Raw genomic sequence first — 111873 nt, 5'->3', positions numbered from 1 at the left:
GGTCGATGCGCTTGCGCGCCTTGAAGCCGAACAGCGGGTGCTGCTTGTCGGTGTCGGCGTAGAGCGTCACCTGCTCCTTGAACGCCATCCGCTTCTGCTGGGCGAACGCCACGAGCGGCCCCTCGGAGCCGTCGGGGTTCTCGCTGTGGACCTCGTACTGGTTGACCATCAGCCGGAGGCGCTGGCGCATGAGGAAGCGCGTCTGCTGCTGGACGCTGTCGATCGACACCGGATTCACCCGATTCTGTTGCATGGGGGGATTTGTGCATCCGGAGTCTGCCAGCAGCGGCGGGGGCCTGGCCACTCGTCCGGGCAGGTCAGTCCCCGCTGATGTGCGCGGCCAGGTAGCCGTGGATGAGCCGCTCGGCCTCGGCGATGATCGCCGGGTCGCCGGCGGGGTCGCTGCGGAACGCCATCTTCAGCACCGCGTCGCCCGCCTCGACGGCGACGGCGAGGGCCCGCTCCAGGCCGGTGCCGTCGGCGGCGCCGAACACCTCGACGATGAGCTCGCGGAGCCGGTCCGCCACGACCGCGTTGTTGGACGCGCCCGCGTCGAGCAGGTTGATGTCGGCGACGTCGCCGAAGCGCAGCACCCGGAAGCCGGGGACCGAGCGGTGCATCTCCACGAAGATGTCGATGATCGCGCCGACGGTGTCGGACCAGTCGGCGAAGTCCTCGGCGGCGATCCGCGCCGACACCCGCTCGCCGAACGACTCCAGGTTGCGCAGCGCGAGCGCCTGCGCGACGGCGCGCTTGTCGGGGAAGAACTGGTAGACCGAGCCGATCGCGACCTCGGCGCGCTGGGCGATGCGGGTCGTGGTGAGCCCGTCGTAGCCGTCCTCGTCGAGGATCTCCGCGCAGGCGTCGAGCATCCGCTGGACGCGTTCGGCGCTGCGGCGCTGGGCGGGGCGGCGGCGGAGGGGGGTCCTGATCTCGGTCACGCCTCCCATTGTCGCCCCTGCCGGACACCGTGCGGCGATACCGAACGTGACGATCCTGTACGGGCCCGCGGACCCCTTCCGGCGGCACCCCGCCCGGCCCTAATGTCGAGGAAAGTTCACGTTCTCGGGGAGGACCGCCATGGCACTGCCGCCCGGCTTCCGGTGGGGCGTCGCCACCGCCGCCTACCAGATCGAGGGCGCCGCCGCCGAGGACGGCCGCGGCCCCTCCACCTGGGACACCTTCGCGCACACGCCCGGCCGCACCGCGGACGGCGCGACCGGCGACGTCGCCTGCGACCACTACCACCGCTGGCCCGAGGACGTCGCGCTCATGGGCGACCTCGGCGTGGACGCCTACCGGTTCTCGATCGCCTGGCCGCGCGTGCAGCCCACCGGGTCGGGCCCCGCCAACGCCCGGGGCCTGGACTTCTACGAGCGGCTCGTGGACGGCCTGCTGGAGCGCGGGATCGCGCCCGCCGCGACCCTCTACCACTGGGACCTGCCGCAGCCGCTGGAGGACGCGGGCGGCTGGCTGGCCCGCGACACCGCCTACCGGTTCGCCGAGTTCGCCTACCTCGCCGCCGAGCGGCTCGGCGACCGGATCGACACGTGGATCACGCTGAACGAGCCGGTCGTGGTGATGGCCTACGGCTACGCGTTCGGGATCTACGCGCCGGGCGAGGAGCTGCTGCTGGGCGCCCTCCCGACCGCGCACCACCAGCTCCTCGCGCACGGCCTCGGGACGAGCGCGCTGCGGGCGCGCGGCGCCGGGCGGGTCGGCATCGCCAACCACTACTCGCCCGCGCGGCCGCGCGACGCCGCGTCCGAGGCCGACACCGCCGCCGCCGGCGCCTTCGACCTGCTGATGAACCGGCTGTTCACCGAGCCGCTGCTGCTCGGCCGCTACCCCGACCTCGCGCCGCTCGGCGGCCCCGACCCGGCGTCCTACATCCGCGACGAGGACCTTCCGGTGATCGCCCAGCCGATCGACCTCCTCGGCGTGAACTACTACCAGCCGACCGGGATCGCCGCCCCCGCCGACCTGTCGTCGCCGCTGCCGTTCGAGCTGGTGGACCTGCCCGGCCACCCGGTGACCGGCCTCGGCTGGCCGATCGTCCCGGACGGCCTGCACGGCCTGCTGACCGGCCTGCGCGACACGTACGGGCCGCTGCTGCCGCCGGTCCACATCACCGAGAACGGCTGCTCGTTCCCCGACGAGCCGGGCCCGGGCGGCGCCGTCGACGACGCCGCCCGCATCGCCTTCCTGGACGCCCACATCGGCGCCGTCCGCGCGGCCGTCGACGAGGGCGTGGACGTGCGCGCCTACTACGTGTGGTCGCTGCTGGACAACTTCGAGTGGGCGTCGGGCTACGGGCCGCGGTTCGGGCTCGTCCACGTCGACTACGCCACGCAGAAGCGCACCCCGAAGGCGTCGTTCGCCTGGTACCGCGACCTCATCGCCGCGTCCCGCGAGCCCCTCGCCGGCGGTTAGGGGGAGCCGTCGCGGAGGCGCTCGCCCATGCGGTGGGCGAGGCGGCCGAGGCCGCGGGTCGCGGCGGGCGACACGCGGGCGAGGGCGCGGCCCGCGCGGGCCTCGGGCGCGACCGGGACGACGGCGCGGTCGCGGCGGACGGCCCGCACGATCGCGAGCGCGACCCGCTCCGGCGGGTAGCCGCGCCGCTCGAAGGCGCGCGCCGCGGCCTCGCGGAGCCGCCCCTCGACCGGCGCGGGCACGCCGACGTACCGGGCGTTGCGGGTGATCGGGGTGGCGATCACGCCGGGGCAGACCGCGGTGACGGCGACGCCGAACGGGGCGAGGTCGAGCCGCAGGCACTCGCTGAGCTGGAGCACCGCGGCCTTGGTCGCCGAGTAGGCGGGCAGCTCGGCGGACGGCGTGTAGGCGGCCATCGAGGCGACGTTGACCAGGTGGCCGCCCTCGCCGCGCCGCACCATCTGCTGCCCGAACAGCCGGCAGCCCCGGTAGACGCCGTCCAGGTTGACCGCGCGGACGCGCTCCCAGTCGGCCTCGGCGGTGTCGAGCAGCGAGCCCGCGAGGCCGATCCCGGCGTTGTTGACGACGACGTCCGGCACGCCGAACACCTCGGCGACGTAGTCGGCGAACCGCTCCATCGCGGCGGCGTCGGCGACGTCCACACCGTAGAAGTGCCCGCCGATATCGGCGGCGGTGCGCTCCGCGGCGGCCTCGTCGATGTCGGCCGCCACGACCCGCGCCCCGAGAGCGGCGAAGGCGCGCGCCGTGGCGCGGCCGATGCCGCTGCCCGCGCCGGTGACGACGACGAGCCGCCCGTGGAACTCGCGGCCCGGCTCGCCCGCCGTACGGGCGCGGGCCAGGTCGGCGGTCTCCGCGCCGCCCTCGGCGTGCGCCACGAACTCGCCGATCCAGGCCGCGATCTCGTCGGGGCGGCTGCGGAACGACCAGTGCCCGGCGGGGACGCGCCGCACGTGCAGCCGGGACGCGCGGCCGCGCGCCGACAGCAGCATCGCCTCCGTCCCGTACGGGTCGCGGGTCGGCACGATGATCTGGACGGGGACGTCGGTCTCGCCGTCACCGCCGTCCTTGAGAGCGCGGCCGAGGTTGGCCCGGTACAGGCCGAGGCCGTTGCGGGCGTCGGACGCGAGCGTCTCCGCCGGGTGCCCGGGGCGCGGCCGGACGCCCTCGACGCGCCGCAGCGTCCGCGCGTACGTCGCCGTCAGCAGCCGCGCGAACGCCTCGCCCGCGCCGGGAGTCATGAGCACTGGCATGTAGGCGCTGCGGACGGCCTGCGCGGCGAGCGCGCGGCGGTCGCGCGGGCCGCCGCGCAGCGCCTCGCGCGCCCAGGCGGCGAGGTGGCGGCGGTCCGGGCCCGACAGGGACGTGAACGACGCTATACGGCCGCGCAGGCGGTCGCCGGTGACGGCCTCCCAGCCCTGCACCGACCCCCAGTCGTGGCCGACGAGGTGCACGGGCCCGCCGCCGACGGCGTCCAGGACGGCGGCGAGGTCGCCCATCAGGGCGTCCAGGCCGTAGTCGGCGGGGTCGTCCGGCGCCGTGGACGCGCCCGCGCCGCGCACGTCGTAGGTGACGACGCGGTACAGCGGGGCGAGGCGCTCGGCGATCTCGTCCCAGACCGCGCCGGTGTCGGGGTAGCCGTGCAGCAGCACGAGCGTGGGCCGCTCCGGCGCCCCGTCGCCGCCCCGCACCCGGACCGCCAGCTCGACGCCGCCCGACCTCACCCGCATCCGCGCCCACCACCCGTCGCAGTACCCCTACCTGCGACGCTACGCCTCTAGGCGGCGCTGTCCACCTCTATTCGGGGCGCGCCGCCAGGCCGGTGCAGGAGCGCAGGCCGTTCCAGCGCTTCAGCTCGGCCGAGGCGGCCGCGCCCGTCATGAGCCGCGGCAGGCCGCCGCTGATGCGGGCGGGCTTCCACTTGCCGGCGGTGACCTTGCCGTCCTGGACGCGCAGCAGCAGCACGCCGGAGTTGGCGGTCTGCCCCGACGCCGAGGAGAACACGAAGTTGCCCATGCCGTAGTCGACGTAGGCGCCGTCCAGGTAGCCGCCGCCGAGCGGGATGTGGGCGTGCCCGCCGATCACGGCGTCGGCGCCGGCCTCGATCAGCTTCCTGGCGAGGGCCTGCTGGCGGGGCAGCGGGCAGCTCTTCAGCTCCTGCCCCCAGTGCAGGTGGACGATCACGACGTCGGAGCCCTCGCCGGCGTCCTTGACGGCCCGCACCATGCGCGCCTCGTCCTTGGCCGAAGCGAGGCCGCCCTTGCTGTCGGTCGCCGTCCACGCCTCGATGAGGTGGTCGTCGAGGACCTGCGTCGCCCCGACGATCGCGATCCTGTTGCCCTTCACGGTGAAGCGCCGCGCCTTGTACGCCTCGTCGGCGTTCGCGCCGATGCCGACGACGGGGAACCCCGACTTCTCGATCGCCTTCAGCGAGTCGCGGAGGCCGCCCTCCATGTAGTCCATGCCGTGGTTGTTGGCCATCGACACGACGTCGACGCCGGCGGCCTTCAGCGCGGTGAACGCCGAGGGCGGGGCGCGGAAGGTGAACTGCTTGGCGGGCGCCGGGGTGCCGCCGGTCGTGATCGCCGTCTCCAGGTTGAGCATGGTGAGGTCGGCCGACCGGAGCGTGCCCGCGATCGGCCCGAGCGCCGTCTTCGGGGACGCGAGGCGGGCGCGGAGCGGGCCCTCGAAGTGCGTGTCGCCCGCGAACGCGATGAGCGCCGGCCGCTTGTCGGCGGCCGGCGGCGCCTCCTGCCGGGCCGTGCTCGCCGTCGCGTCCGGGGACGCCTGCCCCTTGGCCTCGGAGTCGCCTCCACCGCCGCCGCCGCAGGCCGCCGTGACGGCCAGCAGGCCGCTCACCGCGACCACCGCCGCCGCCTTGCCGCGCAGCGCCATGGGGGACCTCCTCGCTCGGCCGTGATCGGCTCGCGCACAGCATGGCACGGCCGCGGGGATGCCACCGCCGCCGCGCCTCCGCCGCACCCCCGGCGGAGCCTTTCTTGACCCCCGCCGGAGAAGTTCCACGTGAAACATCTACGCAGGTGGGGCGGCCTTGACGTCGGCGCAGCCGCGCAGGCCCTCCCATTGCGCGGTCGCCTCCCGCGCCGCCGCGCCCGCGAGCGGCCGCGGCACCCCGTCCTCGATGAGCGCCGGGTCCCAGGCGGCCTTGGTCACCGGCCGCCCCGGCTTGCCGTCGACCTCGTCGAAGGTGAGGGTGAGGACGCCGGACCGCGCGGTCCGCCCGGCGGTGTTGTAGAACGCGAAGTTGCCGAGGCCGTAGTGGACGTAGGCGTCCTTGAGGTAGCCGCCGGCGAGCAGGACGTGCGCGTGGCCGCCGACGATCGCGTCGGCGCCAGCGGCGGCGAGCCGCGCGGCGAGGTCGCGCTGCACGGGGAGCGGGCAGCCGTTCAGCTCCTGCCCCCAGTGCAGGTCGACCACGACGACGTCGGCGCTCTTGCGGGCCTCCCCGACGGCGGCGACGAGCCGCGCGGGGTCCTTGGCGGAGGCGAGGCCGGGCTTGCCGTCCCCGGCCGTCCACGCCGCGGCCAGCTCGTCGTCGAGGACCTGGGTGGCGCCGAGGAACGCGATCTTGACGCCGCGGACGGTGAACACGCGCGGCCGGAACGCCGCGGCGGCGTCCGCGCCGATCCCGACGACGGGGAACCCGGCGGCGCGGGCGGCGGCCAGGCTGTCGCGGAGGCCGTCCGGGCCGTAGTCCATGCCGTGGTTGTTGGCCATCGTGGCGACGTCCACGCCCGCGCCGCGCAGCGCGGTGAACGCGGTCGCGGGGGCGCGGAACGCGAACTGCTTGGGCGCCCGCGTCCCGCCGCCGGTGACGGCCGTCTCCAGGTTCACCATCGCGAGGTCGGCGCGCGACAGCAGCGCCGAGACCGGGCCGAGCGCGGTGCCGGGGGAGGCGTCCAGGCGGGCGCGCAGCGCGCCCTCGAAGTGGACGTCGCCGCCGAACGCGACGGTGACCGGCCCGCGCGGCGCGGGCGGCTTCTCGAACAGCGCCGCGCAGCCCGTCCCGGCGAGCGCGGTGGCGGCCGCCGCGAGCGCGGCGACCGCCGATCGTCGTCCGATTCCCACCGTGCCTCCCGGTATGCGAAGTCCGTTGCCCGGCTTTGACGCCGTTCCGGGCGGCGGAGTTCGCCGGGGTTCGCGGAGGCCGGCGGTCAGGCGGCGCGGGTGGCGCCGATCGACTTCATGATGAGCGGCCAGGCGGTATGCATCTCGATCTGCCAGTAGGCCCACTGGTGCCAGCCGTCCTGATAGAAGTGCGTGGTCGCCGGGATGCCGAGCTGCTTCAGCCGGGCGGCCATCGACTGGCTCGCCGAGCCCGCGACCTGCTCGCTGACCCCGCCGAGGACGCGCGCCTTCAGGAAGTCGTAGCCGGTGACCTTCGGGTCGAGCGCACCGGGGTTCCCGGTCAGGCCGGAGGAGATGTAGAGGCCGGTGCCGCGCAGGTTGTTCGCCAGCAGGTAGGGGTCGTGGGCCTTCCAGTTGGCCATGTCGCCGGTGATCGGGCCCCAGATGCGGAACGGGTCGTTGCCGCCGTCGCCCATCCCGTAGACGCCCTCGGCCATGAGGATCGCCGGGATGCCCGGCTTGGTGAGGTGCAGGATGCCGCTGAACGACGCCGCGTACCTGAACATGCCCTTATGCCGGGCGGCGTAGGTGAAGGCACCCTCACCGCCGGAGGAGATGCCCATCGCGGCGCGGACGGTGCTCGCCCGGAAGTTGCGCTCCATGAGCTGGACGACGTCGGTGGTGTGGAAGGTCTCCCACTTGGGCGTCCCGCCCTTGCCGTAGTTGTACCAGTCGGTGTACGACCCGTCGACGTCCGCCTCGGGCATCACCACGAGGACGTTCCACTTGGCGGCGAGCTGCTCGATGTCGGTGCTGCGCGTCCACGACTCGTAGTGGTCCACGCCGCCGTGGAAGGTGTAGAGCACCGGCCAGCGGCGCGCCGAGGTCGCCGACCAGCCCTTGGGGGTGATGACGCGGACCGGGGCGGTCTTGGCGAGCGACGGCGTCTTCACGGTGATGTCGAAGGTGTGCGCGTCGAGCTGCTTCCTGGCGACGATCCGCGCGCCGGTGTCGGCCTTTACGGTGCCGGCGGCGTCCGCCGGCGCGGCGGGGGCCGCGAGGGCGACGGCGGCGGCCGCGGTGGTGAGGGCGGCGAGGGCCGCGCGCAGGCCGCGGCGTCCTCGGGGGGTACCCGACATGGTCACACTCCGGTCCTCGGCCGCGCGGTCCCGGATCGGCGGACGGGTGGGGGCGGGCGGGGGCCCGGGGTGATGCCGATCACCGCGCGCGGCTTCCGGCACGGTAGCGGAGCGAAGAGACCCGAAATACTCTCACTTCTGATAGGAAGCGGGCCGCCGATTGTGCCGCCCCGACAAAAGTGATCATGCAGGAACGCCAGGTCACCGGGGTTCCGGCGGCTCCTCACGGCGGGTGCGCGGGCGGCCACCCGGACGGCCCTTTATTAACCGATACTCCAATAATGGCGTTCGTCCCGGCTTGCCCTAGGCTGCCGCCGTGCCGCACGTCCGCGTCCTCGGGTCGGTCGGCGCCGACCTGCACGGCCGCCCCGTCCCGCTCGGCGCCGCCCGGCAGCGCGCCCTGCTCGCCCGGCTCGCCGCCGCCGGCGGCCGGGTGGTCTCCACCGACCGGCTGATCGAGGACCTGTGGGACGGCGCCCCGCCGCCGAAGGCCCTCGCCGCCCTCCAGGTCCACGTGTCGAACCTGCGGCGCGCCCTGGAGCCCGGCCGGGCCCCGCGCACGCCCGCCGCCGTCGTCGTCACCGCCCCGCCCGGCTACCGGCTCGCGCTGCCCGCCGACCGCGTCGACGCCTGGCGGCTCCGCGCCCTCGCCGCCGCGGCCGTCGAGGCGCTCGGCGCCGAGCGGCACGGCGCCGCCCTCGCCCTCCTCGACGAGGCCGCCGCCCTCTGGACCGGCGACCCCTACGGCGAGTTCGCCGGGCAGGCGTGGGCCGCCGCCGACGCCGCCGAGCTCGCCGAGCTGCGGCTGCGGATCGTCGAGCACCGGGCCCGCGCGCTGCTCGGCGCCGGCCGCGCCGCCGACGCCGTCCCCGGCCTGGAGCGCCTCACCCGCGAGCACCCGCTGCGCGAGGACCCCGCCGGGCTGCTCGCCCTCGCCTACTACCGGACGGGCCGCCAGGGCGACGCGCTCGCCGCGCTGCGCGGCACTCGCCGCGCCCTCGCCGACGAGCTCGGCGTCGACCCCGGCCCGCGGCTCCGCGAGCTGGAGACCGCGATCCTGCGGCAGGAGCCGCCCGTCCCCGCCGTCCCCGGCCCCGAACCGCGGCGCGGCCCCGTCGGCCGGGACGCCGAGCTCGCCCGGCTCGCCGCCGCCGCGCGGGAGGCCCGCGCCGGCGCGCTGCGCGTGGTGTGGCTCGGCGGCGAGGCCGGATCGGGCAAGTCCGCGCTCGCCGAGGAGATCGCCGTCCGGCTCGCCGGGGACGGCTGGCGCGTCGCGGTCGGCCGCTGCCCCGAGACCGACGACGGCGCCCCGCCCGCCTGGGCGTGGAGCGAGATCCTGCGGGCCCTCGACCCGGACGCCGCGCTGCGCGCCCGCCTCGCGCCGCTGCTGGACGGCGGCGCCGCCCCCGGCGGCCAGTTCGAGCTCGGCCGCGCCGTCGCCGCCGCCCTCGCCGCCGCCGCGCCGCTCCTCGTCGTCCTGGAGGACGTGCACCGCGCCGACCAGGAGACCCTGCACCTGCTGCGGCAGGCCGCCGGGCAGGTCGCCGCGTCGGCGGTGCTGCTCGTCGTCACGCACCGCCCCGATCCGTCCGGGGAACTCGGCGCGACCCTCGCCGCGCTCGCCGGGCGCGGCGCCGTCCACCTGCCGCTGCCACCGCTGGACCGGGCGGCCGTCGGCGCCCTGCTCGCCGCCGCGTCCGGCGCGGAACCGGACGCCGCGACCGTCGCGCTCGTCGCCGACCGCACCGGCGGCAACCCGCTGTTCGTCGTGGAGACCGCGCGGCTCCTCGCCGCCGCCGGACCGGAGGCGGCGGGCGGGCTGCCGCCCGGCGTCCGCGACCTCATCCGCGCCCGCCTGGGCCGGCTCCCCGCGCCCGCCCGCACGGTCCTGCGCGACGCCGCCGTCATCGGCCGCGACGTCGACGTCGACCTGCTCGTCGCGCTGCACGGCGCCGAGGACGAGGTCCTCGACGGGCTGGAGGCGGGCGTCCTCACCGGCCTGCTCACCGAGCCCGCGCCCGGCCGCGTCCGGTTCGCGCACGTCCTCGTCCGCGACGCCCTGTACGAGGACATCCCGCGGCTCCGCCGGGGCCGCCTGCACGGCCGCGTCCTCGCCGCCCTGGAGCGGCTGCGGCCCGGCGACGCCACCGCCCTCGGCCACCACGCGCTCGCGTCGGCGTCCACCGCCACCGCCCGCCGCGCCGCCGAGTACGCGGCGGGCGCCGCCGCCCGCGCCGCCGCCCTCTACGCCCACCGCGAGGCGGCCGCGCTGCTGGAGGGCGCGCTCGGCGCCCTCGACCTCGCCGCCGACGGCGACGGCGCGCTCCGGCTCCGGCTCCTCTGCGGCCTGGTGTCCGCGCGGGCCCACGCCGGCGACGTCGTCGGCGCGCTGCGCAGCCGCGCCACCGCGCTGGAGACCGCCCGCCGCGCCGGCGGCGCGGACGCCGTCACCGCCGCGCTCACCGCGTTCGACGCGCCCGTCACCTGGACCATCCAGCCCGACCGGCGGCAGGACCGCGTCATCGTCGCCGCCCTGGAGGACGCGCTCGCGTCCGCGTCCGGCGCCGACCGCTGCCGCCTGCTCGCCGCCCTCACCTTCGAGATCGAGGGCCACGACGACGCGCGCGCGGCCGATGCCGCCGCCGAGGCCGTCGCCATCGCACGCGGCCTCGGTGACTCCCGGCTGCCCTGAACGCCCGCTACTTCCTCTGCCTGGCCCCCGACGGCCGCGCCGAGCTGACCGCGATCGGCGAGGAGCTGCTCCGCACCGGCGCCGCCACCGGCATGCTCGGCTACCAGATGCTCGGCCACCACGCCCTGTTCATGGCGTCGCTCGGCCGCACCGACCTGCCCGCCGCCCGCCATCACGCCGCCGCCGCGATCGAGACGTCCACCAGCGGGCAGCTCGGCCTGTCCCTCGTCGCCGTCACCCTGTTCGACGCGCTGACCCTGCTGATCCGCGGCGACTTCGACGCCGCCGCCCGCCGCTACGACGAGGTCACCGCGCTGATGACGGCGGGCGGCGTCCCGAACGCGGCGGCCATGGCCGTCCTCTGCCGGTTCGTCGTCGCCGAGGCCCGCGGCCGGCTCCCCGAGACCGTCCCCGAGCTGGAGGCGCTCGTCGCGTTCGCCCCCGAGGACGTCGCCGACCTCCTCGTCCACGCCTACCTCGCGGCCGGGCGGACGGCCGCCGCCCGCGCCGCCTGGCGCCCCGGCCTGCACCTGCGGCACGACTACTTCTGGCAGCTCCGGCTCGTCCTGCACGGCACGAACGCGCGGGCCCTCGGCGACCGCGACACCGCCGCCCGCATGTACGGGCTGCTGCTGCCCTGGGCCGACGAGCCCGCCGGCATGCACTGCGGGTCGATCGCCCTCGCCCCCTGCGCCCTCTACCTCGCCGAGCTCGCCGAGTGGCTCGGCGACCCGGACGCCGCGCGCGGCCACCGCGCCGCCGCGCTCCGCGCCGCCGAACGCCTCGGGTCGCCGCACTGGGCCCGGCGCGCCGCTCAGCGGACCCCGCGCCCCTGACCGAACGCCCGCAGCTCGCGCCGCCGGTAGCCGCGGCGCACCACCGCCAAGATCACCCGCAGCGGCAGCCCGCCCTTCGCGCGGAACTCCGCCAGCTCGGCGGCCGGCGCGAACCGCTCCATGCGCGGCAGGTCGTTCCGGTTGTCGGCGCCCTCCAGCGCCTGCTTCTCCACCGCCAGCCAGTCGGCGACCGGCACGTACCGCTCGATCAGCGGGAAGATCAGCTTCTCCTCCTCGGCGATGTGCTCGTCCAGGCTGCCCGCGAGCGCCGCCAGCTCGGCGGCGAGCGGCCGCGCCCGCTCCACCGTCCCGTCGAACGCCCCGGCCGCCGCGCGGATCCGGTCGATCAGCCGGTCCAGCTCGGCGTGGTCGTCGATCAGGTCGGAGAAGTCGGCCGCCGACCCCGCCGAGCGCAGGATGACCGGCCAGAGCGCGTGGTCCTCGACGGAGTGGTGGTGGTGCACGGTCGTGCAGAGCGGCAGGACGAAACCGGTGATCGCCTCCGCGCGGGCCCGGTCGCAGGGCTCGCCCTGCGCGACGCGCGCCACCGCGCCGGCGAGCCGGCGCGCCTCGCCGCGCATGGCGCGGTGCGCGAGCCGGAACCCCAGCGTGTCGGGCGTGGCTGTGGTGGTGCTCATGGCGGTGCTCCCCGTGGGTCGTGTCTCGACACGACCGATCATGCGAGGAGCCGCTTAACGCTCACTTGCGGCGCCGCTTGCGCCGCCCGCGGTCGCCGCCCGCCGGCTCACAGGTCGGGCAGGCCGAGGTCGAGGTTCGGGGCGTCGATGCCGCCGTCCACCCGCAGCACGCTGCCCGTCACGTACGCCGACGCGGGCGACGCCAGGTACACGACGGCCGCCGCCACGTCCTCGGGGTCGCCGATCCGGCCGAGCGGGGTGCCCGCCTCCATCTGGCCGCGCAGCTCGTCGCTGGACATGACGATGTCGAGCGCCGACGTCGCCACCGACCCGACCGCGATCGCGTTGATCCGGATGCGCGGCGCCAGGTCGAAGCCCGCCAGCCGGGTGTAGTGCGCCAGCGCCGCCTTCGCGCTGCCGTAGGCGAGGTAGCCGCGCCCCCCGACCCGGCCCATGACCGACGAGATGTTCACGACCGCGCCGCCGCCCGCCTCCAGCAGGAACGGGACCGCCGCCCGCGTCAGCGCGTGCGCGTTCGCCACGTTGAACTGGAACGCGTTCTCGAGATGCTCGGGCTCGGTGTCCAGGAACGGGCGCGGCAGCGCGCCGCCCACGTTGTTGACCACGATGTCCAGGCGCCCGAGCTCCCCGGCGGCCCGCCCGGCGAGCTCCGCCGCGGCCGCCGGATCCGACAGGTCGGCGGGCAGCACCGCGGCCCGCCGCCCTACCTTGCGGATCCGCTCCGCCACCTCGCCGAGCTGGTCCTCGCTGCGGGCGCTGAGCGCCACGTCCGCGCCCGCCTCGGCGAGCGCCACCGCCGCCGCGGCGCCGATCCCGCGCCCCGCCCCGGTGACCACCGCGACCCTGCCGTCCACCCGGAACCGATCCACGATCATGCCCGCTCCCTCCGCCGGACCCTCAGGCTAGCCAGAGGTAGAACACGTTTCAATCCGCTGCGGCGGCGATGTCCCGGCCGAACGTCAGGGCGGCCCGCAGCGACGGCTCGACGCTGGCCCGGAACCGCGCGTCCGGCTCGGCGCCGACCGCGTCCAGGACCGTGCTGAAGAAGCAGCGCGCCGCGGCCGCGAGGACCACCTGGAAGACCTCCTCGTCCGCCAGGCCGTGCCGCCGCAGCTCGGCGACGTCCTCCTCGGTGATCGACGGCGCGTCCCCCGCCACCTTCCCGGCGAAGTCCATGACCGCGACGTCGGCGGGGTCGAGGCCGGCCTCGCGGTGGTCGGTGGCGAGCCGCTCGACGGTGCCGGCGTCGTAGAACCGGTCCCGCAGGACGCCGCCGTGCGCGAGCCCGCAGTAGCTCGACCGCAGCCGCCGGGCGGCGGCGAGGGTGGCCAGCTCGTAGCGGCGCAGGTCCATGCCCTCCTTGACGGACGCGCTGAGCCGCTGCCACGCCGCGTACACGTCGGGCCGCAACGCGAACACCCGCGTGTAGTTGGCGACGTCCCCGAGCGTCTCGCGATCGGCCGCGTACAAGCGGTCGATCTCCTCGTCCACCCCTTCGAGCGGCGTCCGCAGGTAACTCATGATCTGCCCTCTCCCTCGCGCGGCCGGTGCCTTCCCCTACCGAAGACGCCCTTCCCGCCCGACATGTTCGGGAAGGGGGCGGGCGCCTTCCAGGGTCCCGCCGAAGGCCTCGGCCACGGCCTGGAGGGCCGTCGTCACCTCGCTCGGGATGACGAAGAACGTGCTGCCCTCCCCCTGCGCGAGCTTCGGCAGCGTCTGCAGGTACTGGTAGGCGAGCAGCTTCGGGTCGGCGTCGCCCTCGTGCACGGCCGCGAACACGTTGCGGATCGCCGTCGCCTGCCCCTCGGCCTCCAGGACGGCGGCGCGCTGCGCGCCCTCGGCGCGCAGGATCGCCGCCTGCTTCTCGCCCTCCGCGGTGAGGATCTTCGCCTGGCGGCCGCCCTCGGCGGTGAGGATCGCGGCGCGCTTCTCGCGCTCGGCGCGCATCTGCTTCTCCATCGCGTCCTTGATGGACGGCGGCGGCTCGATCGCCTTGATCTCCACCCGCGTCACCCGGATGCCCCACTTGCCGGACGCGTCGTCCAGCACGCCGCGCAGCGCGGTGTTGATGCGGTCCCGGGAGGTGAGGGTGGCCTCCAGGTCGAGGGTGCCGATGACGTTGCGCAGCGTCGTCGCGGTGAGCTGCTCGATCGCCTCGATATAGTCGACGATCTCGTAGTCGGCCGCGCGCGGATCGGTGACCTGGAAGAACAGCACGGTGTCGATGTGCACCACCACGTTGTCCTCGGTGATCACCGACTGCTTGGCGAACGAGACGACCTGCTCGCGCAGGTCGATGGGGCTCTTCACCCGGTCCACGAACGGCACGACGAAGCTGATGCCCGGCTCCAGCGTGCGGCTGTAGCGGCCGAACCGCTCGACGTTGCGGGCGCGGGCCTGCGGGACGATCCACACCGCCCGCAGCACGACGGCGGCGAGGACGGCGACGCCGAGGACGAGGACGGCGAGCAGGGCGATGGCGAGGTCGGTCACGGCGGGCCTCCGGGCGGCGCGGCGCCTTCGGGGACGGTGTAGAGCAGGGCGGTGGCGCCCTCGATGGCGAGGACGTCGGTGACGGTGCCCGCCGGGATGACCGCGGCCGGGTCGTAGGGCCGCGCCGACCACTCCTCGCCGCCGATGCGGGCGCGGCCGCCCGCCCGGCTGACGTCGGTGAGGGCGACCGCCTCGCGGCCGACGACGGCGGCGGCGCCCGAGCGGAGCGGCGGCGGCTGCCGCAGGTGGCGGCGCGCGACGGGGCGGACGAGGGCGAGCCCGGCGGCGGCGCCGGCGGCGAACACCGCGGCCTGCGCGGCGGCGGGCAGCCCGGCGGCGCCCGCGAGGCCGGCGGCGAGCGCCGCCGCCGCGAGCAGCCCGAGCGCGAACGTCAGGGTGAACAGCTCGGCGAGGCCGAGCACGGCGGCGAGGAGCAGCCAGGCGATCCAGCCCATCGCGCCTCCCTGAGGCGTCCTTTCCCTCACGGTAACCCCGCGCCCGGCGGGGGGCCAGAGCCCCGGCCCGCCGGTCCGCGTGCCGCCGGGCCGCTCCGGGGAGGGGGGCGTGGCGGCCCGATCGCGCGCGGGACATGATGGGGCCCGGCCCACCCCCCAAGGAGCGCCCATGAGCCGGACGGCCCACCGCACCTGCCCCCTCTGCGAAGCCCTCTGCGGGCTGGAGCTGACCCTCGACGACGCCGGGACGATCACCGCCGTGCGCGGCGACCGGCACGACCCGTTCAGCAAGGGCTTCATCTGCCCGAAGGGCGCCACCCTCGGCAGCCTCGACGGCGACCCCGACCGCCTCCCCGGCCCGCTCCGCCGCACCCGCGGCGACGGCGCTGCCGACGGCGACGACGCTGCGCACGTCCCCGTCACGTGGGAGGAGGCGTTCGCGACCGTCCGCGCCGAGATCGGCCGGGTCGTCGAGCGGTACGGCAAGGACGCCGTCGCGGTCTACCTCGGCAACCCGAGCGCGCACACCGTCGCGGGCCCGCTCTACGGCGGCGCGGTGATCAAAGCGCTGGGCACCCGCAACGCCTACAGCGCGAGCACCGCCGACCAGATGCCGAAGCACGTGAGCTGCGGCCACATGTTCGGCGACCCGCTGGCGATCCCGGTGCCCGACCTCGACCGCACCGACCACCTGCTGATGCTCGGCGCGAACCCGCTGGAGTCCAACGGCAGCCTCTGCTCGGCGCCCGACTTCCCCGGCCGGCTGAAGGCGATCCGGGCGCGCGGCGGCAAGGTCGTCGTCGTCGACCCGCGCCGCACCCGCACCGCCGAGCTCGCCGACGAGCACCTGTTCCTGCGGCCCGGCACCGACGCCTACCTGCTCGCCGCGCTCGTGCACACGCTGTTCGCCGAGGACCTCGCGACGCCGCCCGCGGACGTCGCCGGCCTGGACGACCTGCGCGCCGTCGTCCGCGACTTCGCGCCCGAGCGGGTCGCCGCGGTCACCGGCGTCCCGGCGCCGGTGATCCGCCGCACCGCCCGCGAGCTCGCGGCGGCGCCGGCGGCCGCCGTCTACGGCCGCATCGGCACCTGCACGCAGGCGTTCGGGACGCTGAACAGCTGGCTCGTGGACGTCCTCAACGTCCTCACCGGCAACCTCGACCGGCCCGGCGGCGCCATGTTCGCGCGCCCCGCCCACCAGCCGGCCTACCGCCGCCGCCGGACGCCCTACCGGACGGGCCGCTGGTACAGCCGGGTGCGGGGCCTGCCCGAGGCGAACGGCGAGCTGCCCGTCGCCACCCTCGCCGACGAGATCGAGACGCCCGGCGAGGGGCAGATCAGGGCGCTCATCACGATCGGCGGCAACCCCGTCCTGTCGGCGCCGAACGGGGCCCGCCTGGACGCCGCGCTCGCCGGCCTGGAGTTCATGGTGAGCGTCGACCCCTACCTGAACGAGACGACCCGGCACGCCGACGTCGTGCTGCCGCCGCCCCCGCCGTCCCAGGCCCCGCACTACGACCTGGCCCTGCTCGGCTTCACCGTCCGCGACTACGTCCGCTACTCGCCGCCGGTGGCGCCGCGCCCGGCGGACCGGCCGAGCGAGGCCGAGATCCTCGGCCGGCTCGCGGTGATCGCGTCCGGGCTGGACGCCGGACCCGCCGCCCTCGACGAGATGATCATCGGGGACACGCTGGCGAAGGCCGCCGCCGCGGCCGGGTCGCCGGTGGAGGGGCGCGACCCCGCCGAGCTGCGGGAGGCGCTCGCCGCGGCCGGGTCGGCCGACCTCACCGAGCAGCGCCTCGACATGATGCTGCGGCTCGGCCCCTACGGCGACGGGTTCGGCGCCGACCCCGCCGGCCTCACCCTCGCCCGGCTCCGCGACGAGCACCCGCACGGCCTGGACCTCGGCCCGCTGCGGCCGCGCCTCGCCGAGGTGCTCTGCACCGCCTCGGGCCGCGTCGAGCTCTGCCCGCCGCCGTTCGCCGCCGACGCCGGCCGGCTGCGCGCCGGCCTCGCCGCGCCCGTCCCGGACGGCCTGGTGCTGATCGGCCGCCGCCAGCTGCGCTCCAACAACTCCTGGCTGCACAACGTGCCCGAGCTCGTGCGCGGCTCCAACCGCTGCACCCTGCAGCTGCACCCCGCCGACGCGGACCGGCTCGGCGTCGCGGCGGGCGACCGCGTCCGGCTGAGCTCGCGGACCGGCAGCGTCGAGGCGGTCGCCGAACCCACCGACACCGTCATGCCGGGCGTGGTGAGCCTGCCGCACGGCTGGGGCCACGACCGGCCCGGCACCCGCACCCGGGTCGCCGCCGCGGCCGCCGGGGTCAGCGCCAACGCGGTGACCGACGAGCAGGAGGTCGACCCGCTGTCGGGCAACGCGGTGTTCAACGGCGTGCCCGTGACCGTCGAACCGCTCGGCGCCGCCGCACCCGCGCCCGTCCGGGCCGCCGCGGAGTCCACCGGGTGAACCCTTCCCCACTTCAGCCGTCACGCACAGTGAACGGCAGCTGACCGCGGCGCCAGGAGGCCCTGCCCTCCGGCGGCGGGTTTAGTCCCTCCTGCGTGCAGGTACGTATGCACCACCGCGGGCGTGACGCAAGGGCGCGCCCCGCAACGGACATCCGCGGCAGGACGTTCCCGGCGCCCGCAAAGCCCTCCCCCAGGGTGGCCAGCCGGTGATCGCGCCGACTAGGGTCACAAAAAGGGGGAACCCGGACGTCCCGTCCGAGACGGGACCGAAGGGACCGCCGCCGGCCCGACCGGACGCACGCACCCGAGGAGGGACATGAACCGACGGGCGAGCAAGATCTTCCGACGCGCCCCCGCGGCGCCGGGGACGACGGCCCCGGTCGCCGTGGTCGAGGGCATCGAGCGCAGGGACGGGCTGGACCGCGCCATCGGCGCCGTGCAGGGCGCGGTCCGCCGCGGCCTGCCGAAGGGCCCCGCCAAGGACGCCCTGCACGGCGTCCCGGCGGGCCACCCGGTGCACCCGCCCCTCACCGACCTGCCGATCGGCGCCTGGTCGTCGGCGGCGATCCTCGACCTGCTGCCGGGCACCCGCCGGGCGTCGCAGGTCCTCGTCGCGGCCGGCCTCGCGGGCGCCGTCCCGACGGCGCTCACCGGCCTCGCCGACTGGTCCGAGCTGCACCGCGAGCAGCAGCGCGTCGGCCTCGTGCACGCGCTCAGCACCGGCACGGCGAGCCTGCTGTACACGGTGTCGCTGGTGGCGCGGGTGCGGGGCCGCGAGGGCGCCGGGCGCGCCCTCGGCTTCGCCGGGCTGACCGCCCTCATGGCGGGCGGCTACCTCGGCGGGCACCTGGCGTTCCGGCAGGCCGCCGGCGCCAACCACGCCGACCTCACCTCGCACCTCGTGCCGCTCGGCTGGCACGACCTCTGCGCCGCCGCCGAGCTGCCCGACGGCTGGCCGGTGCAGCGCCGCCTCGGCTACCTCGACCTGTTCGTGCTGCGCCGCGGCGACGACGTGCACGTCCTCGCCGACCGGTGCAGCCACCTCGCCGGGCCGCTGCACCAGGGCCGCATCGTCACCGACGACGCGGGCGACGCCTGCGTCGTCTGCCCCTGGCACGGCAGCACCTTCCGGGTGGACGACGGGTCGGTCGTGCACGGCCCCGCGACCGCCCGCCAGCCCGCCTTCGAGAGCCGCGTGCTGGACTCGGGCACGGTGCAGGTCCGCCCGCTCACCTGACCGGCCCGCTCACCCGGCCGCTCCGGCCCGCCGCGCGGCGGGCCGGAGCGGCGGCCGGGCGCTAGTCGATCTCGTCCTCGCGGGCCTCGTCGGCGATCGGGTACTCGACCAGCGCGAGGACCCGGCTCGCCATGAACCGCGCCGTGCGCACGGCGGTGCCCGTGCGGGTCACCTCGCTGACCTCCACCACCCCGCGCCGCGTCTCGACCTCCACCCGGCGCCCCGCGCGGGTGGCCGTCACCTCGTAGGTGCGGGTGCCCTCGCCCCCCGCGTCGATCATGATCTCGACCCTGTCGCCCTTCATGCGGTGTCACCTCTCCTGCGGCGGAGCCCTCCATCCGGCCCCTCGGCACCACCGGCCGGCCCGACCCGCGGCTGTCGAACGTATATTCGACTTATACCCGCCGGAGGGCTTCGCGAACCCTGCCCGGGGCCGCCCGGCCGCTGGTCAGGACAGGAATTTCCACAGCGCGACCAGTCCCACTACCACGATCACCCCGCGCAGCACCGGCGCCGGGACGCGCCGCCCCACCTTCGCGCCGAGCACCCCGCCGAGGGTCGATCCGACGGCGATGAGCAGCACCGCCGTCCAGACCACCTGCACCGCCCCGAGCGCCCACGCGACGACGAACACCACCGCGGCCGTCCCGTTGACGATCGCCGACAGGACGTTCTTCGCCGCGTTCACCCGCTGCAGGTCGTCGTCCAGCGCGATGCCGAGCAGCCCGATCAGCACGATGCCCTGGGCGGCGCCGAAGTAGCCGCCGTAGACGCCGGCGAGCAGCACCCCGATCCAGAGCCACGGCCCGCCGTGCGGGACGCTCCTCTCCCGCCGCGCCAGCACCCAGCGCTGCAGCCGCGGCTGCGCGACGACGAGCGCCAGCGCGATGACGATCAGCACCGGGACGATGAAGTCGAACGCCTTGCCGGGCAGCGCGAACAGCAGCACCGCGCCGATCAGCGCGCCGGCGAGGGAGGCGCTGCTCAGCCGGAGCAGCCGCCCGCGCTGGCCGCGCAGCTCGGCCCGGTAGCCGTAGGCCCCGGTCGCCGAGCCCGAGACGAGGCCGATGTTGTTGGACACGTTCGCGGCCACCGAGGGGAAGCCGAGCGCCACCATGGTGGGAAAGGTGATCAGCGAGCCGGAGCCCACCAGGGTGTTGATGCCGCCCGCGGCGACGCCCGCCGCGAGGACCGCGGCGGCCTCCAGGGTGTCCACGTCCGCTCCGTCCCAGGTCGAGGGGAAAATGACCGATGCCCGATGGTAGGGAGGAGCGGATCCGGACGGTCCGGCGGGGTGTCCGGGCGGCGTCCGGAACAGGCCGGAGCAGGCCGCGCGGGACGGGTCAGCGGCCGTTCCGGGGGGCGGCGCGCGCGTACCAGCGGCCGTCCTGGCGGGCGATCTGCAGGGGCAGCCCGAAGCAGGCCGACAGCGCCTCCTCGGCGAACACCTCGTCGATCTTGCCTTGCGCGACGACGCCGCCCTTGCGGAGCAGCAGCGCGTGCGTGACGCCCGGCGGGACCTCCTCGACGTGGTGGGTGACCATCACCATCGTCGGGGCGAGCGGGTCGTCGGCGAGGGCGGCGATCCGGTTCACCAGGTCCTCGCGGCCGCCGAGGTCGAGGCCCGCGGCGGGCTCGTCCAGCAGCAGCAGCTCGGGGTCGGGCATGAGGGCGCGGGCGATCTGCACGCGCTTGCGCTCGCCCTCCGACAGCGTGTCGAAGCGGCGGCGGATCAGGTCGCCGGCGCCGAGCGCCTCCAGCAGCGCGGCGGCGCGGCCGAGGTCGGTCGAGTCGTACTCCTCGTGCCAGCGGCCGAGGATCGCGTAGGAGGCGGTGAGCACGAGGTCGAGGACGGTCTCGCCGGCCGGGACCCGCTCGGCGACCGCGGCGCTCGCGATGCCGATGCGCGGGCGCAGCTCGAACACGTCGGTGCGGCCGAGCTCCTCGCCGAGGACGCGGACCGAGCCGGACGACGGGTGCAGCAGGGCCGCCGCGACCTGGAGCAGCGTCGTCTTGCCCGCGCCGTTCGGGCCGGCGATGACCCACCGCTCGCCCTCGCCGACCTCCCAGCTGACCCCGGACAGCAGCTCCGCGCCGCCCCGCTTGACCCCGACTCCGCGGAGCTTCAGTACCTCGCCGGCCATCGTGCGCCTTCGCCTCGATCCCGCATGTCCAGTGATCAGGAATTCCAGGGAGAAACCTATGCGATCCCCGCGGCGACCAGGCCACGGGCCCGGTCCGTACCACGCTATCGACTGGCGCCGCCGCACTGAGCGCTTATGGTGGTTCGCATGTCCATTGGGAGTCGGTTGGGGACGGGATGAGCAACGAAGCGGCGATCGCTCTGGTCGCCTGGGGCAACGCCTGGCTGACCGGGCACGTCGGGCTGGACGAGGCGGTGGACGCCGTCGAGCGCGCCCGCGGCCCGCAGATCCTCGGCTCCGCCCCCGCCGAGGTGCCGCTCCGCCGCGGTCTCGGCGACCTGCGGGTCGCCGGGCTGCGCGCGTTCCGGCTGGCGCTGCCCGCGCCCGGCGACCCGCTCGGGCTGAGCGGCCCGCCCGACTTCAACCTGGCCGCGATCGACGCGGGCGCCGCCGTCGTCGCGCGCCTGCACGACCGCGCGTTCGGGCTCGTCCCGCACGAGGACCGGCGCGGGTCGTCCTACGTCGGCGTCCGCTGGGAGACCCGCGACGCCGCCCTCGCCGACCCGGACGTGCCGCCGCTCGCCGAAGCCGACCGCTCGCTCGCCCTGGCGATGCGCGACGCGACCGAGGTGCTCGTCACGGTGGTGGACGTCGCGGGCGTCCCGCCCGAGGTCGCCGACGCGCTCGCCGACCTGCGCGACCCCGGCCGCGACGACCACCCGCTCGCGCCCGGCTACCCGCAGCGCGCGCACCGCGTCGCCGCGCAGGCCCGGCGGCTGTCGCTCGTCGTCGACCTGGCCCGCCGGCTGGACGCCGTCGGCCTCACCGCCGACCAGATGCACCGGCGCGACGAGGCGCTCCGCCTGCTGGACCGCGCCGTCCGCCGCGCCCTCACCGCCGCCTGCAACAGCGCGTTCGACCACGTCCCCTAGGAAGACCGCCTCCCCCGGAACGGGCAGGCGGGGCGCCCCCCGAGGGAGCGCCCCGCCTGGATGCCGTGCGCCGCGCCCTAGGCGCGGACGACGAGGGTGTTGCAGACCTTGTCGGCGAACGTCTGCTTGCGCTCGTCCCACAGCGGCCAGAGGAAGCCGACGTAGCAGAGCGCGCCGTCCAGCGCGTGCGCGAGCTTGCGGACGAACGCCATGCCGAACCCGATCGGCTGGCCGGTCTGCGCCGACACGAGCTTGATGCCGAGCTGGCGCTTGCCGATCGTCTGGCCGGTGGTGCCCTCCTGGTAGCAGAGCCACAGCGAGCCGGCGAGGCCCGCCGCCCAGCCGACCAGGAGCAGCAGCGCGCCGAGGGCGCCCGCGCCGCCGCCCTGCGAGCCCAGCACCAGGCCGAGCAGGTAGAACACGAAGAGCGGGCCCGCGAAGATCAGCGCGTCGATGAGGTAGCCGCCGGCGCGCGAGCCCCACTCGGCGAGCTGGCCGCCGGGCGCGCCGTAGTGGTGGTGGTGCACCTCCTGGCCGTAGCCCTGCGGCTGGCCGTAGCCCTGCGGCTGCCCGTAGCCCTGCTGGGCCGGCTGCCCGTAGCCCTGCGGCTGGTTGTAGCCCTGCTGGCCGGGCTGCTGCCCGTACGCCGGCTGGGCGGGCTGCTGCCCGTAGGACGGCTGCTGCCCGTAGCCCTGCTGGCCGGGCTGCTGGCCGGGCTGCTGGCCGGGCTGCTGGCCGTAGCCCGGCTGGCCCTGCTGCCCGTAGCCCTGCTGGCCCGGCTGCTGCCCGTAGCCGGGCTGCTGCTGGCCATAGCCGGGCTGCTGCTGCCCGTAACCGGGCTGCTGCTGCTGCCCGTACGGGTCGTAGGGGTTACCCACACTTGCTCCTTATAGATGTGACCCTGTGTTGGAGTGACGCCCACCGGACCTGACGGGATCCGCGAGCCGGGACCGAGACGAGCCGCTCTTCGCCGCGCCGTCTCAGACCCGCAGGAGCCCGAGCCTGGCGAGCTGCCACAGCTCCGACCCGACGAGAGCGGTGCCGAGGAGCCACGCCCGGGTCCTCGGCGCGAGCGCCCACCACCGGCCGCCTCCGCCGAGCGGCGCGAGGACGAGGCCGAGCGCGCCGGCCAGCACCGCCGGGCTGGCGAGCGCGGCCTGGACCGGGCGGCCCGAGCCGAGCTCGACGAACACGGTGGTGCCGCCGCAGAGCGGGCACGGGAGGCCGGTGACCGTCCGCAGCGGGCAGAGCACGCCGGGGTCGTGGGCGCGGTGGACCACCGCCGCGCCGACCGCGGCCGCGGTCAGCGCCGCGAGCCGCAGGAGGACGCCGCGCGGTCCGCGCCGCGCCGCGGTGAGGGTCCGGCGGGCCAGCGCGCCCGGTACGCCGCGCGGCGTACCGGCGGCCGATGCCCCGGGCGTTCCCCCCACCTCGTCCTCCGACTCGATGCCTGCTGTCCGAATGACCCGTATACCGGGTGTGGTCCGAGGCGGGTCAAGCCCCGCAGGACATCCGGAATGCGACCGTTATATGGGCACAGGTCACCGAATGAGCGATGTAAACCGCCTCAGGGGCAACAGTAGGACAAAAGCCGGACTCAGGGAGGTGAGTCCGGCATGACGATACGGCGGCGGCGCGCTGAACGGCGCGGGGCGTACCGCCCGGAGCGGCCCGGGCGCGCTGCGTCACCGCGCGCGGGCGTGGCCACCGCGCGCGGGCGCGTTCACGGCCGCCCCGGCGGGACGGCGGGTCGCCGGGCCGCCCCGTGCGGGCGGCCCGGCGGCGGGCGGGACGGGCTACGGCTGCGCCTGGGCGGCGGCGCCGACGGTGACGGGCCGGTCCTGCTCGGTGATGTGGTCGGCCTCGACGACGTCGGCGACGACGCCGGTGATGTTGTCCGGGCCGCCGTTGTCGCGGGCGATCTGGATCAGCCGGGCGACCGCGCGGCGCGGGTCGGCCTCGGCCGCCAGCACCTCGTAGATCGTCTGGGCGTCCACCGGCCCGCTCAGCCCGTCGGAGCAGAGCAGGTAGCGGTCGCCGAGCCGGGCCTCGCGCAGCCGCAGGTCCGGCTCGCGGTCGTCGCGGCCGTCCAGCACCCGGTAGAGGACGTGCGACAGCCGCGAGGTCTCGGCCGGGTCGGCCTTGCCCCCGGCCTGCTCGGCCTCGGCCTTGAGCAGCTCGTCCATCGTGTGGTCCTGGGTGATCTGGTAGAGCTCGCCATCGCGCAGCAGGTAGCCGCGCGAGTCGCCGATGTGCGCGAGGGCCACCGAGGTGCCCGACCAGAGCATCGCGGTGAGGGTGGTGCCCATCCGGCTGAGGTCGGGGCGCTCGTCCCGGACGATGCGGAGCTTCTCGTTGGCGCCGGCGACCGCGCGCCGGAGGCCGTCGACGAGATCGTCACCGGCGGCGTCGGTGTCCAGCGAGCGCAGCGCGCCGATCACGGTGGAGCTCGCCACCTCGCCGCCCGCGTACCCGCCCATGCCGTCGGCGACCGCGATCAACCGCGCACCGGCATAGCCGGAGTCCTCGTTGTTCTCCCGGCTGCATCCGATGTCACTGCCTGCTGCGAACCTGATTGCTACGTTCATAACCGATTTCGATGACGATCCTGTCAGAGGAGTGGGAGCGGGCTCAGGCACCGGACAGCCCGTGGCGGACGGCGTAGAGGGCGGCCTGGGTCCGATCCTGCACTCCCAGTTTCATGAGCAGATTACTGACGTGGGTCTTGACCGTCTTCTCCGAGACCGTGAGCGCGCGAGCGATCTCCCGGTTGGACCTGCCCCGTGCGATCTGCACGAGCACCTCCCGTTCCCGTTCGGTCAGCGCGGCGGCGCCGCGGTCGTCGTCCGCCACCGGCGCGGGCGCGAGCATGGCCTCGGCCGCGTCGGGGGCGAACAGCACATGCCCATCGTGGACCGATCTGATCGCCCGCACGAGTGCTTTGGGGTCCACGTCCTTGTAGAGGTACCCCGCCGCGCCCGCCTGTACAGCCGGCAGCACGTGCCCTCGCCCGGTCACGCTGGTGAGCACCAGCACCCGGGCCGGGACCCCGCGTGCCCGCAGTTCCGCGAGCGCGTCCAGCCCGCCCGCCCCCGGCATGTTGAGGTCCAGCAGCACGATATCGGGCTCCAGCGTTTCGGCCAGCGTCACCGCCGACGCGCCGTCGGCGGCCTCCCCGACGACCTCGACGCCGGGCTGCACGCCGAGGAAGGTGCGCAGCCCCTGCCGGACGATCGGGTGGTCGTCGGCGATCAGCACCCGGATGGGGGCGCCCTCGCCGGGCGTGCCGCTCGGCCCGTCGCTCACCGCGGCACCTCCACTCTCACGGTCGTCCCCTCGCCGGGTGCGGCGCCCAGGGACAGTGTGCCCCCGATCGACCGCGCGCGCTCGCGCATCGAGGCGAGCCCGAGCCCGCCGTCGCCGTTCGCGGCGCCGCCGGCCTCGAAGCCGGCGCCGTCGTCGGTGACTTCGAGCACGACGCACCGTCCGGTCGCGCCCAGCCGGACGTCGATGCGCTTCGCGGACGCGTGCCGCAGCGCGTTGTGCAGCGCCTCCTGGGCGATGCGGAACAGCGCGGCCTCCTGCCCGCCGGGGAGCGGGGCGGCGAGGTCGCAGGTGAAGCCGACGTCCGCGGGGTAGGCGCGGTCCAGGACCTCGACGTGCTTGCGCAGCGAGGCGGCGAGGCCGTCGGCGAGGTCGGCGGGGCGCAGCTCGAAGATGACGGCGCGCAGCTCGGCGAGCGCCTCGGCGGCGAGCCGCTCGACGTGCTCCAGCTCGGCGACGGTGCGGACCGGGTCGCGGGCGGCGAGGGTGGCGGCGGCCTGCGCGGTGAGCCGCAGCGAGAACAGCTTCTGCGCGACGGCGTCGTGGAGCTCGCGGGCGAGCCGGTTGCGTTCGGCGACGACGGTGAGCTCGCGGTTGTGCTCGTACAGGCGCGCGTTCGTCATGGCGATCGCGGCGTGCGCGGCGAACAGCGCGAGGAGCTCCTCGTCGTCCGCGGTGAAGCCGCCGGGGACGCGCTTGTTGGCGAGGAAGACGATGCCGAGCGTCGTCTCGCCGTCGAGGATGGGCGCGCCGAGGAAGTCCTTCAGCACGGGGTGCGCGGACGGCCAGCCCTCGAAGGCGGGCTCGCGGCGGATGTCGGCGAGCCGCATCGGTTCGCGCGACCGCAGCATCGCGGCGAGCATGCCGTGCTGGCGCGGCATGGGCCCGATGGCCTCCCACTCCTCGTCGCTGACGCCCTCGACGACGAACTCGGCGAACGAGCCCTCGTCGTCGGGGACGCCGAGGGCGGCGTAGCGGGCGTCCAGGAGCTGCCCGGCGGCGCGCACGATGACCTGGAGGACCTCGTGCACCGACAGGTGGCTGGTGACGGCGAGCACGGCGGAGCTGACGGCGCGCAGGGTCGCCCCTGGATCGCTGTGGTCCGCGCGCCGTGCGCCCATGCCGTCCGGTCCTCCGCCGCTGTCGCCGAGCGGCCGCGTCGCTCGCGTGTCGCTCTCTGTGAAGACCGTACTCGCTGGGCGGCCCGTCCAGTATCAGCCTGCGGGACGGGGTTCGGGGCGCCGCACCGCTCCTGGAGAGGTATGTCCCCCCTTTTCCGGTTCGCCCGGCCGGTCCGGTGGTCCTAGGACCTAATGCGGACGGCCCCGGCCCCCGGCGGCCGATGCCCGGTCCCGCGCGGCCGTCCTACCGTGCGGGCATGACGACGAAGACGGCACTCATCACCGGCGCCTCCCGGGGGCTCGGCCGGGCCCTCGCCGGCGCCCTCGCCCGGGACGGCTGGTCGCTGGTCGTCGACGCGCGGGACGGCGCGGCGCTCGCCGCCGCGGCGCCGCCCGGCGCGACCGCGATCGCCGGCGACGTCGCCGACCCCGCGCACCGCGCCGCCCTCGCGGGCGCGGTCGCCGCGGCGGGCGGCCTGGACCTGCTCGTCAACAACGCCGGGACGCTCGGGACGGTGCCGCTGCCGCGCCTCGCCGACCAGCCCCTGGACGACCTGGCCGCCGCGTTCGCCACCAACGCGATCGCGCCGCTCGCGCTCGTCCAGGCGGTGCTGCCCGCCCTCCGCGAGCGCGGCGGCGCGGTCCTGAACATCACCTCCGACGCCGCCGTGGAGGGCTACCCGGGCTGGGGCGGCTACGGCGCCGCCAAGGCCGCCCTGGAGCAGCTCTCCCGCGTGCTGGCCGCCGAGGAGCCCGGCCTCGCGGTCTGGTGGGCCGACCCCGGCGAGATGAACACCGCGATGCTGCGGGACGCCGGCGAGGACGCGGCCGCCGCGCCCGATCCGGCCGAGGCCGCCGCGGCGCTCCTCCGCCTCGTCGCCGAGCGCCGCCCGAGCGGCCGCTACCGGGCGGGGGACCTGCGATGACCGCCGCCCTCGCCCCGGAGCCGACGGCGCCCGCCGCGTCCGTGCTGGACGCCCGCCACCGCACCGCGACCACCGGGATCGTCCTGGTCGTCACGCTGCTCGCCTTCGAGGCGATGTCGGTCGGCACCGTCATGCCCGTCCTCGCCCGCGACCTGGACGGCCTGCCGCTGTACGCGTGGGGCTTCAGCGCCACGCTGATCTCCGGGCTGCTGACGACGGTGCTCGGCGGCGGCTGGGTGGACCGGTCGGGGCCGGGCCGCCCGCTGCTCGCCGGGCTCGCGGTGTTCGTCGCGGGCCTCGCCGTCGCGGGCGCCGCGCCGGCCATGGCGGTGTTCATCGGCGGCCGCGTCCTGCAGGGGCTCGGCACCGGCGTCGCGATGGTCGCGGTCTACGTGCTGATCGCCCGCGCCTACCCCGAGGAGCTGCGGCCCCGGGTGTTCGCCGCGCTCGCCGCCGCGTGGGTGCTGCCGTCGCTGGTCGGCCCGGCCGTCGGCGGCTTCGTCGCCGAGCACGCCGGGTGGCGCTGGGTGTTCCTCGGGCTGATCCCGCTGGTCGTGCCCGCCGCCGCGATGCTCCTGCCGGCGCTGCGCGACCTGCGTCCCGCCGACGGTCCCCCCGCGCCGGTGTCGCGGTCGCGCTACCTCGCGGCCGTCGCCGCCGCCGCGGGCGCGGGCGCGTTCCTGTACGGCATCGACGACGTGACGGTGCCGCACCTGCTGCTCGCCACCGCCGGGATCGCCGGGATCGCCGCCGGCCTCCCCCGGCTGCTGCCCGCGGGGGCACTGCGGATGCGGCGCGGCCTGCCGAGCGTCGTCCTCGTGCGCGGCCTGCTCGCCGGGGCGTTCTTCGGCATGGACGCCTTCATCCCGCTCGCCCTCACCGGCCTGCACGGCTTCGGCGCCGCGCAGGCGGGCGTCGCGCTCACCGTCGGCGCGCTCGGCTGGTCGGGCGCCTCGCAGATCCAGGGCCGGTCCGCGCGGCCCCGCGCGTTCTTCGTGCGGCTCGGCGCCGCGCTGGTGACGCTCGGCATCGCCGGCGTCGTCGTCGCGCTGGAGTTCTCCGGCTGGGCGACCGTGCCCGCCTGGACGGTCGGCGGCGCCGGCATGGGCTTCGCCATCAGCAGCCTGTCGGTGCTGACCCTGGACGCCTCGCCCGAGGGCGAGCAGGGCGCCAACTCCGCCGCCCTGCAGATCGCCGACCAGCTCGGCTCGTCCCTGATCGTCGGCGCCGCGGGCGCCGTCGTCGCGGCCCTCGGCGCGGCCCGGCTCGGCGCCGGCGTCGCCGTCAGCGGGGCCGCCTTCGCCGCCGTCGCCGCCGTGGCGCTGGCGGCCTCGTTCCGGCTGGAGGCTCGCCCGTGACCGCCCTGCTCGACTTCGACCTGCCCGCCGACCTGGAGGCGCACGAGCCGCCCGAGGCGCGCGGCCGCGGCCGCGACGGCGTCCGCCTGCTCACCGGGCACCGCGCGACCGGCCGGGTCGGCCACCACGCGTTCCGGGACCTGCCGGCGCTGCTCCGCCCCGGCGACCTGCTGGTCGTCAACACCTCCGCGACGCTGCCCGCCGCCGTCCCCCTCGACCGCACGACCGTGCATTTCTCCACGCCGCTCCCCGGCGGCGACGAGCGGACCTGGCTGGTGGAACTGCGGCGCCGCGCCGGCAAACGCACCCTGCCGTATACGGGCGGCCGCGCGGGCGAGTGGATCCCGCTGCCCGGGGGCGCCACGCTCACCCTGCTCGCGCGCCGCACCGGCCGTCTGTGGGAGGCGCGGCTGAGCACCGACGTCGTCCCCTACCTGCGGCGCCACGGCGTCCCCATCCGCTACGGCTACGTCCCGGGCGAATGGCCCACCGCCGCCTACCAGACGGTGTTCGCCCACGACCGCGCGGACGGCGGCGCCGAGATGCCGAGCGCCGCCCGTCCTTTCACCCACGAGCTGGTGACGCGCCTCGTCTCTGCGGGCGTCCTGATGGCGCCGCTGTCCCTGCACACCGGCGTCGCGTCCCCCGAGGCGCACGAGCCGCCCTACGCCGAGCGCTACAGGGTGCCCGAGGCGACGGCGGCGCTCGTCGAGCACGTCCGCACCCGGGGCGGGCGCGTCATCGCGGTCGGCACGACCGTCGTGCGCGCCCTGGAGACAGCCGCCGCCTCCGACGGCCACGTCCGCGCCGCCGAGGGCTGGACCGAGCACATCGTGACTCCCGAGAAGGGCGTGCGCGTCGTGGACGGCCTGCTGACGGGCCTGCACGAGCCGAAGTCGTCGCACCTGATGATGCTCACCGCCATCGCCGGCCCCGGCCTCCTCGCCGCCACCTACGAGGCGGCCCTGGAGCACCGCTACCTCTGGCACGAGTTCGGCGACCTGAACCTGCTGCTCCCCTGAGCCGCGCCCGGTGAACAGTGCGTGAACGGGGCGGACGAACCGGTGCCGAACGGGCGACGAGGTCCCGCATGCTGGACGGAGGGAGCGGTCCGCGCAAAACGGCCGGTACCGTGGAGGGCAGCTATGGACGGCTCCCCGCAGCGCACGCTGCTCATCACGCTCACCGGCCGCGACCGCCCGGGGGTGACCTCGCGCCTCTTCGCGACCCTCGCCGCCTTCCCGGTCACCGTCGTCGACGTCGAGCAGGTCGTCATCCGGGGCCGGCTGGTCCTCGGCGCCCTGATCGCCTATACCGACAGCTCCGACGTCGGCCGCGTCTGGACGGCGGCCGAGGCCGTCGCCGCCGACCTCGACATGGAGATCGAGCTGTCCACCGGCCGCGACAAGACGCTGCCGCGCCGCCGCGGGCGGCTGCACGTCACCGTCCTCGGCGCGCCGCTCCGCCCCGCCGCGATGGCCGGCATCGCCGGGCGCATCGCCGCCGCCGGCGCCAACATCGACCGCATCGAGCGGCTCGCCCACTACCCCGTCACCTGCATCGAGCTGGACGTGTCCGGCGCCGACCCCGAGACGCTCCGCGCCGCCCTCGCCCAGGAGGCCAAGGAGCAGCGCGTCGACGTCGCCGTCCAGCGCGGCGGCCTCGCCCGCCGCGCCAAGCGCCTCATCGTCATGGACGTCGACTCCACCCTCATCCAGGGCGAGGTCATCGAGCTGCTCGCCGAGGAGGCCGGCTGCCTGGAGGAGGTCGCCAAGGTCACCGAGGCGGCGATGCGCGGCGAGCTGGACTTCGAGGGGTCGCTCCGCGAGCGCGTCGCGCTCCTCGCCGGCCTGGACGCGGGCGCCCTCGCCACCGTCGCCGGCCGCGTCGAGCTCGCCTCCGGCGCCCGCACCCTGGTGCGCACGCTGAAGCGCCTGGACTACAAGTTCGCCATCGTGAGCGGCGGCTTCACCCAGATCACCGACGGGCTCGCCGCCGACCTCGGCATCGACTACGCCGCCGCCAACACCCTGGAGATCGAGAACGGGCGGCTGACCGGCCGCGTCACCGGCCCCGTCATCGACCGGGCCGGCAAGGCCGAGGCGCTCGCCCGGTTCGCCCGCCAGGCCGGCGTCCCGATCAGCCAGACCGTCGCGATCGGCGACGGCGCCAACGACCTGGACATGCTGCAGGCCGCCGGGCTCGGCATCGCCTACAACGCCAAGCCGGTCGTCCGCGAGGCCGCCGACACCGCCGTGAACGTCCCCTACCTCGACACCATCCTGTTCCTGCTCGGCATCTCCCGCGAGGACGTCGAGGCGGCCGACGCCGCCGACCCGGCCGCGCTCCCCTGACCCCAGTGATCATCGCCCCGGTTTCGGGGTAGGTCCCCCTCGCGGGCGCGGAACGCGGGGGAGGGCGAGTTGCTGCAGCGTGCGCGGGAGGCGTACGCCCAGATCGAGGGGCAGGCGACCCCCGTCTACGGGACGGTCGCCGCGTTCGCGGTGGCCGCGCCCCTCGTCGTCGGCACCCTCACCGGGCATCCGGCGGCGGGCTCGGCGATCGCGCTCGGCGCCTACCTCGTCGCGCTGCGTGCCCCGGAAGGGCCCTACGGCGCGCGCGCCCGCAACCTCGCCGGAACCGTCCTCATCGTGACTCTGGGCGCCACCATCGGCGGCTACCTCGCCGGGCACACCGTCGTCGCCGTGCTGGTGGTGCCGCCCATCGTCGCGCTCGGCACCTCGGTCCCCTGGATCGGGCCGACGGCCGCGCTGGCGGTGCTGATGACGGCCGTCCGGCCCGTCAGCGGGCACGTCGTGCACAACGGCTTACTGGAGTTCGCCGGCGCGCTCTGGGTGAGCGCGCTCATCCTCGCGCCCTGGCCCGCGCGGCGCCTCCGGCCGCTCCGCGCCGCGCTCGGCGAGGCCGCCGAGGAGATCGCCGGGGCGCTCGACGCCGTCGCGCAGGGCATCGGCCACCCCGACACCAGCGCCCTGGACGCGGTGGAGGTCGCCGATCCCGCGCTCGCCGAGGTCGCGCACGTCCCGGACTGGGCCGAGCGGCGCCGGGCCGCGTCCCGGGCGCTCGGGGCCGCCCGCGCCACCGCCGGGCAGTTCCGCGCCGGGCGCGGCGACGAGCAGTCCCGCCCCGACCGGCTGATCAAGCACCTGAGCCGGATCCTGCACGAGACGGTCGCGCTGAAGTCGCTGCTCGACGCCGCCGAGCGGCGCCCGTCCGACCGCGAGTGGGAGCTGGAGGCGCGCGTCGCGGTCTCCGCGCTGGCGGCCCGGGTCCGGCTCCTCGCCGGCGCCGTCGCGCTGCCCGGCGAGCTGCCGCTCGGCGACCAGGAGTCGGCGGCGGTGCGGCGCCTCGTCCGGCAGACCGAGAAGGTGCGGCGGGCCGGGCTCGCCGGCGACGAGGACCTCGTCGCGGTCGCGCTCGTCGGCCAGGTCCGCCGCTCCATCGAGCGCATCACCGGCAGCACCGACGCCGCCCGCCGCGTCGTGGCGGGCGGCGTCCGCGTCGGCCTCGGCCCGCCGCGGCCCTTCACCCCGCACCCGATGGCGGCCTGGAGCCGGCTGGAGCGGGCCGTCCGCACCCGCTCCCCGGGCCTGCGGCACAGCGCCCGGGTCGGCCTGTCGGTCGCGGTCGCGATGGCGCTGACGGCCGTCCTGAAGCTCAAGCACGGCCACTGGATGACGATCACCGTCATGCAGGCCCAGCGCGGCACCTACGGCGAGACGGTCACCCACCTGGTGCAGCGCGCCGGCGGCACCGTCCTCGGCTCGGCGATCGCCGGGGCGCTGCTCGCGCTCGCGCCGGACCGCCTCGCCGCCGCCCTCATCCTGTTCGTCTTCGCGCTGCTGGCGTTCGCGCTCCGCGGCGTCAACTTCACCTACTGGGCGCTGTTCGGCACGCCCCTCGCGATGATGCTGCTGGACTTCTCCGCCCCCTCGACGTGGCTGACGGCGGCCGAGCGCGTCCTTTTGACCCTCGCCGGCTGCGCCATCGTGTTCCTCGCCCTGCGGCTCCTCTGGCCGCACGGGTACGCCGAGCGGCTCCCCGTCCAGCTGGAGCGGCTGCTCACCGAGCACGGCGCGCTCGCCCGCGCGGCCGCCGCCGTCGTCGAGGGCGACAGCGAGCGGCTGCCGCAGGACCGCGTCGCCGCCGCCGAGCAGGCCGCCGAGACGATCAACGACACCCGGACCCGGCTCGGCGAGGAGCGCGTCCCGGCGGCCGCGCGGATCGCCGAGCTGCGCCGCGCCGTGCGCGCCGCGCACCGCATCCGCGACCACCTCATCGCGATCGGCCGGATGGCCCGCGAGGAGTCGGTGGACGCCGGCCCCATCCCCGAGATCCTCGACCGCGTCGCCGACCGCCTGGACGACGCCGCCGCCGAACTCGACGACCCGCCCGGCCCGGACGGCGCCGCGACCGCGTTCGCCGCCCGCCTGGACGAGGAGTTCGCGCGCCTCGACGACCACCTGTCGCGGATCGCCCGGCGGCGCCGCGCCGAGGTCGAGGGCGGCGTCGGCGCCGACGAGTTCACGCCGCTGCGGCACTCCCTGCTCCAGGTGTCGGGCACCCGCTACGCGGTGCGGGCGCTCCGCCGCGACGCCGACGAGATGATCGCGGCGGCGGTCGCGGCCCGGCACAGCGCGGAGACCCCGTGATGTCACTAAAGGTAGCCGTCCGGACACGCTGCGGCTAACGTGGCGCCCGGACCCGCGAGCGCGGGCCGCGCCGACCGACCGACCGACGAGGGAGACACCCATGTCCAGCGTCCTGGACACCAAGCTGTTCCGCCTGTTCGACATCCTGGACGCCGACGGCGACGGGCGCATCGTCCCCGTCGACCTGAGCGGCGTCGCCGCCCGGCTCGCCCGCGTCTACGGCGACTTCGCCGGCGCCCCCAAGGTCGACGAGCTGGAGCGCGTCCTGCTCGGCCTCTGGGACACCGACCTCGCCCGCATGGACGCCGACGGCGACGGCCGCATCGACCGCGACGAGTTCGTCGCCGGCGTCCGCGAGGCCGCCGCCGCCGACCCGGCGGGGTTCGCCGACCGGTTCACCGCCCTCGTCGACGCCTGGATGGACGTCTGCGACACCAACGGCGACGGCGTCATCGAGAAGGACGAGTACGTCCGCATGTACCACGCCACCTACGGCATCGGCGAGGCCGAGCTGGCCGAGGCGTTCGACCGGCTGGACCGCCACGGGCGGGGCGCCCTCACCGTCGACGACGTCCGCCGCGCCACCCTGGAGTACTACACCTCGAACGACCCCGACGCCCCCGGCAACGCCCTGTTCGGCCCGTTCTAGCCCTTGGGGGTCCAGGTCGCGGCGAGGGTGCCGGTGCGCGGGGCGAGGGCCGCCCAGGGGTCCTCGAAGGCGAGGACGGCCGTCGCCGAGGTCGGGTAGGCGTCCGGGGCGCCGGACGCGGCGAGGTCGTGGACGAGCTGATGCACCGACGGGTTGTGCCCGACGAGCAGCAGGACCTCCGCCGCGTCGTCGGTGAGGCGGACCAGGTCGAGCAGGACGTCGGGGTCGTTGTCGTAGACGCGGCGCTCGAAGTCGACCGGGACGCCGCCGAGGTCGAGCCGCTCCAGCGTCTCGCGGGTGCGGGCGGCGCTGGAGCACAGCACCGCCGACGGGACGAGGCCGCGCTCGCGCAGCCAGCCGCCCGCGGCGGCCGCGTCGGCGCGCCCGCGGTCGGTGAGGGGGCGGTCGAAGTCGGCCGTGCCGAGCCCGGCGGCGGCCTTGGCGTGGCGGAGCACGATCAGCGTCGGCATGCCGCCACTCTAGAGGCCCCGGGTCAGGGCGCGACGAGGTAGGCGAGGAGCCACAGCACCAGCATGACCGCGAGCATCCCGCCGAGGACGATCGCGATGCCCTTCGCCCCCGAGATCGGCTGCTTGCCGCTCGCGCCCTGCTCGGTCACGTCGTCTCCCCCTGTCGCCGTTGCGCCCCCAGCCTACGGCCGGCCCGCCGTGCCCCCGCACCGGGTCCGGCACCGGGGCGCGGCGCCCCGGTGCCGGACCGCGGCGTCACGCCTTGTTGCCGGCGGTGCTGCCCTCCCCCGCGACCGTGCCGCTGCCGTTCTCGGCGGGCGGCGGGACGGCGGCGGGCGCCGGCGTCTTCACCTCGCCGGACGCGCCGCCGCCGTCCGACGCCGCGCCGATCGGGTCGGCGCGCCGCTTGGACACCACGATCGCGGCGACCACGATCGCGAGCGCGGCGACGGTGACGCCGACGCGCAGCCACACGTTGCCCGCGTAGGTCACGACGGCGTCCGCGATCAGCAGCGCGACCAGGTTCATCACCTTGATCAGCGGGTTGATGGCGGGGCCGGCGGTGTCCTTGAACGGGTCGCCGACGGTGTCCCCGATGATCGTCGCCTCGTGCGCCGGGCCGCCCTTGCCGCCGAGGTGCCCCTCCTCGACGAGCTTCTTGGCGTTGTCCCAGGCGCCGCCGGAGTTGGCGAGGAACACCGCCATGAGCACGCCCGCCGCGATGGCGCCGCCGAGGAACGCGCCGAGCGGCGCGTACCCGAGGCCGAAGCCGATCGCGATGGGGGTGAGGATGGCGAGCAGGCCGGGCGTGGCGAGCTCGCGCTGCGCGTCGCGGGTGCAGATGTCGACGACGCGGTCGTAGTCGGGCTTCTCCGAGAAGTCCATGATCCCGGGCTTGGTGCGGAACTGCTCGCGGACCTCCACGACGACGCGGCCGGCCGCCCGCCCCACCGCCATGATCGCCAGGCCGGAGAACATGAAGACCACCGCGGCGCCCGCGATGAGCCCGATCAGCACGTTGGGGTTGTCGATGGACAGGCTGAACGTCGCGAACGGCCCGAGCGCGTCCCGGGCGTCGTCCGACGCGCCCGCGAGCGCGTCCAGCACCGTCGTGCGGAACGACCCGAACAGCGCCGTCGCGGCGAGGACGGCGGTGGCGATCGCGATGCCCTTGGTGATCGCCTTGGTGGTGTTGCCGACCGCGTCCAAGCGCTCCAGGACGGCGGCGGCCTCGCCCTCGACGTCCCCGGACATCTCGGCGATGCCCTGGGCGTTGTCGGAGACCGGCCCGAAGGTGTCCATGGACACGATCACGCCGACCGTGGTGAGCAGCCCGGTGCCCGCCATCGCGACCGCGAACAGCGCGACGGTGGTGTTGCCGAAGCCGAGCAGGAACGCCCCGTAGACGGCGGCGCCGATCACCACGGCGGTGTAGACGGCCGACTCCAGGCCGAGCGAGATGCCCGACAGGATCACCGTCGCGGGCCCGGTGCGGGCGCTGCCGGTGACCTCCTGCACCGGCTTGCGGGTCGTCTCGGTGAAGTAGCCGGTGAGGAGCTGGATCGCGCTCGCCAGCGCGATGCCGATGAGGACCGCGCCGAGCGCCACCCAGCGCGGGTCGGCGTCCAGCCCGGCGATCTTGGCGTCGGTGACGCCGTCCAGGCCCGCGAACGAGGACGGCAGGTAGGCGAACGCGGCGACCGCGACGAGCACGGCGGAGATGAGCGCGGAGATGAAGAAGCCGCGGTTGATCGCCGACATGCCCGAGCGGTCCCGGGCGCGCGGCGCCACCGCGAAGATCCCGATCACCGCGGTGATCACGCCGATCATCGGGACGATCAGCGGGAAGACCAGGCCCTCGGTGCCGAACGCGGCGCTGCCGAGGATCAGCGCGGCGACCAGCATCACCGCGTAGGACTCGAACAGGTCGGCGGCCATGCCGGCGCAGTCGCCGACGTTGTCGCCCACGTTGTCGGCGATGGTGGCGGCGTTGCGCGGGTCGTCCTCGGGGATGCCCTGCTCGACCTTGCCGACGAGGTCGGCGCCGACGTCGGCGGCCTTGGTGAAGATGCCGCCGCCGACCCGCATGAACATCGCCAGCAGCGCGGCGCCGAACCCGAAGCCCTCCAGCACCTTCGGGGCGTGGCCCTTGAACGCCAGCACCACGACGGCCGCGCCGAACAGGCCGAGGCCGACGGTGAACATGCCGGCGACGCCGCCGGTGCGGAACGCGATCCGCATCGCCTTGCGCTCGCCGCCCTCCTCGCGGGCCGCCGCGGCGACCCGGACGTTGCCGCGCACCGCGAGCCACATGCCGGTGAACCCGGTGACCGCGGAGAACAGCGCGCCGATGACGAAGAAGACCGACCGGCCGATCCGCTCGCCGGCGGTGTCGGCGGGCAGGAGCAGCAGCACCAGCGGGATCAGCACGACGAACACCGCCACCGTGCGGAACTGGCGTTTCAGATAGGCGAGGGCGCCCTCCTGGACGGCCCTCGCGATGTCCTGCATCTTCTCGGTGCCCTGGCCGGCGGCCAGCACCTCGCGTACCAGTCCGGCGGCGACGGCCAGCGCGAGCAGCGCGACCACCGCGACGACGACCACCAGGGTGAGGTCGCCGCCGCCGAGATCCACATCTGCGCCGGCCGGGCTCGACAGGGGAAGCCCAGACATCCGTCCTCCTCGACAGGGGCGTGGCGTACCGACCGTCCTCCCGGGACCGCCCCAGGAAAACGATCTTTACCGGCCACCCCGCGAGTGATGATTCGGCACACCTCGCACGGCGACCGCGGGTGCCGGGAGTCTATGCAGGCCACGCGCCATTGAGAAGAGCGCCAGCGAATTAACGAAGTCGGTACGGAACAGCAATCCCGGGGGCCTTGAATTCCCCCGGAACCCCTGGTCGACCTCGACGTATGCCCTGATCAGGGGACATGGCACGAGAAGGACCGGAAAGGGCTCCCAGCCATCGGCGGGCGCTTTATCGGCCTGCCTCTATATCAGATGATAACCCGTCCGGAAAAAGGTTTCCAGGGGTGCCTGGACGACAATCTCACGCCACGGATTCATCCCTCGCACCGGGGGTCCCACAAGTGGCGCGGCCGGGGCGGGGCGCACGCGCGAAGGCGCCCCGGCCGGTGTGCGGCCGGGGCGCCCCTCCCCGCTCGGCAGCCGCGCTCGGGGCACGGCGGCGCGGCGCGGCTCACCGGCGGCGCTCCTTGGCCGCGCGGCGGAGGGACCGGCGGAGGCCGATGCCCCGGGCGCGCATCTCGCGGACGCGCTCGTCGATGATGGCCTGGGCGAACTCCGGGCGAACGATCATGGTTTCCGACTCCTCGGTGGCCCCGGTCCGGCCTCTCCGGACCCGGCACTCACGAGGTTCGCCCTAAGACCCGCCCGCCCGCATCGGGACGATGCCCTATCCCGGCCCGCCCGGCCGCCTAGGCCGGGGCCGCGGCGTCCTAGGCGTCGCGGACGAAGCGGACGAGCAGGTCGGTGAGGGTGCGCCGCTCCTCGGGCGAGAACCCGGCGAGGAGCTCGGCGGCGACGGCGGCCGCGATCGCGTCGGCCTTCCGGTAGAGGTCGCGGCCCTCGCCCGTCAGCTCGACCGCGTAGGCGCGGCGGTCGCCGGCGGCGGGGCGGCGGAGCACCAGGCCGCGCCGCTCCAGATCGTCCACGATGCGCACCATCGTCGACTTGTCGCCGCTCACCGCGTCGGCGATCTGGCGCTGGCTGGACGGGCCGCGCGTCGCGAGGACGCGCAGCACGCCGTACTGGTGGCTGAGCAGGCCGAGCGGCTCCAGCGCGGCGGTGAAGGCCGAGCGGGCGCGCACATGGGCGAGGCGGAGCAGCAGGCCGACGGGCGGCCCGGCGGGCGGTTCGGTCATCGATGGACAGGATAGCGCCACTGAGATAGTTTCACGTGAGACTGATTTTCCTGAGACATTCTCATCCTTCATTGTCAGGAGGTGGGCGCCATGGCCGGACCGCGTCCTTGGACGCTCTGGCTCTTCCGCATCGCGGTGACGGTGCAGGCGCTGCTCGTCTTCGCCCAGGCGGTGACGGCGGGCCGGTTCCTGTCGGGCTCCTACGGCGCGCTCGGCGCGCACGGCAACGGCGCCGTCGCGGCGACGGTCGCGGCCCTCGCGGTGACGGCGGCGGCCGTCCTGATGTGGCGGCCGGGCGGCGGCCCCGCCCGGTTCATCGCGCCCGGCGCGCTGCTGGCCGTCCTCAGCGCCGCGGAGATGGCCCTCGGCTTCGGCCGGGTGCTCACGGTGCACGTGCCGCTCGGCGTCCTGCTGACCGTGGGCTCGGCGGGGCTGCTCGTCCAGGCGTGGCGGCTCGGCCGCGTCCCCGCGCCGGCGGGCGCCGCCGGGGAGGCGCTGTGAAGGCCCCCCTGTCGCGGCGCGGTTTCCTCGGTGCCGGCGCGGGCGCGGTCGGCGCCGGGGCCCTCGCGCTCGGCGGCGGGCGGCTGCTCGGCCCCGCCGGACCCGGCCGGCCGCTCGCCAGCGAGCACCCGCTCCCGCGCCCCTTCCAGCGCCCCCTCACCGTCCCGCCGGTGCTGGCGCCGGTCCGCACGGACGCGACCACCGACCACTACGAGATCACCCAGCGGACCGCGGACCTGCACATCCTCGACGACGCCGCCACCCCCGCCTGGACCTACGGCGGGACCTTCCCCGGCCCGACGCTCGTCTCGCGCTCGGGACGCCGCACCGTCGTCGTCCACCGCAACCGGCTGCCCCGCCCCGTCGCCGTCCACCTGCACGGCGGGCACACCCCGCACGACAGCGACGGCCACCCCGGCGACGCGATCCTGCCGCCCGGCGGCGACCCCATGGACGCGATGCCGGGCATGGCGGGCGGCACGGCGACGCCGGGCCGCCCCGTCACCGGCGAGCGCGCCTACGCCTACCCGCTCGACCAGCGGGCCGCGACGCTCTGGTACCACGACCACCGCATGGGCTTCACCGGCGCGAGCGTCTGGCTCGGCCTCGCCGGCTTCCACCTCGTGCACGACGACGAGGAGGACGCGCTGCCGCTGCCGAAGGGCGACCGCGACCTCCCCCTCATGATCGCCGACCGGTCGTTCGCCGCCGACGGCGCCTTCCGCTACCCCGCCCTCGACCGCACCCTGCGCCGCGTCCCCGGCGTCACCGCCCGGTACACGGACGGCGTCCGCGGCGACGTGATCCTCGTCAACGGCACGCCCTGGCCCGTCCACCCCGTCCCGCGGCTCCGGCACCGGCTGCGGCTCCTCAACGCCTCCAACGCCCGCGCCTACCGCCTCGCCCTCGACCCGCCGCCCCCGGGCGGCGGCGGCCTCGTCCAGATCGGCGGCGACGGCGGCCTCCTCGCCGCGCCCGCCGCGCACGACGCCATCGACGTCGCGCCCGCCGAACGGTTCGACGTCGTCGTGGACTTCGCCCGCTACCGGCCCGGCACCCGCGTGCGGCTCGTCAACCGGCTCGCCACCGGGCCCGCCGGGCAGGTGATGGCCTTCGACGTGGCGGGCACGGCCGCGCGGCCCGCCGAGGACGCCACCGTCCCCGCGCGCCTGTCGGACGTCCCCCGCCACGACCCGGCGCGCGCCGCCGTCACCCGCTCGTTCCTGTTCCAGAACACCCCGGACGGCTGGCACATCAACGGCCGCGGCTACGACCCGGCGCGGCCCCTCGCCCGGCCCCGCCTCGGCGACCTGGAGGTGTGGCGGCTCGTCAGCGACGCCCACCACCCCGTCCACCTGCACCTCGACCACTTCCAGGTGGTCTCCCGCAACGGCCGCGCCCCCGGCCCCTACGACGGCGGCTGGAAGGACACCGTGGACGTGCGGCCCGCCGAGGCCGTGGAGATCGCGGTGCGGTTCACCCGGTACGCCGGCCGGTTCGTGTTCCACTGCCACAACCTGGAGCACGAGGACATGGCGATGATGGCCGACTTCATCACCTCCTGACCGCCCCCGGGCACGCGAGAAGGCCCCGCCGCCGGCGGGGCCTTCGCTGCGTCTGGGTACGGCGGCTAGCGGGCCGCCGGGGCGGGCCAGCTCATCCTGATCTGCACGCCCTTCGGGGTGGCGGAGATGTCCACGTCGTCGGCCAGCCCGGAGATCACGGCGAGGCCGAGATCGACGGAGCCGTCCGACAGCGCGAAGTCCAGGTCCTCCGGAGACCCGGCCGCGGCCACCTCCTGGGCCGCGGCGGCCGAGCGACCGGCCCGGCCGGCGACGTCGTCGCCGGGCACCGCGTCGCTCACCGTCACCTCGAAACGGCCGCCGGAGCCCTCGAGCTCCAGCCGGACCGGCTCGTCCGGGCACTGCCGGCGATGCGCCTCCACCGCGCGGGAGCAGGCCTCACCGACCGCCAGCCGCACCTCGTCGAGCAGGGCCTCGTCGACACCGCTGCGGCGGGCCACCGCGGTGACGATCAGACGGGCCGTGCGGACGTGCACGGGCAGGGCGCTGAAAGAGAGTTCAACGATCGCCATGTGAGCGGACGCCGCCTACTTGGCGCCCTTGCGCTTCTCCTCGGCATCGGCGATCGAGTCGTGGATGCCGAAGACCTTGGTCAGCCCGGTGATCCGGAAGATCTTGAGGATGCGCTCCTGGGTGCAGACCAGCTCCAGCGAGCCGTCGTGCGCGCGGACCCGCTTCAGGCCGCCGACCAGCACGCCGAGACCGGTCGAGTCCAGGAACTCCACCTTCTCCATGTCCACCAGCAGGTGGAACTTGCCCTTGTTGACCAGGTCGATGAGCTTCTCGCGAAGCTTCGGCGCCGTGTAGACGTCGATCTCGCCCTCCACCGTGATGACGGTCAGCCCGTCGTCGGTGGTGTAGTCGTTCACCTTCAGGTCCACAGATCCTCCAGCGCGGTACAGCACAGTCGATTCCATCCGCCCTGACCTCCGGAGGCGGTGCGGGCGACGGAACTCCGTCGGAATTCAACCACGCTCCGGCGTCATGAGGGCACGTTATCGCCCACACGGGGGAAAGTTCGCGCCATCCCGGCTGACCTGGTGATCTGCCGGTCATGGCAGGGGGGACCGGGCCACCGTCGCCGGGGCGTTCCCCTGGTTTTGCCCAGGCTGGCACACTGAAAACCTGATGGGTGCCCAAAGATCTTCCCCTGCGCTGGACCGGCTGCTCGCGGGTCCGTCCCGCCGCGACCGCATCACCCACCTCGAGCATGTTCCCGCACGTCAGGGCCGTCGCGCGAGCTGGCCGGAGTGGGTGCCGGAGCTGCTCGTGCGGCGGCTGGCGGCCGCCGGCGTCGAGGCCCCGTGGGAGCACCAGGCCGCGGCCGCCGAGCACGCCCGTGCGGGCCGCTCGGTGATCCTCGCGACCGGCACCGCGTCCGGCAAGTCCCTCGGCTACCTCATGCCCGCCGTCGCCGCCGTCCACGACGAGTCGGTCCGCGACGGCGGGACCGTGCTGTATCTCTCACCCACCAAGGCCCTCGCCGCAGACCAGCTCCGCACCCTGCGCGCCCTGAAGCTCACCCGGCTGCGCGCCGCGACCTACGACGGCGACACCCGGCACGAGGACCGCCAGTGGGTGCGGCAGCACGCCAACTACGTGCTGACCAACCCCGACATGCTGCACCGCTCGATCCTCCCCTCGCACGCCCGCTGGAGCTCGTTCCTGCGCCGCCTGCGCTACGTCGTCGTCGACGAGGCGCACGGCTACCGGGGCGTGTTCGGGTCGCACGTCGCGCAGATCCTGCGCCGGCTGCGGCGGATCTGCGCCCGCTACCACGCCTCGCCGGTGTTCGTCCTCGCCTCGGCGACGGTGTCGGCCCCGGCCGTCGCCGCCGAGCGGCTCACCGGCCTGCCCGCCGTCGCCGTCGACACCGACGCCTCGCCGCGCGGCCCCGCCACGTTCGCGCTGTGGGAGCCGCCGCTCACCGACCTGCGCGGCGAGCGCGGCGCGCCGGTCCGCCGCACCGCCACCGCCGAGGCCGCCGACCTGCTCGCCGACCTGGTCGCCGAGGGCGTCCAGACGCTCGCCTTCGTCCGGTCCCGGCGCGGCGCCGAATCGGTCGCGCTCGGCGCCAAGCGCGCCCTGGAGGAGGCCGCGCCGGCCCTCGCCGCGCAGGTGGCGGCCTACCGGGCCGGGTTCCTGCCCGAGGAGCGGCGCGCCCTGGAGGCGTCCCTGCGGAACGGCACGATCACCGGCCTCGCCAGCACCAACGCGCTGGAGCTCGGCGTCGACGTGTCCGGCCTCGACGCCGTCCTCGTCTGCGGCTGGCCCGGCACCCGCGCGTCCCTCTGGCAGCAGGCGGGCCGCGCCGGCCGGACGGGCCGGGCCGCGCTCGCCGTCCTCATCGCCCGCGACGACCCCCTCGACACCTACCTCGTGCACCACCCCGAGGCGATCTTCGGGCGGCCGGTCGAGGCGACCGTCCTGGACCCCGACAACCCCTACGTCCTCGAACCGCACCTCTGCGCCGCGGCGTCCGAGCTGCCCCTCACCGACGCCGACGCCGAGCTGTTCGGGCCGTCCACCGCCGCCCTGCTGCCCGATCTCGTCCGCCGCGGCCTGCTGCGGCGCCGCCCGAACGGCTGGTTCTGGACGCGCCGCGACCGCGCCTGCGACCTCGCCGACATCCGCGGCTCGGGCGGCCCGCCCGTCCAGGTCGTGGAGACCGCCACGGGCCGCCTCCTCGGCACCGTCGACGAGGCGTCCGCCCACACCACCGTCCACGAGGGCGCCGTCTACCTGCACCAGGGCGAGTCGTTCCTCGTGCACGCCCTCGACCTGGACGACTCCGCCGCCCTCGTCGAGGCCGCCGACCCCGACTACTCCACCACCGCCCGCGACGTCACCGACATCACCGTCGTCGAGCGCCTCCGCGGCACCCCGTGGGGCGAGGCCACCCTCAACTACGGCACCGTCGAGGTGACCCGCCAGGTCGTCGCCTACCAGATGCGGCGGCTGCAGACCGGCGAGATGCTCGGCGAGAAGCCCCTGGACCTGCCGCCCCGCACGCTGCGCACCCGCGCCGTCTGGTGGACGCTGTCGCCCGACCAGCTGGAGGACCTCGGCGACATGGACCTCGGCGGCGCCGCGCACGCCGCCGAGCACGCCTCCATCGGCCTGCTGCCGCTGTTCGCGACCTGCGACCGCTGGGACATCGGCGGCGTCTCCACCGCCCTGCACCCCGACACCGGCCTGCTCACCGTCTTCGTCTACGACGGCCACGAGGGCGGCGCCGGCTTCGCCGAACGCGGCTACGCCGACGCCCGCGCCTGGCTGACGGCGACGCGCGAGGCCATCGCGTCCTGCGAGTGCGAGGCGGGTTGCCCGTCCTGCATCCAGTCTCCGAAGTGCGGCAACGGCAACGACCCTCTCGACAAGCGGGGCGCCCTGCTCATGCTCGCCGAACTCCTCCGCAACGCCCCCGCCTAGGCGTTGCGGCGCAGGCGGGCCAGCTCGGCCTGGAGCCGGTGGTTCTCGGCCTCCAGGAGGTCCTGCTCGTCCCGCAGGTCCCGCAGCTCGCGGCGCACGTCGACGGACCGCCGCCAGCCGAGGCCCGCGAGCGCGACACCGGTGGTGAAGGCCATCACCAGCAGGGCGCCGGCCAGGAAGACCTGCCACTGCTGCTCCACGCCGGGGACCGCGTCGCCGAAGACGGTGAGCCCGGCCGTCCCCGAGTTGTCGAGGACCACGGCGCCGCCGACGACGAGCGCCGCGACCGCGACGACCAGCCCCACCACGATCATGCCCGGCGCCCTTCCCGATCCGCGAGGTCCCAGGCAACACCGCCGCACCCGCTCACCGCAAGACTTCCCTCGCCCCGGCGCCTCTCCCCGGCGTCCTCGACGCGCCTCCCGCTCAGCCGAGGCCGAGCGGGAGGCGCGCGGCGAAATCGCCCAGCTCGGCGGCCTCGGCGGGCGTCGGCGCGCGGCGGCCGGTGCCGATCAGCAGCGCGTCCGCGTCGGCGATCGCGGCGGGGAAGGGCGACCCGGCGACCTCCTCCAGCAACGCGCGCGCCGCCACGAGGCCCTCCGCGGGCGGCCCGGCGACCCCCGGCAGGCCCGCGACCAGGTCGAGGTGGTGGACCGTCCATTCGAGCACGTAGGCCGACAGGTAGTCGCCGACGGTCAGCACCTCGTCCTGGGTGGCGACCCGCGCGGCGGGGTCGGCGAGCTCGGCGGCGCGGCCCGCGGCGGAGCCGACGTCGTCGAAGTGGTGCCGCAGCCAGCGCGGCTCGCCGTAGGCGGCCGCCAGCCGCGGGATGAGCGCGGCGAGGGGGTCCTCACCGGCCGAGGGTTCGACCGGCTTCCAGTAGGTGGCCGCGTCGACGGTCGGTTCGGCGTCCGCGGGGGTCACCAGGGTGATCAGCACGTCCTGCGCGCCGATGACCAGGTGGCACACCAGGTCCCGCACCAGCCAGCCGGCGCAACCGGAGGGCCGGTCGAAGTCCTCGTCGGGAGTCTCGGCGACCGCGGCGCGCAACGCCGACCAAGAACGCGCGAAGGGTTCCATCAAGGCAACGTAACCCCCTCCGCCAAAGCCGACCGGGCGCTACCCCCAAACCGCCCCCATCAGCCGCACCCGCACACCACAACTCCCGCGCGGCCGCGCCCCTCTTCCCTCCATGGCAACGCATCCATGAAGGGACGGCCTGGGCGGGGGCGTGCCCCTCACCGCCCCTGCCCTCTACGGCAAGGCGTCCACGAGGGGTCGGTCCCGGCGAGGACCCGCTCCCACTCACTACGGCGACGCGTCCACGAGAGGTCAGCCCCGGTGAGGCATACCCCTGACGGACCCTGCCTGCTGTGGCACCGCATCCGCAAAGGGACAGCCCCGGTCAGGAGGGCTTCTCGCCGCCTCCACCCACTAGGCAAGGCGTCCGCGAGAAACCGGCACCGTGAGGCCGTGCCCTCACCGCGCTCCTACTTGCTGCGGCGGCCCTTATGACGGCCCTTGGTGTCGGGGTTCTCGGTGTTGCGCACCTTCTCCACGTCCTCCGACCCGGCGGAAGCCTGAGCCAGAGCGGAAGCGGAGTCGGCGTCCAGGCTCCTGGCGGCCGGCTTCTTCCTGGCGTCGGACTTGCCGAGGCGCGCCGGGCGGCGCTTGGGCGCCTGCTTACCGGCGGCGGGCGACAGCACCCCCGTCGTGTCTTCGGACGGTGCGGGGACCTCCGGCGCGTCGAGCCCCTCGGGGGCCTTAGGAGCCTTCGCCACGTTCACCGGCTCCACCCGCTCGAACGCGGCCGTCCGCCCGTCCTTGCCGCCCTTACCGGCCTTGCTCTTCCCGCCCTCGGCGCTCTTTGCCTTGTCCTTGTCCTTGTCCTTGGCCGTTCCGGCCGCCGCGGCGATCGGGGCGGTCCTCGCCACGGCCTCGGCTTTCGCGATGTTCTTGCGGGCGTTGCTGACGCGCTTCCGCCCGCTGCCGTTGCTGGCCATGCGGGCCGCCATGCCCTTGCGGCTCACGCCGGCCTGCTGGACGCGCAGGCGGCGCGTCCAGGTGCCGAGGTGGCCGGCGACGACGAGCAGGACGAGGGCGATGCCGACGCTCTTGCTCCACTGCAGGCTGTCGGTGGCCGCGACGTTGTCCGCCTTCGGCGCGCTGTCGGCCACCTGCGGGGTCGGGTAGGTGAACCCGGCGACCGCTCCCGAGGGCTGCACCGACGGCAGGGTGACCGGCGAGTCGTTGTTGAAGGGCGTCAGCGGCGTGGTGGTGCCGCCACCGCTGATCGAGGGCGGCAGCGTGACGTTCCCGCCGCCGCCGGACGGACCGCCGGAGCCGTTGCCGCCGCTCCCGCCGCCCGCGACCGTTGTGGAGACGACGCCCGAGGAGACGGTGCCGCCGGTGCCGGTCGGCCGCTTGGCGCGGAGGCTGACCTTCACGCTGCTCGACGACGTCGACAGGGTGGCCGAGCAGGAGGTCCCGGAGCAGAAGGAGCCGACCGAGCCGCTCTTGGACCCGGCGCCCGAGGCCCCGACGACGTAGCCGCTGAGGTCGTCCTCCAGGCCGAGGTTCCACGACACCTTCACCTTGCCGCCCGACACGGTGGCGGACAGGCCCGACGGCGCGGCCGGCGGGATCCGCACGGTGAAGGTGTTGGAGTCGTAGGTGTGGTTGGTGATCGTGCCCTTGAGGTAGACCGTGTACCGGCCGTTGCGGTTCAGCGAGATGGGACCGGAGAGATCGCCGCCGAACAGGCTCGTGCTCTGCGCCAGGAAGTCGTCCCCGCCCGGCCCCTTGACGCGCAGCTGCATCTGGATGGTGGCGTCGTAGTGGGCCTTCGCGGTCACCTGCGAGCCCCTGGTGACGACGGCACCGTTCGCCGGCGCGAGCACGCTGTTGGAGGCGGCCAGCGCGGGAGTCGCGCTGAAAACCGGGAAACCCATCGCAAGGGGTGCAGCGAGAGCGATCGCACCGATCCTGCGAATCCTGGTCACGGCCTCATTCCCTTCATCGAACGACCTGCCGGCGTCCCTCCGCACGTCGGGCCGCGTCACGGAGGCGGTGCCTGGAGGGGTGAGTGGTCGCTGTGTCCACCGCGTGCGGTGATAACTAGGGGCTTACAGCAGCGTAACGTACCAAGCGGTAATCAACGTCACGGAAACATGACGAACGGGAATCGTCCGCCCGGACGCTCCGGCACCTCTATTGACAATGTGTGCAACGCGCTGCGGAGGGGTCAGCCTACGCCCTCCGGCACGACGGGACCAGCCCTGGACCGCGCGACCACCCGCAGCCCGCCCGCCACGACGGGAACCCGCACCACCGCCACGACCGAGACCTCGACGATCCTGCCATGCACGGCGCACCGCGACAGGCGCCCCCGCGATTCCGCCACGATCTCCCCCGCCTTCCGGCAGGCCGCCCCCGCCCCCTCGGCCACGTGCCGCGCGCCGGCGAGAGCCCCGAGATCGGCCGCGATATCCGCCTGCTGCCGCGCCGCCCGCACCCCGCCCACCATCACCACCGCCATCCCGGCCGACCAGACGACCCCCATGAACGCCACCGCAAGAACCGTCCCCACCCCCCGATCCCCACCCCACCCGACCACCCGCCTCCCCCGCACTCCCCCCACCACCCGCACCACCAGCGCCGTCCGCACTGCCCACGCCCTCACCTTCACCGCACCATTCGCGCCGTCCGCGCCGTCCGCGCCGTCCGCGCCGTCCGCGCCGTCCGCGCCGTCCGCGCCGTCCGCGCCGTCCGCGCTCCTTTCGCTTTCTGTGCTTCTTGCACCGCCTGTGCTACCGAGGTCGTCCAGACTCCCTGCACTGCCCGCGCTTCCCACATCCCCTTCACCGCCTGCGCCTCCGTGTCCTCCGTGGGTCTCGTGCCGCCGTGCTCCTGCCTCCCTGCACTCCCCGTGCTGCTCACCTCCCCTTGCCTTGTCCACGCTGCTTGCACAGCCCGGCCTACCTGCGCTGCTGATATCGCTCGTGCCTTTTGCGTGAGCCACGCTGCTTGCATCGTTCGTTTGTCCGCGCTGCTGACACCGTCCGTGTTTCCTGCGCTGTCCGTGTTGCTCACACCGCTCGGACGCGTTGGTCCTCGCCTCGCCGGCTCGCCTCTTCCGTCGCGCTTGTCCTTCCGCGTCTCCCGCCCTTCGGGTGCTCTTGCGTTTCTGGGTGGTTCTGTGCGCTCCGCCTCGCTCGTTCGGCGGGTTTGGGTGGCTGTCGTGGGTCGTCGGGGTCTTCGTGTTGAGCGGGCTTCGGTGGCGGGTGGGGGTGGGTGGGTGCGGTCGGCTCGTGGGTTGTGCTCGTGGGTTGTGCTCGTGTGGTGTGTTGGTGAGGGGTGGCTCGGGGGCTTGCGATGAGGGGCGAGGGCTCGGACGGCCCGTCGGCGGGGTGCCGGTGGGGGCCGTCCGAGCGGGGCGGCCACGGGTCGGCTTCTGGGTTACGGGGGCGGCTCGGGCAAGGGGGTTTCATGGGCCGCATCCGCGCCTGGTTCCGTGGCCGCCGTTACTCGCGTGTGGACGCGGATCGGCGGGAGGGCCGCCGCGCCCGGTGCGTGCACCGTGACGGTGATCTCGATGCGCACGAGCTCGCCGTCACGGTGCACGCCGATCACGGCTCCGGCGGGGAGCGCGCGGGCGGCCTGGGTGCGGACGGCGGGCAGCGGCTCGCCCCTGGCCGCGGCGCGGGCACCGATGCGCGCCACGTCGGCGCAGGTGAGCCGGGTCGAGGCGCACGCGATGCCCCACAGGGCGGCCGCGGTGACGAAGACCAGGACCGGTAGCGCGAGCGCGACCTCCGCGGTGACCATGCCGTGGTCATCTCTCACCCCGCCTGGAGCGCCCTGTGGACGATCTGCGTGAGCATCCCTCTGACCTGCGGACTCGTGACGATCTTGAAGAGCAGTCCGGCGAACGCGACGGCGGTGAGCACTCCGACCGCGTACTCGGCGGTCGACATGCCCAGGTCTCCGGTGCGGCAGCGCCAGCGGTGCGTCCATGCGGTCCTCATCGGTCCCTCCCTTCGGGCGCCGGGGTGGCGCCTGGTTCCAGGATCGGCGGGGCGGGAGGGCCGCAACAGGTGAATGCGGTTCTGTGGATAACCCCGTCACCAGGAGAAGTCCAGGGTGGCGGCGATCCCGACGACGGCCGGGACGATGCCGAGGAACACGAAGGCGGGCAGGAAGCAGAGGCCCAGGGGCAGGAGTGCCAGGATGCCCGCGGAGCGGGCCCGTGCGGCGGCCGCGGCGCCGGCGGTGCGGCGCTGGTCGCGGGCGAGGCGGGCGAGCGTCGGGGCCATGGCCGCCCCGCTGCGGGCGGTGCGGACCGCCGTACGGGCGAGCGGCGCCAGCGTCGGGTCGGCGGCGAGCGCCGCCCAGGCGTCGGCGGGGTCGGCGCCGAGCCGGATGCGGGTGCCGACGCCCCGCAGCTCGTCCTCCAGCGGGCCGCCGACGGCTCCGGCGACCGCGTCCAGCGCCTCGTTCCAGGGGGTGCCGCCGCGCAGGCAGGCGCCGAGCAGGTCCACGGCGATCGGCAGGTCGGCGATCAGGCGGGCGCGCCTGTCACGCGCGTCCGAGCCTTCCAGGTGACGGAACGAACGGTCGACGGCCACCGCGGCGATCGCACCGGTCACGAGCCCCGTCGGGCCGCCGAGGACGATGACGGCCAAGGCGGCGGTCATACCGGTGGCGCCGTGCCGCAGCAGTCGGTCCTTTGCGCGGGAGTGATGGTGAGCGTCCCGGTGGTCGGCCTCTTCCCCGGTGCTGAGGGGTGAGGGGTCTTCGGGACGTGCTGTGGAGTGGGACCGGAGGGTGTCGGGGCGTGGGCGGCGGGCCGGTGGAGGTTCGGGCGGCTTGAGGATCAGGCAAGCGGTGAGGGCCGCGCAGGCGGCGGCCAAGAGCAGCGAGGTCATGGTGTCTCCGGGGTCAGCCGCGGAGCGTCTCGGCGTTCCGGGCGAGGCGCCGGGTCCAGAGGAGTCCGGCGAGGTCCAGGGCCGTTCCGGCCACGAGGCAGCCCCAGCCGGGCGGCGTGCCGAGAAGGAAGGCCAAGGGGTGCGCGCCCAGGGCCGCGCCGAGCCCGAGACCCATCAGGGGAAGGAGCGCGACCATGCGGGCGGTGGCGCGCGGGCCCGCCAGTTGCGTGGCGACCTCCTGGCGCTGGGCCTCCTCGGCGCGCAGTGCCGTGGCCAGTCCTTCCAGGACGGTCGCCAGCGCGCCGCCTCGCTCCGCGCACACCTGCCAGCACGCCGCCAGGAGGCGCAGGCCCTCCGCTCCTGGTTCATCGGCGAGGCGGAGCAGGTGCCCGATGGTCGGTTCTTCTTGCGAGAAGGCTTTGGCGGCGGGCTCGGGGAAGGCTGTGGGCGGGTAGTGCTCGATACCGGTGGAAACGGGTTGGCCGGCGCGAGGTTCGGAGGCATCGATACTGGCCGCTTTTGCCGGGCGGGATCCGGGATCGCTGTGGGCCGGCCATGGGATGGCGGCATTCGCCGTCAAGGCCGACCAGACATGCCCTCCCGCATTGCCCCCGTACGTGTCTTTCTGGCCGGATTTTCGGGGCGGTGAACCCGAGAGGAAATCACTCGATTCAGGGAGCGGGCTCGCGGAGGACGAGGACCCCGTGAAAGCGGAAACGGCGGGGTGCAGTGTGCTTTCTTCAGTGCGACTGGAACCTGTGGGGCGTGGCCCGGCGCTATTGCCTTCCGCAGGAAGGCTCGTGCTGCCGAGTTCTGTGGTGTTCGGCGGGCTTCGGTCCTGCTCGAGGAAAGCAGAGGATTTCCCGTTGCGCGGTGAGGGCGTGGTGGGACCGCGCTGGGCGGCGGACGGCCCGGCCGGTGGAAGTGGCGGGCCGAGCAGGGCGGCGGCCATGGAAGGGTGAAGGACCTCGGCGCCGGCGGCGAACGCCTCGTCGGGGGTGCGCCCGGCGGTGAGCTCGGCGGCCATGGCGTCGCACAGTTCGATGACGGCGGCCCGCCGGAGGTCCGGGCGGCGCCGGTGCTCGCGGAGCGCTCGCGCCCGCACGAGGACCGGAGTGACGAGATCGCCCGGACCCAGGGGCGGCGTCCCCAGGAGGCGATCGAGGCGCTGGACGGCCGGGGGCGGTGTGAAGGCCAGCCAGGCGGCCACGGCCGCGCAGGCGGCGGCCAGCTCGGCGACCGGTCCGGAGAGCGGCCCGGCGGTCATGGGGTGCCGCCGAGCCGGTGGGCGAGAACGGCCGCGCCCGGACCCGGGAGCAGGTCGCCTTCGGGAGTGAGGGTGAGCGCGGGGACCACCTCGACCAGGCCGTCCGCTGCGCGGCGGAACACGCCGAGTTCGGCGATGCGGCGGCCCGCCGACGGTTCCCGGGTCAGATGGACGACGACGTGCAGGGCGGCCGCGAGCTGGCTGTGGACGGCCTCGCGGGTGAGGCCCGCCGCGCACGCGAGCGCTTCGAGGCGGGCCGGGACGTCGACCGCGCGGTTGGCGTGCAAGGTGCCGCAACCGCCCTCGTGACCCGTGTTCAGCGCGGCCAGGAGATCGACGACTTCGGAGCCGCGGACCTCGCCGACGACGAGCCGGTCGGGACGCATGCGGAGGGCCTGGCGGACGAGGTCGTGCATCGTCACGCCGCCCGCGCCCTCGACGTTGGGCGGGCGCGTCTCCAGCCGGACCACGTGCGGATGGGACGGTTGCAGCTCGGCCGAGTCCTCGACGAGGACCAGCCGCTCGCTCGGGCCCGCGCGGCCGAGCAGGGACGCGAGGAGCGTCGTCTTGCCGGTGCCCGTGCCGCCCGTGACGAGGAAGGCCAGGCGGCGCTCGACCAGCGCGCAGAGGAGCGGGACGGCGGCGGGCGGCGCCAGCTCGTCGAGGGTGAAGGCCGTCCGCCGGGGCAGCCGCAGCGACAGGCAGGTGCCGTTGGGCGAGACCGGCGGCAGGACGGCGTGCAGGCGGATGCCGCCGGGCAGCCGGGCGTCGGCGCAGGGAGAGGCGTCGTCCAGGCGGCGCCCCGCGGCGGCGGTGAGCCGTTGCGCCAGGCGGCGCAGGGACGCCTCGTCGGGGAAGCGGACGGACGTGCGGATCAGCCCGTCGCCCGCGTCGATCCAGACCTCGTCCGGCCCGTTGACCAGGACGTCGGTCAGATGAGGGACGGCGAGGAGCGGTTCCAGCGGGCCGGTGCCGACGAACTCGGCGCGCATCTCCGCGGCCAGGCTGAGGATCTCGCTGTCGCCGAGCAGCCCCTGTTCGGCGCGCAGGGCCGCCGCCACCCGGCCCGCCGTCGCCTCGGCTCCGCCGCCGGCGACCAGCCGACCGCGCACCGCCTCGGACAGATCCGTCATGCCGCACCTCCACGTCATGTCACGCCGCCGGAACGCGGCCTTTCGCCTGGGCCGGCTGCTCACCAGCCGGCCGGGGCGTCCGCTCGGTCTTGTCGGTTTCGGGTCAGGCGGCCTGGCGGTGGTCGGAAGCGGCCGGCAGGGAGGAGAGGAGGTGCTCGCACAGGGTGGTCAGGGGGCCGCGGCGCAGCGCCCGGGGGAACTCCCCGGCGTCCACGGCGGCCGCCAGGCGGCGGTCGCGTTCGTAGACGGCGGTGAGCGGGAGGGCGAGGGCGCGGGCGATGTTCTCCGGGGCGAGGGCGCCCGGCAGCACCACGATGAGGCGGTCGGTGCCGCCCATCAGTCCGGCCGCGAGGACGGCGCGGATCTCGGCGGGGACGAGCAGGTAGCCGGTGTCGGCGCGGCGCAGGCAGGTCAGGCCGAGGTCGGTGGGATGGCGCGGCAGGTCGGCGATGGTGAGGTCGTAGCCGCGGACCGCCGCGTCCAGGACCGCCGTGGCGGCCTCGGGGGCGACCGGTACGGGCGTGGCGGCCCGCCACGACAGCACCGACAGGTCGCCCAGGGCGGGCAGCGCCTCGCGGAGGGTGGAGGCGGGGAGCCGGCCGCGCCTGGCGGCGAGGTCGGGCCAGCGGACGCCCGGCCGGTCCTCCAGGGTGAGGACGGAGTCCAGGCCGCCGCCGTGGGCGTCGCCGTCGACGAGCAGGGTGCGCAGGCCCGCGCGGGCGGCGACGAGGCCCAGTGCGGTGGCGAGGACGCTCGCGCCCGCACCGCCCCGGGCGCCGCGCACGCAGACGAGCGGCCCTCGCGCGGCGGGCGGTTCCGCGGCCGCGGCGAGGCGTTCGACGAGCCAGTCCTCATGGCCTGGCAGGACCGCGAGGTCCTGGGCGCCGGCGCGGGCGGCGCGGGCGTGGTCGTCCGGATCGCGCGAGACGAGGACCACCCCCGGGCGGGGCGGCAGTACGGCCGCGGACGACGCGGCGTCCGCGCCGACCAGGACCAGGGGCGGGCCGGGCCAGCGGGCCCGTGCCTCGGGTGCGCCGCCCGCCAGCTCGACGGGGGTGCTCGCCGCGGCGGCGAGGCGGAGGAGGTCGTCGGCCAAACCGGCGTCGGACGTCATGATGAGGGCCGCGATGGTCATCCCGAACATTCCCTTCTTCACCTGGGTCTTTTCTCAGGATGCGCGGCGGCCGGGGCCGTCGGGAAGGGGAAGGGCGACCTGTGGATAACCCGGCGGGCGGCGGCCGGTGCGGCCGCCTCCCGCCTCCGGGCATAGGGCGACCCCCGCCGGGGGGGATAGCGGGGGTCGCCTAACGGTCCGGCTCCGGGGGGGTAGAGCCGGCCCGTTTATCCAAGAAAGCTTCAGTCGAGCATCCGTGCGGGCGGTCCAGTCCGATCTATAGGGACCGCAAAGGCACTGCCATCAGTCTAGGGCGACACAAGGTCCGTTGAGAGTTGCATCGTTCGGCTCGGTCGGCCCGGGACGTACGTTTTTTTCATCTGGTGGCGATGATGGCACTCCTCGCTCCCTCGCGCGAGAGAAAACCGGCGACCGGAACGGCGGCCGCGACGGAGAAGTGAAGATCGAGGGCCGGCGCGCGGGAAAAGAAGCGATCACAGGGAGTGAGCTGCGGCGGGGCGCGGTAAAGGGCGCGCCACGGCGTCAAGGGCACCGCAAGGTTCGCTTCGCGCATCGGTCACGGATGGCCCCGGGGTAACCGTTCCCTGCCGATCGCAGGGCTTGCCATCTGCGATGACGAGGCGTAGACAGGTGCTACGGACCCAGTGTCCGCGCACGGCACCCGGGCACCCACGCGCGACCAGCCGCGGGAGGCGCGTCGAGACGGGCTTGACCCGGTCCGACGGATCATAGGTGCACGCTTGGTAACCCGGTGTGACGTGACAGGCGGCGTCCCTGGCGGGGCGCCGCCGCTATGTGTCCGAGCACACCTTCCGCGTGTCCGAGCGCATCTTTCGCGGCGCCGCCGCCTCCTGAAGGGTCAGTCGCGGACGTCCAGGCCCAGGGCGGTGGCCAGCACGATGGACTGGAGCGGGTCGATCACGGCTCCGCGCAGCTCCATGGTGCGCGGGTCGAAGGCGGTGAGGTCGCTGCCGCGCAGGTCGGTGCCGGCGAAGCGGGCGCCGTGCAGCAGCGCGCCGGACAGGTCGACGCGGGCGAAGCGGGCGCCGCCGCAGTCGGCGCCGGTGAGGTCGGCCTCGCGCATCCGGACGTTCTCGAACGCGGCCCGGCGCAGGTCGGCGCCGCGCAGGTCGGCGAAGGACCAGTCGCCGCCGGAGACCTTCAGCAGGTCGTGGGCGCAGGCGTCGAACGTGGCGCCGACGACCTTGCAGCCGGTGAAGGTCGCGTCGAAGAAGTTGCAGCGCACGAACGTGCAGTTCACGAACGCCGCGTCGATGTGGACGGAGGCGTTGAAGCGCACGCCGCGGAAGGCGCAGCCGGTGAAGGCCGCGCCCGTCCCGGTCGCCTCGGTCATGTCGACGTCCACGAACTCCACGGCCTCGTGGACCTCGCCCGACAGGTCGCGCGAGTCCCAGTCGGCGGCGCGGATCGTCGTCTCGATCGGGGTGCTCATGGGGCCGACGCTACGGCAGGGGTCCGACGGGCGGGGCGGTCAGCCGCGCATCAGGGCTTCGCAGATCGCCTGCGAGTCGCGGGCCGCGGCGGCGGTGGCGGCGGCGCAGTGCCGCACCCAGGCCGCGACGCCCTCGGGAGTGCCGGCGGCGTAGCCGCGGATCGCCTCGGCGTACTGCTCCGACAGTTCCAGGTGTCCGGTCTCGGGCGCGGTCAGCGACTTCGGGTCGAGGCCGCGCGCGATGAGGGTGAGGCGCTGCGCGGCGCGGGCGACGATGCCGTCGCCCCAGCCGAAGGGGCGCAGCGTCAGCAGCTCGCCGTGGACGACGGCGGCGGTGACGATCGCGGGCGCCTTCGTCGGCGCGACGAGCAGCTCCGACAGCATGTCCAGGCGTCCGGCGACCTCTTCGGGGGACGGCGGCGCCGGCAGTCCGAGGACGTCCTCGACGCCGGTGCCCGCTTCGCGCGGGCGGCCGAGCGGCCCGGCGTCCACCGCGTCGGCGGCGGCGAGGACGTGCAGGCGGGCCAGCACCTGCCGGGGGGCCTGCCGCCAGGTTTCGCTGAGGGAGCCGAGCTCGGCCGACACCCGCAGCGCGCCCTGCACGGCCGGGTCGGTGGGGTGCTCGGTGGTGCGCAGCTCGTCCAGGGTGACCGAGGCGCCTTCCAGGACGGCCGACGCGCGTGCGCCGCGCAGCGCCGACTCGGTGGAGACGTCGGCGCTGCGGCGGCGCAGGATGCGGTGGCCGAGCAGGCGGTCCACCGCCTTGCGCGCGTCGGCGACGGCGTCGGCCACTCCGGGCAGGTCCGCTACAGAAGCAAGGGCATCGGTCACGGCCGAACTTTATGCGGTCGCTTCTACCGCTCGCGTCCCGGGGCGACAACCCCCGAAACGGAGATGGCCCCGTAACCCGGGCGGGGCGGATTCCGCGGGGTCCGACCTGGGAAGGCCCGCTGTGTCGGGCATCACATAGCATCCGTTCGGAAGTGTGGAGCGCCCGGCATCCCCCGCCCGGCCGCGCGAGGGCCCGCTTGTCCGCGGGCGGATCCCTTGGTGGAGTGGGCTCCGGGCTTCATGTTGTGTTGAGCGAGGAGTACGCATGAGCGAGAAGAGCCAAGAGACACTGTCGAACCTCCTCAAGGAGGCGCGGCGTTTCCCCCCGCCGGCCGAACTCGCAGAGTCCGCGAACGTCACCGCGGCGGCGTACGAGCAGGCGTCCGCGGACCGGCTGGGCTTCTGGGCGGAGCAGGCGGAGCGGCTGGAGTGGTCCAAGCCCTGGGACGAGGTGCTGGACTGGAGCGACCCGCCGTTCGCGAAGTGGTTCGTGGGCGGCGAGCTGAACGTGGCCTACAACTGCGTGGACCGGCACGTCGAGGCGGGCCTCGGCGCGCGCGTGGCCTACCACTGGGAGGGCGAGCCGGGCGACACCCGCACCATCACCTACGCCGAGCTGCAGCGCGAGGTGGCCAAGGCCGCGAACGCGCTGGTGGAGCTGGGTGTGGAGAAGGGCGACCGGGTCGCCATCTACCTGCCGATGATCCCCGAGCTGCCGATCTCGATGCTGGCGTGCGCGCGGATCGGCGCGACCCACTCGGTGGTGTTCGGCGGGTTCTCCGCGGAGGCGCTGCGCACCCGCATCGACGACGCGCAGGCCAAGCTCGTCATCACCGCCGACGGCGGCTACCGGCGCGGCAAGCCGTCCGCGCTGAAGCCGACGGTGGACGCCGCCGTCGAGCGGACGCCGAGCGTCGAGCACGTCCTGGTGGTGCGGCGGACCGGCGAGGACGTCGCCCGGCACGACCGCGACGTGTGGTGGGAGGACGTCGTCGAGCGGCAGAGCGAGGAGCACGCCGCGCAGCCGCACGACGCCGAGCACCCCCTCTACATCCTGTACACGTCGGGGACGACGGGGAAGCCGAAGGGCATCCTGCACACCACCGGCGGCTACCTGACGCAGACCGCCTACACCCACCACGCGGTGTTCGACCTGAAGCCCGAGACCGACGTGTACTGGTGCTCGGCCGATATCGGCTGGGTGACCGGGCACTCCTACATCGTGTACGGGCCGCTCGCCAACGGCGCGACCAGCGTCCTGTACGAGGGCACCCCCGACACCCCGCACCAGGGCCGCTGGTGGGAGATCATCGAGCGGTACGGGGTGACGCTCTTCTACACCGCGCCGACCGCGATCCGCACGTTCATGAAGTGGGGCGACGACATCCCGGCGCGCAGCGACCTGTCGTCGCTGCGGCTGCTCGGCAGCGTCGGCGAGCCGATCAACCCCGAGGCCTACGTCTGGTACCGCGAGCACATCGGCGCGGGCCGCACCCCCGTCGTGGACACCTGGTGGCAGACCGAGACCGGCGCCATCATGATCAGCCCGCTGCCGGGCGTCACCGCCGGCAAGCCGGGCGCGGCCATGAAGCCGCTGCCGGGCATCGTCGCCGACGTCGTCGACGACCAGGGCGCGCCCGTGCCGAACGGCGGCGGCGGCTTCCTGGTGCTGAAGGAGCCGTGGCCGTCGATGCTGCGCACCGTATGGGGCGACGACGAGCGGTTCGTGAAGACGTACTGGTCGCGCTTCCCCGGCGTGTACTTCGCGGGCGACGGCGCGAAGAGGGACGAGGACGGCGACATCTGGCTGCTCGGCCGCGTCGACGACGTGATGCTGGTGTCGGGCCACAACATCTCCACCACCGAGGTCGAGTCGGCGCTCGTGTCGCACCCCAAGGTCGCCGAGTCGGCCGTCGTCGGCGCCACCGACCCGGTGACGGGGCAGGCGATCGTGGCGTTCGTCATCCCGCGCGGCAGCGCCGGCGAGGAGGTCGAGGGCGACGACTTCGCGGCGGAGCTGCGGAACCACGTCGCGCACTCGCTCGGGCCGATCGCCAAGCCCCGCCAGATCATGATCGTGCCGGAGCTGCCGAAGACCCGCTCCGGCAAGATCATGCGGCGGCTGCTGCGGGACGTCGCCGAGAACCGCGGCATCGGCGACGTCACCACGCTCGCCGACAGCACCGTCATGGACCTGATCTCGCAGAAGCAGGCGAGCGCCAAGCCCGAGGACTGATCCGCACGCACCGCCCGCGCGGGGGTCCGGCCGCCCGGCCGGACCCCCGCGCGCGTCCGCCGGCACCCTCGTAAGGGATCATCGGAGCGGCGGCCGATAGGTTCGGCGGGCGCCGCCGTAGGCGGCAGATCGACCGTTTCACTGCTGATCGGCGGTTTGGCCTATACCGACCCCGAACAATTCGAGAGAGTGACCGCAGCGGTCATGGGGGCCGGGCGCACGGAAGGAGAGGGTGAGATGTCGGAGGCACTGCCGGACGACCCCGCCGGGGAGAAGTCGCTCGGCGAGCTGGTGGCGCTGGCGTCCAGCAGCGTGTCCAGCCTGGTCAGGGCGGAGATCGACCTGGCGAAGCTGGAGCTGAAGGACGACGCCAAGAAGGCCGCGCTCGGCGGCGTGATGTTCGCGGTGGCCGGGCTGATCGGCGGCCTGATCGTCATCCTGCTGTCCATCGCGTTCGCCTACGGGCTGACCGCGCTCGGGATCTGGAACTGGGCGGCGTTCCTCATCGTCGCGGCCGTCTACGCGCTGCTCGCCGCCGCGCTGATCGCGATCGGCTACTGGCGGATCCGCAAGATCGAGGGCGCCAAGCGCACCCGCCGGACGCTCAAGGACGACTTCGCCGCGCTGCGGCCCCGCCGCGACCAGGACGACACCCCCGTCCTCACGGAGTGACGGGATGGCCGGGTACGACGCGGCCGCCGTCGAGATCGGCGGCCCGTGGAAGCACCGCACGGTCAGCGCCGGCGGCACCCGGTTCCATATAGCCGAGGCCGGGGACGGGCCGCTCGTGCTGCTGCTGCACGGCTTCCCGCAGTTCTGGTGGTCCTGGCACCACCAGCTCGTCTCGCTGGCCGAGGCGGGGTTCCGCGCGGCGGCGGTCGACCTGCGCGGTTTCGGCGGCAGCGACAAACCGCAGCGCGGCTACGACCTGGTGACGGGCGCCTCGGACGCGGCGGGCCTCGTGCGCGCGCTCGGGGAGGCCAACGCCGTCGTCGTCGGTCATGACTGGGGCGGCCTCGTCGCCTGGACGATGGCCGTGTACCACCCGAAGGTCGTCCAGCGGATCGGCGTCGTGTCGGCGCCGCACCCGCTGCGGCTGCGGCAGGCCGTCCGCGCCTCCCCGTTCCGGCAGGGCTGGGCGTCCCGGCACACCGCCGGGTTCCAGGTGCCGATGTGGCCCGAGCGGCGGTTCGTCCGCGACGACGCCGCGTTCGTCGGGCGGCTGCTGCACGAGTGGGGCGCGCCCGGATGGCCGGACGGCGAGACCGAGCGGACGGTCCGCCGGGCCGCGCGGCTGCCCGGCGTCGCGCACTCGGCGATGGAGTACCACCGCTGGCTGGTCCGGTCCGGGCCGCGCCCCGACGGCATCCGCTACGCGCACCGGATGCGCGAGCCGATCCAGGTCCCGACGCTCCAGCTGCACGGCGCGCTGGACCCCTGCACGCTGCCCGCCAGCGCCCAGGGGTCGGGCCGGTACGTGGCCGCGCCCTACCGCTGGAAGCTGATCGAGGGCGCCGGGCACTTCCCGCACCAGGAGCAGCCGAAGGACTTCGACGAGCGGCTCCTCGGCTGGCTGGCCGACCCCGAGCCCGAGCTCTGACGTGCCCGGCGACGGCGGCGGACGCGATCGGGACGCGGCGGGGCGCGCGCGCAACGCCCGTCCCCGCGACGCCTACGGACGCCCGCTGCCGCACGGCGCCGAGGGCGTCCCGACGATGCCCGACGACCTCGACCTGACTCCCGAGCAGGGCTTGGCGGAGGCGCAGCGGCTGCTGGACGAGGACCGTCCCTTCCACGCCCACGAGGTGCTGGAGGCCGTGTGGAAGGCCGCTCCCGACTCGGAGCGGGAGCTGTGGCGGTCCCTGGCGCAGGTCGCCGTGGGCCTCACCCATCTGCGGCGCGGCAACGAGCGGGGCGCACGCGCGCTGCTGGACCGCGCCGCCGGCAACCTCGCCGCATACGAGGCCGACCCGCCTTACGGCATCGACGTGGTGGGCGTGGTGCGGGCTGCGCGCGCGCTGCGCGACCGTCCGGACGCGTCCGGAACGATCCGCCTCGTATAGGGCCGCGGGCTAGTCGGAGCAGGCGCCCGTGTCGACGGGGGCGGTGGAGTCCGCGCCCGCGCGCGCGTCGGACGCCACCTCGCCGGCGGTCAGCGCGTAACCGGTGGAGTCGGCGTCCAGCGCGGCGGCGAAGATGACGCCGTACACGCTGCCCTCGGTGGACAGCAGCGGGCCGCCGGAGTTGCCGGGCTCGACCTTGCCGCGCAGGGCGTAGATCTCGCGGTTGACCTCGCCGCTGTGGTAGATGTCCTGGCCGCGCGCCGTCTGCATCGCGCGGATGCGGGCGGCGAGCGCGGTGAACGGCTTGTCCTTCGGGAACCCGGCGATGATGGCGTCGTCGCGGACCCGCGCCGTCCCGGCGAACTTCAGCGGCGCGGCCTTCAGGCTCGGCACGTACAGCACCGCGACGTCCCGCTTCGGGTCGTACAGGACGACATGCCCCTTGATCTTGCTGCCGTTCATCAGCTGGACGCTGGAGGCGTCGTCGGCGCCCGCCACGACGTGCGCGTTCGTCATGACGTGCTGGGGCGCGAAGACGAACCCGGTGCCCTCGATGCGGCGCTCGCACCCGGACGCCACGCTGGTGATCTTGACGATGCTCTTCTCCGCGGCGCGCAGCCGGGGCGTCTTCAGGATGGCGTCGTCGGGCGGCGGCACCTCGGTGAACGACTCGCCGCCGAGGCCGTTGAACACCTGCGGGAACTCGCTGTTGCGGACGAACACCCGGAACGAGGAGAACCAGCCCTGCGCCTCCGACGGCATCACGTCGTTGATGCCCTTGATGATCGACGAGGACCGCACCTGGGTGTGCACCACCCGGATGTCGGAGTCGGCGACCAGCGACCCGAAGAACCAGGCGACCGTCAGCAGCGACACCGAGCTCACCACGGCGCCGCCCGCCGCGTCCACCGACCGCGCGTTCAGGCCGGTCACCCGGTTGCGCAGCACCGCGCCGACCGAGGAGGCGATGAGCTGGCCGAGCGTCGCCGCCAGAAACGCGATCACGATGGCGAGCAGCGCCTGCTGGGCGGTGCCGCTCACCGTCGCCTCGGCGATCGGCGGGGCGATGAGGACGCCGATGACGCCGCCGCCGACGAAGCCCGCGAAGCTCAGCAGGCTGACGATGAAGCCCTGCCGGTAGCCCGACACCGCGAACAGCACGACGAGAACGAGCAGGATGAGGTCGAGAAGGTGGTCGCCCAGCACCGCTTCACCGTATAGGGCGCGACGCCCGGTTCACGTCCCCTCGCTGTACCGGATTGGGCCGATCCGGGTAGCCGCGGAGGACTACCCGCGGGACGGCGCGGGGCCTTGCGGGGCCGGGCGCGGCCGGTCAGCCGCGGGCCGCGAGGTCCAGGACGTCGGGCGGCAGGTCCTCGATCCGCTCGGTGTCCCAGGGCCGCGACCAGCCGCCGAGGTCGAGGACCTCGGTGAGCAGCATCGCGGTGAAGCCCCACACCAGCATCCCGCCGGCGCGGAACGCCGGGCCGAGCCTCAGCCCGGACGGGTGCCGCACGACGAGCCGGTGGGCGGGATCGGCCAGCTCGGCGATCGGCACCCGGGCGACGGTGGCGACCTCGCCGGGATGGCCGGGCGCGATCTCCGACGGCTCGCGCCACCAGGCGGCGACGGGGGTCACCCGGTGCTCGCTGCGGCTCAGGTACAGCTCGGGCAGCTCGCAGAGGACCTGCACGCCGTCCGCGAGGACGCCGGTCTCCTCCCACGCCTCGCGCAGCGCCGCGCCGACCGGGCCGTCGTCGCCGGGGTCGATGCGGCCGCCGGGGAAGGCGGGCTGGCCGGCGTGCTTGGTCAGCGTCGCGGCCCGCTCGGTGAGCAGGACGTCGGGGCCGCCGGGGCCCTCGCCGAACAGGATCAGCACGGCGGCGGGACGGCCCGCGCCGGCCGGCGGCGCGAGGAGCGGGGGCGCCTCCAGGCGGGGCGCCTCGGCGCGGAACCGGTCGAGCCACGCGGGCGGCGCGCTGGGGGTCGGAGTCACGTCTCTGCCAACTCCCCCGGCGTCCCGTTCCTTCCCGCCACCGCCTTTCCCGCCGCGGCCCCTCATGCGAACGAGCGGTCCCGGACCAGCTTCGCCGCCGCCTTCGCCTCGATCGGGCCGGTGCCGTAGGACGGGCAGAGGTCGGCGACCGGGCAGGCGCCGCAGGCGGGCCGCTGCGCGTGGCAGATGCGGCGCCCGTGCCAGATCAGGCGGTGCGACAGCATCGTCCAGTCGCGCGGCGGGAACATCGCGGCGACGACCTGCTCGACCTTCACCGGGTCGGTCTCCTCGGTCCACCCGAAGCGGCGGGCGAGCCGCCCGAAGTGGGTGTCGACGGTGATGCCCGGCACGCCGAAGGCGTTGCCGAGGACGACGTTGGCGGTCTTGCGGCCGACGCCGGGCAGCGTCACCAGGTCCTCCAGCCGGCCGGGGACCTCGCCGCCGAAGCGGTCGCGGAGCGCCGCCGACAGGCCCATCACCGATTTCGTCTTGGCGCGGAAGAACCCGACGGGCCGCAGGATCGCCTCGACGTCCTCGGGATCGGCGGCGGCGAGGTCGTCGGGCGTCGGGTACTCGGCGAACAGCTCGGGGGTCGTCTGGTTGACGCGCTTGTCGGTGGTCTGCGCGGACAGCACGGTCGCGACGAGGAGCTGGAAGGGGCCGTCGAAGTTCAGCTCGGCGTGCGCGTCCGGATAGGTCCCGGCCAGGATCCGATCGATCTTGCGGGCCCTGCGGACCCGCCCGAGCGGTGTCTCGTTCCTGAACTTGCGCGCCCGCGCCGCCGCACTCGGTTCCCTCGCCATGTCGCCAGGTTAGAGCCGAACGGGTGCCGCCGTCCGCGCGGACGGCGGCACCCGTCGTCTCAGACCGGTTCGGGAGCCGGGTCGGGCTCGGACGGCGGGACGGGGCCGGGCGGATCGGGGCGCGGCGTCGTCGGGCCGGGTATCGGGTCGAGCGGCGGCCCCGGCTGCGGCGCCCCGGGCTGCGGCGGCGCGGGAACCGTGGCGGTGGCGCTCCTGGTCTCGTGCGTCATCTTCTCGTTCTCCCCTCGACGAATGATCGTTCCGGGCGAGTGAGCAGCGTGCCCTCTGGGACGGACGGTAAACGGCCCCGGCAGGATCGCCCACCGGCGCGACCGCCCGGTCATCACTCGTCGACTTGCGGCGTGTTGGGCTATGGGAGCGCTCCCATAGCCCAACACGCCGCAAGTCGACGTGGGGCGACCAGGTGGTCATCGGCTGGGGGCGGGCGGGCGGAGGGGCCGGGGGACGTTTTGTGGGGTTTCTTCAGGGCTGGACCATGCGGCGGGCGATGTCGCGGACGGTGTCCGGTGCGATCCGCGCCACCGACGGCAGGCAGGTGGTGAACGGCGCTTCGGCCAGGGCCTGCACGAGGAGGCGGCGCGCCTCGTCCGGCTCGGACGCGTCCGCGAGCAGCGCGAGGGCGCGGGCGTGGAGTTCGGGGTCGGTGATCCGTGCGGCGGTGGACGCGGCGGCCTCGGGTCCGTCGACCAGGGTCCGGACGTGGACGGCGCGGATGAGGAATTCGGCGCGTTCCTCATGGGAGAGCATCGCTTCGATGGCTTCCTCTGCGCGGGCGAGCGCACGGCGGGCCGCCTCACGGTCGTGAGCGCGCATGTAGTGCAGGGCCAGGGCCAGTTCAGCGAGAGCCTTCGTCGGGACGGGGATGGGGAGTGACGAGGCGACCTCCTCCGCTTCGGCCATGGATCCTGCGGCGGCGAGCGCACCCACCAACGTGCCGGCCGTTCTCTCCAGGACGCGAGGCGACAGCCGTCGCCGGGCGCCGGCGAAGTCGAGGAAGGACGCCGCGAGTGCGACGTCGCCCATGCCGGCGGCCGTCCGGGCGAAGGATGCGAGGAGCCGGGTCGCCTGGACGGCGTCGTCCACTTCCCTTACCGCGACCTCGGCCCGGAAGGCGTAGTGACGGGCGTCCTCCGACATGCCGGTGCCGGCGGCCGCCTCCATGAACGCCGCAGCGCGGCATGAAGGATCCGGTATCCGCTCGGCCGCCTTCCTCGCCGACCCGTGCTCGCCGACGGTCGCAAGGGCGCGCACCACACCGGCCATCGCCCTCTCGTACCGGTGGGGGAAGCCGAGCGCCGACAGCATCGATTGCGCCTCGCCGAAGCGCCCGGCATCGGCCACGAGACCCGGAAGAACCGTGATCGCATCGTCCTGGGAAGTCCCGTCGTCGGCCGATGCCATCGAGATCCCGGCCGCCCGATCGAACTCCGCCAGCTCGGCCAGCAGCGAGGCGCGCTCGTTCCGCACGGACTCCGCCAGCTGGAACGGCGCCGAGGCGCGGTCGCCCGATGACGGCAGCGGTTCACGCCCGTCCGTCTCCGGCTCGGAGGGAAGGCCCGTCTCGCCGGTCGCAGCACCTTTCGGGCAGAAGGTGATCGCCGCGTCGGCGAGGGCTCCCGTGAACGCGGTGTCCCCGGTGGCGGCGACGGCTCCCGCCAGCCGGGCCAGGAGCCGCGCCTTCCACCTCGGATCGACGCTCGACCGCGCGTGCTTCTCGATGAGCGACGCGAGCCGGGCGCCCATATCCGGGTGACCGCCGCGCGCCATGTCCCGAGCGGCTCTGACGAGGTTGACGGGAGCGCGCGAAGAGACGAGCAGCGCGAGCGCTTCGTCCTGCCCGCCCCGTGCCGCCGCCGCCTTCGCCAAACCGACGTACGCGAAGTGGCGCGGCTCGGAATAGACCAGGGCGGCAGCGCGGTCCGCCGCTTCCGGCGGGTCGTTTCCGGCGCCCGCCACGATCAGCGCGGCGAGCGCCCGCTCCAGCGGCTCCGGCTCGACGATCTCTTCCGCCAGCCACTCGGCCGCCGTGAGATCGCCGCGCTCGGCCAGCATCTGCACGAGGAGGGAGAACGCCTCGTCGCGGATCGGCGGATCGTCCAGGTTCCGTGCCAGCGCTTCGGCCGTTCCCGGTTCGCCGCGGAGCATCGCGATCCTGGTTCGCCAGAGCGCGCCGGTGAGGGGAGTCGGCCGCAGGAAGGCCGCCGCCTCGGCATGGTCCTGGAACACGAGCGGATGCCGGGCCGCGCTCAGCAACGCTTGGCCGATCTCTTTCCGGACCTCCGCGCCGCCTTCGGAGAAACCCTCGAGAAGTCTTGCGGCTTCGTCCGTCCCGGCGAGATCACCCGACGATGCGGCGTCCCTCAGCAGGGCGATGGCGATCCGATGGTGCTCGCGGGCCAGCGCCGCGAGCCCGTCCCGGTCCACCCGCGCCCTGGCGGCGACGAGGGCGTCCCATGCCGCTTGCGCGACCGGTCGCGTCGAGGCGACGGCCGCCGAGAGCGCCCGCTCGATGCGGTCCTGATCACCCGTCGCGGCGATCGCACGCGCCGCCGAGGACCAGGACGGGCCGTCCGTGTTCCCCTCGGCGAGTTCCCGCTCGACCTCATCCGCGAGACGCCGTGCGAGCGGGCGATCGCCTGCCGCGGCCGCTATCTCGGCGAGGTCGGCCAGCACTATCGACGATGCGTAGGGAGACGCCCTGACAGTCGAGGCGGCGCGTCCGACGAGGCGGCGGGCCACGGCCGCATCCTTGCGCGCCGTGATCCGCGCGATCTCCAGGAGGGCGTACAGCCTGCGGAACGGATGGGACAGGGCCGAGGCCATCGCCCAGGCGCGCTCCGCCTCGCCGATCTCGGCCCAGACGAGCGGCAGCCCCGCCGGGATGCCCCGGTTGCGGGCGATCAGCTCGTCGCGGACGACCGCGATGCGGAGCATCAGGTCCACGTCCGGTTCCGGTAGCGCGAGGACGGCCTCCTGGCAGGCGGCCAGCTCCGCCAGGGCGGCCGCGTCCCCGCCGCTCGCCTCCAGCATGCGGGCGGTGCGGGCCGGGTCGGTCGCGAAGGCGACCATGCGGGGCAGGTCGCCGAGCTGGCGCAGCAGGCGGAAGTAGCCGCGCAGCAGGTACTCCGACGTCTCCGGCGGCCAGCCCGCGTCCCGCACGCGGTCGGCCCAGGCGTGGACGCGGGCGCGGAAGGCGTCCTGCTCGGCGGTGCTCAGCTCGTCCAGGGCGGCGGCCTGCAGTTCCTCGTGGCCGAGCAGGTAGAAGCGGTCGGCGCGGATCCAGCGGCCGGGGCTGAGGGTGAACGTGCGCCCCGAGGCCGCCGACAGGTGCCGCTCGACGCGCCGCGCCGACGCGCCCGTCAGGTCGGCGAGGTCGGCGGCGCGCAGGCCGCCGCCGGAGGTGGCGACGAGGCCGAGCAGGTCGCGGTCGGTGTCGGGGCCGAACAGCAGGTGCTCCAGCTCGCGTTCGGCGTTGCCGCGGATGGCCCGCGCCTCCGGCGAGGGCGCCAGGCGGCGGACGACGGCCGGGTCGCGGAGCGGGTGCCGGTCCGGCACGTCCGTGGGGACCGGCGGGGACGGGCGCCCGGCGACGACGATCCGCACGTTCGGGGGCGGGACGGCGGGGAGCAGCGCGGCGATGCTGTGCGCGGACGGTCCGACGGTGACGCCGCGGTCCTCGTCCAGGCCGTCCACGACGAGGACGAGGGGCTCGGGGGACGCGGCGGCGGCGTCCTTCAGCAGCCGTCCGAACCACGCCTGGCGGCGCGCCTCGTCCGGTGCGGCCGGTACCGGCTGCCCGGCGGCCTCGGCGAGCTGCTCCAGGACGACGTCGAGGAAGGCGTTGCGGTCGCTCTGCCCGGCGTAGCGGGCGGTGATGAAGAACGACACGACCCGCACCCCGGGAGGCGGGTGCAGGACGAGCGTCGCCATCAGCGCCGTCTTGCCCGCCCACGCCGGCCCCTGCCACCAGGCGTAGGCGGGGCCGCCCGCGGCGCGGCAGAAGGCGGCCAGTTCGGCGAGCTCGTCCGCGCGGCCGACCAGCTCCCAGGGGAAGATCAGCTCGACCTGCTCGCGGTAGACCGAGCGGGCGGGCCCCGGGACGGCGGCGCCGACGTACAGGTCGCGGCCCGCCGCGTAGGCGTCGCGGCCGGCCTCGGCGCGCTGCTCGAAGGCCGCCATCCCCGCCCCCTCCCGTCGTCCCGTCGAAGAACAGCATGGCCCGGCGGTGACCCGAATGGGGCGGAAAGGCCACCCCGGCGGCCGGACGGATGCCGCCGCTTGGAGCAGGGGCGACGTAGCAGCACATACCCGCCAGTCCGTAGACTGGCCAGGCAGGATCGTGGTGACCGGCGACTCTCGAAGGGCTCTGCGAACCGCGTCGCCCGGCCCGGGGGCGGAGGGGGGACCCTCGGTCTCCGATTCCGGCGCGCCGTGCCCCCGCCTCCCCATGCGCGGTGGGACGTACGTCACACTATGTATGAAGGTGTTGGAGGAGGAAGCGTGACCGACCGCGACGTGGACGTTCTGAGCAGGGCTCCGCTGTTCGAGGCCCTGGACGAGCAGGGGGCCAAGGCGCTGCGCGCCAACGTGACCGAGGTGCGCCTCGCCCGCGGCCAGACCCTCTTCAACGAGGGCGAGACGGGCGACCGCCTGTACGTCGTCCTCGAAGGCAAGATCAAGCTGACCCGCACCGCCCCGGACGGCCGGGAGAACCTGCTGAGCGTGCTCGGTCCGAGCGAGATGTTCGGCGAGCTGTCGCTGTTCGACCCGCGGCCGCGCACCGCGAGCGCGATCGCGGTGACCGAGTGCCGCCTCGCCGGCCTCGGCCACGACGACCTGCGCCCCTGGCTGACCGGGCACCCCGAGGTCGCCGTGCAGCTGCTGCGCGCGCTCGCCCAGCGGCTCCGCAAGACCAACGACGTGATGGCCGACCTGGTGTTCACCGACGTGCCGGGCCGCGTCGCCAAGGCGCTGCTGGACCTCGCCGAGCGCTTCGGCCAGCCGGGCGAGGCCGGGCTGCACGTGCACCACGACCTCACCCAGGAGGAGCTGGCGCAGCTCGTCGGCGCGTCCCGGGAGACCGTCAACAAGGCCCTCGCCGACTTCGCGCAGCGCAACTGGCTGCGGATCGAGGCGCGCGCCGTCGTCATCCTCGACATCGACCGGCTCCGCAAGCGCTCCAAGTAGCGGCGCCGGGCCGGGGCGGCGGTCAGCCGCGCTCGGCCAGGTAGTCGAGCTGCGCCTGCACCGACCATTCGGCGGCGGGCCACAGCTTGCGGTCGACGTCGGCGTACACGGTCTCGACGACCTCGCGCGCCGTCCGGGCCCCGTTCCGGACGGCCTCCTCCACCTGCGCGAGGCGCTCGCGGCGATGCGCGATGTAGGTGTCGAGGACGCCCGCCGGGTCGTCGATCTTCGGTCCGTGGCCGGGCAGCAGCGTCGCCACGTCCTCCTCACCGGCGAGTGCGCGAAGCCTGTCCAGGGTGGTGAGGTAGTCGCCCAGCCTGCCGTCCAGGACGGTCGTGCCGTAGCCGAGGACGGTGTCGCCGGTGAACACGGCGCGGTCGGCGGGCAGCCAGAACGCGACCGAGTCGTCGGTGTGGCCGGGGATCTCCAGGACGCGCAGCTCCAGGCCGCCGGTGGTGACGACGTCGCCCTCGGCGAGGCCCTCGTCGCCGAGCCGGTGCGCCGGGTCCAGGGCCCGCACCTTGACGTGGTCGCCGGCCATGCGGGCGAACTTGGCGGCGCCCTCGGAGTGGTCGGGGTGGCGGTGGGTGAGCAGGACGACGCCGACGCGCCGGTCGCCGACCCGGGCAAGGATCCGCTCCAGGTGGCGGGGGTCCTTCGGGCCGGGGTCGACGACGGCGACCTCGCCGGCGCCGGGCTCGCCGATGACCCAGGTGTTGGTGCCGTCGAGGGTCATCATGGAGGGGTTGGGCGCCAGCACGCAGGTCGCCCGTTCGGTGCCCATCCCGTCGATCTCGCTCATGCCGCCCATCCTGCCCGAGCCGTGGTCGGGGTGGCGGAGCGGGTTCCAGCCGACGCGCTCCAGGTGCCGGAGCGCGGACGAGCCCGCGACGCGCCGCAGCAGCGCGTACTTCAGGTGGTCCCGGCGCACGGCGTCACCCCTGCGGGTAGTGGTGCGCGGCGTCCTCGGGCAGCACCAGGTACGCCTCCCCATCGATGATCGCGCCGGTCGGCTCGTGCACGACGATCTCGCGGGGGGCGGCGAGGACGTCCGCCACCGTCGCGTATCCGGCGAGCTCGGCGAGCGTCGCGATGGTCGGCGGCAGCAGGAACCACTCGCCCGCCTTCGCCTTGGCGACGGCGTCGGCCGGGTCCACCCAGGCGGCGTGGTCGGATTCGGTGCTGACGTCGCGCGCGCGCTGCCCGGCCGGCATGGCGGCGACGAAGAACCGGGTGTCGTAGCGCTTGGGCTCGATCGCCGGGGTGATCCAGTGCGCCCACGGCCGCAGCAGGTCCGAGCGGAGCACCAGGCCGCGGCGGGCGAGGAACCCGCCGAAGGAGCTGGACCGGTCGAGCAGCGCCCGCCGGTCGGCCTCCCAGTCGTCGCCGCGGGTGTCGTCCACGACGGTCCCGCCGGTCGGCCCGGCGAGCAGGACGGCGGTCTCCTCGAACGTCTCGCGGACCGCCGCGCACACCAGCTCGCGGGCGAGCGTCGGGGACGCGGCGAACGCCTCGCCCCACGCCTCCGGCGCGGGCCCCGACCAGCCGAGCTCGCCCTCGCCGTCGCGCGGGTCGACCGAGCCGCCGGGGAAGACGTAGGCGCCGGGCGCGAACGCCATCGACGACACGCGGCGCAGCATGAACGCCTGCACGCCGCCGCCGGGGCGGTCGCGCAGCACCACGACGGTCGCGGCGTGCCGGGCGGCGGCGGGCGTGAACGTGCCGTCGCGCAGTCCCTCGATCTTCGCGCGGAACTCGTCCGGCAGCTTCAGCCCGTTCACCATCGCCCCGCCCCTGACCGTGGATCCGAATGACGGCCAATTCGGACATACCGAATGGTGTTCCGTCAAGGCCCGCCACCGCCGGCGGCGGGCCGCCCGGTCAGCCGACCTCGGCGATCAGCTCGACCTCGACGGGCGCGTTGCGCGGCAGCACCGCGACGCCGACGGCGCTGCGGGCGTGCCGGCCGGCGTCGCCGAACACCTCGCCGAGCAGGTCGCTCGCACCGTTGACGACCTCGGGCTGGTCGTAGAACCCCGGGGCGCTGGCGACGAACCCGACGACCTTGACGATCCGCACGTTGGCCAGCGAGCCCGTCTCGGCGCGCACCGCCGCGAGCGCGTTCAGCGCGCAGACGCGGGCGAGGGCCGCGGCCTCCTCGGTGCTCACCGCGTCGCCGACGAGGCCGGTCGCCTGGAGCGCGCCGCCGACGAGCGGCAGCTGCCCGGCGGTGTAGATCAGCGAGCCGGTGACGGCGGCCGGGACGTAGGAGGCGAGCGGCTTGGCGACCTCGGGCAGTTCCAGGCCGAGCTCGGCGAGCCGCTGCTCGGGCGTGCTCACTGCTCCAGCTCGCGCTTGAAGTAGGCCACCAGGTTCTCCGGGTTCGGGCCGGGCAGCACCGTGACGAGCTCCCACCCGTCCTGGCCCCAGTTGTCGAGGATCTGCTTCGTCGCGTGGACGAGCAGGGGAACGGTCGCGTACTCCCACTTCTTCATGGGCGCCAGCTTAGGGCGTGGCACGCCCTAGCCGGCGCCGGACCCGTGCCGGGCACGGGCCGCGTGCACGTCGGGCAGGTTGTCGTCGGCCCAGGCGCGCACGGCGTCCAGGAGCGGGAGCAGCCGCCGCCCGAGGCCGGTGAGGGCGTAGTCGACGCGGGCGGGGACGGCGGGCGTGACGGTGCGCTCCACGAACCCGTCGCGCTCCAGCCCGCGCAGCGTCTGGGTGAGCATCTTGGCGCTGGCCCCGGGCACCGCGCGGGCGAGGTCGCCGTAGCGGCGGGGACCGTCGGCGAGGGCGAACAGCAGCAGCGGCGTCCACTTGCCGCCGAGCAACTCCAGCAGTTGCCCCGTGGGGCAGCCGTCCAGGTAGGCGGTGTGGGCGGCCTTGGCGGCGGCGCGGCGCTGCGCGGCGCTCATCGTCGTCATGGGCTCTCCTCGGGGTGCCGTACGCACTCGCAGGTAACTCCTTACGGCGGCGCCCTGTTCCGGCGCACGCTGGGCCGCCTGGAACCCCTTGGACGAGGAGGCGTGCGATGCGCGCGATCGTGGTGCGGTCCTTCGGCGGACCCGAGGTGCTGGAGGCGGCCGAGGTGCCCGACCCCGAGCCGGGCCCCGGGCAGGTGCGGATCCGGGTGACGGCGGCGGCGGTGAACCCGGTCGACGCGCTCACCCGCTCCGGGGCGCTGCCCCTCGGGGACCGCCCGGCGGTCGGCCTCGGCTGGGACGCGGCGGGCGTCGTCGACGCCGTCGGCCCCGGCGCCGCCGGGTTCGCCGCGGGCGACGAGGTGATCGGCCTGCGCGACCGGCTGGACGTCCCGGCCGGCGCCTACGCCGAGCTGCTCGTCCTGGACGCCGCGTCGGCGGCGCCCGCGCCGCCCGGCCTGGACGCGGCGGCCGCCGCGACGCTGCCGCTGAACGCGCTGACGGCGGCGCAGGCGCTGGACCTGCTGGACCTGCCGCCCGGCGCGTCCCTGCTGGTCACCGGCGCGGCCGGGGCGGTCGGCGGCTACGCGGTGGAGCTCGCCGCGCGGCGCGGGCTGCGGGTCGTCGCGGCCGCCGGCGCCGCCGACGAGGAGGTCGTGCGCAGGTTCGGCGCGGAGTGGTTCGTGCCGCGCGGCGCGCACCTCGGCGACGCGGTGCGCGCGCTCGTCCCGGGCGGGGCGGACGGCGCGCTGGACGCGGCGATGCTCGGCGCCCGGACGCTGGACGCCGTCCGCTCCGGCGGCGCGTTCGTGCCGGTGAACGCGGGGCCGTCCGTGCCGCCGCCGCTGCGCGGGATCCGCGTCGCGCCGGTGTGGATCCGCGCGGACGGGGCGCGGCTCGCCGAGCTGGCGGACCTGGCGGCGCGGGGCCGCCTCACGCCGCGCGTCGCGGCCGTCCTGCCGCTCGCGGACGCCGCCGAGGCGCACGCCCGGCTGGCCAAGGGCGGCCTGCGCGGCCGCCTCGTCCTCGCCCCTTAGTCGCGGTCCTCGGCGCGGAGCATGATGCGGCGGAGCAGATCGGAGAGTTGGCGGCGCTCGTCGGGAGTCAGGGCGGCGAACAAACGGTCCTCCTCGGCGCCGAGTGCGTCCATCGCGGCCTGCCAGGCGTCGCGGCCGTCGGCGGTGAGCGCGACGTCGACGCGGCGCCGGTCGGTCGGCGAGGGGGTGCGCTCGACGAGGCCGCGCCGCTCCAGGCCGTCCAGGCGGCCGGTGACCGAGTTCGCCGGGCGGCCGAGATCGGCGGCGAGCGCGGACGGGGCGGCGCGGCCCCCGCGCGCGACGAGCGCGTGGAGCGTCTCGAACTCGTGCAGGTGCAGGCCGGCGTCCGCGAGGTAGCGCTCGCGGTCCTGCTTGAGGTGGCGGCTGAGGAAGTGGACGCGGGTCACCGCGCCCTCGGTGTCGGGGTCGAGGCCGGGCAGCAGCGGCCGCCAGCGGTCCACGTGCTCGTCGGTCCGGTCGCGCGCGTCCATGCGGGAAGCCTATCGGCAACGAATAGTTCGTTGACGAATAGTTCTTTGCAGAAGTACATTGCGGGCATGTCCTTCCGGCTGCTGTTCACCGCCCGCGTCCTGTCGCTGCTCGGCGACGCCGCCGTGCCCGCCGCGCTCGCGCTCGCCGTGCTGCGGGCCACCGGCTCGACCGGCGCGCTCGCCCTCGTCCTCGCCGCCGCGATGACGCCCCGGCTGCTGCTCATGCCGCTCGGCGGGGTGCTCGCCGACCGGTTCAGCGCCCGCGCCGTCGCCCTGGCGACCGACGTCGCGGCCTGCGCCGCGCAGGCGTTCGCCGCCGTCGAGCTGCTCGGCGGCGAACCGCGCCTCTGGCACCTGGCGGCCGCGCAGTTCGCCGGAGGCGCCGCGTCGGCGTTCGGCACGCCCGCGATCTCCCCGCTGGTGGCCGCCGCCGTCCCGGCCGGACGCCTCCAGCGCGCCAACGCGCTGCTGTCCACGGCGGGCGGCGCGGCACGGCTGGCCGGTCCGGCGCTCGGCGGCGCCCTGGTGCTGACCGCCGGGCCCGGCTGGACGTTCCTGCTGGACTCGGCGACCTTCGCCGCGAGCGCGCTGCTGCTGCTCGGCGTACGGGTGCGGCACGTCCGGCCGCCCCGCCGCACCCTGCGCGCCGATCTCGCCGAAGGCTGGACGGAGGTGCGGAGCCGCGACTGGTACTGGACGAGCCTCGTCACGCATTCGCTGTGGAACTTCGCCAGCGCCGTGCTGATGACGCTCGGCCCGCTGATCGCGGTGCGCCGCCTCGGCGGGGAGGGCGCCTGGGTCGCGACGCTCCAGGCGGGCGCGGCCGGCCTCGTCGTCGGGTCGCTCGCCGCCGCGCGGCTGCGGCCCCGGCGGCCGGTGCTCGTCGCCAACGCCGGGCTGACGGTGTTCGCGCTGCCGCTGCTGGCGTTCGCCGTCCCGCTGCCCGCGCCGGTCGCGATCGGCTCGTACGGGCTGGCGATGATCGGGCTCGGCGTGCTGAACCCGATCTGGGAGACGCTCGTGCAGCGGTCGGTGCCGCCGGGCGTCCTGGCCCGGGTCACCTCCTACGACTTCCTGGCCTCGCTCGGCGCGATGCCGCTCGGCTACGCGCTGGCGCCGCTCGCGGCGGCGGCCTGGGGCGCGGGCGTCCCGCTGGCGGTCGCGGCGGCGCTCGTCGCCGGGTCGTGCCTCGGCGTGCTCGCGCTGCCCGGCGTCCGCACCTTCGCGGGGCCGCTCGAAGCCGCCGCGGAGGTGGACGCCGTGCCCGCCTAGACGCCGTGCCCGCCTAGTCGCGCGGGCCCTCGACCTCGGGGCGCGCCTCGCCGTCCGCCACCGGTTCCGGGCGGTGGCGGCGCGGCTCGTCCAGGCCGAGCACCGGCGGAACGTCCTCGACCTCCTCCAGCGGCGGGGTCGTCTCGGCGGCCCTGGCGAGGTCCTGCTCGGCCTTGGCGAGGCGCTCGCTGAGGTCGGTCCGCGGCTCGGCGGGCGCCGCGCCCGCCGCGCCGCCCGCGGCCCGCTCGAAGAACCGCAGGATCTCCACCGGCAGCGGCATGACGAGCGTGCTGTTCTTCTCCGCCGACACCTCCACGACCGTCTGGAGCAGGCGGAGCTGCAGCGCCGCCGGGTCCTGCGACATGATCTCGGCGGCCGCGGCGAGCCGCTTGGACGCCTGGAACTCGCCGTCGGCGGTGATGATGCGGGCGCGCCGCTCGCGCTCGGCCTCGGCCTGCCGGGCCATCGAGCGCTTCATGCCCTCGGGCAGCGAGACGTCCTTGACCTCCACCCGCTCGATGAGGATGCCCCACGGGTCGCGGGTGATCTCGTCGATGATCGTCCGCAGCCGGCCGTTGATCTTCTCGCGCTCGCCGAGCAGCTCCTGCATGTCGGCCTGGCCGATGGCCGACCGCAGCGACGTCTGCGCCACCTGCGAGATCGCGTAGCCGTAGTTCTGCACGTTGACGATCGCCTTGATCGGGTCGACGACCCGGAAGTACACGACCGCGTCCACCCGCACGCTCACGTTGTCCTGGGTGATGCCGTCCTGCGCCGGGACGCCCATGGTCACCGTCTGCTGGTTGACCTTCTGCATCCGGTCGATCCACGGCACGATCGCCGTCAGGCCGGGGGTGCGCACCGCGCCGGGCCGCAGCTGCCCGTTGCGCTGCACCTGCCCGAACCGGAACACGATCCCGTGCTCGAACTGCTGGACGACCCGGACCGACGAGGCCAGGCCGATCAGCCCGCCCACCACGACGATCACCAGGACGACCACGAGGAAGCCCACCATTACCGTCACCTCATTCCGTCGGGTTGTTGTACCCGCTCCCGGTGCGACGCTCTCCGGCGGAGGGCGGTTGCACGTTTCCCACCCAACTCCCCGGGCACGCCGGAGACAACGGCACGGGGGCGTTCCCGGAGGCGGCGAGGACCGTGTCAGGAATCACTTGCAGGAGAGCCGAAGCCCTCTGAAAGTCCTTGCTGAGCGAACGATATGGTCGATCAGGTGAGCGCGAGAGACACCGACTGGGACGGCGTACGCCTGCATGTGGTCACCGGCAAGGGCGGCACCGGCAAGACCACCGTCGCCGCCGCCCTCGCCCTGGCCCTCGCGGCGGGCGGGCGCAAGGTGCTCCTGGTGGAGGTCGAGGGGCGGCAGGGCATCGCCCAGCTCTTCGACGTGCCGCCGCTGCCCTACGAGGAGCGCCGCGTCGCGGTCGCGCCCGACGGCGGCGACGTGTACGCCCTGGCGGTGGACACCGAGGAGGCGCTCGTCGAGTACCTGGAGATGTTCTACAACCTCAAGCGGGCCGGCAAGGCGATGTCCAAGCTCGGCGTGGTCGACTTCGTCACCACCATCGCGCCGGGCCTCCGCGACGTCATCCTCACCGGCAAGACCAGCGAGGCCGTCCGCCGCCGCCGCAAGGACGGCGCGTTCGTCTACGACGCGGTCGTGATGGACGCCCCGCCGACCGGGCGCATCACCAAGTTCCTCAACGTCAACGACGAGGTGTCGGGGCTCGCCAAGGTCGGCCCGATCCGCAACCACGCCGACACCGTCATGAAGGTCGTGCGGAGCCCCGAGACGGCCGTGCACTTCGTGACGCTGCTGGAGGAGATGCCCGTCCAGGAGACCATGGACGGCATCCACGACCTCGGCCAGGTGGGCCTGCCCGTCGGCGGCGTCTTCGTGAACATGGAGCACGCGCCGCTGCTGCCGCCCGAGGACCTCGCGGCCGCCGCCCTCGGCGAGCTGGACACCGGCGAGATCGTGCAGGGCGTCAAGGCCGCCGGGCTGGAGGGCGACGCCGCCGAGATCGCCGGCGTGCTCGCCGCCGAGGGCACCGAGCACGCCCGCCGCACCGCGCTGCAGGCCCGCGAGAAGGAGCGCCTGGAGACGGTCGAGCAGCCCCGGTACGCGCTGCCGCTGCTGCCCGACGGCATGGACCTGGCCGGCCTGCACGAGCTGGCCCGCGCCCTCCGCGAGCAGGGAGCCGCCTGATGACCACCGCCCCGCCCGTCCTCGACGTCGACGCGCTGCTGGACGACCCCGGCACGCGGATCATCGTCTGCTGCGGCTCCGGCGGCGTCGGCAAGACCACCACCGCCGCCGCCCTCGGCGTGCGGGCCGCCGAGCGCGGCCGCGACGCGGTGGTCCTCACCGTCGACCCGGCCCGCCGGCTCGCGCAGTCCATGGGCCTGTCGGAGCTGGACAACAACCCGCGCCGCATCGAGGTCGGGGGCGACGGCGAGCTGCACGCCATGATGCTCGACATGAAGCGCACCTTCGACGAGATCGTCGAGGCGCACTCCGACCCCGAGCGGGCCCGGCAGATCCTCGCCAACCCCTTCTACCAGTCGCTGTCGTCCTCGCTGTCGGGGACGCAGGAGTACATGGCGATGGAGAAGCTCGGCCAGCTGCACCGCTCCGGCGCCTGGGACCTGATCATCGTGGACACCCCGCCGTCCCGGAACGCGCTGGACTTCCTGGACGCGCCCGAGCGGATGGGGCGGTTCCTGGACGGCCGGTTCATGAAGATCCTCGCGGCGCCGGCCAAGTCCGGCGGCCGCCTCGGCGTCAAGGTCATCTCCGCCGGGTTCGGGATGTTCACCGGCGTCATCAACAAGGTCCTCGGCGTGCAGCTCCTGCGCGACGTGCAGACGTTCGTCGCCGCCTTCGACACCATGTTCGGCGGCTTCCGCGAGCGCGCCGAGAAGACCTACCGGCTGCTCCAGACGCCGGGCACCGCGTTCCTCGTCGTCGCCGCCCCCGAGCCGGACGCGCTGCGCGAGGCGTCCTACTTCGTGGAGCGGCTCGCCCAGGAGGGCATGCCGCTCGCCGGCCTCGTCGTGAACCGCGTCCACGAGTGCGAGCCGTCGCTGTCGGCCGCGCGCGCGCAGGCCGCCGCCGAGAACCTTGAGGAGCGCGGCGAGCATCCGCTGACGTCCGCGCTGCTGCGCATGCACACCGACCGGATGCAGCTCGCGGCGCGCGAGGAGCGGCTGCGCGCGCGCTTCACGTCGGCGCATCCGAATGTTCCGGTCACCGCCGTCCCGGCGCAGGCCGAGGACGTGCACGATCTGGAGGGGCTGCGGCGCGTCGGCGAGGATCTGTCCCTCGGCGCCGCCCCCGCCGAACCCGCCGCCTGAGACCTCCGCTTTTCCCGCCTTTCCGGACGCTTTCCGGAAAGGCGGGCAGCGGGGCTGCGGTGATCACGTCGCCGGTCCGCTTTGGAACGCTCCAAGCTAAACATGAGAGCCATGGCCGGATGCGGCCAGTCCGGATTTCGGTCCAACCTGAACAGTGAATTAACGCGACCGAAACAAGGGAGAGCAGGCGCGCGGATACGGGCCGCACCGTTCCCGGTGCGGCCCGTATCGCCGCTTCACCTCGTCCGGGCCCCTGCCGGGCCCGGCCGGCCGCCCGCGGTCCGTCCCCCGCTCGCACAGGGGACCGGCGGGCGCCGCGGCGGCCTAGCTCGCGACGAGCTCTTCCTCGTCCACCTCGACGTCCGCGTCCACGTCCGCCGACCGCTCGTACTCTTCCTTGGCGGTCTCCAGCAGCTCGCGCCAGGACTGCACATCGGGCCGCCGCCGCAGCAGGGCCCGTCGCTCGCGCTCCGTCATCCCGCCCCAGACACCGAACTCGATCCGGTTGTCCAGCGCGTCGGCCAGGCACTCCGTGCGCACCGGGCAGCCGCGGCAGATGAGCTTGGCCCGGTTCTGCGCCGCTCCCTGCACGAACAGGGCGTCCGGATCCGCGTTACGGCAGGCGGCGCGGGCGGTCCAATCCGTGATCCACATCTTGGCCCCACTCCCCTAGGGTCTGTGTCGATTTGCGCTCCTTGGCCGGACGGGCGCGGACGTCAGGCCGCCAAACGAAAGCCGTGGGGAAGAACTTACGGAAGCGAGAGGCGATTCAACAGCCCCCCATGGGCCTATTCTCGATATAGCCCGGTGGGACCATGCCACGGGAACGGACTAGTCACCTCAACCGGGCGCGGCGCCTCGCATGTATTGGACGCCCCGTCTCGCGCACCGGTTGTCACCGCGACCGAAGATCATTCGAATCCGTTCCGGCGGCCCTTCCCGGAGTCCCTCCGGAGGCGTTCCCGGAGCGTCCCGCAGGTGAAGGCTCGCCCGGGTTCCGGCCAAAACAGCACGCCGCAGGGGGGACCTGTCCCGTATGCACTGCTCCTCCCGCGTACCCTAGGGCCCGTGCAGGATGCGAATGAGGGTCGGGGAAACGCCTTCTCCACGCTGTTCCGGCTGTTGGTGGCGGGGGTCGTTGCGGGCGTGCTGGTGGCCTTCATCGCCCTGCCCGGCATCGGGAGCGCGGGGCTGTCGGCGCGGAACGCCGCCAACGATTTCCAGGACATGGACAGCCGGCTGAAGACGGCGCCCCCGTCGGAGAAGACGGTGGTGACCGATGCCAAGGGCAAGCAGATCGCCACGTTCTTCGACCGCTACCGCGAGTCGGTGCGGCTCGACCAGGTCGCGCCGATCATGCAGCGGGCGATCGTCGACATCGAGGACTCGCGGTTCTACGAGCACGGCGCGCTGGACCTGAAGGGCACCATCCGCGCCCTCGCCAGCAACGTCGAGTCCGAGAACACCCAGGGCGGCTCGACGCTCACCCAGCAGTACGTCAAGAACATCCTGGTCGACGGCGCCAAGACCAAGGAGGAGTACGCCGAGGCGACCGCCCCGACGGTCGGGCGCAAGCTCACCGAGCTGCGCTACGCGCTCGACCTCGAGCAGCGGATGACCAAGGGCGAGATCCTCCAGGGCTACCTCAACATCGCCTACTTCGGCGCCGGCGCCTACGGCGTCCAGGCCGCGTCCAAGCGCTACTTCAGCAAGCCCGCCACCAAGCTGTCGCTGGGCGAGGCCGCGCTGCTCGCCGGCATCACCCAGAACCCCAACGCCTACGACCCGACGCGCAACCCCAACGACGCGCGCAAGCGCCGCGACGTCGTCCTGTACCGGATGGCGCAGCTCGGGCACATCTCCACGGCGCAGGCGGACGCCGAGGCGGCCAAGCCCATCAAGCTGAACCCGACCGAGCCGGCGGGCGGCTGCGAGAGCAGCGAGGCGTCGTACTTCTGCGAGTACGTCCGCTACGACATGCTGAACATCCTGTCCGACGGCAAGTACTGGTCGATGAAGCCGAAGGAGCAGCAGGCCGTTGTCAACAAGCTGAACCGCGGCGGCTACACCATCCGCACCACGCTCGACCAGACCGCCCAGCGCGCCACCGACAAGGCGCTCCGCGCCTACGTGTCGCCGACGGGCCACCGGGTCGCCGCCGAGGCGATGGTCGAGCCCGGCACCGGCTACGTCCGCGCGATCGGCCTCAGCAAGCGCTACGGGCCCGGCAAGGGCCGCACCACCCTGAACCTGGCGGCCGACAACCAGCACGGCGGCAGCGGCGGCGTGTCGGCCGGCTCCACCTTCAAGATCTTCACGCTGGCGGCGGCGCTGGACGAGGGCATCCCGGTCAGCACCACGATCAACTCGGGCAGCCGTACGACGGTGTCGGGGATGACCAACTGCAAGGGCCAGCCGGTCGCGCCGTTCAGCCCGAGCAACTCCGACCCCGCCGAGGCCGGCGGCTACGACCTGAAGACCGGCACCTGGCACTCGGTCAACACCTTCTACGCCCAGCTGGAGAAGCGCGTCGGGCTCTGCGACTCGATCCAGATGGCCAAGCGGTTCGGCATCAAGCGCGCCGACGGGCAGCCGTTCCTGGAGGTCCCCTCGCAGGTCCTCGGCACCAACGAGATCGACATGGTGCACCTGTCGGCCGCCTACGCCGGGTTCGCCGCGCGCGGCAAGTACTGCACGCCGGTGTCGATCCTCCAGGTGACCGACGCGACCGGCAAGCGCCTGGACGTCCCCAAGTCCAGCTGCAAGCAGGCGGTGGACGAGCCGGTCGCCGACAAGGTCAACCAGATCCTGGAGGGCGTCCTCACCAAGGGCACCGCCAAGCGGATCGGCAGCATCGGCCGCCCCGCCGCCGGCAAGACCGGCACCTGCGAGGAGCACACCTGCGCCCTGTTCGCCGGCATGACGCCGACGATGGCGGCCACCGTCGCCTACTGGGACCCGCGCGGCCCCTGGAAGTACCCGGTGAACGTGTTCGGCGCCGACCAGCCCGCCTCGATCTGGCAGCAGAGCCTGCAGGGCGCGCTGAAGGGCAAGCCGTCGCCGGGCTTCTCCACCCCGACCGAGGACTTCGGCGACGTCACCGAGGTCCCCGACGTCACCGGCCTGTCGGTCGGCGAGGCCACCGCCCGGCTGAAGGCCGCCGACCTCCAGGTGCGGGTGTCGCCGAAGCCGGTCTCCTCCGACAAGCCCAAGGACACGGTGGCGTCCACGTCGCCCGACGCCGGCACCGAGACCGAGCTCGGCACCACCGTGACCATCTACATGAGCAGCGGCCCGAAGCCGGACGGCGACGGCGGCGACGGCGGGGACGGCCGCGACGGCCGCGGCTTCCAGTGGCCGTTCTGACCCGCTGACGGCGCGCGAACGGCCCGGCACCCCGCGCGGGGTGCCGGGCCGTTCCGCGTCCTCCGGTCAGGCGCCGAGCTGCTTGCGCACCTCGGCGGCGACGCGCCCGCCCTCCGCGCGGCCGGCCACCTTCGGGTTCACGACCTTCATGACCTGCCCCATCGCGCGCGGGCCGGCGGCGCCGCTCTCGGCGATCGCGTCCGCGACGAGCGCGGCGAGCTCGGCGTCGCCGAGCTGCTTGGGCAGGTACTCCTCCAGCACCGCGTTCTCGTCGCGCTCGGCCTGCGCCTGCTCGGCGCGCCCGGCGTCGGCGAACGCCGTCGCGGCCTCCCGGCGCTTCTTGGCCTCGCGGCCGAGCACCTTGACGACGTCGTCGTCGCTCAGCGTGCGGGCCTGCCTGCCGGAGACCTCCTCGTTCTTGACCGCGGTGAGGGCCATCCGCAGGGTGCGGGTGCGCACCTCGTCGCGGGCCTTCATCGCGGTCGAAAGGTCGGTTTCCAGCTTCTCCTTCAGGGCACTCATGGTCACATCATGCCCGCACCGGCGGGCCCGGCTCACCGGGATTACCCGCGATTCGGCGGCGGCCCGGCCTTCTGGGACGATGGTGTCCTCGGGAAGGAGAACCGTGCGAAAGCTTCTCGCGGTGCCGCTCGGCCTCGCCGGCGCGGGCGCCGCCACGTTCGGGTACGCCTCGGTCATCGAGCGCAACTGGTTCCGGCTGCGCCGCTTCGAGGTGCCGGTGCTGGCCGCCGGCCGGCCGTCCATCAAGATCCTGCACCTGTCGGACGCGCACCTCACCCCGAACCGGGAGCGCCTCATCCACTGGGTGCGGTCGCTGGACGCGCTGGAGCCCGACCTGGTGGTCAACACCGGCGACGCGCTCGCGCACCGCGACTCCATCGGCCCGTTCCTCGACGCCCTCGGCCCCCTCCTGGACCGCCCGGGCGCCTTCGTGTTCGGCTCCAACGACCTGTACGCGCCGGTCTTCAAGAACCCGCTGCGCTACCTGTGGCGCACCAGCGGCAAGGACTACAAGCCGCGCCTGGACCGCGACCCCGACCTGCCCTGGCGCGAGCTCGGCTCGTCCCTGCAGGCCGCGGGCTGGCTCGACCTCAACAACAAGATCGGCCGCCTGAAGGTCGGCGCCCTCGACGTGGAGTTCGGCGGCATCGACGACTCCCACATCGGCCGCGACCGCTACGACCGCATCGCCGGCCCCGTCGACCCGCAGGCCGACGTCCACCTCGGCGTCATGCACTCCCCCGAGCCCCGCAACATGGACCGCTTCGCCGCCGACGGCTACGACCTGCTCCTCGCCGGCCACACCCACGGCGGCCAGGTCTGCGTCCCCTTCTACGGCGCCCTCGCCACCAACTGCGGCATCGACCGGCCGCGCGTCAAGGGCCTGCACCGCCACAAGGGCTCCTGGCTGCACGTCTCGGCGGGCCTCGGCACGTCCCCGACGGCCCCGTTCCGCTTCTGCTGCCCCCCGGAGGCGTCCCTGCTCACCCTCGTCCCGCGCCCCTGACGGGACGCCCGGACCGTGCCGGTCCGATAACGGGACGCACCACTCCCCGGCATCCGCTAAAGTAGTCCACGGCGCCGGGAGAGACGTACGACTCCCGGGCAGCCACCAACCGGGGTGTAGCGCAGCTTGGCAGCGCGCTTCGTTCGGGACGAAGAGGTCGTGGGTTCAAATCCCGCCACCCCGACAGGTTGAGCAGCAGATCAGAGGCCCTTTCCTCGCACAGAGGCAAGGGCCTCTGTGCGTTCCTGCGTCACTGATGCGTCATGACCACACCCCTCGGGCACCACACCCCTCGGTGCGACGCCGCGCTGTACCGCTCGGGCACCGCGCCGCGCGGCACCGAGCGGTACCCACCCCCCGTTCCACCCTCAGCGCATCGCCCACCCCCTGGCCAGGCCCGCCCGCCGATAGCCGTCCCGCCATCCCCTCACCACCTCACCCTCGACAATGACCGCCCGGTCATCACTCGTTGAGATGCGGCGTGTTGGCCATTTTCGATCTTCCAAGTGCCCAACACGCCGCATCTCAACTTCGCGTGACCAGCCGGTCATCGCCGGGGCCGGGCGTGGGCGGACGTACCGCTGCGTCCGCCGGCGCGCCTTGGCGCGTTCGGGCTGCGCCTACCGCCCTGCGGCCGGTTGCCGGCACGCGCTCACACGATCCTGGGCCGCCGGGCGCGGGCGTGGTCGCGGGCGGCGAGCAGGAGGTCCGCCGGGGAGGCCAGGGCGTCCGTGATCGTCTCGACGGCGGTGTCGAGATCGTGGCAGCGGGCGAGGGGCACGCCGACGCTCGCCCAGAACCACCAGGCTCCGGCGCGGTCGGGGGCGGCGACGACGTGGATCCCGACGCGGGGAGTCGCGGGGTCCCAGAGGCGCAGGGCGGGCAGGCCGTCCGTCCCGGTCGCGGCGAACGGCCGCCGCGCGCGGACGAGCGCGGAGGCGAGGCCGGCGAGGTGATCGAGGTCGTTCATCCGCGCCTCCTGGCCTGCAGTTCGGCGCGCCGCTCGGCGACGCGGGCCAGGAGTTCCTCGGGTGTGCGGCCCTCGACGAGGCACCCCCATGCGCCCCAGGGCACGAAGGCCCAGTAGCGCCCGGTCCAGGCACCCCACCAGATCTTCAGGCCGTAATGCTCCTGGACGCGGGCCGCGATGTCGCGCTGCTCGGTGCTGTCGTAGGGGCCGGTCGCGCCGTCCATCAGGCCGCGACCAGACGGGCGCCGTGCAACCGCGCGGCGAGGCGACGCCACCAGGGCGAGCGGCGGCCCCGGGATGCCGCACGCCGCACCGGCGCCACGGGACGCGCGGGACGACCGGTCGCCCCGGCCGCCACGGACCGGGGAACGGTGGTGCGGACGGGCGGCGACGCGGCGGCGATACCGCGCCCGAGACCCTCCGCGTCGTCCGCCTCGACGAGCCGGTCGCCGGCGTAGGCCCACAACGCCCCGGTGTACTCGCCGTACCAGAGCACGACGCCGGGATGGGCATCGCGAAGCCCGGCGAGCACGGCGTCAATGTCGATGTCCCCGAGCCCGGTGAAGGGCGCGGCGATATTCTGCGGCACGGATCGGACCTCCATCCGATCAAGGCCCTGCGCACGCCTCCGGTGCTGCAACACCGGGGAACCGACGTGCGCAGGGCCGCTTCTTTTTGGACCGCGCTGCGCCGGGGCGCCCACAGGCAGCCGAGGTGATCGCGCGACAGGTGGCCTCAACTCCACCTGACCGACAGGATGACTCGAACTAGTGCCAGCATCCAGCACTTGTTAATAACAACGGTGACCCAAAGTGGCCACATCATTACCGTGTGATCACGGCCATAATCCGTTTCATGCCCATCGAGCACGGCCCCACCAGCCGACACAGGCGGCTCGCAGCGGAACTCCGCCGCCTGCGCGAGCAGACCACCGGCCTCGCGCCCGAGGCCGCCGCCGGCGCGATCGGATGGAGTCGAACGAAGCTCGTCCGCATCGAGACCGCGACGATCATGCCGAGCGTCGAGGACGTCGGGAAGATCCTGGCGACCTACGGCGCGCCCGACGAGGCGATCAAACTGGCGCTGGTCAAGCTCGCTCGCGATGTCCGCAGCGGTCAGCGTGGATGGTGGGCGGCATACGGCGACGTCCTCGCCGGTTCGTACGCCGAGCTGGAGGACGCCGCCGACATCATTCGAAGCTGGCAGATCCAGCTCGTGCCCGGTCTGCTCCAGACCGAGGACTACGCTCGCGCCATCATGGCGGCCGGACACGACGACCCGGACGACATCGACCGGCGCGTCCAGGCCCGCATGACGCGCAGAACCCTCCTCACCCGGCAGAACGCTCCCCGGTTGGACGTCGTCCTCGCCGAGGAGGTCCTTCATCGTCCCGTCGGCGGTCCGGCCATCATGGCGGACCAGCTTTGCGCCCTGCTCGCAGCAGGTCGGCGCCCGAACGTCTGTATCCGGGTCGTGCCGACCGCCGCAGGACAGTACCCGGCGATCGGTGCGGGCGCGATGATCCTGTTCGAGTTCTCCGCCGCTGTCGAGCTGGATACCGCTTATGTGGAGACTCCGGCAGGATCGATGTACATCGAAGACATCGCCCAGGTACGGCGTTGTAACGTGACCTTTGATCGCATCGCGAGTGCCGCGCTGTCCGTGAAGGAGTCGGCAGCCCTTATCGACGCCGTAGCCAAGGAGTATCGAAATGCGTAGCTTCCCTGTCGCCCCGGCCTCGGCTGCATGGCGGAAGAGCAGCCACTCGGCAGAGGGCAATGACGCCTGCGTCGAAGTCGCGCCGATCGCTCCCGTGATCGCGGTCCGCGACAGCGTCGATCCGACCGGTCCCGCGCTCGCCTTCTCGCCCGCGGTCTGGAACGCCTTCACCGCACGCGTCCGGACCATCGAGAACGCCTGACCGCAAACGAAAACGGCGAACCCCGGCACGCCGCAGCCGGGGTCCTGCCCCTCTCACGCCGGGCGTGCTAGACGCCGACCGCCTCCGAAACCCTTACCGACCGGTCTCCCCGTCACTTCAGGCTGGAGCGCAGGGCTCGCATCGAGTACACACGCACGCTGCCGTCAGCGTTGCCGCTGCTTCCCCAGCCACTGCCGGCGGCGATATTCCAACGCCGTTGCCGTCGCATCTGCTCGGCGAACGTCCGTAGTTCGCGTATCTCGCAGCCGCAGTCGAGGTGCACCTTGATACCGATCCACGTTCCGGTCGTCTTGCCCCCGAACTCGTCGGTCTCCCAGCGGACCTGGTGCTCGTGCTCTTCGAGACCGGTCCGCTCGTTGTCGTGGACGATGCCGAGCGCTTTGGCGTAGGCGTCGAGGTCGTCGATGGCGAACAGGTCGGTCCGCCACTTGCCGGGCCACGCCGCGAAGAGTCGTGAATCTCCGCTGAGGGCTCGCCGGTAGCTGCCCGCGCCTCCGCCCTGGGTGACGGTGCCGTCTTATGGACCTCCACGTAGCACGTCGTCTGTGCCGTGTAGGGGAAGTCCCTCCCTGCGTCGCTCGCCTTTCTCAGATTCATTCCGCTCCTATCTTTCGTGCCGACATGTCGATGCCGACGTCCCGCCGATACAGCACTGATGAGACGCGCCTGGTGAACCAGGGTTTTACAGCCGTGGGTGCAGTCCGGCTGGAAGAGGTTGCGGTGTCTTGGGCGGGCGGGGCGGGTGGAATCTTGCGGGTGCGGGGGTGGTTGGGGTGGGTGTGAAGAGGATCGGGTTTCTTTCGTTCGGGCATTGGAGTGACGGCACCGGGTCGCGGACGCGGTCGGCGGCGGATGCGCTGTTGCAGTCGGTCGATCTCGCGGTGGCGGCCGAGGAGCTCGGCGCCGACGGCGCCTACTTCCGGGTGCATCACTTCGCCAGGCAGCTGGCCTCGCCGTTCCCGCTGCTCGCGGCGATCGGCGCGAAGACGTCGCGCATCGAGATCGGCACGGGCGTGATCGACATGCGGTACGAGAACCCGATGTACTTCGCCGAGGACGCCGGCGCCGCCGACCTGATCTCCGGCGGGCGGCTGCAGCTCGGCATCAGCCGGGGATCGCCCGAGCAGGTCGTCGACGGGTGGCGGTACTTCGGGTACGAGCCGTCGGAGGGCGACACCGAGGCCGACATGGCGCGCAAGCACACCGAGGTGCTGCTCACGGTGCTGCGGGGACGGGGGTTCGCCGAGCCGAACCCGCGGCCGATGTTCCCGAATCCGCCTGGGCTGCTGCGTGTTGAGCCGCACTCCGAGGGGTTGCTCGACCGCATCTGGTGGGGGTCGGGCTCCAACGCCACCGCCGTGTGGGCGGCCGAGCTGGGTATGAACCTGCAGAGTTCCACGCTCAAGAACGACGAGACGGGCGAGCCGCTGCACGTGCAGCAGCGCAAGCAGATCGAGGCGTACCGGCAGGCGTGGAAGGACGCCGGGCACGAGCGGGAGCCGCGGGTGTCGGTCAGCCGGAGCATTTTCGCCCTGACCAGCGACCTGGACCGTGCCTACTTCGGGCGCAGCGCCGACTCGGGCGACCAGATCGGGATGATCGACGAGAGCACCCGGGCGATCTTCGGGCGCTCGTACGCGGCCGAGCCGGACGTGCTGGTGAAGCAGCTCGCCGAGGACGAGGCCGTCCAGGCCGCCGACACCCTGCTGCTCACCGTCCCCAACCAGCTCGGGGTCGACTACAACGCCCACGTTCTGGAGAGCATCCTGACCCACGTGGCGCCCGAACTCGGCTGGCGCTGACGGCCGTTCACCGGCGTGGGCGGGCTATTCGGGGGTCCAGTCGTACTGGTCGGGGTCGGTGGGGCGGAGGCCCTCGGGGCCGTCGCGGCCGAGGCGGAGGAAGCGGATGACGCGGACGGTGCGGAAGTGGCGGCCGTCCGCGTGGAAGTCGGGGCCGGGGGCGTCGCGGATCGCGGCGGCGGCCCCGGCCCAGCGCTCGCGCTCGTCGGGGGTCGGGGGGTCGCCCTGGAACTCGCGGAGGCGGGGCAGGACCTCGGTGAAGTAGCCGGCGAGGGCGTCGCGGGCGAGGCCCGGGCCCTCGCCGCTGGTGAACGGCTTCCAGCTGCCCGGGGCGAGGACTTCGACGACCGTGAAGTCGGGCGGGAGGACGACGATGCCGGGGCAGGCCGTGACGGCGTGGCGGGCGTCGAGCTCGACGTCCTCGGGGAGCAGGCCGGGGATCGGCCGGTAGCCGGCCAGGTTGAGGCGGAGCTGCGCGTCCCACTGGCCGCAGGGGGCGGTCGGGTCGATGGGGTGGTCGTGCAGGAGGCGCGCCTCGTCGGGCGGGTCGGTGTCGGTGGCGCGGGGCGGTTCCATCCCCTTGTCGCGGTGGATGAGGGTGACCCGCTCGATCCGGATGCGCCGGTAGCGGCGGTCGCCGATCTCCCATTCGCCCTTGCCGGACGGCCTGCCGTCCTCGGGGTCCAGCTTCCGCGCGACGGCGTTCAGCCCGGCGGCCGTCCTGGGGTCGGGCTCCTCGCGGGCGGAGAGCCGCAGGTGGGCGGCCAGGGAGATGCCCGTGCCCTGCGGGTCGTTGCAGCCGACGTGGCCGATCCGCCACTCGCCGCCGGTCTGGATCGCGAAGCCGAAGTCCGGCTTGTCGGCCGGGAACAGCTTCGAGAACGCCCGCATCCGCTCGCCCAGTTCGGCGTCGCGGGCCGCGGCCACCGGGTCGAGGTCGGCGGCCACCTGGATGTGGTCGAAGCCTTTCATCAACGGAAAGCCCATACGCGCGATCCTCGCCGCAGGGGCGTCCGGACGGTGGGGCAACGGCGGATCGCGGGGGTGCGTCACGCCTTGCCGGGAAGTGGCCGGTTGCGGACGGGCGGGGGCCATCGCACAAGATCAAGAGGGGTCGGCGGGGGGAGGTAGGGAGTTCGCGGGGAGAAGATAGGGACTCGGGAAGGTTGTCCTGACCTGGGACTTACTGGATGATCCCTGGGGATGTCGCAGCCAGGGTTTGTCGCCAGGAGGATGGTCCGGGACCGGGCCGTGGTGCTCGCCGCGTGCGCGACGGTGCTGTTCGCGGCGACGGTGCTGGCCGCGCTGGTCGGGTACAGCGGGTCGGTGACGCGGGACGGGCTGCGGCGGACGCTGGAGCGGTCCGACTTCGACCGGGTGGGGACGCGGGTGACCGCGACCGTGCCGGGCGGCGGGTGGGACGCGGCGCAGGGCAAGGTGCGGGCGCTGCTGAAGCCGGTGTACCGGGACGTGCCGCTGTCGATCTCGGCGAGCGCGCGGAGCGACTCGTACGCCCTGCCGGGCGGGGGGAGCAAGCCCGATCTGACGGTCTTCGCCACCTACGGGGGGATCGAAGCTCACGCGCGGCTGGTGGCGGGGAGCTGGCCTGCGGCGGGCGCCGATGTGCAGGCGGTGGTGCCGTCGGGCGCCGCCAAGGCGCTCAAGCTGGGCGTCGGGGACACGCTGACGCTGCGGGGGCGGGTCGACCGGTCGTCCGTGGTGAAGGTGCGGGTCAGCGGGATCTTCTCGGCGCGGTCCGACGACTACTTCTGGCGGGACGACCGGCTCGCCGTCGAGGGCGTCGAGCGGCTCGGGTACACGACGTACGGGCCGCTGGTGGTGCGGCCGGAGGTGTTCGCGCGGCGGTTCACGGCGGCGCCGGTCGAGGTGCGCTGGAAGGTGCTGCCCGATCTCGGGCGGATCGACGCGGGCGGGCTGACGGCGCTCGGGCGGCGCGCGGCGGCCGTCCAGGACCCCGACTACCGGACGGTGACGGGGCTGCCCGACCAGACCGAGCAGCTCGGGCGGGCGGTGCTCGTCGCGCGGTCCACGATGCTGATGCCGGTGCTGCAGCTCATGCTGCTCGCCGGGTACGCGCTGGTGCTGGTGGCGCGGCTGCTCGCCGACCACCGGCGGGCGGAGGTGGCGCTGCTGCGGACGCGCGGCGCGTCGCTCCGGCAGATCGGCGGGCTGACGCTGGCGGAGGGGCTGCTGATCGCGGCGCCGGGCGCGCTGTTCGGGCCGCTGCTCGCGGGTCCGCTGCTGGCGCTGGCGGGGCGGACGCCCGCGGTGCGGGCGGCGGGGCTGCGGCTGGACGCCGGGCCGCTCGGGCCGCTGTGGGTCGTTTCGGTGGCGGCGGCGGTGGTCTGCGCGCTGCTGCTGGCCGGGCCGACGCTGAACGGGGCGTCGCGGACGTTCGTGGAGGCGCAGAGCGGGATCGGGCGGCCGCGGCGCGGGGCGCTGCGCGGCACCGGCGCCGATCTGGCGCTGCTGGTCGTGGCGGGGATCGGGGTGTGGCAGCTCACCCGGTACGGGGGCGCGGCGACGGGGTCGATCGACCCGCTGATCGTGTCGGCGCCCGCGCTCGCGCTGCTCGCGGGCGGGACGCTGCTGCTGCGGCTGGTCCCGGCGACGTCGCGGCTCGTGGAGCTCGCGACGGCGCGCGGGCGGGGGCTCGCGGCGGCGCTCGGCGCGCGGCAGGTCGGGCGGCGCCGGCTGCGCTACACCGGGCCCGCCCTGCTGCTGATCATGGCGATGGCGGTCGGGGTGCTGTCGGTGACGACGATGGCGACCTGGCGGTCGTCGCAGCTCGACCAGGCCGATTTCCAGGCGGGCACGGACCTGCGGGTCGCGGTGCCCGACGAGGGCGGAGCCGGGGCGGCGTCCGCGTCGCGGTACGCGACGCTGCCGGGAGTCACGGGGCTCGCCGGGGTGTACCGGCAGGACGTGGAGGTCGGTACCGACACCGCGGCGCTGCTCGCGGTGGACGCCCGGCGGCTCGCGCCGCTGCTCCGCGTCCGGCCGTCGCTGGAGCGCGACCTGCGGCTCGGCGAGCTGCCTGACTCCCAGCGGGCCGCGCTGGCCGTGGTGCCGGGGCGGCCCCGCGAGCTGCGCTTCGACGTGCGGGCGGCGGGGAAGGCCGGCGGGCCGATCGCGGTGTGGGCGACGATGGTCGACGGTCGCGGGCACACGTTCCGCGCCGACCTGAAGGGCATCCGCGCGGACGGGCGGACGCGGACGGTGGCGGTGCCGGTGGCGGCCGGGACGGCGTTCCCGCTGGCGCTGCGCGGGATGCACTTCCCCTACGACGACAACGCGCCGAACGACGGGACGATCACCCTGGAGGTGACGGCGCTGCGCGGCGACGGCGGCGCGGCGAGGCCGCCCGCGGGGGCGGGCCAGGACGTGTTCGTGGACAACACGGGACTGTGGGAGACGCAGCCGCCGAAGCCCGTGTGGGAGCGGTCGCTGCCCGCGGGCGACGTGCTGCGGATGCGGATCCCGGCGGTGGGGCAGCGCAGGCAGGAGAGCTGGGCGGCGACGACGGGCGCGACGGCGCACGCGATGCTGACCACGGCCGCGCCGCCCGCCCACGCGGAGGCCGGGTCGGTGTCGACGCCGGCGCCGGTGGCGGGCGTCGTGACCGCCGGGCTCGCTGAGCGGGCGCGGGTGAAGCGGGGCGGAACGGTGACGGTCGGCACCGCGTACGGGTCGCAGCCGGTGCGGGTCGTCGGGGTGGTGCCGGCGCTGCCGGGGGTCGCGGGGCGGCTCGGGGTGCTGGTGGACCTGCCGGCGCTCGCCGACCACCGCGCCGCGGTCGCGGCGGCCGATCCGGGCACGACGCGCGTCACCGAGTGGTGGATGGCGGCGGCGGGCGGCCGGACGGGCCCGGCGGCGGCCGCGGTCGCGGCGGACCGCTCGCGCGGCGAGGTGCTCGCGGACCGGGCGGCGCTCCGGCACGAGCTGCGGGACGCGCCGCTCGGCGTGGCGCTGCAGGGCGCGCTGATCCTGGGGTTCGTGGCGGCGCTGGCGTTCGCGGTGGTGGCGTTCACGGTGAACGCGACGGTGGCGGTGCAGGAGCGGGGGCGGGAGTTCACCGTGCTGCGGGCGCTCGGCGTGCGGCCGGGGCAGGTGGCCGGGATGCTCGCGGTCGAGCAGGCGTTCCTGGTCGGTGTCGGGGTGCTCGGCGGGCTGCTGCTCGGGCTGGTGGTGGCGTGGCTGGACGTGCCGCACATCGTGCTGACGGTGCAGGCGGGCGAGCCGTACCCGCCGGCCGACCTGATCGTGCCGTGGCCGCTGGTGGCGGCGATGGCGGCGGGCGTGACGGCGGTGCTGGCGCTGGTGCTGGCCCCGCTGATCGCGGCCCTGCGCCGCCGCGGCCTCGGCGCCGACCTGCGGGAAGGGGACGCGCTGTGAGCCGGCGGTCGGGTACCGCGAGCGGCCGCGCAAAGCGGCCGTCGCCGAGCGGAGGCGAGGCCATGAGCACCGCGAGCGGGCGCGCGTCGTCTGGACTGAGGAGCGTGGGCGGCCGCGCGTCGTCTGGACTGACGAGCGCAGGGAGCCTGCGACCGGAGCGAGGAGGGAAGACGGCGCGTGAAGCGGCCGCCCGCCGCCGAGCGGAGGCGAGGCAGATGAGCACCGCGAGCCTGCGACTGGAGCGACGAGGGAAGACGGCGCGTGAAGCGCCCGCGCCGAGCGGAGCGAGGCCATGAGTACGAGCGACGGCCGCGCGGTGGCTGGACTGAGGAGCGCCGGGAGCGAAGCGACCAGAGCGACGAGGGAAGCCGCCGCGCAAAGCGGCCGTCGCCGCCGAGCGGAGCGAGGCCATGGGTAGAGCGAGCGGGCGCGCGTCGTCTGGACTGAGGAGCGTAGGGAGCCTGCGACTGGAGCGACGAGGGAAGACGGCGCGTGAAGCGCCCGCTCGCCGCCGAGCGGAGCGAGGCCATGGGTAGAGCGCAGTGGGCTCCGGTGGTGGGGTTGGCGGTGGCGGCGTTCGTGGCGGCGCTGGCGGCGGTGCTGGTGCCGGCGGCGCTGGAGGACGGGTACGACCGGGCGGCCGTGGCGGCGGTGCGGGGCACCGACGTCGTGGTGACCGGCAACGCCGAGTCGCGGACGGGGCGGACGGTGATACCGGACGAGCGGACGCTCGACGCGCGGACGCGCGTGTGGCGGGGGGCGCTGCCGCGGACGCTCGCCTCGGTGGTCGGGGCGCCGGAGGCGGCGGTGACGACGGGCCGGTTCGGGGTCGCGGGCGAGTTCTCCAAGCCGCGGCTGGCGCAGCTGGAGTGGTCGCCGGACGCCGCGCGGCGCGTGCGGTTCGTGGCGGGCGGGCCGGCGGCGTCGCGGGACGGGCTGCCGCAGGTGGCGATGTCGGCGGCGGACGCGGCGGCGTTCGGGTACCGGGTCGGGTCGACGCTGGAGGTGGCCGAGGAGAAGCCGCCGCTCGGGCAGCCGCCGGTGGCGCAGCGGGTGCGGGTGTCGGGGCTGTACGCGCCGGTGGACGCGAGGGATCCGTTCTGGGCGGTGAACGGCGGGCTGCTGAAGGCGCAGCAGGTGGTCTTCGACCGGGAGGGGACGCTGGCCGACCGGATCGGGCTGCTGATGGACGCGGGCGCCTACCGGGCGTTCACCGCCGGCGTGAACCACGCGCTCGTCTACTCGTGGCGGTTCCCGGCGCGGCCGGGCGAGGTGACGAACGACCGGGCGGCGCGGCTGCCGGGTGACGTGCAGGCGTTCCGGACGGCGGTGGCGGGGCAGGCGGGCGGGCTCCAGGTGGTGACGGTGCTGGACGAGCGCGTCGCGGCGCATCTGGCGCAGTTGCGGACGGCGAAGGTGCTGATCGGCCTGGTCACCGGCGGCCTGGTGGCGCTCGGCGCGGGTGCGGGGCTGCTCGTGGCGGGGCTGCTGGCGGACCGGTTGCGGCCGTCGCTGGCGCTGATGCGGGCGCGGGGCGCGTCGCTGCGGCAGCTCGCGGTGCCGTCGGCGGGCCTCGCGGCGCTCGGCGTGGTGCCGGGCGCGGCGGCGGGGCTGCTGGTCGGCACGGCGGTCGCGGGGACGCTGCCAGGTGCGGCGGTGCCGCTCGTCGTGGCGGTGGCGGCGCTGGTGGTGGCGCTGCCGCCGGTGCTGGCGGTCCGCGCGAACGGCGGGCGGCCGGCGCCGCCCCGGCGGGCGGAGGACACGGCGCGGCCGTCGCGGCGGCGGCTGGTGCTGGAGGCGCTGGTCGCGGTGCTGGCGGTGGCCGCGGCGGTGGTGGCGCGGCAGCGCGGCGCGGCCGGGCAGGCCGAGCTCGGCGCCGATCCGCTGGTGTCGGCGATGCCGGTGCTGCTCGCGGTCGCGGCGGGGCTGGTCGTGCTGCACGTCTACCCGTTCCCGCTGCGGCTGCTGGCGCGGGCGCTGCGGCGCGGCCGGTCGGCGGTCGCGTTCCTCGGGGTGGCGCGGGCCGCGCGCGGCGGCCTGGTGTCGGCGCTGCCGCTGGTGGTGCTGCTCCTCGCGGCGGCGCTCGCGGGGTTCACCGCGAGCGTCCGGCTGGCGCTCGGCGAGGGCCAGGAGCGCGCCGCGTGGCAGAAGGTCGGCGCGGACGCGGTGGTCGCGGCGGACGGCCTGGACCTGCACGCCGTCGACCGCGTCAAGAGGGTGCCGGGGGTCACGGACGCGATCGGCGCGCAGGTCGTCGCGAACGCCAACCTGAAGACCCGGGCGAGCTTCACGTCGGGCGCGCAGGTCACCGTCGTGCAGGTCGATCTGGCCGCCTACCGGCGCCTCGCGGGCGGTGCGCGCGAGTTCGTCCCGGTGGGCGGGGCCAAGGGCGGCGCGCTCGCGACGCCCGCGGCGCTGCGGGACGCCGGCGGCGGGGGCGGCCCGTACGTGCTGAGCCAGCAGGACGCGGTGACGGTGGACCTGGCGACGGTGACGCCCGCCCGTGGTTTCCCGGGGCAGCCGCCGGGCGACCCGCTGGTGATCGTGCCGTACGGGACGCTGGAGTCGTCGCGGACGATCGCCGGGCAGGCGCCGCCGACGATGGTGCTGGCCGCGGGCGAGCACGTCGACGGGCGGGCGCTCCGCGCGGCGGCGGCGGAGGTGACGCCGGAGTGGGCGCGGGCGACGCTGACGGTGCGGACCCGCGCGGACGCTCACCGGGAGCTGGCGGCGCTGCCGCTGATCGCGGTGGTGCACGACGCGTTCCGCGACGGGGTGGTCGCTGCGGCGCTTTGCGGGATCCTCACGGTCGGGCTGATGCTGGTGGTGGGGGCTCGTGCGCGCGCACGGTCGGTGGCGCATCTGCAAGTGCTCGGGTTCGGGCGGCGGGGGCGGCGCGCCCTCGCCGTCATGGAGGTCGCGCCGGTGCTGCTGGTGGCGGCGGTGGCGGGCTGGGCGCTCGGCGTCCTGCTGCCGGTGATCGCCGGGCCGCTGGTGGACCTGCGGCCCTACACGGCCGGGTTCACGGTGCCGGCGTTCGCGGTGGACCCGGTGGCGTCGGCGGTGCTCGGCGGCGCGCTGCTGCTGGCGGCCGCGGCGGCCGTCGCGGTGGACGCCGCCTTCGACGCCCGCGACAGGCTGGGCGCCGTGCTGAGAACGGAGGACGAGGGGTGACCGAACCGTCGATGGGGCAGGCCGAGGCCGAGCCCGACCTCGCCGAGCTGGAGCGGCGCGCGACCGCGTCCGGCCCGGCGTACGGGGAGGGCGCGCACATCGTCTGCGACGGCCTGGTGCGCATCTACAAGACCGAGGGCGTCGAGGTCGTCGCGCTGCAGGGCCTGGACCTGCTGGTGGAGCCGGGCGAGCTCGTCGCGATCGTCGGCGCGTCGGGGTCGGGCAAGTCGACGCTGCTGAACATCCTGTCGGGGCTGGACGTGCCGACGGCGGGGGTGGCGCGGGTGGCGGGCGCCGACCTCTTGACGATGGGCGCGAAGGAGCGGCTGCGGTTCCGCCGCGAGCAGGTCGGGTTCGTGTGGCAGCAGACGGCCCGCAACCTGCTGCCGTACCTGACGGCGGGGCAGAACGTGGAGCTGCCGATGCGGCTCGCGGGCCGCAAGGGGCGGCGGGAGCGCGCCGCCGAGCTGCTGGACGTGCTCGGCGTCGCCGATCTCGCGGGGCGGCGCCCGGCGGAGCTGTCGGGCGGGCAGCAGCAGCGCGTCGCGATCGCGGTGGCGGTCGCGAACCGGCCGCAGGTGGTGCTGGCGGACGAGCCGACCGGGGAGCTGGACAGCGCGACGGCGGGCGAGGTGTTCGACGCGCTGCGGCACGTCAACCGGGAGCTCGGCACCACCACGGTGATCGTCACGCACGACGCGCAGGTCGCCGAGCAGGTGGACCGGACGGTCGCGATCCGCGACGGCCGCACGGCGAGCGAGATCCGCCGGGCCGAGCGGGACGGGGCGCGGGTGAGCACCGAGTACGCGGTGCTGGACCGGTCGGGGCGGGTGCAGCTGCCGCGCGACTTCACCGGGCCGCTCGGGATGCGCGACCGGGTCCGGCTGACCCTGGACACCGACCATGTGGGCGTCTGGCCGGACCGCCCCGAGCGGGAGGAGCGGCCGTGAGCGAGCCGATCGTCGTGGTGGAGGGGGTCGCGAAGACCTACCGGACCGGGCGGGTGGAGGTGCGGGCGCTCCGCGGGGTGTCGTTCGAGCTGCCGGCGGGCGAGCTGGTGACGCTGCGGGGCCGGTCGGGGGCGGGCAAGACGACGCTGCTGAACCTGCTCGGCGGCCTGGAGCGGGCGGACGCCGGGACGGTGCGGGTCGCGGGCCGGGAGGTGACGTCGCTCGGCGAGGGCGGGCTCGCCGAGCTGCGCCGGGACGTCATCGGTTACGTGTTCCAGTCGCACGGGCTGCTGCCGGTGCTGTCGGCGGCGGAGAACGTCGAGGTGCCGCTCCGGCTGGCGCGGGCGGCGCCCGCCGAGCGGGCGGAGCGGGTGCGGACGCTGCTCGCGCTCGTCGGGCTGTCCGATCATGCCGGGCAGCGGCCGCACGAGCTGTCGGGCGGGCAGCGGCAGCGCGTCGCGATCGCGCGGGCGCTCGCGAACCGGCCGCGGCTGGTGCTGGCGGACGAGCCGACGGGGCAGCTGGACTCCGAGACCGCCGCGGCGATCATGCCGCTGCTGCGGGCGGTGGCGCGCAGCGAGGGCGTCACGGTGCTCACCGCGACCCACGACCAGGTCCTGCTCGGACTCTCGGACCGCGTCCTGACCCTGCACGACGGCCTCCTCACGACCTCGGCGCCGTCCCCCGCCGGATGAGCGCCCCCAGGGCCAGGCCGATGAGGAGGGCGGCGCCGTGGATGTTCTGGGCGGCGGCGAGCAGGGCGCCCGCCGCCGCGACGACGATCGTGGTGGCGCGGCCGGCGCGGCCGCCGGCGCGGGCCAGCAGGGGGACGGTGACGGCGAGGCCGGCGACCGCGAGCGGGAAGACGGTTCCGCCGAGCGTGCCGATCATCAGCCAGGCCCAGGCGGCGACCACGGCGGGGCCGGCGGGCGGGAGGTCGGCCTCGCGGCGCCACAGCGCGACGGCGACGCCGCCCGCGAGGCCGCAGATCGCGATCGAGTTGCCGCCGCCGGTCGGCTGCCAGGCGTAGCCGGCGAGCTCGGCGAGCAGGCCCGTCCCGAAGTACTGGAGGAGCCAGCGGGGGCGCGTCAGGACCTGCTCGGCGGCGGCGCCGACGAGCAGCAGGAACGTCAGGTTGACGGCGGCGCCCGCCGCACCGCCGTCCTGGACGAGCAGGGCGGTGAAGGTCCGCCACCAGTCGCCGTGCAGCCCGGCGGGGGCGCGTTCCAGGCGTTCCAGCAGGCCGGGGTGGGCGAGCTGGGCGGCGTTGACGGAGGCGGTGGCCGCGAACACGAGCGCCGTCAGCAGGGGCGGGCGCCGTCGGGTCGTCTGCATGCTCTGACTCTCGCGGAAGAGCGGCGGCGCGGGCAGAGCCGTCCGTACGGACGCGGGCGGTACGGATGTCACGGGGCGCCGCCCCCGGAGAGCGCTCCGGGGGCGGCGTCCGGCGGGAGTCAGCCCGCGATGCGGTGCTGGGTCCAGAAGGAGGTGAGGTCGGTGGTCGTGGCGGCCTGCGCCGCGGCCTTGAACTCGGCGGTGGTGGAGACGCCGTACCAGTGCGCCTGCGCGTAGGTGCGGAGCAGGTTCGCCATGGCGGTGTCGCCGATCACGCGCCGCAGGTCGTGCAGGGCGCACTTGCCGTACCCGTACACGACGGTGGAGTAGCGGGAGGAGTGGGCGTCCCAGTACGCCATCGAGTTGGTGATCTTCTCGTCGGCCGAGGCCCACGACACGTTCGACCAGCAGTTCGTCCCGGTGTTCCCGAAGTACAGGTCGGTGGCGTAGTCGGTGAACGCCTCGTCGAGCCAGGGGCTCGTGTACTCGTCGTCGCCGACGATGCCGTACCACCACTGGTGGGCGAACTCGTGGGCGAGGGCGGTGGAGCTGACCAGGTCGAGGACGAACCCGGGGTACTCCATGCCGCCGAACCAGAAGTTGTTGTCCAGGACCGCGTCGGCCTCCCCGTAGGGGTAGGCGCCGAAGCGGGCGGCGTGCGCGTCGAGGGCGGCGGTCGCGGTGTTCAGCATGGACTGCGCGGACGACTGGCTGATGCCGCTCACCCAGTACACGTTGACCTTGATGCCGCCGGGCGAGGTGCCCGACAGCTTGGAGAAGGCGCCCGCCGCCCAGGCGAAGTCGCGGACCTTCGTCGCGGTCGCGGTGGTGATGGTCCGGCCGCTCGTGCCGGGGGTGTCGACGGAGGTGCCGGTGGCGGGGACGGCGAGGGACGTCGGGTGGTCGAGCGTCACCTTGAAGTCGCTGATCAGGCTGTAGAACGACTCGCCGTTGTTGGTGTAGGGGTCCAGGTGCCAGCCGGCGGCGTCGCGGACGGCGAGGACGGGCAGGGCGTTGCCGATGAAGCTGTAGGCGCCGTCGTGGCCGAACCGGTCGGCGCCGCTCGGCACGACGATCTTCAGGTCGAAGCCGACCGTGCCGGTCTGCCCCTGCGCGAGCGCGGCGGGCAGCGTCACCTTCAGCGCGGTGCAGTTCACGGTGAGGGCGCCCGCTGTGCCGCCCGTCACGTTGGTGACGGTGATCGGCGTGTTCGACGGGCAGGTGCCGTGGTAGTTGTCCCAGAGCCGCAGGTAGACCTCGGCGAGCGGGGTCGCGGAGGCGTTGGTGAAGGTGACGCTCTGGTGGCCGGTCCAGGTGGTGCCGGCGGTGTCGCTGGTCAGGTTCACCGTGTACGACGGCGACGCCGGGGTGCGCGTCGCGTCGCCCGTCGGCGTCGGGGTCGGCGTCGGCGTGGGCGTCGGGGTCGGGGTGGTGGTGCCGCCGCCGACGTCGAGGGCGACGTCGTCGACGACGAAGCTGGTCTGCGCGCCGGAGTCCTCGGTGCCGGTGAACGACAGCGCGACGGTCTGCCCGGCGAGGGCGGAGACGTCGAAGGTCTTCAGCGCGTAGCCGGTGGCGGCGTCGGCGTTGGAGTAGGTCGCCAGTGTCGTGGACCCGGCCTTCACCGTCAGCTTGTCGTAGACCGTCGACCCCGACTCGTCGGTGTCGATGTGCAGGTAGAACGACAGCTTGGCGGTGGTGCAGCCCGCCGGGATCGTGACGGTCTGCGTGGCGCTGTCGGTGTGGGCGGACCCGTAGCCGTTCAGCCACGCGAAGTGCGTGCCGGCGTGGGCGGTCTGGCCGGAGCCGTTGGCGGACACGACGCCGGACGTGGTCGTCCAGGGCGATGTGCCGCTCTCGAACCCGCCGTTGGCGACGACCTGCGCGGCGGCGCAGTCGGCGAGGGCGGCGGGGGCGGCGGGGGCGGTGCGGGGGGCGGCGGCCGAGGAGACCGCCGGGGGGACGACGACGCTCGCGGTGACGGCGAGGCCCGCGGCGGCGGCCCCGAGTGCTCGTTTCACGGGGACCTCCAGAGAGGGGGAGGCCCCGGGCACGGCCGGGAGGAGCCGTGCCCGGGGCGTGGGAGCGGGATCAGGAGGCGGTCAGGGACACGTCGTCGAGGACGAAGCTGGTCTGGAGGTAGGCGTCCTCGGTGCCGCTGAACGACAGGGTGACCGTCTGGCCGGCGAGCGCGGAGACGTCGAAGGTCTTCAGCGCGTAGCCGGTGGCGGCGTTGGCGTTGGAGTAGGTGGCGAGGGTCGTGGACCCGGCCTTCACGGTGAGCTTGTCGTAGACCGTCGACCCCGACTCGTCGGTGTCGATGTGCAGGTAGAACGACAGGCTCGCCTTGCAGCCGGCGGGGATCGTCACCGACTGGGTGGCGCTGTCGGTGTGGGCGGACCCGTAGCCGTTCAGCCACGCGAAGTGGGTGCCGGTGCGGGCGGTCTCACCGGAGCCGTTCGCGGACACGACGCCGGACGTGGTGGTCCAGGGGGTCGTGCCGCTCTCGAACCCGCCGTTGGTCACCTTGTTGCCGGGGCTGGAGCAGGTGCCCCCGCCGCCGGCCGGGTTGATCGTCCAGGTGAAGGTGGCGGAGCCGGTGGCGTTCGCGGCGTTCTTGGCGGTCACCACGACCGTCGAGGTGCCGGCGGTGGTCGGCGTGCCGGAGATCAGGCCGGTCGAGGCGTTGATCGTCAGCCCGGCGGGCAGGCCGGTCGCGCTGTAGGTCAGGGCGCCGCCGGACGGGTCGGACGCGCTGATCTGCAGGCTGACGGCGGTCCCGACGGTCCCGGTCTGGTTGCCGGGGCTGGTGACCGACGGCGACCCGGGGTTGGTGGAGCAGGTGCCGGGGACCGGGTCGGTGCCGGTGACGCTGACGGCGGCCCAGGCCGCGTCCACGGTGTTGTACTCGGTGCAGTGCGTGCCGTACAGGTCGGCAGCGGCCTTCAGCGAGTCGGTGCGGGCGCGGGCGTAGTTCTCGCTGCTGCTGGCGTAGGACGCGAGCGCCTTGTACCAGATCTTGGCGGCCTTGTCGTTGCCGAGGCCGGTGACGGTGGAGCTGTTGCACGTCGGGCTGTTGCCGTAACCGTGGTTCCCGCTGCCCTGGGCGAGCAGGTAGAACCAGTGGTTCAGCGGGCCCATCGAGTAGTGCGGGTCCAGGCTGCCGTTGCCGCTGGTGTAGCAGTTGGGCGAGGCGCCGTCGAGGGACGGCTGGTACATGTACCGCAGCGGCGTGTTGTCGCCGTTGATGTTGATGAGCTCGCCCATGGTGTAGTCGGGCGTGTCGCTGGCGTTGTTGGCGTAGAACTCCACCATCGTGCCGAAGATGTCGCTGGTGCCCTCGTTCATGCCGCCGGTCTCGCCGGTCTCGTCCCAGCCGGTGAGGGCGCCGGAGACGCCGTGGCTCATCTCGTGGCCGGCGACGTCGAGCTCGACGAGCGGGCGGGCGTTGCCCGAGCCGTCGCCGTAGGTCATCTGGCTGCCGTCCCAGAAGGCGTTGACGTAGGCGTTGCCGTAGTGGGTGCGCGACGGGACGCCGGCGCCGTTGCCGAAGATGCCGTTGCGGCCGTGGACGTTCTTGAAGTAGTCGAACGTCTTGGCGGCGCCGTAGTGGGCGTCGACGCCGGCGGACGCGGGGTCGCTGTTGGTGCCGTTGCCGAAGGTGCCGGTCGTGTTGGAGAAGGTGGTGCCGGTCCCGCTCGTGGCGTGGTTCAGGTTCGTGGTGTACCCGTTGCCGTGCGAGGGGTCCTTCATCGTCCAGGTGCTGCCGGACTGGGTGAGGTCGATCGACACGGTGCCGCTGTAGATGCTGTTGCCGGTGCCGGCGGTCAGCGCCTTGGCGGGCGCGCCGGCGGCCTGCGCGGCCTTGGCGGCCTGGGCGGGGCTGAGCATCGAGTGGACCTCGTCGCGGGTGCTGACGACGGTGCCCTTGTGGGTGTCGACGAGCACGTGCAGGACGGTGGGGGTGCCGTCCTCGAGGGTGCCGCGGACGACGGTCTCCCAGACGAGCTGGGAGGACCGGCCGGAGTTCCAGACGGCGAGGGCGGGCTTGCCGGTGGCGGTGACGGTGCCCTTGACCTGGGAGCGGGCGGTCGCGGCGGCCGCCTTGGCCGCCACCTTGGGCGTGGTCGACACCGCGGGCGTCGCGGGGGCGGCGGTGTTCAGCGCCTCGTAGGCGCCGTTCGGCTTGAGGTGCACGATCAGGTCGCCGCCGTAGACGGGCAGGCCCTTGTAGGTGCGGTCGAAGCGGACGTCGGCGGCGCCGTTGGCGTCCACCACCACCGAGCGGGCGGTGAAGGCGTGCCCGGAGACGGTGTGCGCCTGCCTGGCGTGCGCCGACAGCGCCTTCTTCGCGTTGTCGATGGCCTTCTTGCGGGTGGCGGGCGGCGGGTCGACGGTGAAGGGCGCCTTGCTGAAGGCGCCGGGCCCGGCGGTTCCGGGCTTCGGCGCGGGAGCGGCCGGCGCGGCCGTGGCGGCCGTTCCGGGGACGGCGACGGCGCCTGCGGTCAGCAGGAGGGCGCCGGACGCCATCGCGATTCTTCGACGGCTCATCGTGAGAACCTCTCGCCTTAGGGGGGTCGGGGGGAGGGGCGAGAGCGGCGGGCGGTCTCCTTCGTCCTGGGTGACATTTCGGGGCGTTTCGCCGCATCTCAGATACGAGGAGTCTCCGAGGCGGGGCGCGGCGGGTGAAGGAGCGGCCGGCGGCCGTAGGGAAATCCCTATCCGCCCGCCGGGGGGCGCCCGGCGGCGCCCGCGGCGAGGCGGGCGAGGTCGACGCGGGAGCGGACGCCGAGCTTGCGGTAGGTGCGGGTGAGGGCGGCCTCGACGGTCTTGACGCTGACGAACAGCCGGGCGGCGATCTCGCGGTTGGTGGCGCCCTCGGCGACCAGCAGCGCGATGCGGGCCTCGGTCTCGCCGAGGCCGCCGAGCGGCCCGCCGGGCGCGGCCGGGCGGCCGGGGCCGGGGTCGCCGGCGCGGACGGCGTGGTCGAGGTCGCGGGCCCGGTCGAGGTCGGCGGCGACGAGCGCGAGCCAGGGCCGGGCCCGCGCCTGGGAGAAGACGCGGCGGGCCTCGCGGAGCGCGGCGCGCGCCCCGGCGGGGTCGGCGCCGCGGAGGCGGGCGCGGCCGAGGGCGAGCCAGGTGCGGCCCTCCTCCAGCCGGAACGGGGTCTCGGCGAGGGCGGCGGCGACGTCGCGGAGGCGGGCCGCGGCGGCGGCGGGGTCGCCGCGGGCGTCGGTGACGAGGGCGGCGGCGCGGGCCATGACGGCGAGGACGGCGCGCCGGTCGAGGCGGGCGGCGAGGGCGCGGGTCGCGTCGATGAGCTCGCCGGCCTCGTCGAGGTGCCCGGCGGCGACGAGCGCCTCGGCGAGGTCGCCGTGCCAGCGGCGCATCGCGGGGTCGCGGAGGCCCTGCGCCTCCTCTAGGCGGCGGACGCGGCGGAGCAGCGCGGCGGCCTCGGCGGCCTCGCCGCGCAGCAGCCGGATGTGGCCGTCGGCGTAGAGGGCCTGCGGGACGAACGACAGGTCGCCGTCGTCCTCGCTGTGCCAGCGGGCGCGGTCGGCGGCCATCGCGGCGCGGTCCAGGTCGCCGCCGGCGGCCTCGGCGAGGGCGAGCGCGCAGAGCGCGGGGCCCTGGCTGAGGCCGGTGTCCTCGGCGAGGCGGAGCCCGTGGCGGGCCAGGTCGAGGGCGCGGTCGCAGCGGCCGCGGTGGATCTCGATGCGGGCGAGGTTGGTCTGCAGGTTCGACAGGGACTCGACCGAGCCGCGCTGGCGGACCTGGTGGACGAACGCCTGCATGACGGCGCGGGCCTCGTCGAGGCGCTCGTTGAGGAGGTGGTGGCGCTGGCGCTGGAACGTCGGCCCGTTGTGGTCGATGGTGACGCGCGGGTCCTGGGGTTCGGCGAGGGCGCGGGCGAGGGTCGCGTCGAGGTCGGGGCGGCCGAGGAACATCGCGAGGGACGCCTGCTTGGACAGGGCGAGGATCTCGGTGCGGCGGTCGCCCGCGGCGGCGGCGAGGCGGGCCGAGCGGGCGGCGTGGCCGTGGGCGGTGCGGGCGTCGCCCTCGGCGAGCCAGCTCCGCCAGGCGAGCCGGTAGTGCAGGGGGGCGAGCAGGTGCGGGTCGTCGCCGGCGTCGTCGAGGGCGCGGGCGAACACGTCGTCGAGGCCGGCGAGGGCCTGCCCGGCCGAGTCGATCACCACGAACCAGGCGCGGACGCGGCGGGCGGGGGTGGCGGCCTCGGCGAGGACCTCCTGGGCGATGCGGCGGGCCAGGGCGTACTCGCCGGCGGCGCTCGCGTCCTCGGCGGCGGTGAGGAGCCGGCCGGCGCGGGCGTCCTCGGCGTCGGCGGGGGTGTGGTCGGCGGCGCGGCGGCCGAGCCGGGACGCGGCGGCGAGCGCGCCCCGGCGGCGGGCCGCGGCGGCGGCCTCGTCGAGGGTCGCGGCGATGCCGGCGTCGGGTCCGGGCGCGACGAGCGCGAGGTGGCGGGCCCGCTCGACGGGGTCGGTGGCGGCCTCGGCGAGGCCGGCGTGGGCGCTCAGCCGGTCGGCGGGCGGCGCCTCGGCGTAGGCGACGGCGGCGAGCAGCGGGTGCGCGAACCGGACGAGCCGGCCCGCGCCCACCTCGGCGATGCCGTGCCGGGCGGCCTCGCCGAGGTCGGCGGCGGCGTCCGCGCGGCCGGCCCGCACGAGCAGGTCGACGGTGGGGCGGGCGGCGGCGCTCGCGGTGACCAGGGTGCGGCGGACGCCGGCGGGCAGCGGCCGCAGCCGGTCGAGCATCAGCTCGCGCAGGCTGTCGGGCAGCGGGAGCTGCTCGCCGGGGTCGGGCGGCGGCGCGCCGTCGGCGAGGCCCTCGGTGAGGGCGCGGCCGAGCTCCAGCGCGAAGAACGGGTTGCCGCCGCTCACCTCGTGGATGCGGTTGACCATGGGGCGCGGCCAGCGCGGCCCGAGCAGCGCGGCGACCTCGCCCGCCGTCATCACCGGGACGCGCAGGGTCCGGACGGGCGGCGGGCAGAACCCGTGCCGGGCCAGGCCGCCGGACTCGGAGCGGACGGCGGCGAGCGCGCGGATCGGCAGGCCGCCCGCGCGGCGCGCCACGAACGACAGCAGCTCGGCGCTCGGCCGGTCCAGCCACTGCGCGTCGTCGATGACGAGCAGGACGGGCCGCTCGGCGCAGAGCACCCGGAACAGGTCGAGGACGGCGACGCGGAGCGACAGCAGGGCCCGCTCCCCCGCCGGGTCGTCGCCGCGCAGCAGCGCCGACCGCAGCACGGCGCGCTCGTGCGGGGGCAGCCGCTCCAGCACCTCGTCGCCGGTGTGCGACAGCAGGTCGATGAGGCCGAGGAACGGCAGGTGGCTCTCGGACTCGGCGAGCGCGCAGCGCAGCACGGTGCGGCCGGCGAACCCGTCGGCGAGGGCGCCGAGGAGGGTGGACTTGCCGATGCCGGCGGGCCCGGACAGGAACACCGACCCGCCGCCGTCCAGGTACCCGCGGGCCTCGGCGATGAGGCCGGCCATCCCGACGACGCCGCCCGGGGCGCGCGGGAGCCCGTCCCCGGCTCCGCCGGGCGGGGCCGGCGGCCCGCTCGTGGCCAGGCCGCCGGTCAGGCCCCCGGCCGGCCCTGCCGCACGTCCCATTTGCGCGGGTCCTCCGGACAGCTCCTGTCGAGCACGCGTTCCGGCCGGAACGTACTGCACTCCCGGGGGCCGGTCAACGGGCCCGTCAAGATCTCCCGGCGGGGGCGGCGGCCGCGGCGCCGCGACCTGCGCGGGCGGGGCGGGCGCGCCGCGCGGGCCGCGTGTTTCCGTTGCGCTACGGCGCCCCGTCCGTGCTGAGGAGGACGACGGTCCCGGCGGCGGGGGCGGTCGCGCGGGCGCCCGCGAGGGCGGCGCCGCCGCAGGGTCCGGCGGTGACGCCGTGGGCGGCGAGGTCGCGGGCGCCGCGGGCGGCGTCCGCGTCGGTGACGGCGACGGCGGCGTCCAGCCCGGCGGCGAGGACGGGCCAGGCGAGGGCGGACACCTCGGCGCAGTTCAGGGCGGCGATGGCGGTCCGCGCCGCGGGGAGCGTCACGGGCGCGCCGGCGCGCAGGGCGGCGAGGACGCACGCCGCGTCCGCCGGCTCGACGGCCAGCACCGACGGGCGGGCGGGGCCGCTCCGGTAGTGGGTGACGGCGGCCTGGACGAGCGACCCGACGCCCGCGGGGACGGCGACGAGCCCGGCGGGCGCGGCGCCGGCGGCGGCGAGCTGCGCGTCGATCTCGGTGAACAGGGTGCTGTACCCCTCGACGATGCGGGCGGGGACGTCGTCGTGGCCGGGGACGGCGGTGTCCTGCACGAGCAGCGCGTCCGGGCCCGCCTCGGCGGCGGCACGGCGGACGGCCTCCTCGTAGGAGCCGTTGACGGCGACGACCTCGGCGCCCTCGGCGGCGATCGCGGCGCGGGCCGCGTCCGGGACGCCCTCGGGGACGTGGACGCGGGCGGCGAGGCCGCGCTGGCGGGCGAGGGCGGCGACGGCGCGGCCGTGGTTGCCGTCGGTGGCGGCGAGGAGGGTGCGCTCGCCGCGCCAGGTGCGGTGCAGGCCCCAGGACGCGCCGAGGATCTTGAAGGCGGGCAGGCCGAGGCGGGCGGACTCGTCCTTCACGAACAGGCGCGCGGCGCCGAGCTCGGCGGCGAGGTCGGGGATCTCCACGAGCGGCGTCGGCGCGTAGCCGGGGAGCGCGGCGTGGAAGGCCGCGACGTCCGCGGCGGGCGGCGGGGCGCACGTCCAAGCGCGCGCGGCGGGCCGGGAGAAGGGAGCGGTGGGAGCGGGTGCGGTGGCGGCGGGCATGGGGGTAGGGTGCCGCGACCAGGGATGATCGGTCCAGCGAATCTTTCCGAGCGATACCCGTAAGCTCGGCTGACGAATAGGGGTCCGGGGTGCTGGATCTGCACCGGCTGCGGCTGCTGCGCGAGCTGAAGCACCGCGGCACGCTCGCCGCCGTCGCCGAGGCGCTCTCCTACAGCCCGTCGGCGGTCTCGCAGCAGCTCTCGGTGCTGGAGCGCGAGGTCGGCGCGGTGCTGCTGGAGCCGGCCGGGCGGCGCGTCCGGCTGACGCCGCAGGCCGAGATCCTCGCCGCGCACGCCGAGGCGGTGCTGGAGCGGCTGGACCTCGCCGAGGCCGAGATCGCGGCGTCCCTCGCCGAGCTCACCGGGACGCTGCGGGTCGCGGCGTTCCAGACGGCGGCGCTGGAGCTCGTCCCGGCGGCGCTCACCGCGCTCCGCGACGCGCACCCGCGGCTCCGCGTGCAGGTGGTGCAGGCCGAGCCGGAGGCGGCGCTGCCCGCGCTGCTCGCCCGCGACGTCGACCTCGTCCTCACCGAGGAGTACCCGGGCGACCCGGTGCCGCGCCCGGCCGGGATCGAGTACGCCGAGCTCTGCGAGGACGAGATCCGCCTCGCGCTCCCCGCGGGCGCGCACGAGGACGGCCTCGCGGACCTGCCGTGGGTGATGGAGCCCGCCGGGTCGGCGGCCCGGCACTGGGCGACGTCGCTCTGCCGCGCGGCGGGGTTCGAGCCGGACGTGCGGTTCGAGTCCAGCGACCTGCTGCTGCACCGGCGCCTCGCCGAGCTCGGGCACGCGGCGGCGCTGCTGCCCGACCTCGTCCGGACGGCCGTGCCGGGCGCGTCCCCGGTCCCGCTGCGGCGGCTGCCGGCGGGCCGCCGGACCAGGCGGATCTTCACGGCGGCGCGGCGCGGCGGCGAGGGCCATCCGGCGGTGGCGGCCTGCCGGGCGGCGCTGCGGGCGGCGGTGCGGCCCGCCGCCTTCCCGGATATGCCTTTTTCGTCACTTCTGTGCCGCTAGCGGGGTAGGGGTCGGCCCAGGGCGGTTTCAGGGTTCTCCCCCATGGCGATGAGTCCGTCGCGGCGTCACAGTCAGAGATAGGGCGGCGTCGCACGAGCGACGGGCAAGCACCGCCCCCGACGGAGGAGGACGGCATCCGATGTCCACCACCACATCCGGCACCGCGACCACGGCCGAACTGGCGAGGCTCCTGTTCACCTCCTGCCTTCAGGAGTCCGAGGCGCCCTCGCCCGCGCAGGTCCGCGCCGCGATCGACGAGCGGCTCTGCGCCTGCGGCGGCGACGGCGCCGCCTGCGCCGCCGCCGTCGCCCAGGAGGCCGGCGACCACCCCGACGGCTACGCCGCCCGCATGCGCTGGGCGCTCCGCACCGTCGCGACCTGCCTGGAGGCCGAACGCGTCCAGATGGAACGTTCCCTCACCTGACGGGGCGGGACGCTCCGCCGGTCGTCCCGACCGCGGGGGCCGTCCCGCTCAGTGTTTCTTCTTTTTCTTCTTCTTGTAGTCCCCGTGTTCCCACTCGTAGCCGGGCACGTGGTTCTTGCAGTACCGGTCGCTGACCTTGGTGTCGGTGGCGTCGTGCTCGCACCAGCGCTTCTGGCCGCAGCCCGTGAGCCCGGCGGCGAGCACGGCCGCGGCGAGCGCGAGCGCGGGGACCTTCGTCATCGGCGTCCTTCCTGGGGGGGGGGGGGACGGGCCGAGAGTAGCGCAGCGCGCCCGGCCGGCCCCGGTCGGTCGTCCGGGGGCGGCGCGGCCCGCAACTATGCTTGCGGCCGTGAGCGACGAAACGGACCGCGAGTACCGGATCGGCGAGCTGGCCGAGGTGTCGGGCGTGCCGGTCCGGACGCTGCGCTACTACCAGGAGCGGCGCCTCCTGCCGCCGCCCCGCCGCGTCGGCCGCATCGGCCTGTACTCCGCCGAGCACGTGGCGCGGCTGCGGATGATCGGCAGCCTGCTGGAGCGCGGCCACACCCTGGAGGGCATCCGGGAGCTGCTGTCGGCGTGGGAGCAGGGCCGCGACATCGACGCCGTCCTCGGCGTGGAGCGGGCCGTCACCACGCCCTGGTCCACCGAGACGCCGGTGACGATGACGCTCGCCGAGCTCACCGCGCTGTTCCCCGGTCAGGCCGGTCCGGCGGAGGTCGAGCAGGCCGTCGCGCTCGGGCACCTGGAGGTGAACGGCGACCTCGTCACGCACTGGAGCCGCCGCCAGCTCGACGCCACGGTCGCGATCGTCCGCGCCGGCGTCCCCCTCGCCGAGGTCCTCGCGGTGAGCCGCGACCTGCAGGCGGGCATGGACGAGCTCGCGGCCCGCTTCGTCCGCGTCATCACCGACCACCTGGTGGGGCGGATCGCCGACCGCGACTTCGGGGAGACCCTCGACCGGCTGCGGCCGGGCGCGCAGGTGTCGGTGGAGGCGGGCTTCGCGCGGGCCATGGACCGGCAGGTGAAGGCGGCGGTCGACGCCGTCCTCGGCGACCTCGCCGGACCGGCCTGAGCCCGGCTCTCCGGGAGGAGACCGAGCCTTTACGCGCCCGGCCCGTGTCGCGTCCGCGCAGGTCAGAGCGGTCGTCACTAGCGTGGCGGGATGCTTCGCCGCCCTCGCCCGCGCGCGTCCGCCGTCCTGCTCGCCGCCGCGGCGCTCGCCGGGACCGCCGCGGCGGAACCGCCGCCGCAGCCCGCAGCGGCGGTCAGGACGGCGGACGCGGTGTGCGCGTCGGCGGCGCGTCCCGATCTGGCGCGGCGCCTCGGCGCCGACATCCGGGACGCGCTGGAGGGGCGGGCCGGCGTCGCGTCCGTCGCCGTCCGCGACCGGGTGCACGGCGTGCGCTGCGCGGTGGACGCGGGGCGCCGCTACGACGCGGCGAGCACCGTGAAGGTGACGATCCTCGCCGCGCTGCTCCGGCGGGCGCGCGAGGACGGGCGGCGGCTCACCGCCGCCGAGCGCGCCCTCGCCACCACGATGATCACCCGGTCGGACAACGGCGCCGCGTCCGCGCTCTGGCGGCGCGTCGGCCGCGCCCGCTTCGCCCGGTTCCTGACGCTGGCGGGGATGGCGCGCACCGTCCCCGGCCCCGGCCGCTACTGGGGCCTCACCCAGATCACCGCCCGCGACGAGGACCGCCTCCTCGCCCTCCTCACCCGCCGCAACGCCGTCCTCGCCGCCGCGGACCGCGCCTACGTCCTCGGCCTCATGCACCGCGTCGTGCCCGCGCAGCGGTGGGGGACCCCGGCGGGCCGGCCCGCCGGCGCCGGCTGGCACGTCAAGAACGGCTGGCTGCCCCGGCACGGCCGCGTCTGGCGCGTGCACAGCCTCGGCGCGTTCGACGGGCGCGACCGCGACTACACCATCGTCGTGCTGACCCGCGACACCCCGTCGATGGCCTACGGCGTCGCCACCATCGAGCGCGTCGCCCGCGCCGTCCACCGCGACCTGAACCCCGGCCTCCGCGCCGCCGATCCCGCCGGGGAGCGGGCGCCGGGCGCCGCCGAGACCTCCGACGGATCGGTGCCGCCGGACGCCTGACCCGCGGCTCTTTCCGCGCGGGCACCGCCCGGCGGGCGATACTGGCCCCATGATCGATGAAGATCGCTGGAAGGCGCGGTTCCGGGCCGCCCGGATCAGCCTGCCCGGCTGGGCCGCCGAGGCCCCGCACCGCAGCACCTACCGCTCCAACGCCACCGGCACCTGGGAGATCTACTCCTGGGACCGGGAGACCGGGGAGCGGCGGCAGGTCACCGACCGCCCGAACGGCACCTGGATGGGCGGCGTCGACCCGTCCGGCGAATCGGTGTGGTGGTTCGCCGACACCGACGGCGACGAGTTCGGCGTCTGGATGCGCGTCCCGTTCGGCGACGCCGGCGGCGAGCCCGCCGTCCCGGGCCTCGGCCCGTCCTACCCGTCCGGCCTCGCGCGCGGCGCGTCCGGCCTCGCCGTCATCGGCCGCACCGGCGAGGACGGCAACAGCGTCCACCTCTGCCGCCCCGGCGCCGAGCCCGTCACCCTCTACCGGCACGCCGAGGACGCCCACGTCGCCGGCCTGTCGCGGGACGAGACGCTCATCGCGATCGGGCACAGCGAGCACGGCGACAGCCGCCACATGGCGCTCCGCGTCGTCCGCCCGGACGGTTCCACCGTCGCCGACCTGTGGGACGGGCCCGGCAAGGGCGTCTACGGGTCGGGGTTCTCGCCCGTGCCCGGCGACCCGCGGCTGCTCGTCGCGCACGAGCGGCGCGGCGTCGACGAGGTCCTCGTCTGGGACCCGGTCGCCGGCACCGAGCACGAGCTCGACTTCGGGCTGCCCGGCGAGACCGGCGCCGACTGGTACCCCGGCGGCGCCGCGCTGCTCGTCTCCCACTCCCACGAGGGCCGCGACGAGCTGTACCGCTACGACCTCGCCGCCGGCGCCCTCACCCGCATCGACACCCCGCGCGGCGTCATCGGCGGCGCGACCGCCCGCCCCGACGGGACCGTCGAGTTCTCCTGGTCGTCGGCCGCCGAACCGCCGGTGATCCGCTCCACGGCGGGCGGCGTCGTCCTCACCCCGCCCGGGCCGGCCGCGCCGCCGTCGGTGCCCGTCGAGGACGCCTGGGTGGAGGGGCCGGCGGGACGCGTCCACGCCCTCGTCAGCCGGCCGTCCTCGGGAACGGCGCCGTTCCCGACCGTCTTCGACGTCCACGGGGGGCCGACGGCGCAGGACGACGACTCGTTCGTGCCGTCCGTCGCGGCGTGGATCGACCGCGGCTTCGCCGTCGTCCGCGTCAACTACCGGGGATCCACCGGCTACGGGTCGGCGTGGCGCGACGCCATCGAGGGCCGCGTCGGGCTGACCGAGCTGGAGGACGTCAAGGCCGTCCGCGACTGGGCCGTCGCGTCCGGCCTCGCCGACCCGGAGCGGCTCGTCCTCACCGGCGGGTCCTGGGGCGGGTACCTCACGCTGCTCGGCATCGGCGTCCACCCCGAGGACTGGACGGTCGCGGTCGCCGCCGTGCCCGTCGCCGACTACGTCGCGGCGTTCGAGGACGAGATGGAGGGGCTCCAGGCGTTCGACCGGTCGCTGTTCGGCGGGTCGCCCGCGGAGGTCCCGGACCGGTACCGGGAGTCGTCGCCGATCACCTACGTCGAGGAGGTGCGGGCGCCCGTCCTGGTCCTCGCCGGGGAGAACGACCCGCGCTGCCCCATCCGGCAGATCGACAACTACCTGGGGCGGCTCGCCGAGCTCGGCCGGCCCCACGAGGTGTACCGCTACGACGCCGGGCACGGCTCGCTCGTCGTCGAGGAGCGCATCGAGCAGATGGCGGCGGAGATGGCGTTCGCGGAGGCGCACCTGCCCCGGTAGGCGGCCCGGCCCCCGCGTTTACAAGATCGTCCGCGGGGGGATCCCTCCTCTCGGCGCCCCCCGGCACCGCGACCGAGGGGGAGACGACATGACGCCGGACGACCGGACGCGCACGGTCCCGGAACAGGGCACGGCGGGCGGCGCCGGCGGCGCGCCGTCCGCCCGGCGCCGCGACCTGCTGGTGGCGGGTTCGGCGCTCGCCGTCGGCGCCATCGCCATCGGCTCGGCGACGCTGCTGCGCGGCGCGGGCGACAGCGCCGCGCAGACCGTCCTGCTCCCCCGCACCCGCCTCGCCATCGCGCCGCGCGTCGCCGCCGCCCGCGCCGTCCGGGCCGAAGCGGCGGCCGCCCCGCGCGCCGGCCGCCTCGCCCGCACCACCCCGCTGCGGCAGGGCGCGACCGAATGGATCCTGCGCGCGCACGGCATCCGCTGGCGCTCCAACGGCCACTGCGCCGACCGCGCCCGCACCGACTGCACGTCCTTCGACGGGCTCCGCTGGGGCACCGTGCGCGGCCTCCTCGCCTTCCAGGCCGACAGCCGCTGCCCCCTCACCGTCTCCGGCGGCACCGAACGCGGCCACGCCCCCGGCCTCTACAGCCACGGCACCGGCTACAAGATCGACGTCATGCCGACGGGCTGCACCGACCGCTTCGTCACCCGCCGCTACCGGCCCGCCGGGCAGCGCCCGAGCGACCGCGCCGACCTGTACCGCGCGCCCGCCGGCACCGTCCTCGCCCGCGAGAAGGACCACTGGGACCTGCTGTTCCAGCCGGCCCGCTGACGGTCCGCCGTCAGTCGCGGACGTCGCGGATGATGCCGACCAGCTCGCGGGTGACGGACTTGAAGCCCGGCAGCCGCGACATCGACACCATCCGGTTCACCAGCGGCACCGTCCGCTCGACCAGCAGGTAGGTCTTGCGGCAGCCGGGCGAGCCGTCGTGCACCCAGTAGAGGACGACGCCCATCGAGTACAGCCAGAGCAGCTCGGGCAGCTCCTGCCGGAACTCCGAGTCGATCTTGAGGGTGGAGCCGTCCACGACCTGCCGGTAGATCGCCACCGCCGACTCGCGGGCCGGACCCGACTCGGAGCTGAAGGGGTTCAGCGGGCTGGTCGGCTCGGCGGCGAACTTGAAGAACTTCCCGGCGAACGCGTGGTACGGCACCATCGTGTCGATCCGGGCCCTCAGCACGCCGAGGAGGCGCGGCGCGAAGTCGCGCTCGGTCGCGAGGACCGCCCGGCACGCCTCCAGGTGCTCCTCCTGGAGCTCGTCGTAGTAGGCCTGGATCAGCTCCTCCTTGGAGCTGAAGTAGTAGTAGGCGTTGCCGACCGAGACACCCGCCTCCTTGGCGATGGCGCGCATGGTCGTCGCCTCGTAGCCGCGCTCCCGGAACAGGCGGAGCGCCGTCTCCACGATGAGCGCGCGCGTCTGCTCGGACTTCACCGCCTTGGTCTCCTCGGTCATCCCGCCAGCCTACGGCCCACCACCCCCGCTCCGCCGACCCGCCGAACCGGCGCCCGCCCGGCGCCGCGGGGTGCGGGCGCGGGGTGCG

At 75.0% G+C, this 111873-nt stretch carries 102 protein-coding genes and 1 tRNA gene (1 of these 103 only partly in view); 41 read left to right on the top strand and 62 right to left on the bottom strand.

All coding sequences use genetic code 11. From position 1 onward, the window contains the following. Positions 1–229 carry the 5' portion of an LURP-one-related family protein gene (locus K1Y72_RS11300; protein ID WP_308287012.1) on the bottom strand. It extends 371 nt beyond the left edge of the window, so the window shows 229 of its 600 coding nt (coding positions 1–229); it begins with the start codon at positions 227–229; the stop codon falls past the left edge of the window. Between the two features lie 88 nt (positions 230–317). Next, on the bottom strand, positions 318–941 hold the full coding sequence (locus tag K1Y72_RS11295; protein WP_308287011.1) for a TetR/AcrR family transcriptional regulator: 624 nt from the start codon (positions 939–941) through the stop codon (positions 318–320). 139 nt (positions 942–1080) lie between these two features. Between K1Y72_RS11295 and K1Y72_RS11290 the strand changes: the two genes are divergently transcribed. Further along, positions 1081–2433, top strand: a complete 1353-nt coding sequence (locus tag K1Y72_RS11290) for a GH1 family beta-glucosidase (RefSeq protein WP_220165852.1) — start codon at positions 1081–1083, stop codon at positions 2431–2433. On the opposite strand, the gene K1Y72_RS11285 is transcribed toward K1Y72_RS11290, so the two are convergent. The 4 genes from K1Y72_RS11285 to K1Y72_RS11270 all read right to left on the bottom strand — a co-directional run bounded on the left by K1Y72_RS11285 (position 2430) and on the right by K1Y72_RS11270 (position 7679). Continuing rightward, the gene (locus tag K1Y72_RS11285; protein WP_220165850.1) at positions 2430–4181 is read right to left on the bottom strand and encodes an SDR family oxidoreductase; all 1752 of its coding nucleotides are present in this window, start codon (positions 4179–4181) and stop codon (positions 2430–2432) included. The two genes, K1Y72_RS11290 and K1Y72_RS11285, sit on opposite strands and share 4 nt — an antisense overlap. Before the next feature lie 67 nt (positions 4182–4248). Continuing rightward, the gene (locus K1Y72_RS11280) at positions 4249–5346 is read right to left on the bottom strand and encodes a CapA family protein (RefSeq protein ID WP_220165849.1); all 1098 of its coding nucleotides are present in this window, start codon (positions 5344–5346) and stop codon (positions 4249–4251) included. A gap of 138 nt (positions 5347–5484) precedes the next feature. Beyond that, entirely contained in the window at positions 5485–6534 is a 1050-nt protein-coding gene (locus K1Y72_RS11275; RefSeq protein ID WP_220166188.1) for a CapA family protein, read from the bottom strand. 92 nt (positions 6535–6626) lie between these two features. Further along, a complete protein-coding gene (locus tag K1Y72_RS11270) occupies positions 6627–7679 on the bottom strand; it encodes an alpha/beta hydrolase (RefSeq protein WP_220165847.1) in 1053 nt (350 codons plus the stop codon). Between the two features lie 316 nt (positions 7680–7995). Here K1Y72_RS11270 and K1Y72_RS11265 point away from each other — a divergent pair, with 316 nt between their 5' ends. Together K1Y72_RS11265 and K1Y72_RS36195 are read left to right on the top strand one after the other, a co-directional pair. Continuing rightward, positions 7996–10371, top strand: a complete 2376-nt coding sequence (locus K1Y72_RS11265) for an ATP-binding protein (protein WP_308287010.1) — start codon at positions 7996–7998, stop codon at positions 10369–10371. A gap of 92 nt (positions 10372–10463) precedes the next feature. Next, on the top strand, positions 10464–11207 hold the full coding sequence (locus K1Y72_RS36195) for a hypothetical protein (RefSeq protein WP_258572283.1): 744 nt from the start codon (positions 10464–10466) through the stop codon (positions 11205–11207). Here K1Y72_RS36195 and K1Y72_RS11260 read toward each other — a convergent pair. The 5 genes from K1Y72_RS11260 to K1Y72_RS11240 form a co-directional block, all read right to left on the bottom strand. Next, entirely contained in the window at positions 11186–11845 is a 660-nt protein-coding gene (locus K1Y72_RS11260) for a hemerythrin domain-containing protein (RefSeq protein WP_220165844.1), read from the bottom strand. The two genes, K1Y72_RS36195 and K1Y72_RS11260, sit on opposite strands and share 22 nt — an antisense overlap. 107 nt (positions 11846–11952) lie before the next feature. Next, positions 11953–12741, bottom strand: a complete 789-nt coding sequence (locus K1Y72_RS11255; RefSeq protein WP_220165842.1) for an SDR family oxidoreductase — start codon at positions 12739–12741, stop codon at positions 11953–11955. A 49-nt stretch (positions 12742–12790) separates the two neighbouring features. After that, entirely contained in the window at positions 12791–13387 is a 597-nt protein-coding gene (locus K1Y72_RS11250) for a carboxymuconolactone decarboxylase family protein (RefSeq protein WP_220165840.1), read from the bottom strand. A 36-nt stretch (positions 13388–13423) separates the two neighbouring features. Further along, positions 13424–14359, bottom strand: coding sequence for an SPFH domain-containing protein (locus K1Y72_RS11245; protein ID WP_308287009.1), 936 nt, complete (start codon positions 14357–14359; stop codon positions 13424–13426). Beyond that, positions 14356–14814 carry an NfeD family protein gene (locus K1Y72_RS11240; protein ID WP_220165838.1) on the bottom strand — a complete coding sequence of 153 codons (459 nt, stop codon included), beginning with the start codon at positions 14812–14814 and terminating at the stop codon, positions 14356–14358. The genes K1Y72_RS11245 and K1Y72_RS11240 overlap by 4 nt, the downstream gene beginning before the upstream one ends. A 169-nt stretch (positions 14815–14983) precedes the next feature. Here K1Y72_RS11240 and K1Y72_RS11235 point away from each other — a divergent pair, with 169 nt between their 5' ends. Together K1Y72_RS11235 and K1Y72_RS11230 are read left to right on the top strand one after the other, a co-directional pair. Further along, complete coding sequence (locus K1Y72_RS11235; protein WP_220165836.1) at positions 14984–17281, top strand: molybdopterin-dependent oxidoreductase; 2298 nt, start codon at positions 14984–14986, stop codon at positions 17279–17281. Between the two features lie 318 nt (positions 17282–17599). Beyond that, positions 17600–18520: a Rieske (2Fe-2S) protein gene (locus K1Y72_RS11230; protein ID WP_220165833.1), complete on the top strand. Its 921-nt coding sequence runs from the start codon at positions 17600–17602 to the stop codon at positions 18518–18520. Between the two features lie 61 nt (positions 18521–18581). Here the strand turns inward: K1Y72_RS11230 and K1Y72_RS11225 are convergent, their stop codons facing one another. From K1Y72_RS11225 to K1Y72_RS11215, 3 genes are all read right to left on the bottom strand, one after another. Then, on the bottom strand, positions 18582–18824 hold the full coding sequence (locus K1Y72_RS11225; protein WP_220165831.1) for a DUF8836 family protein: 243 nt from the start codon (positions 18822–18824) through the stop codon (positions 18582–18584). Between the two features lie 144 nt (positions 18825–18968). After that, complete coding sequence (locus K1Y72_RS11220; RefSeq protein ID WP_220165829.1) at positions 18969–19736, bottom strand: sulfite exporter TauE/SafE family protein; 768 nt, start codon at positions 19734–19736, stop codon at positions 18969–18971. 127 nt (positions 19737–19863) lie between these two features. Continuing rightward, positions 19864–20664, bottom strand: a complete 801-nt coding sequence (locus tag K1Y72_RS11215; protein ID WP_220165827.1) for an ABC transporter ATP-binding protein — start codon at positions 20662–20664, stop codon at positions 19864–19866. A gap of 176 nt (positions 20665–20840) precedes the next feature. Here K1Y72_RS11215 and K1Y72_RS11210 point away from each other — a divergent pair, with 176 nt between their 5' ends. After that, on the top strand, positions 20841–21596 hold the full coding sequence (locus tag K1Y72_RS11210) for an Rv1486c family protein (protein ID WP_220165825.1): 756 nt from the start codon (positions 20841–20843) through the stop codon (positions 21594–21596). A 77-nt stretch (positions 21597–21673) separates the two neighbouring features. On the opposite strand, the gene K1Y72_RS37115 is transcribed toward K1Y72_RS11210, so the two are convergent. The 5 genes from K1Y72_RS37115 to K1Y72_RS11185 all read right to left on the bottom strand — a co-directional run bounded on the left by K1Y72_RS37115 (position 21674) and on the right by K1Y72_RS11185 (position 26041). Then, the gene (locus tag K1Y72_RS37115; RefSeq protein ID WP_220165823.1) at positions 21674–22474 is read right to left on the bottom strand and encodes an RDD family protein; all 801 of its coding nucleotides are present in this window, start codon (positions 22472–22474) and stop codon (positions 21674–21676) included. 102 nt (positions 22475–22576) lie between these two features. Beyond that, positions 22577–23026: a DUF2752 domain-containing protein gene (locus K1Y72_RS11200; protein WP_308287008.1), complete on the bottom strand. Its 450-nt coding sequence runs from the start codon at positions 23024–23026 to the stop codon at positions 22577–22579. Between the two features lie 366 nt (positions 23027–23392). Beyond that, positions 23393–24184 carry a PP2C family protein-serine/threonine phosphatase gene (locus tag K1Y72_RS11195; RefSeq protein WP_220165821.1) on the bottom strand — a complete coding sequence of 264 codons (792 nt, stop codon included), beginning with the start codon at positions 24182–24184 and terminating at the stop codon, positions 23393–23395. 43 nt (positions 24185–24227) lie between these two features. Continuing rightward, entirely contained in the window at positions 24228–24902 is a 675-nt protein-coding gene (locus K1Y72_RS11190) for a response regulator (protein ID WP_308287007.1), read from the bottom strand. After that, a complete protein-coding gene (locus tag K1Y72_RS11185) occupies positions 24899–26041 on the bottom strand; it encodes a GAF domain-containing sensor histidine kinase (protein WP_220165819.1) in 1143 nt (380 codons plus the stop codon). The genes K1Y72_RS11190 and K1Y72_RS11185 overlap by 4 nt, the downstream gene beginning before the upstream one ends. 257 nt (positions 26042–26298) lie before the next feature. Between K1Y72_RS11185 and K1Y72_RS11180 the strand changes: the two genes are divergently transcribed. The 6 genes from K1Y72_RS11180 to K1Y72_RS11155 all read left to right on the top strand — a co-directional run bounded on the left by K1Y72_RS11180 (position 26299) and on the right by K1Y72_RS11155 (position 33647). Then, positions 26299–26967, top strand: a complete 669-nt coding sequence (locus K1Y72_RS11180; RefSeq protein WP_220165817.1) for an SDR family NAD(P)-dependent oxidoreductase — start codon at positions 26299–26301, stop codon at positions 26965–26967. Further along, complete coding sequence (locus tag K1Y72_RS11175) at positions 26964–28325, top strand: MFS transporter (protein WP_220165815.1); 1362 nt, start codon at positions 26964–26966, stop codon at positions 28323–28325. Before K1Y72_RS11180 ends, K1Y72_RS11175 begins: the two co-directional genes overlap by 4 nt. Beyond that, a complete protein-coding gene (locus K1Y72_RS11170; protein ID WP_220165813.1) occupies positions 28322–29347 on the top strand; it encodes an S-adenosylmethionine:tRNA ribosyltransferase-isomerase in 1026 nt (341 codons plus the stop codon). Before K1Y72_RS11175 ends, K1Y72_RS11170 begins: the two co-directional genes overlap by 4 nt. 123 nt (positions 29348–29470) lie before the next feature. Then, positions 29471–30679 (top strand): phosphoserine phosphatase SerB, encoded by a 1209-nt coding sequence (serB, locus tag K1Y72_RS11165; protein WP_220165811.1) that lies wholly within the window; start codon positions 29471–29473, stop codon positions 30677–30679. Positions 30680–30748: 69 nt separating this feature from the next. Then, positions 30749–32998: an FUSC family protein gene (locus K1Y72_RS11160; RefSeq protein ID WP_220165809.1), complete on the top strand. Its 2250-nt coding sequence runs from the start codon at positions 30749–30751 to the stop codon at positions 32996–32998. A 100-nt stretch (positions 32999–33098) separates the two neighbouring features. After that, positions 33099–33647 (top strand): EF-hand domain-containing protein, encoded by a 549-nt coding sequence (locus K1Y72_RS11155; RefSeq protein ID WP_220165807.1) that lies wholly within the window; start codon positions 33099–33101, stop codon positions 33645–33647. On the opposite strand, the gene K1Y72_RS11150 is transcribed toward K1Y72_RS11155, so the two are convergent. The 4 genes from K1Y72_RS11150 to K1Y72_RS11140 form a co-directional block, all read right to left on the bottom strand. After that, positions 33644–34117: a SixA phosphatase family protein gene (locus tag K1Y72_RS11150; protein ID WP_220165805.1), complete on the bottom strand. Its 474-nt coding sequence runs from the start codon at positions 34115–34117 to the stop codon at positions 33644–33646. The genes K1Y72_RS11155 and K1Y72_RS11150 overlap by 4 nt on opposite strands. A gap of 23 nt (positions 34118–34140) precedes the next feature. Further along, positions 34141–34266, bottom strand: coding sequence for a hypothetical protein (locus tag K1Y72_RS36185; RefSeq protein WP_258572282.1), 126 nt, complete (start codon positions 34264–34266; stop codon positions 34141–34143). Positions 34267–34372: 106 nt separating this feature from the next. After that, positions 34373–36790 (bottom strand): sodium-translocating pyrophosphatase, encoded by a 2418-nt coding sequence (locus tag K1Y72_RS11145; protein WP_220165804.1) that lies wholly within the window; start codon positions 36788–36790, stop codon positions 34373–34375. Between the two features lie 788 nt (positions 36791–37578). Further along, on the bottom strand, positions 37579–38004 hold the full coding sequence (locus K1Y72_RS11140; RefSeq protein WP_220165803.1) for a MarR family winged helix-turn-helix transcriptional regulator: 426 nt from the start codon (positions 38002–38004) through the stop codon (positions 37579–37581). 90 nt (positions 38005–38094) lie between these two features. Here K1Y72_RS11140 and K1Y72_RS11135 point away from each other — a divergent pair, with 90 nt between their 5' ends. Both K1Y72_RS11135 and K1Y72_RS11130 read left to right on the top strand, forming a co-directional pair. Then, on the top strand, positions 38095–38505 hold the full coding sequence (locus tag K1Y72_RS11135) for a hypothetical protein (protein WP_220165802.1): 411 nt from the start codon (positions 38095–38097) through the stop codon (positions 38503–38505). Beyond that, positions 38502–40070: a multicopper oxidase family protein gene (locus tag K1Y72_RS11130; protein WP_308287006.1), complete on the top strand. Its 1569-nt coding sequence runs from the start codon at positions 38502–38504 to the stop codon at positions 40068–40070. Before K1Y72_RS11135 ends, K1Y72_RS11130 begins: the two co-directional genes overlap by 4 nt. Positions 40071–40135: 65 nt before the next feature. On the opposite strand, the gene K1Y72_RS11125 is transcribed toward K1Y72_RS11130, so the two are convergent. Both K1Y72_RS11125 and K1Y72_RS11120 read right to left on the bottom strand, forming a co-directional pair. Next, the gene (locus tag K1Y72_RS11125; RefSeq protein WP_220165801.1) at positions 40136–40600 is read right to left on the bottom strand and encodes an ATP-binding protein; all 465 of its coding nucleotides are present in this window, start codon (positions 40598–40600) and stop codon (positions 40136–40138) included. A gap of 15 nt (positions 40601–40615) precedes the next feature. Beyond that, positions 40616–40969 carry an STAS domain-containing protein gene (locus K1Y72_RS11120; RefSeq protein ID WP_067483866.1) on the bottom strand — a complete coding sequence of 118 codons (354 nt, stop codon included), beginning with the start codon at positions 40967–40969 and terminating at the stop codon, positions 40616–40618. Positions 40970–41216: 247 nt separating this feature from the next. Here K1Y72_RS11120 and sftH point away from each other — a divergent pair, with 247 nt between their 5' ends. After that, complete coding sequence (gene sftH / locus K1Y72_RS11115) at positions 41217–43520, top strand: DEAD/DEAH box helicase (RefSeq protein WP_220165800.1); 2304 nt, start codon at positions 41217–41219, stop codon at positions 43518–43520. Here the strand turns inward: sftH and K1Y72_RS11110 are convergent. The 12 genes from K1Y72_RS11110 to K1Y72_RS11055 form a co-directional block, all read right to left on the bottom strand. Beyond that, entirely contained in the window at positions 43517–43834 is a 318-nt protein-coding gene (locus K1Y72_RS11110; protein ID WP_220165799.1) for a hypothetical protein, read from the bottom strand. The genes sftH and K1Y72_RS11110 overlap by 4 nt on opposite strands. Positions 43835–43946: 112 nt before the next feature. After that, a complete protein-coding gene (locus tag K1Y72_RS11105; RefSeq protein WP_220165798.1) occupies positions 43947–44600 on the bottom strand; it encodes a maleylpyruvate isomerase N-terminal domain-containing protein in 654 nt (217 codons plus the stop codon). Between the two features lie 410 nt (positions 44601–45010). After that, complete coding sequence (locus K1Y72_RS11100) at positions 45011–46471, bottom strand: hypothetical protein (RefSeq protein WP_220165796.1); 1461 nt, start codon at positions 46469–46471, stop codon at positions 45011–45013. Between the two features lie 293 nt (positions 46472–46764). Continuing rightward, positions 46765–47109 carry an Rv3654c family TadE-like protein gene (locus K1Y72_RS11095; protein ID WP_220165794.1) on the bottom strand — a complete coding sequence of 115 codons (345 nt, stop codon included), beginning with the start codon at positions 47107–47109 and terminating at the stop codon, positions 46765–46767. A gap of 869 nt (positions 47110–47978) precedes the next feature. After that, positions 47979–48347 carry a TadE family type IV pilus minor pilin gene (locus tag K1Y72_RS11090; protein ID WP_220165792.1) on the bottom strand — a complete coding sequence of 123 codons (369 nt, stop codon included), beginning with the start codon at positions 48345–48347 and terminating at the stop codon, positions 47979–47981. 14 nt (positions 48348–48361) lie between these two features. Further along, on the bottom strand, positions 48362–48547 hold the full coding sequence (locus tag K1Y72_RS11085; protein ID WP_220165790.1) for a DUF4244 domain-containing protein: 186 nt from the start codon (positions 48545–48547) through the stop codon (positions 48362–48364). Positions 48548–48643: 96 nt separating this feature from the next. Beyond that, positions 48644–49216 carry a type II secretion system F family protein gene (locus tag K1Y72_RS11080; RefSeq protein WP_258572280.1) on the bottom strand — a complete coding sequence of 191 codons (573 nt, stop codon included), beginning with the start codon at positions 49214–49216 and terminating at the stop codon, positions 48644–48646. Positions 49217–49460: 244 nt separating this feature from the next. Then, the gene (locus tag K1Y72_RS11075) at positions 49461–50714 is read right to left on the bottom strand and encodes a type II secretion system F family protein (RefSeq protein ID WP_258572279.1); all 1254 of its coding nucleotides are present in this window, start codon (positions 50712–50714) and stop codon (positions 49461–49463) included. Further along, positions 50711–51847, bottom strand: coding sequence for a TadA family conjugal transfer-associated ATPase (locus K1Y72_RS11070; protein WP_220165786.1), 1137 nt, complete (start codon positions 51845–51847; stop codon positions 50711–50713). Before K1Y72_RS11070 ends, K1Y72_RS11075 begins: the two co-directional genes overlap by 4 nt. 103 nt (positions 51848–51950) lie before the next feature. After that, a complete protein-coding gene (gene ssd / locus K1Y72_RS11065; RefSeq protein ID WP_220165784.1) occupies positions 51951–52982 on the bottom strand; it encodes a septum site-determining protein Ssd in 1032 nt (343 codons plus the stop codon). Between the two features lie 859 nt (positions 52983–53841). After that, positions 53842–54435: a pentapeptide repeat-containing protein gene (locus tag K1Y72_RS11060; RefSeq protein WP_258572278.1), complete on the bottom strand. Its 594-nt coding sequence runs from the start codon at positions 54433–54435 to the stop codon at positions 53842–53844. A 39-nt stretch (positions 54436–54474) separates the two neighbouring features. Next, positions 54475–55266: a Fic family protein gene (locus tag K1Y72_RS11055; protein WP_220165782.1), complete on the bottom strand. Its 792-nt coding sequence runs from the start codon at positions 55264–55266 to the stop codon at positions 54475–54477. A 265-nt stretch (positions 55267–55531) separates the two neighbouring features. Between K1Y72_RS11055 and acs the strand changes: the two genes are divergently transcribed. From acs to K1Y72_RS11035, 4 genes are all read left to right on the top strand, one after another. Then, entirely contained in the window at positions 55532–57502 is a 1971-nt protein-coding gene (acs, locus tag K1Y72_RS11050) for an acetate--CoA ligase (protein WP_220165781.1), read from the top strand. Positions 57503–57739: 237 nt separating this feature from the next. Further along, the gene (locus K1Y72_RS11045; protein WP_220165780.1) at positions 57740–58174 is read left to right on the top strand and encodes a phage holin family protein; all 435 of its coding nucleotides are present in this window, start codon (positions 57740–57742) and stop codon (positions 58172–58174) included. A gap of 4 nt (positions 58175–58178) precedes the next feature. Beyond that, the gene (locus tag K1Y72_RS11040; protein ID WP_220165779.1) at positions 58179–59102 is read left to right on the top strand and encodes an alpha/beta fold hydrolase; all 924 of its coding nucleotides are present in this window, start codon (positions 58179–58181) and stop codon (positions 59100–59102) included. A 1-nt stretch (position 59103) separates the two neighbouring features. Continuing rightward, positions 59104–59565, top strand: a complete 462-nt coding sequence (locus K1Y72_RS11035; protein WP_220165778.1) for a DUF309 domain-containing protein — start codon at positions 59104–59106, stop codon at positions 59563–59565. A 9-nt stretch (positions 59566–59574) separates the two neighbouring features. Here K1Y72_RS11035 and K1Y72_RS11030 read toward each other — a convergent pair whose 3' ends face one another. From K1Y72_RS11030 to K1Y72_RS11010, 5 genes are all read right to left on the bottom strand, one after another. Then, positions 59575–60771: a MarP family serine protease gene (locus tag K1Y72_RS11030; RefSeq protein ID WP_220165777.1), complete on the bottom strand. Its 1197-nt coding sequence runs from the start codon at positions 60769–60771 to the stop codon at positions 59575–59577. Positions 60772–60898: 127 nt separating this feature from the next. Beyond that, the gene (locus tag K1Y72_RS11025; protein ID WP_308287005.1) at positions 60899–61561 is read right to left on the bottom strand and encodes an NUDIX hydrolase; all 663 of its coding nucleotides are present in this window, start codon (positions 61559–61561) and stop codon (positions 60899–60901) included. 62 nt (positions 61562–61623) lie between these two features. Then, positions 61624–62364, bottom strand: a complete 741-nt coding sequence (gene nth / locus K1Y72_RS11020) for an endonuclease III (protein ID WP_220165773.1) — start codon at positions 62362–62364, stop codon at positions 61624–61626. A gap of 59 nt (positions 62365–62423) precedes the next feature. Then, a complete protein-coding gene (locus K1Y72_RS11015; protein WP_220165771.1) occupies positions 62424–62594 on the bottom strand; it encodes a hypothetical protein in 171 nt (56 codons plus the stop codon). Positions 62595–62847: 253 nt separating this feature from the next. Further along, entirely contained in the window at positions 62848–66564 is a 3717-nt protein-coding gene (locus K1Y72_RS11010; RefSeq protein WP_220165768.1) for a P-loop domain-containing protein, read from the bottom strand. A gap of 321 nt (positions 66565–66885) precedes the next feature. Here K1Y72_RS11010 and K1Y72_RS11005 point away from each other — a divergent pair, with 321 nt between their 5' ends. Continuing rightward, positions 66886–67572 carry a Crp/Fnr family transcriptional regulator gene (locus tag K1Y72_RS11005; protein WP_308287004.1) on the top strand — a complete coding sequence of 229 codons (687 nt, stop codon included), beginning with the start codon at positions 66886–66888 and terminating at the stop codon, positions 67570–67572. Positions 67573–67594: 22 nt separating this feature from the next. On the opposite strand, the gene K1Y72_RS11000 is transcribed toward K1Y72_RS11005, so the two are convergent. The 5 genes from K1Y72_RS11000 to K1Y72_RS10980 form a co-directional block, all read right to left on the bottom strand. Next, a complete protein-coding gene (locus K1Y72_RS11000; protein WP_443611877.1) occupies positions 67595–68503 on the bottom strand; it encodes an MBL fold metallo-hydrolase in 909 nt (302 codons plus the stop codon). A 4-nt stretch (positions 68504–68507) separates the two neighbouring features. Further along, entirely contained in the window at positions 68508–69356 is an 849-nt protein-coding gene (locus K1Y72_RS10995) for an NUDIX hydrolase (protein ID WP_258572277.1), read from the bottom strand. Positions 69357–69453: 97 nt separating this feature from the next. After that, positions 69454–69912, bottom strand: coding sequence for a RidA family protein (locus K1Y72_RS10990; RefSeq protein WP_220165763.1), 459 nt, complete (start codon positions 69910–69912; stop codon positions 69454–69456). After that, on the bottom strand, positions 69909–70067 hold the full coding sequence (gene sp36 / locus K1Y72_RS10985) for a Sp36 family protein (RefSeq protein ID WP_019633547.1): 159 nt from the start codon (positions 70065–70067) through the stop codon (positions 69909–69911). Before sp36 ends, K1Y72_RS10990 begins: the two co-directional genes overlap by 4 nt. A gap of 27 nt (positions 70068–70094) precedes the next feature. Then, positions 70095–70496: a winged helix-turn-helix transcriptional regulator gene (locus tag K1Y72_RS10980; RefSeq protein WP_220165761.1), complete on the bottom strand. Its 402-nt coding sequence runs from the start codon at positions 70494–70496 to the stop codon at positions 70095–70097. A gap of 107 nt (positions 70497–70603) precedes the next feature. On the opposite strand from K1Y72_RS10980, the gene K1Y72_RS10975 reads away from it, so the two are divergent. Beyond that, the gene (locus K1Y72_RS10975) at positions 70604–71530 is read left to right on the top strand and encodes an NADP-dependent oxidoreductase (RefSeq protein ID WP_220165759.1); all 927 of its coding nucleotides are present in this window, start codon (positions 70604–70606) and stop codon (positions 71528–71530) included. Here K1Y72_RS10975 and K1Y72_RS10970 read toward each other — a convergent pair. Further along, complete coding sequence (locus K1Y72_RS10970; RefSeq protein WP_220165757.1) at positions 71527–72021, bottom strand: MarR family winged helix-turn-helix transcriptional regulator; 495 nt, start codon at positions 72019–72021, stop codon at positions 71527–71529. The genes K1Y72_RS10975 and K1Y72_RS10970 overlap by 4 nt on opposite strands. Before the next feature lie 66 nt (positions 72022–72087). Between K1Y72_RS10970 and K1Y72_RS10965 the strand changes: the two genes are divergently transcribed. Continuing rightward, positions 72088–73293: an MFS transporter gene (locus K1Y72_RS10965; RefSeq protein WP_220165756.1), complete on the top strand. Its 1206-nt coding sequence runs from the start codon at positions 72088–72090 to the stop codon at positions 73291–73293. 13 nt (positions 73294–73306) lie between these two features. On the opposite strand, the gene K1Y72_RS10960 is transcribed toward K1Y72_RS10965, so the two are convergent. Beyond that, positions 73307–74308, bottom strand: coding sequence for a slipin family protein (locus K1Y72_RS10960; RefSeq protein WP_258572276.1), 1002 nt, complete (start codon positions 74306–74308; stop codon positions 73307–73309). A gap of 216 nt (positions 74309–74524) precedes the next feature. On the opposite strand from K1Y72_RS10960, the gene bagA reads away from it, so the two are divergent. Together bagA and bagB are read left to right on the top strand one after the other, a co-directional pair. Beyond that, the gene (bagA, locus tag K1Y72_RS10955; protein ID WP_308287003.1) at positions 74525–75520 is read left to right on the top strand and encodes an ATPase BagA; all 996 of its coding nucleotides are present in this window, start codon (positions 74525–74527) and stop codon (positions 75518–75520) included. Continuing rightward, positions 75520–76668, top strand: coding sequence for an ATPase BagB (bagB, locus tag K1Y72_RS10950; RefSeq protein WP_220165754.1), 1149 nt, complete (start codon positions 75520–75522; stop codon positions 76666–76668). Before bagA ends, bagB begins: the two co-directional genes overlap by 1 nt. Positions 76669–76992: 324 nt before the next feature. Here the strand turns inward: bagB and K1Y72_RS10945 are convergent, their stop codons facing one another. Further along, the gene (locus K1Y72_RS10945) at positions 76993–77322 is read right to left on the bottom strand and encodes a WhiB family transcriptional regulator (RefSeq protein ID WP_220165753.1); all 330 of its coding nucleotides are present in this window, start codon (positions 77320–77322) and stop codon (positions 76993–76995) included. Between the two features lie 471 nt (positions 77323–77793). On the opposite strand from K1Y72_RS10945, the gene K1Y72_RS10940 reads away from it, so the two are divergent. Next, entirely contained in the window at positions 77794–80034 is a 2241-nt protein-coding gene (locus tag K1Y72_RS10940; RefSeq protein WP_220165752.1) for a penicillin-binding protein, read from the top strand. A gap of 66 nt (positions 80035–80100) precedes the next feature. On the opposite strand, the gene K1Y72_RS10935 is transcribed toward K1Y72_RS10940, so the two are convergent. Next, positions 80101–80556, bottom strand: coding sequence for a GatB/YqeY domain-containing protein (locus K1Y72_RS10935; RefSeq protein ID WP_220165751.1), 456 nt, complete (start codon positions 80554–80556; stop codon positions 80101–80103). Between the two features lie 79 nt (positions 80557–80635). Between K1Y72_RS10935 and K1Y72_RS10930 the strand changes: the two genes are divergently transcribed. Together K1Y72_RS10930 and K1Y72_RS10925 are read left to right on the top strand one after the other, a co-directional pair. After that, the gene (locus K1Y72_RS10930; RefSeq protein WP_220165749.1) at positions 80636–81562 is read left to right on the top strand and encodes a metallophosphoesterase; all 927 of its coding nucleotides are present in this window, start codon (positions 80636–80638) and stop codon (positions 81560–81562) included. A gap of 110 nt (positions 81563–81672) precedes the next feature. Next, positions 81673–81746: transfer RNA gene (locus K1Y72_RS10925), tRNA-Pro, on the top strand. Positions 81747–82214: 468 nt separating this feature from the next. On the opposite strand, the gene K1Y72_RS10920 is transcribed toward K1Y72_RS10925, so the two are convergent. The 3 genes from K1Y72_RS10920 to K1Y72_RS10910 are packed head-to-tail and all read right to left on the bottom strand — an operon-like array spanning position 82215 to position 83121. Beyond that, positions 82215–82532 (bottom strand): hypothetical protein, encoded by a 318-nt coding sequence (locus K1Y72_RS10920; protein ID WP_220165747.1) that lies wholly within the window; start codon positions 82530–82532, stop codon positions 82215–82217. Then, positions 82529–82756, bottom strand: a complete 228-nt coding sequence (locus tag K1Y72_RS10915) for a hypothetical protein (protein ID WP_220165745.1) — start codon at positions 82754–82756, stop codon at positions 82529–82531. The genes K1Y72_RS10920 and K1Y72_RS10915 overlap by 4 nt, the downstream gene beginning before the upstream one ends. Continuing rightward, the gene (locus tag K1Y72_RS10910) at positions 82756–83121 is read right to left on the bottom strand and encodes a hypothetical protein (RefSeq protein WP_220165743.1); all 366 of its coding nucleotides are present in this window, start codon (positions 83119–83121) and stop codon (positions 82756–82758) included. The genes K1Y72_RS10915 and K1Y72_RS10910 overlap by 1 nt, the downstream gene beginning before the upstream one ends. A gap of 266 nt (positions 83122–83387) precedes the next feature. On the opposite strand from K1Y72_RS10910, the gene K1Y72_RS10905 reads away from it, so the two are divergent. The 4 genes from K1Y72_RS10905 to K1Y72_RS10895 all read left to right on the top strand — a co-directional run bounded on the left by K1Y72_RS10905 (position 83388) and on the right by K1Y72_RS10895 (position 86276). Further along, positions 83388–84251, top strand: a complete 864-nt coding sequence (locus tag K1Y72_RS10905; RefSeq protein WP_220165741.1) for a helix-turn-helix domain-containing protein — start codon at positions 83388–83390, stop codon at positions 84249–84251. Then, positions 84244–84453: a DUF397 domain-containing protein gene (locus K1Y72_RS10900; protein ID WP_220165739.1), complete on the top strand. Its 210-nt coding sequence runs from the start codon at positions 84244–84246 to the stop codon at positions 84451–84453. Before K1Y72_RS10905 ends, K1Y72_RS10900 begins: the two co-directional genes overlap by 8 nt. Before the next feature lie 352 nt (positions 84454–84805). After that, a complete protein-coding gene (locus tag K1Y72_RS36180) occupies positions 84806–84931 on the top strand; it encodes a hypothetical protein (protein ID WP_258572275.1) in 126 nt (41 codons plus the stop codon). Between the two features lie 322 nt (positions 84932–85253). Further along, entirely contained in the window at positions 85254–86276 is a 1023-nt protein-coding gene (locus K1Y72_RS10895; RefSeq protein ID WP_220165737.1) for an LLM class flavin-dependent oxidoreductase, read from the top strand. Between the two features lie 24 nt (positions 86277–86300). Here K1Y72_RS10895 and K1Y72_RS10890 read toward each other — a convergent pair whose 3' ends face one another. After that, positions 86301–87263 (bottom strand): DUF5954 family protein, encoded by a 963-nt coding sequence (locus tag K1Y72_RS10890; RefSeq protein WP_220165735.1) that lies wholly within the window; start codon positions 87261–87263, stop codon positions 86301–86303. A 246-nt stretch (positions 87264–87509) separates the two neighbouring features. Here K1Y72_RS10890 and K1Y72_RS10885 point away from each other — a divergent pair, with 246 nt between their 5' ends. From K1Y72_RS10885 to K1Y72_RS10870, 4 genes are all read left to right on the top strand, one after another. Continuing rightward, a complete protein-coding gene (locus K1Y72_RS10885) occupies positions 87510–90692 on the top strand; it encodes an FtsX-like permease family protein (protein ID WP_220165733.1) in 3183 nt (1060 codons plus the stop codon). A gap of 492 nt (positions 90693–91184) precedes the next feature. Continuing rightward, positions 91185–93866, top strand: a complete 2682-nt coding sequence (locus K1Y72_RS10880; RefSeq protein WP_220165731.1) for an FtsX-like permease family protein — start codon at positions 91185–91187, stop codon at positions 93864–93866. Next, entirely contained in the window at positions 93863–94816 is a 954-nt protein-coding gene (locus K1Y72_RS10875) for an ABC transporter ATP-binding protein (RefSeq protein WP_308287002.1), read from the top strand. The genes K1Y72_RS10880 and K1Y72_RS10875 overlap by 4 nt, the downstream gene beginning before the upstream one ends. Continuing rightward, positions 94813–95511, top strand: a complete 699-nt coding sequence (locus K1Y72_RS10870) for an ABC transporter ATP-binding protein (RefSeq protein WP_308287001.1) — start codon at positions 94813–94815, stop codon at positions 95509–95511. The genes K1Y72_RS10875 and K1Y72_RS10870 overlap by 4 nt, the downstream gene beginning before the upstream one ends. Here the strand turns inward: K1Y72_RS10870 and K1Y72_RS10865 are convergent. The 5 genes from K1Y72_RS10865 to K1Y72_RS10845 form a co-directional block, all read right to left on the bottom strand. Continuing rightward, positions 95480–96151 carry a rhomboid family intramembrane serine protease gene (locus tag K1Y72_RS10865; protein WP_220165729.1) on the bottom strand — a complete coding sequence of 224 codons (672 nt, stop codon included), beginning with the start codon at positions 96149–96151 and terminating at the stop codon, positions 95480–95482. The two genes, K1Y72_RS10870 and K1Y72_RS10865, sit on opposite strands and share 32 nt — an antisense overlap. A 119-nt stretch (positions 96152–96270) precedes the next feature. Then, positions 96271–98172 carry a M1 family metallopeptidase gene (locus tag K1Y72_RS37110; RefSeq protein WP_220165727.1) on the bottom strand — a complete coding sequence of 634 codons (1902 nt, stop codon included), beginning with the start codon at positions 98170–98172 and terminating at the stop codon, positions 96271–96273. A 70-nt stretch (positions 98173–98242) separates the two neighbouring features. Beyond that, positions 98243–100702, bottom strand: coding sequence for a M4 family metallopeptidase (locus tag K1Y72_RS10855; RefSeq protein WP_220165725.1), 2460 nt, complete (start codon positions 100700–100702; stop codon positions 98243–98245). A gap of 167 nt (positions 100703–100869) precedes the next feature. Further along, positions 100870–103782 (bottom strand): helix-turn-helix transcriptional regulator, encoded by a 2913-nt coding sequence (locus K1Y72_RS10850; protein WP_220165723.1) that lies wholly within the window; start codon positions 103780–103782, stop codon positions 100870–100872. A gap of 175 nt (positions 103783–103957) precedes the next feature. After that, complete coding sequence (locus K1Y72_RS10845) at positions 103958–104971, bottom strand: pyridoxal-phosphate dependent enzyme (protein WP_220165721.1); 1014 nt, start codon at positions 104969–104971, stop codon at positions 103958–103960. Positions 104972–105060: 89 nt separating this feature from the next. Between K1Y72_RS10845 and K1Y72_RS10840 the strand changes: the two genes are divergently transcribed. Together K1Y72_RS10840 and K1Y72_RS10835 are read left to right on the top strand one after the other, a co-directional pair. Beyond that, a complete protein-coding gene (locus K1Y72_RS10840; RefSeq protein ID WP_220165719.1) occupies positions 105061–105984 on the top strand; it encodes a LysR substrate-binding domain-containing protein in 924 nt (307 codons plus the stop codon). Between the two features lie 139 nt (positions 105985–106123). Beyond that, positions 106124–106408: a hypothetical protein gene (locus K1Y72_RS10835; RefSeq protein ID WP_220165717.1), complete on the top strand. Its 285-nt coding sequence runs from the start codon at positions 106124–106126 to the stop codon at positions 106406–106408. A gap of 48 nt (positions 106409–106456) precedes the next feature. Here K1Y72_RS10835 and K1Y72_RS10830 read toward each other — a convergent pair whose 3' ends face one another. Next, positions 106457–106648, bottom strand: a complete 192-nt coding sequence (locus K1Y72_RS10830; RefSeq protein WP_220165715.1) for a hypothetical protein — start codon at positions 106646–106648, stop codon at positions 106457–106459. Between the two features lie 109 nt (positions 106649–106757). On the opposite strand from K1Y72_RS10830, the gene K1Y72_RS10825 reads away from it, so the two are divergent. The 4 genes from K1Y72_RS10825 (at position 106758) to K1Y72_RS10810 (ending at position 111103) form a co-directional block, all read left to right on the top strand. Continuing rightward, the gene (locus K1Y72_RS10825) at positions 106758–107480 is read left to right on the top strand and encodes a MerR family transcriptional regulator (protein ID WP_308287000.1); all 723 of its coding nucleotides are present in this window, start codon (positions 106758–106760) and stop codon (positions 107478–107480) included. A gap of 90 nt (positions 107481–107570) precedes the next feature. Further along, positions 107571–108509 (top strand): serine hydrolase, encoded by a 939-nt coding sequence (locus tag K1Y72_RS10820; RefSeq protein ID WP_258572273.1) that lies wholly within the window; start codon positions 107571–107573, stop codon positions 108507–108509. A gap of 49 nt (positions 108510–108558) precedes the next feature. Then, positions 108559–110322 (top strand): S9 family peptidase, encoded by a 1764-nt coding sequence (locus K1Y72_RS10815; RefSeq protein WP_220165711.1) that lies wholly within the window; start codon positions 108559–108561, stop codon positions 110320–110322. Positions 110323–110410: 88 nt separating this feature from the next. Next, positions 110411–111103 (top strand): hypothetical protein, encoded by a 693-nt coding sequence (locus tag K1Y72_RS10810; protein ID WP_220165710.1) that lies wholly within the window; start codon positions 110411–110413, stop codon positions 111101–111103. A 10-nt stretch (positions 111104–111113) separates the two neighbouring features. Here K1Y72_RS10810 and K1Y72_RS10805 read toward each other — a convergent pair whose 3' ends face one another. After that, positions 111114–111785: a TetR/AcrR family transcriptional regulator gene (locus K1Y72_RS10805; RefSeq protein ID WP_220165709.1), complete on the bottom strand. Its 672-nt coding sequence runs from the start codon at positions 111783–111785 to the stop codon at positions 111114–111116. Positions 111786–111873: the final 88 nt, after the last annotated feature.

Origin of the sequence: Actinomadura parmotrematis, assembly GCF_019458805.1 — a bacterium.
GTDB lineage: Bacteria > Actinomycetota > Actinomycetes > Streptosporangiales > Streptosporangiaceae > Spirillospora > Spirillospora parmotrematis.
This window is presented reverse-complemented; position numbering and strand designations above follow the sequence as displayed.

Coding starts and splice junctions, on each gene's coding strand:
- K1Y72_RS11290 (WP_220165852.1), top strand. CDS start 1,081: ATGGCACTGCCGCCCGGCTTCCGGTGGGGCGTCGCCACCGCCGCCTAC.
- K1Y72_RS11285 (WP_220165850.1), bottom strand. CDS start 4,181: ATGCGGGTGAGGTCGGGCGGCGTCGAGCTGGCGGTCCGGGTGCGGGGC.
- K1Y72_RS11280 (WP_220165849.1), bottom strand. CDS start 5,346: ATGGCGCTGCGCGGCAAGGCGGCGGCGGTGGTCGCGGTGAGCGGCCTG.
- K1Y72_RS11270 (WP_220165847.1), bottom strand. CDS start 7,679: ATGTCGGGTACCCCCCGAGGACGCCGCGGCCTGCGCGCGGCCCTCGCC.
- K1Y72_RS36195 (WP_258572283.1), top strand. CDS start 10,464: ATGCTCGGCTACCAGATGCTCGGCCACCACGCCCTGTTCATGGCGTCG.
- K1Y72_RS11260 (WP_220165844.1), bottom strand. CDS start 11,845: ATGAGCACCACCACAGCCACGCCCGACACGCTGGGGTTCCGGCTCGCG.
- K1Y72_RS11255 (WP_220165842.1), bottom strand. CDS start 12,741: ATGATCGTGGATCGGTTCCGGGTGGACGGCAGGGTCGCGGTGGTCACC.
- K1Y72_RS11250 (WP_220165840.1), bottom strand. CDS start 13,387: ATGAGTTACCTGCGGACGCCGCTCGAAGGGGTGGACGAGGAGATCGAC.
- K1Y72_RS11240 (WP_220165838.1), bottom strand. CDS start 14,814: ATGGGCTGGATCGCCTGGCTGCTCCTCGCCGCCGTGCTCGGCCTCGCC.
- K1Y72_RS11235 (WP_220165836.1), top strand. CDS start 14,984: ATGAGCCGGACGGCCCACCGCACCTGCCCCCTCTGCGAAGCCCTCTGC.
- K1Y72_RS11230 (WP_220165833.1), top strand. CDS start 17,600: ATGAACCGACGGGCGAGCAAGATCTTCCGACGCGCCCCCGCGGCGCCG.
- K1Y72_RS11225 (WP_220165831.1), bottom strand. CDS start 18,824: ATGAAGGGCGACAGGGTCGAGATCATGATCGACGCGGGGGGCGAGGGC.
- K1Y72_RS11215 (WP_220165827.1), bottom strand. CDS start 20,664: ATGGCCGGCGAGGTACTGAAGCTCCGCGGAGTCGGGGTCAAGCGGGGC.
- K1Y72_RS11210 (WP_220165825.1), top strand. CDS start 20,841: ATGAGCAACGAAGCGGCGATCGCTCTGGTCGCCTGGGGCAACGCCTGG.
- K1Y72_RS11195 (WP_220165821.1), bottom strand. CDS start 24,184: ATGAACGTAGCAATCAGGTTCGCAGCAGGCAGTGACATCGGATGCAGC.
- K1Y72_RS11185 (WP_220165819.1), bottom strand. CDS start 26,041: ATGGGCGCACGGCGCGCGGACCACAGCGATCCAGGGGCGACCCTGCGC.
- K1Y72_RS11180 (WP_220165817.1), top strand. CDS start 26,299: ATGACGACGAAGACGGCACTCATCACCGGCGCCTCCCGGGGGCTCGGC.
- K1Y72_RS11175 (WP_220165815.1), top strand. CDS start 26,964: ATGACCGCCGCCCTCGCCCCGGAGCCGACGGCGCCCGCCGCGTCCGTG.
- serB (WP_220165811.1), top strand. CDS start 29,471: ATGGACGGCTCCCCGCAGCGCACGCTGCTCATCACGCTCACCGGCCGC.
- K1Y72_RS11155 (WP_220165807.1), top strand. CDS start 33,099: ATGTCCAGCGTCCTGGACACCAAGCTGTTCCGCCTGTTCGACATCCTG.
- K1Y72_RS11150 (WP_220165805.1), bottom strand. CDS start 34,117: ATGCCGACGCTGATCGTGCTCCGCCACGCCAAGGCCGCCGCCGGGCTC.
- K1Y72_RS11145 (WP_220165804.1), bottom strand. CDS start 36,790: ATGTCTGGGCTTCCCCTGTCGAGCCCGGCCGGCGCAGATGTGGATCTC.
- K1Y72_RS11140 (WP_220165803.1), bottom strand. CDS start 38,004: ATGACCGAACCGCCCGCCGGGCCGCCCGTCGGCCTGCTGCTCCGCCTC.
- K1Y72_RS11135 (WP_220165802.1), top strand. CDS start 38,095: ATGGCCGGACCGCGTCCTTGGACGCTCTGGCTCTTCCGCATCGCGGTG.
- K1Y72_RS11125 (WP_220165801.1), bottom strand. CDS start 40,600: ATGGCGATCGTTGAACTCTCTTTCAGCGCCCTGCCCGTGCACGTCCGC.
- sftH (WP_220165800.1), top strand. CDS start 41,217: ATGGGTGCCCAAAGATCTTCCCCTGCGCTGGACCGGCTGCTCGCGGGT.
- K1Y72_RS11110 (WP_220165799.1), bottom strand. CDS start 43,834: ATGATCGTGGTGGGGCTGGTCGTCGCGGTCGCGGCGCTCGTCGTCGGC.
- K1Y72_RS11105 (WP_220165798.1), bottom strand. CDS start 44,600: ATGGAACCCTTCGCGCGTTCTTGGTCGGCGTTGCGCGCCGCGGTCGCC.
- K1Y72_RS11100 (WP_220165796.1), bottom strand. CDS start 46,471: ATGGGTTTCCCGGTTTTCAGCGCGACTCCCGCGCTGGCCGCCTCCAAC.
- K1Y72_RS11090 (WP_220165792.1), bottom strand. CDS start 48,347: ATGGTCACCGCGGAGGTCGCGCTCGCGCTACCGGTCCTGGTCTTCGTC.
- K1Y72_RS11085 (WP_220165790.1), bottom strand. CDS start 48,547: ATGAGGACCGCATGGACGCACCGCTGGCGCTGCCGCACCGGAGACCTG.
- K1Y72_RS11080 (WP_258572280.1), bottom strand. CDS start 49,216: ATGACCGCCGCCTTGGCCGTCATCGTCCTCGGCGGCCCGACGGGGCTC.
- K1Y72_RS11075 (WP_258572279.1), bottom strand. CDS start 50,714: ATGACCGCCGGGCCGCTCTCCGGACCGGTCGCCGAGCTGGCCGCCGCC.
- K1Y72_RS11070 (WP_220165786.1), bottom strand. CDS start 51,847: ATGACGGATCTGTCCGAGGCGGTGCGCGGTCGGCTGGTCGCCGGCGGC.
- ssd (WP_220165784.1), bottom strand. CDS start 52,982: ATGACCATCGCGGCCCTCATCATGACGTCCGACGCCGGTTTGGCCGAC.
- K1Y72_RS11060 (WP_258572278.1), bottom strand. CDS start 54,435: ATGAGCACCCCGATCGAGACGACGATCCGCGCCGCCGACTGGGACTCG.
- acs (WP_220165781.1), top strand. CDS start 55,532: ATGAGCGAGAAGAGCCAAGAGACACTGTCGAACCTCCTCAAGGAGGCG.
- K1Y72_RS11045 (WP_220165780.1), top strand. CDS start 57,740: ATGTCGGAGGCACTGCCGGACGACCCCGCCGGGGAGAAGTCGCTCGGC.
- K1Y72_RS11040 (WP_220165779.1), top strand. CDS start 58,179: ATGGCCGGGTACGACGCGGCCGCCGTCGAGATCGGCGGCCCGTGGAAG.
- nth (WP_220165773.1), bottom strand. CDS start 62,364: ATGGCGAGGGAACCGAGTGCGGCGGCGCGGGCGCGCAAGTTCAGGAAC.
- K1Y72_RS11015 (WP_220165771.1), bottom strand. CDS start 62,594: ATGACGCACGAGACCAGGAGCGCCACCGCCACGGTTCCCGCGCCGCCG.
- K1Y72_RS11010 (WP_220165768.1), bottom strand. CDS start 66,564: ATGGCGGCCTTCGAGCAGCGCGCCGAGGCCGGCCGCGACGCCTACGCG.
- K1Y72_RS10995 (WP_258572277.1), bottom strand. CDS start 69,356: ATGGTGAACGGGCTGAAGCTGCCGGACGAGTTCCGCGCGAAGATCGAG.
- sp36 (WP_019633547.1), bottom strand. CDS start 70,067: ATGAAGAAGTGGGAGTACGCGACCGTTCCCCTGCTCGTCCACGCGACG.
- K1Y72_RS10980 (WP_220165761.1), bottom strand. CDS start 70,496: ATGACGACGATGAGCGCCGCGCAGCGCCGCGCCGCCGCCAAGGCCGCC.
- K1Y72_RS10975 (WP_220165759.1), top strand. CDS start 70,604: ATGCGCGCGATCGTGGTGCGGTCCTTCGGCGGACCCGAGGTGCTGGAG.
- K1Y72_RS10970 (WP_220165757.1), bottom strand. CDS start 72,021: ATGGACGCGCGCGACCGGACCGACGAGCACGTGGACCGCTGGCGGCCG.
- K1Y72_RS10965 (WP_220165756.1), top strand. CDS start 72,088: ATGTCCTTCCGGCTGCTGTTCACCGCCCGCGTCCTGTCGCTGCTCGGC.
- K1Y72_RS10960 (WP_258572276.1), bottom strand. CDS start 74,308: ATGGTGGGCTTCCTCGTGGTCGTCCTGGTGATCGTCGTGGTGGGCGGG.
- bagB (WP_220165754.1), top strand. CDS start 75,520: ATGACCACCGCCCCGCCCGTCCTCGACGTCGACGCGCTGCTGGACGAC.
- K1Y72_RS10945 (WP_220165753.1), bottom strand. CDS start 77,322: ATGTGGATCACGGATTGGACCGCCCGCGCCGCCTGCCGTAACGCGGAT.
- K1Y72_RS10935 (WP_220165751.1), bottom strand. CDS start 80,556: ATGAGTGCCCTGAAGGAGAAGCTGGAAACCGACCTTTCGACCGCGATG.
- K1Y72_RS10930 (WP_220165749.1), top strand. CDS start 80,636: ATGGTGTCCTCGGGAAGGAGAACCGTGCGAAAGCTTCTCGCGGTGCCG.
- K1Y72_RS10920 (WP_220165747.1), bottom strand. CDS start 82,532: ATGAACGACCTCGATCACCTCGCCGGCCTCGCCTCCGCGCTCGTCCGC.
- K1Y72_RS10915 (WP_220165745.1), bottom strand. CDS start 82,756: ATGGACGGCGCGACCGGCCCCTACGACAGCACCGAGCAGCGCGACATC.
- K1Y72_RS10905 (WP_220165741.1), top strand. CDS start 83,388: ATGCCCATCGAGCACGGCCCCACCAGCCGACACAGGCGGCTCGCAGCG.
- K1Y72_RS10900 (WP_220165739.1), top strand. CDS start 84,244: ATGCGTAGCTTCCCTGTCGCCCCGGCCTCGGCTGCATGGCGGAAGAGC.
- K1Y72_RS10890 (WP_220165735.1), bottom strand. CDS start 87,263: ATGGGCTTTCCGTTGATGAAAGGCTTCGACCACATCCAGGTGGCCGCC.
- K1Y72_RS10885 (WP_220165733.1), top strand. CDS start 87,510: ATGGTCCGGGACCGGGCCGTGGTGCTCGCCGCGTGCGCGACGGTGCTG.
- K1Y72_RS10865 (WP_220165729.1), bottom strand. CDS start 96,151: ATGCAGACGACCCGACGGCGCCCGCCCCTGCTGACGGCGCTCGTGTTC.
- K1Y72_RS10855 (WP_220165725.1), bottom strand. CDS start 100,702: ATGAGCCGTCGAAGAATCGCGATGGCGTCCGGCGCCCTCCTGCTGACC.
- K1Y72_RS10850 (WP_220165723.1), bottom strand. CDS start 103,782: ATGGGACGTGCGGCAGGGCCGGCCGGGGGCCTGACCGGCGGCCTGGCC.
- K1Y72_RS10845 (WP_220165721.1), bottom strand. CDS start 104,971: ATGCCCGCCGCCACCGCACCCGCTCCCACCGCTCCCTTCTCCCGGCCC.
- K1Y72_RS10835 (WP_220165717.1), top strand. CDS start 106,124: ATGTCCACCACCACATCCGGCACCGCGACCACGGCCGAACTGGCGAGG.
- K1Y72_RS10830 (WP_220165715.1), bottom strand. CDS start 106,648: ATGACGAAGGTCCCCGCGCTCGCGCTCGCCGCGGCCGTGCTCGCCGCC.
- K1Y72_RS10820 (WP_258572273.1), top strand. CDS start 107,571: ATGCTTCGCCGCCCTCGCCCGCGCGCGTCCGCCGTCCTGCTCGCCGCC.
- K1Y72_RS10815 (WP_220165711.1), top strand. CDS start 108,559: ATGATCGATGAAGATCGCTGGAAGGCGCGGTTCCGGGCCGCCCGGATC.
- K1Y72_RS10810 (WP_220165710.1), top strand. CDS start 110,411: ATGACGCCGGACGACCGGACGCGCACGGTCCCGGAACAGGGCACGGCG.
- K1Y72_RS10805 (WP_220165709.1), bottom strand. CDS start 111,785: ATGACCGAGGAGACCAAGGCGGTGAAGTCCGAGCAGACGCGCGCGCTC.